Genomic DNA, 115,343 nt, shown 5'->3' on the forward strand with positions numbered 1-115,343 from the left:
TGAATCGCATTCTGAAGAAGCATCCGTTTATCGATCTTATATTTGGTACACATAATATCCATAGAATCCCTCAACTTGTGAAAGAAGCGATGTTCGGGAAAGAAATGGTTATTGATGTCTGGTCTAAAGAAGGAGACATCATCGAGAATCTACCAAGGTCCCGAAAAGGAAAGATCAAAGCATGGGTGAACATCATGTATGGCTGTGATAAATTCTGTACCTACTGTATCGTTCCTTATACACGTGGGAAGGAAAGAAGCCGCCTTCCAAAGGATATTATCCAGGAAGTCCGTCACCTTGCAGCACAAGGGTATAAAGAAATCACACTTCTCGGGCAAAATGTCAATGCGTACGGTAAAGACCTTGATATGGAGTATGGCCTTGGAGATCTCATGGATGAGCTTCGTGGAATTGATATTCCAAGGGTCCGTTTCACAACATCGCATCCACGTGACTTTGATGATCGTCTGATTGAAGTGCTTGCAACAGGCGGAAACATGCTCGATCACATCCATCTCCCTGTTCAATCGGGGAATACGGAAATCCTGAAAATCATGGGCCGGAAGTATTCAAGAGAAGAATATTTAGAGCTTGTGCGGAAAATACGGGAAGCGATGCCGGAAGCTACTTTGACGACAGATATCATCGTCGGTTTCCCGAATGAAACGGAAGAACAGTTCCAGGATACGTTATCACTTGTAGAGGAAGTCGGCTTTGAAGCCGCCTATACGTTCATCTATTCTCCGAGGGACAACACCCCTGCAGCCAAAATGAAAGATAACGTATCAATGGAAGAGAAAAAAGATCGATTGCAGCGATTGAACAAAATTGTGAATCAACAATCGGCTGATGCTATGAAAACCTATGAAGGTGAAGTCGTAGACGTATTGGTCGAAGGTGAAAGTAAAAATAATCCGGACGTTCTTGCTGGGTATACCAAACGGAACAAGCTGGTCAATTTCCGTGCACCAGAGTCGACGATTGGACAAATTGTACCAGTCAGAGTGACAAAAGCAAAAACCTGGTCCCTTGATGGTGAACTAGTAGAAATCAACGCAGAGGTGAAGTAAATGGGACAATATACGAGACAACAAGTGGTAGAAGAAGCGAAAAAATTGGCGAAAATGATGGCTGATATCGAGGAAATCGATCGATTCAAGCAATTAGAAGCAAAGTTGAATGAAAATCAGAAAGTGCAGTCCCACATTAAGAAAATTAAAGCGTTGCAAAAGCAGGCGGTCAATTTCCAGGCCTATGGAAAAACAGAAGCTTTGCAGCGCATTGAAAAAGAAATTGATCGTCTCCAGGATGAGCTGGACGAGATTCCTGTGGTGGCAGAATTTAAAGACTCGCAAACGATCATAAATGATATTCTGCAAATGGTATCTAACACAATTTCCCGTGAAGTTACGAATGAGGTCATCCGCTCTACAGGTGGAGATGTACTGCAGGGAGAAACGGGTTCTAATAAACAAAGTCATGGTTGCGGTCATTGATGCATACACTTCCGTCAGAGGGTTTTCCCCTCTGGCGGATTTTTTTCGTACAATTTTATGGGCTAGTGCATAGAATGAATTAAACACGTCCTTAGGCCATTTTCCCGTTAGTCACCATTCGCCCAACCCAAGCATAGGATGGGTGGTAGAATAAGGAGGAGTGAAACCCTATGTCTTTTTTTGAACGAGATTACAGAGAAATTATTACGAAAGCTGTAATCGGCAAAGGAAAAAAGTTTACAGAATCCACACACACCATCAGCCCTTCGCACCGTCCGACTAGCATCCTAGGTTGCTGGGTCATCAATCACATCTACAATGCCAAGAAGAAAGGAGATCACGTTGAAATATCTGGAAGTTATGATGTGAACGTCTGGTATTCTTATAATGATAATACAAAGACAGAAGTCGTAACTGAACGAGTCAGCTATTGTGATTATGTCAAGTTGGCAGTAAAAGATGATAATTGTGTACATGATGACTTTGAGGTAATTGCTAAGGTCGTCCAACAGCCGAACTGTTTGGAAGCAAACATTTCAGGTAACGGACAGAAAATTGTTGTAGAAGTAGAAAGAGAGTTTTGTGTAGACGTCATCGGTGAGACGAAGTTGTGCGTGAAAGTGGATCCTCATGGCTGTGACAAAGACGATGACTATGATTACGACTTATCGTCTGATGATTTTTCTGCGATTGAAACGGACTTCCTACCATCCTCTTCAGACAGAGATCACGATAAACACGATTGATTATGAAATCCTTGCTGCCTCAGCGAGGATTTCTTTTTTCTCTTCGTATGGAAATTATATAGGAGCTCCTGATCGAAGTACTGGATTTTGTGGAGGGGGAGTCCCCTCCGCGCTCCCGCGGAAAGCAGGGCATTCCCCGCAGACCCTACACAAAAAATCTCAAAACAAATACTTTGGTATTCATGCCATAACCTTTCATAATGTCATGTTCTTTCGTGTAAGATTATTTGCCTCGTATGCTATAATGGGTGGAGAATCTTATGCACGTTTTGGAGGTTTACCCTATGGCACAATACACACCCATGATGCAGCAATATTTAAAAATTAAAGCAGACCAAAAAGATGCCTTTCTGTTTTTCCGGTTAGGCGATTTTTATGAGTTATTCTTCGAAGATGCTCAAAAGGCATCCCAGGAACTGGAGATTACACTCACAAGTAGGGACGGAGGAGAAAACGGCCGAATCCCAATGTGCGGAGTGCCTTACCATTCCGCAGATAATTACATAAAGCAGTTGATCGAGAAAGGCTACAAGGTGGCCATTTGTGAACAAGTGGAGGACCCTAAAACGACAAAGGGAGTCGTGAAGCGGGAAGTCGTCCAGCTTATTACTCCAGGTACGGTCATGGAAGGCAATATGCTCGATGAAAAAGAAAACAACTACCTGGCGTCATTGAGCGCATTCGACGATGGTTCTTATGTGGTCAGTTACAATGATCTGACCACAGGAGAGAATAGTGTGGCTTTAATTCCAGGCGGATTTGATGCAGCGTTAAGCGAATTGTACAGCCGTCCGGTCAAAGAGGTTGTCGTATCCCATGATTTTGATGTTGAACATAAGCAGATGTTGATCGATCGACTGGACTATACGGTGTCGCATCAGGGAGAGACAGAGATTTCTTCGGAATTCCACTCTCTTGTCAAAGATGTACACCAGGACAAGCTTCTGACCGGATTCGGGAGGCTGTTGAACTATATCCAGCATACACAGAAACGTTCGCTGGATCATCTGCAGCCTGTCACCGTCATTGAGTTGAAACAGTACATGACCCTCGATATGTATTCCAAGCGAAACCTGGAATTGCTGGAGACCATCAGAAAAAAAGGTAAGGCCGGCAGTCTCCTGTCCGTCATCGATAAAACCGTTACATCCATGGGGGCACGTATGCTCAAAAAGTGGATGGAGCGTCCATTATTGTCAGCTGATGCCATTGCTACAAGGCATGACCAGGTGGAAGGCTTCCTGGATCAGTTTTTCGAGCGGGAAACTTTAAGAGAAAACCTGTCGAACGTCTATGATTTGGAACGCCTGGCCGGTAGAGTAGCCTTTGGCAATGTCAATGCAAGAGATATGATTCAATTGAAGAACTCTTTAAATCATATCCCTGAGATCTTGTCGACGCTTTCGAATTTCTCTCACCCTTCTATCGGTAGACTTTATGAGGACATCGATCCTTTAGAAGAGTTGAAAGAACTCCTTGAGGAAAGTATCGCTAATGACCCTCCGATCACCATTAAGGAAGGTGGACTGATCCAGGATGGTTTTCATCAACAGCTCGATGATTATCGATATGCTTCTAAGAATGGAAAGCAATGGATCGCAGAACTTGAGCAAAAAGAAAGAGCAGATACAGGGATCAAATCATTGAAAATTGGTTATAACCGTGTGTTCGGTTACTATATTGAAGTGACGAAAGCGAATTTAAGACATCTTCCTGAAGGACGTTATGAACGAAAGCAGACCCTTACAAATGCAGAGCGCTTCATTACACCGGAATTGAAAGAGAAAGAAAGTATGATTCTTGAAGCACAGGACAAAAGTGTGGAACTTGAATATGAACTTTTCTTAGAGGTCAGGGAAAAAGTGAAAACCTATGTGAAGAGGCTGCAGCAGCTTGCCGAGCAATCAGCCGTATTGATGTTCTTCAAGGTTTTGCCCAGGCCGCGGAATCCAATCAATATGTAAGGCCGGAGTATCAGGGACAGCGGGTCGTTGACATCCGTCAGGGACGCCACCCTGTCGTCGAAAAGGTAATGCAGGAAGGGACGTTTGTACCGAACGATATCTATATGAACGAAGAAACAGATATGCTGCTGATTACCGGGCCGAACATGTCTGGTAAAAGTACGTATATGCGCCAACTGGCATTAACGGCTGTGTTAGGTCAAATGGGGTCCTTTGTTCCATGTCAATCTGCCAATCTTCCGGTGTTTGATCAAATTTTCACTAGGATTGGAGCTGCTGATGACCTTGTTTCTGGTCATAGTACATTCATGGTGGAGATGCTTGAAGCAAACCACGCGTTGAGCCATGCTACTGAAAACAGCCTGATCCTTTTAGATGAAATCGGCAGAGGGACGAGCACATATGACGGAATGGCACTGGCTCAAGCGATCGTTGAATACATTCACGGAGAAATCAATGCGAAAACATTGTTTTCCACTCATTATCATGAGTTGACATCATTGGAGGATCAACTCCAGCGGTTGAAGAACGTTCATGTACGTGCGGAAGAATATGAAGGGAATGTCGTATTCCTTCATCAGATCAAAGAGGGACCTGCCGATGAAAGTTACGGGATTCATGTGGCGAAGCTTGCTCAACTACCGGACGCTCTTATCAATCGAGCAACGGCTCTTCTTAATCAACTGGAGAATGCGGGATCAGATCATGGCAAGCAACCGTCTGTCCAGGCAGAACCTGAGGAACAGCTCAGTTTATTCATAGAGGAGAAAAAACCTGAGAAGACAGGGTCACATAAGAAGCGGGCCTCTATTGAAAAGCACTTGGAGTCACTTGATCTTATGGAGATGACACCAATGGATGCCATGAACGAATTGTACAAACTTCAAAAACGGTTGAAATCATAAAGGAGGAAACAGAGATGGCGCGTATCCGTCTGATGCCAGACCACTTAGCCAATAAAATAGCCGCCGGAGAAGTTGTTGAACGCCCAGCCTCTGTCGTCAAAGAACTGGTAGAAAACAGTATTGATGCAGGTGCCAAATGGGTGAAGGTTGAACTAATGGAAGCGGGTTTGCAGCGGATCCGGATCATTGATGATGGGGAGGGTATGGACGAAGAGGATTGCGAGCATGCTTTTCACAGACATGCGACGAGTAAAATTCTTGATGAGAACGACCTCTTTCATGTGCGCTCCCTTGGTTTTCGTGGAGAAGCACTGGCGAGTATAGCCGCTGTCAGCCGCTTAAGTATTCAAACATCTACCGGTGCGGAGGCAGGTACCAAAATGAACCTTGAAGGTGGGCACCTCGTCTCAAAAGGGAAAAGTGATGCAAGACAGGGGACGGATATTACGGTTGAGGAATTGTTCTTCAATACACCTGCCCGTCTAAAATATATGAAGACCATCCACACCGAGCTTGGTCATGTGACAGATGTATTGAACCGGATCGCTTTAGCGCATCCGGAAGTACAGTTTCTTTGCACTCATAATGAAAAGCAAATTTTCAAAACAAATGGTCGGGGAGATGTTCTTCAGGTCATCGCCCACATATACGGAATGAATGTTGCGAAAAAAATGATTCCCATACAAGTAGAAACCGCCGATTTTAAAATTGATGGTTACATCGCGAAACCTGAAGTCTACCGGGCATCACGAAACTATATGTCGACGATTATAAACGGACGCTTTATCCGTAGCATCCCTTTGAACAAAGCTGTGCTCCAGGGGTATCATACCCTTTTGCCGATTGGTAAAAGCCCGATTGTCGTATTGAATATCGATATGGATCCCATTCTCGTCGATGTAAACGTACACCCGTCCAAAATGGAAGTGCGTTTCAGTAAAGAAAAAGAATTATATGAATTATTGGAAGAAACCGTTCGGGCATCTTTCCGTAAACAGACGCTCATTCCTGACGTCTCGGAGACAAAACCGAAACCAGCAAAGGAAAGAACAGCTCAGGAGTCATTCGACCTTTATCAGTCGAGGCAGGAGGACGCTCACCGCGAGCGGGCATCTACGGTGGAGCACCTCGTGGAAAAAGGGGAAGAGCCCCCGCGGCAGGCGGATGAATTTCAGCACCATCAAAACCAATTGATCCGCGAAATGGTCCCGTCTGCAGAAGAAAAATTCGATGATCAGGATTCTTTTGTTCCTGAAGAGGAAAAGGGGCATAGGAACACAACGAAAGACCAGCCTCGCAGAGTGCCAACAATGCATCCGATCGGTCAGCTGCATGGAACGTATATTCTTGCCCAAAATGAAGATGGTATGTATATCGTTGATCAGCACGCTGCACAGGAAAGAATAAAATATGAGTTTTTCCGTGATAAACTTTCTGAAGTGCACCATGAAGTGCAGGAGCTTCTCGTTCCGATGACTTTTGAATTTTCGAAAGCTGAAGCGTTGAGGGTTGAAGAATATAAGGATTCTCTGGAAGAAGTGGGACTCTTCTTTGAGCCTTTCGGTGATACGACTTATATCGTGCGGAGTCATCCCCAGTGGTTTCCTGCCGGATTTGAAGAAGAAGTCATTCATGAGATGATCCAACAGCTGATGGAGAATGACCGAATCGATATTCTTAAACTGAGAGAAGAAGCTGCGATATTAATGTCCTGTAAACGATCGATCAAAGCAAATCATTATTTGAATCAGACCGATATGTTCCAGCTCCTTGAGGATTTACGAGAATCGACTGATCCATTCACTTGTCCCCACGGGAGACCCATCATTGTTTTCTTTTCCGAGTATGAGATGGAAAAAATGTTTAAACGAGTAATGTAAAAAGAGAGGCACCGATTTTACGGTGCCTCTCTTACTTTTTAATATGGGTTTACATAATATAATTATAATCACCTTATTATAAATGAGTGCAAAGGTTGGGTAGGGGGCTGTTCAAGAAATGTTTTTTTGCTGGAGAAGAAAGCGGAAATAGTTATCAATTTGTTTGATATCTTCCGGCTGGATTCCAAACCATGCTTTTTTATCGAAAAAAACAGGCTTTGAATATCCCTTCGTTTCCAGGAGTTGTTTAATTTCACGCATTTCATCTTCCTGTTGATCGCTTAAACCGAGGAGATAATCAGCGGTGGTATGAAGGGCGTTCGCGATCTTCGTAAGATCTTCAAGATCTGGAGAAGTATAGCTTCGCTCCCAATTCGATACGACTTGTGGGGACACACCGACTTTTTCAGCCAACATCGATTGTGTTAAACGTCTCTCTTTTCGAAGTGAACGAATTCTTTCATGGACCACTTAAGACGCCTCCTTTTCTATACTATAACACATACTAACGAAATGCGATAGTCAAACTAACGAATATTTTGAATATTACTAACGCAATCCGTTAGCGGGTATAACGGATTGCGTTAGTATATGGTCTGAGGTATGATTGTAGAGCCATTCATGTATAATAGAGACGTGTAAAGGGGGTGGGATAATGAAACCAGTGGTAGTTTCTGTTGTTGGTCCTACAGCTGTAGGGAAATCTAATTTGGGAATTCGATTGGCCAGTCGATTTGATGGGGAAGTGATCAGTGGAGATTCCATGCAGATTTACCGGAAGATGGATATCGGAACAGCGAAGGTTACGAAAGATGAGATGCAGGGAATCCCTCATCACATGATTGATTTCAAGAATCCTGATGAACCGTTCTCAGTAGCAGAGTTCCAACGTAAAGTGCAGGATTTGATTTGGGACATTCACAAACGGGGGAAACTTCCGGTCCTTGTAGGAGGCACGGGTCTGTACATACAAGCGACGCTTTTTGACTTTCAATTCTCTGAGCAGAAAAAGGACCCGGCAAAGATGGAGAAACTTGAAAAACAGCTGGAAGATAAGGGCAGGGACTATATGTACCGTCGTTTGATGGAAGTAGACCCTGATCAGGCAGCGAGAATTCATCCGAACAATGAGAGGCGGGTTCTCCGTGCCCTTGAAGTTTATGAAACGACAGGTCAGGCAATGAGTGACCGTCATCATCTACAACAAAAGGAATCCCCTTTCTCTCCTCATCTGATCGGTTTGGAAATGGACAGGGAATTATTGTATGAACGAATCAATGAGCGAGTCGACAAAATGATGGAGGAAGGCCTCCTGGAAGAAGTTCGTAATTTACTGGAAAGCGGCTTAAAAGGTGCTCAATCGATGCAGGCCATTGGTTATAAGGAATTGATTCCTTATTTTGAAGGATCCTGTACACTTGAAGAAGCGGTCGAGCTCTTGAAAAGGAACTCCAGGAGATATGCGAAGCGTCAGTATACCTATTTTAAGAACAAAATGGACATCACTTGGTATGAGATTGACCCTTCGAATTATGAGGAGAAATTTGAAACAATTTTAGACGATTTAGCAGGAAAGATCGGCTAATACGTAGAAACGTATATTTACAGATAGAATAGAGGAGGAAGATCCATGGCCCAATCAGTTAATATTCAGGACAATTATTTGAATCAATTAAGGAAAGAACGCATGCAGGTAACCGTCTTTCTGCTCAATGGTTTTCAATTGAGAGGCATTGTTAAAGCCTTTGACAATTTTACTGTTTTGCTGGAGACAGAAGGGAAGCAGCAATTGATCTTTAAACATGCAATTTCCACTTTTGCTCCTATTAAAAATGTTACATTGGATAAAGAATAGGTAGAAATGGTCTGAAAATGTTCCAGAAGCGGGTGCCTTGTAAAGGTGCCCGCTTCTTTCATTTTTACTTGAGATGAGCGAATAAAGCATGTTCGGCCTTGGGCGTTTGTCACAGGTGGACTTCCATATGCGTATGATGAAGAAGTATGAGGAGGGATCGATGTGCAACCCCAGGCAAATATAGCGAGACCCGGCACGATCAACATTGTGTTAAGTGATTCCAAACAAAAAGCTGCGCCTGCATCCACTAATGGAGCACTCGAACAGACAGCCGCCCCTTTTGTGGAAATTGATGAGTGCTTTCGTTCCATAGTTGGGATGGAAGAATTGAAGGTAAGGTTGAAGGAGATCTACGCACAAGTCCTCGTGTCTAAGAAAAGACAGGAAGTGGGTCTTAAATCGAACCAACAAGTTCTTCACATGGTGTTCCACGGAAACCCTGGCACGGGGAAGACGACGGTGGCCCGAATGGCGGCCGCTTTATTTCGGGATGTAGGTGTCCTTGAAAAGGGGCAGTTCATTGAAGCGGATCGGAGTGATCTGGTTGGTGAATACATCGGTCACACCGCTCAGAAGACTAAAGACTTGATTCATAAAGCACTCGGTGGTGTTCTCTTTATCGATGAAGCGTACTCCTTAGCAAGAGGCGGGGAGAAAGATTTCGGCAAGGAAGCGATTGATACCATGGTTAAATGCATGGAAGACCATCATAATGAGTTTATTATCATACTTGCTGGTTACCCCGAAGAAATGGAAGATTTTCTAACACTAAACCCAGGGCTTGCTTCGCGCTTCCCCATTCAGCTCTCCTTCAAGGACTACACGGCAAAAGAACTTACTCAGATTGCTTTTGGAATGATTAGTGAGAGGGAATATTGTTTAACGAAAGAGGCGGAGCGAAAGCTTTTTCAACATTTGCATATCGTCTATACAAGGCGTGAGGAGAATTTTTCAAATGCTCGTTATGTAAGGAATCTCATTGAAGAAGCCATCCGCAAACATGCTTGGAGAGTGGTCGTAAGCCCCCATCCGAAAAAGAGGACGTTAATGACCTTGGAGGCGGAGGATTTCAGTTTTTAGCTTCCTGGCTCGCAGGAAGTGTGTCTATATTCATGCCGCTCCGTTTTCTGTTATGATGAGAAGGAGACAGGCAGATGGAAAAGTAGGTGAAGATTTATGTCAAAAGAGTTGGTAGTATTAGTAGCGAGAAAGGATCCACAGGAACAGGAGGAGCGGTTTCAATCTTCCTTGGAAGAACTGCAGTCCTTAACGGAAACCGCTGACGGAGAAGTGTGTAAAATTATTACTCAAAAGCGTGACCGGGTTCACCCGGCTACATATTTAGGTGACGGGAAATTAGAAGAGATCAGAGAAGCTGCCGAAGATGTGGAAGCAGAACTCGTCATATTCAACGATGAACTGTCCCCTGGTCAGTTAAGGAACATTGCTGACAGGGTAGGTGTGCGTGTCATAGACAGAAGTCAGCTGATATTGGATATATTCGCAGGCCGGGCGCGTACGAAAGAAGGTAAGCTTCAAGTTGAGCTTGCTCAGCTGCAATATTTGCTGCCTCGTCTATCTGGACAGGGAACAGCTCTCTCCCGTTTAGGTGGGGGATCGGTACCCGTGGTCCCGGTGAAACTAAATTGGAAACGGATCGCCGCCATATTCAAAGAAGAATTGATGACATCAAAAAACGTCTGGATGCCGTCGTGAAACAGCGTGAGCAGTATCGAAAACGGCGTAAAGAAAATCGGGCGTTTCAAGTCGCTATCGTGGGCTATACGAATGCCGGGAAATCGACTTTCTTCAATAGAGTAACAGATAGCCAATCTTTCGAGGAAGACTTGTTATTCGCGACACTCGACCCGTTGACAAGGCAAATGAGCCTCCCGTCAGGATTTTTGGCACTTTTATCTGATACAGTAGGATTTATACAGGATTTGCCGACCACGTTGATTGCAGCTTTCAGATCAACGCTTGAAGAGGTGACAGAAGCTGATTTTGTCATTCACATGGTGGATGCTTCTCACCCTGACCACATTCAACAGGAGAAGACGGTTCTTCGGCTATTGGAAGATCTCGGTGCAGGCCAGCTCCCTATATTAACGGTTTACAATAAAAAAGACTTGCTGCAAGGCGACTTTATTCCTCATTCCTTTCCTTCATTGACGGTCAGTGTCCATGATCCAATCGATCGTAAACGCGTCCTTCACAAAATGGAAGAAGTTTTGAAAGAGGAATGGGATGAATATGATGTTTTCATTCCAGCTGAAGAAGGGAAGCGGCTTCAGCAGTTCAAAACCTACAGTATGGTAACAAGCATCCATTTTTATGAGGAAAAAGAAGGGTATGCGCTGCATGGATTCATTCATCCTGAACACCCTTTGAAACATCAGATCCTTTAGATGGAAAATTACAAACATAAATGAAATTACGCAAGATAGGAAGAGGTTACATCATGAATATTCAAGAATTAAAAAACCGAGTGGAAAAAGAAATCAAGGCTCCGCACGCAATTGTCGATGAAATCGTTGAATACAACCAAGCGAAAGTGTTGAGAGCCTTTCACAAATTAAGAGTCAGCGACTCCCATTTTAATCCGACGACAGGGTACGGTTACGACGATTTTGGACGGGATACCCTCGAGGCCCTTTATGCGGAGATCTTTAAAGGAGAAGACGCTCTCGTTCGCCCACAGCTCATATCAGGGACTCATGCCATCACAACCGCCTTGTTCGGGGTGCTCCGTCCTGGTGATGAGCTTCTATACATATCGGGGGAACCTTATGACACATTGAGAGACGTCATCGGTTCTGAAGACGAACGTGATACAGGGTCGCTTTCAGATTTCGGTGTGGGGTATCAGTCGGTCTCGTTGAAGGAGGACGGGGACTTCTCCCGATCTACTATCTGCGCAGCTATGAATGATCAAACGAAAGTCGTTGCCATCCAGCGATCGAAAGGCTATGAGGACCGCCCTTCCTTTACGCTTGATGCTTTGGAGTCCATCATTCGATTCGTACGTGAGATCAATGAAGAGGTCATTATTTTTGTAGATAATTGTTATGGTGAATTCGTGGAGATGAAAGAACCTTTGGAAGTAGGAGCGGATTTGATTGCTGGTTCATTGATCAAAAACCCTGGCGGAGGGATTGCAAGAGTTGGAGGATACATCGCAGGGCGGAGCGACCTCATTGAAAAATGCAGCTACCGTTTGACTGCTCCTGGTTTAGGGAAAGAAACTGGCCCGAGCTTAAACACCCTTCAGGAAATGTATCAGGGGATTTTCCTTGCACCACACGTCGTAGGAGAAGCGCTGAAAGGAGCGATCTTCACTTCCAAATACCTGAGTGAATGGGGCTTTGATACAAATCCTGGTTTTAATGCCAAGCGGACTGACTTGATTCAATCGGTTAATTTTCAAACCGCCGATCAAATGATCAAGTTCTGTCAATCCATCCAGCAAGCTTCGCCTGTGAACTCCCACTTCAAGCCAGAGCCAAGTGCAATGCCGGGATATGATGATGAAGTCATCATGGCAGCGGGTACGTTCATCCAAGGGGCGAGTCTCGAGTTGACGGCGGATGGTCCTATCCGACCTCCCTATACAGCTTTCGTTCAAGGGGGACTGACGTATGCACATGTTAAGCTTGCTGTCGTCCAGGCTGTAGCACAGATGGTAGATGAGGGAATGGTCAAAGCTTGAAGAGAAAGGTATGATACCCCTTTCATAAATTGTGTGAACATTCCTCACATATGTTGACATATCCCTTGCGTGACGTATAATTAAAGTATCATTCTTATGGGGAGGAGGCACATCGATGAGTGATGAAATTCGTCGTTCTATGCCGTTGTTCCCGATGGGGATTGTTCAATCTTTGACAGACCTTACTGCACGCCAAATTCGGTATTATGAACAGCATGAGCTTGTTCAGCCGGCGCGTTCAGAAGGGAACCGCCGCATGTTTTCATTCAATGATGTCGATCGACTGTTGGAAATTAAAGATCTGATCGATCAGGGAGTCAACATGGCCGGAATTAAAAAAGTTCTGAAGATGCACAGCGATTCAGAAAATGAAGCGTATGATGAAAAGCAAGTGAAAGAAGTGCACAATGAACTTACTGAAAAAGAGCTTCGTCGGATGTTACAACGAGAACTATTCACAGCGGGAAGACAAGGTAAATTAGCAATTAGACAGGGAGAAATGTCCAGGTTCTTCCATTAATCTTGTGTCGAGAGGGGAAATTCAATGGGTTTAACTAAAGAAGAAATTTACAAGAAAATCGATGAAGAAAACGTCAAGTTCATCCGCCTGCAGTTTACGGATATGCTTGGCACAATCAAAAATGTGGAAATTCCACTAAGCCAGTTGGATAAAGCAATTGATGGCATGATGATGTTTGACGGATCCTCCATCGAAGGATTCGTACGAATAGAGGAGTCCGATATGTATCTGGTACCGGATTTGGATACGTTCGTCGTCTTCCCTTGGACGTCCGAGAAAGGGAAAGTCGCACGCTTCATCTGTGACATTTACAACCCAGACCAGACTCCATTTGAAGGATGCCCACGCTACAATTTGAAGCGTAACATCAAGAAAATGGAGAAACTAGGTTTTTCCGCTTTCAATATCGGTACGGAACCTGAGTTTTTCCTATTCAAATTAGATGAAAAAGGCGATCCGACGATGGAATTGAATGATAAAGGCGGGTATTTCGACTTGGCCCCAACCGATCTTGGGGAAAACTGCCGACGTGATATCGTTTTGGAGCTTGAGGAAATGGGCTTTGAAATTGAAGCTTCCCACCATGAAGTAGCTCCTGGGCAGCATGAGATTGACTTTAAATATGCAGATGCTGTCAAACACTGTGATGATATCCAGACTTTCAAACTAGTGGTCAAAACGATTGCGCGTCAACATGGTTTGCATGCGACATTTATGCCTAAACCGTTGTTCGGTGTCAACGGATCAGGAATGCATGCCAATATGTCTCTTTTCAACGAAAAAGGTAATGCTTTCTTCGACGAAAAAGGAAAAGAGCAGCTTTCTGAAGTCGCCTATCAATTCACAGCGGGTATTATTAAACATGCCACCAATTTTACAGCGGTCACAAACCCTACAGTCAACTCTTACAAGCGTCTCGTTCCGGGTTATGAGGCACCATGTTATGTAGCCTGGTCGGGTCAAAACCGGAGCCCTCTCGTACGTGTACCCACTTCCCGTGGGTTAAGCACCCGAATCGAGGTGCGCAGCGTGGACCCATCAGCCAACCCTTATATGGCGATGGCAGTTCTTCTTGCTGCAGGACTTGATGGTGTTGAAAATAAATTGGAAGCTCCGGCACCTGTAGACCGGAATATCTATGTTATGGATAAGAAAGAACGGGAAGCCCATGGAGTAAAAGACCTTCCTGCCACGCTTTATGACGCGCTGGAAGAGCTGCACAAAGATTCAATCATGGTAGAAGCTCTCGGTGAACACCTATTTGAACACTTCATTGAAGCGAAGGAAATTGAATGGGATATGTTCCGTACACAGGTTCATCCGTGGGAGAGAGAACAATACTTGCAAACCTATTAAGTACCAAAGCCTTGAAGCATACCATGCTTCAAGGCTTTTTTGTTCAGGGAAATTTCATAATTTTGGTCGTATACTTTTGGCTGCGAAATACATATAATAAAAACAAGAACAAATGTTCGTTTAGGGGGTGTGTTGCGAATGGACTCCTTATTCAATCGGTCAAAAATGGAAAAGATAAAACTTGAACTGATCTATATGAACAAAGAGGGGGCGGTGTCTCAACGGACAGTCAGGATCGTCGGTATACAGGATTTATATGTAACGGCATACTGCTATGAGCGAAAGCAGGTAAGGACATTTATGAAAGAAAACATCCTGTCTGTCCTGCCCAAGTCCTACCTAGGAAATAGATACGGCGCATAAAAAAGAGAGACGAGTGCTGACTCGTCTCTCTTTTTTAGTGTACGGTCCGATAAAGACCAACGACTTTCCCTAAAATGGCCACATCTTGTAATAAAATCGGCTCCATTGTGGCGTTTTCCGGTTGGAGGCGGACATGGTTTCTCTCTTTAAAGAAACGTTTTACGGTTGCTTCTTCGTCCTCTGTCATAGCAACGACGATATCGCCATTCTGTGCGGTCTGTTGCTGTCTGACGATAACCATATCTCCATCAAGAATACCAGCTTCGATCATACTCTCTCCCTGGACGATGAGAACGAACGTATTGTCATCCGAACCTGCGAGCGTATCTGGAAGCGGAACATATTCTTCAATATTCTCTACTGCGGTAATCGGAGACCCGGCTGTAACTTTACCAATAACTGGAGCGTAGGACGCTTCACTCCTTGGAATGCTGTGATCTTCTTCCAATTCAATCACTTCAATGGCACGAGGCTTTGTAGGGTCGCGTCTGATATACCCTTTTTTCTCCAGCCTGGACAAGTGCCCATGGACTGTTGAACTGGATGCGAGGCCGACGGATTGTCCGATCTCTCTAACAGATGGCGGATAACCTTTCAATAAAACTTGTTCTTTAATGAAATCTAGTATTTCCTGCTGCCGTTTTGAAAGTTTACTCATAGATTAGCACCTCGTACATAGGATTATAGTAACCACATTGTACCACCTATGTTTCAGAAATACAAACACGCGTTCGAAAAAAAGCCATTGACAAGAACCTGTGTTCGTATATAATAAAAGTAACAAACGCGAACACAGGTTCTTAGGAACGTTCGTTCTACAATATCGGAGGAGGATTTTCTTATGTTCAACAAACTATCTAAGCTCGATTACACGTATATTATTCTTTTTATTGTTAGTTTCATCATTCTCTATTATTCTATGGTAACGACCGTATAAATAGAGAGAAGAGAGGATCGTCCAGGTGAAGGTAATCATATATTGCAGAGTAAGTACTGAAAAAGAGGTGCAGGTAACTTCATTGAACCGGCAGAAGTCTGAATTGACAAGTATGGCTGAGGCCCATGGTTATGAAGTGGTTGAATGTATCGAAGAACAGGCAAGTGGCTATGAAATCGAACGGGAAGGGGTCTTCCGGATGTTGGAATTCTTTTCTTCTGGACAAGCGGATGCCCTTTTGGTTCAGGATGAAACTCGCTTGGGACGCGGGAATACGAAGATTGCTCTTTTTCATCAATTGAACCGGCTGGGAATTAAAGTTCTATCCTTATCCAATAACGGGGAACTGGAGTTGTCAGAATCGGACTCAATGGTATTGCAGATCGTAGGAATCGTCGAGGAATACCAAAGAAAAATACATAACATGAAGATACGGCGTGGAATGAGAAAAGCCGTAGCGGGTGGTTATGATCCATCCGCGAATTTATCCAACAGGGATCAGGCACCGGGCCGTGAGAGGATCGATTTCCCGATTGAGGAAGTCATGAGGTTAAGGAAGAACGATCTGACGTTTAAGGATATAGCCGCTACTCTTCGTGGTCTCGGATATGATGTTTCGAAAGCAACCGTCCACAGGAGATACAAAGAGTACCTATCCCTTGAAAAAGGTGAGGAATCAAGGTAATATAATGATTGAAGACAAGAGTCCCTAGATTTCTTGTCTTTTTCGTATGTATATGATCCAGACTACAAGCAAAGGAGAAGGATCTATGTTATCTAAAGAAAAAATTAATCGTATAAATGAATTGGCTAATAAATCCAAAGAGCAGGAGCTTACGAAGAATGAAAAAGCAGAGCAGCAGAAACTCCGCCAGGAATATTTGAAAAATGCCCGTCAATCCTTTAAAAACCAACTGAAAGGCGTAACAGTCGTTGATCCTAAAGGAAATGACGTTACCCCTGAAAAGCTTCGCCAAATGCAGAAGAATGAAAAAAAGAATTGATAGTTAATGATCCGTATTCGTTTTTTCGAATACGGATTTTTTGTTTATTTCCCTCGATCAAGGGGAAATTAGGTGGGAGGTTGTGCAAAGATTGCGCACAACGCTTGTCTCAAAGCGAATTTCATTATAGGATAATACATGGTACATATACCTGAATAGAAAGGGGAATGTTCAACATGGCAAACAGCCTTGAACAAACATCAATCAATACGATCAGAACATTAACAATCGATGCAGTAGAGAAAGCAAACTCCGGCCACCCTGGAATGCCGATGGGTGCAGCACCGATGGCATATACATTATGGACCCAGTTCATGGATCATAATCCGAAGAACTCGAACTGGTTTGACCGTGACCGTTTCGTCTTATCTGCTGGCCACGGATCCATGCTATTGTATAGTCTGCTTCACTTATCCGGTTATAACGTGACCATGGACGATTTGAAATCCTTCCGTCAGTGGGATTCTAAAACACCGGGGCACCCGGAATTTGGTCACACCGATGGAGTAGAGGCGACAACAGGTCCCCTTGGGCAAGGAATCGCGATGGCTACAGGCATGGCCATGGCGGAAGCACACCTTGCAGGGAAATACAACCGTGAAGGTTATAACGTAGTCGATCACTATACGTACACGATTTGTGGAGATGGAGACCTTATGGAAGGTGTATCTCAGGAATCTGCTTCACTTGCTGGTCACCTTGGCCTTGGCAAATTAATCGTCCTTTATGATTCCAATGATATTTCTCTTGATGGTGATCTTGACCGCTCGTTCAGTGAGAGTGTGGAAAAACGCTACGAAGCTTACGGCTGGCAAGTCATCCGTGTCGAAGATGGAACGAGTACAGAGGAAGTAGCTAAAGCTCTGGAACAGGCAAGAGCGAATACCGAACAGCCGACAATGATCGAAGTGAAGACGGTGATCGGCTATGGTTCTCCGAACAAATCTGGTAAATCAGCTTCCCACGGAGCTCCTCTAGGGGAAGATGAAGTGACTGCAGCCAAGCAGTTCTATGAATGGGAACACGAGCCTTTCCACGTACCAGAGGAAGTTTATCAGGACTTCAAAGCTAAAGTACAACAGAACGGTCAGGATAAGGAAGAGTCCTGGAACAGCTTGATGGCTCAATATAAAGAAGCTTATCCAGAGCTTGCAGAAGAACTTGAACGTGCGATTCGTGGAGAACTGCCAGAAGGTTGGGCGGATAATCTTCCAACATATAAAGTGGGAGAAGACGGCCCGGCAACACGCGCAGCTTCCGGCGATGCGATCAATGCTCTTTCACAGGCGATTCCGAACTTCTTCGGAGGCAGCGCCGACCTAGCAGGATCTAATAAAACCGCTGTTAAAGGAGAAGAAGACTTCTCCCGAAACAACTATGCAGGACGCAACATTTGGTTCGGTGTACGTGAATTCGCAATGGCTTCTGCATTGAACGGTATGGGTCTTCATGGCGGTCTTGAAGTATATGCGGGCACTTTCTTCGTGTTCAGTGATTACCTCCGTCCGGCCGTCCGCCTTTCCGCGCTGCAGAATCTTCCAGTAAACTATGTGTTTACACATGATTCAGTGGCTGTCGGTGAAGACGGGCCGACACACGAACCAGTTGAACAACTTGCTTCACTACGCGCAATGCCGAATCTTTCCGTGCTTCGTCCTGCAGATGGGAACGAAACCAACGCAGCATGGAGACTTGCGCTTGAGTCCGAAACGACACCTACAGCGCTCGTATTGACGCGTCAGGGTCTGCCGACATTGGAAGGCACAGCTGAGCATGCTTATGAAGGCATGAAAAAAGGTGCTTACATCCTGAGTGATTCTGATAAAGAGGAGCCGGATGCTATTCTACTTGCTTCAGGTTCTGAAGTGCAGTTGATTGTAGAAGCTCAAACAGAACTTAAGAAGAATGGTTATGATGTACGTGTAGTAAGCGTACCTTCATTTGACCGCTTTGAAGCACAGTCGAAAGAATATAAAGAACAGGTACTACCTTCTTCTGTCCGCCAGCGTCTGGCAGTCGAAATGGGAGCATCGTTCGGTTGGGAACGATATGTAGGCTTAGATGGCTCTGTGATCGGAATTGACAAATTCGGAGCATCAGCCCCGGGTAACACGGTCATTGAGAACTATGGTTTCACTGTTGAAAATGTCGTAAAACATGCTGAAAACTTGATGAAATAATAGAAGGGGAAGCTGCCTTTGAACAAGGCAGCTTCTTTACTTGAGAGAGTAATGATCTTATTTAAAGGTAAGAATTCCACACAAGGAAACCCTTTTCTGATCCATTGCTCTATGTGATATAATAGACATAAGAATGATTGTTGTCTCTGTTACAGTCAACTCCCACGGTGATGGAAAATTTGTTTTTTTCGTTGAGTTTCATTTTCTTGACATGAACGGTTGAAACCGTATTGAAGCGGACGGACAGGCTGATAAAACGACTATTGTATTCTATGGAACGTTTTACTATACTGTTATGGGAGACAACACGAAGGAGGAAGACGAAGTCATGACATTGGGGATCGTTTGGGTCATCATCATTGCCTTATTGACTCTTGTCGGTGGTGCAGCTCTAGGCTTCTTCATCGCGAGAAAGTACATGATGAATTATTTAAAAAAGAACCCGCCAATTAACGAACAAATGTTACGCACATTGATGATGCAGATGGGACAGAAACCGTCACAGAAGAAAATCAATCAGATGATGCGTTCAATGAACAATCAAATGAAATAATGAAAAAAAGCCTTCTTTCGTTATGAAAGGAGGCTTTATCTATGTAATTTTCAGGGGATGTTCACAACCTATCCGTCGTTTTCCGCGGAAGGCTCTGGTACAATAGGAGTCGACTATAAATGGTAAGGTGTGATGTTTGAATGGATGTGAATCTATTCCTTGCTTTTGGAGCAGGGTTTTTATCTTTTATATCTCCATGTGTATTTCCATTATATCCTGCTTTTTTGTCCTACATTACCGGGATGAGTGTTCAGGAGTTAAAAGAGGACAATGGAATGTTGAGAAAAGCGAGCTTGATCCATACGGTATTATTTTTATTAGGTTTCACGACCATCTTTTTGATTCTCGGGTTTTCCGGTTCTCTATTTGCCCAATTCTTTATACAGTATGAATCCATCATCCGCCGTCTAGGTTCCATTCTGATCATTTTCTTCGGATTCGTCATCATCGGGGTTTTCAATTTTGATTTCCTTATGAAAGACAGGAAGATATCCTTCAAGAATAGACCATCCGGCTACATAGGAACCTTTCTCATTGGGCTGACATTTTCATTGGGCTGGACGCCTTGTACAGGACCGATCCTTGCATCTGTGCTTTCGTTGGCTGCTGATTCACCCGAGCTTTTTATGGTGATGATGTTGTTCTATTCTTTAGGGTTTTCCATTCCTTTTCTGACCTTGTCCTTCTTTATAGGTAAATTGAGCTGGTTCAGAAACCACAGTGGACGTATCGTGAAGATCGGCGGCTATGTTATGATACTGGTCGGGATCGCTCTTTATTTCAATTGGATGACGATGCTTACATCCTATCTTGCGGGCCTCTTTAATTTCCAAGGGTTTTGAGGCGTGGATTTTCCAATGAATTTATATTAAGATGATACTAGAGAAAAGCAAAGGAGCCGTTTGAATGAGACAGACCAACGATATTATCCTAAGAACAACGACAACACTCATAGCCTTTATCCTGCTTGGATTTTCGGTTTATTTGTTTTTTGCGGGACACAATGCTCCAGGGGGAGGATTCATTGGTGGTTTGATGACTGCTGCAGCTATCATACTCATGTATATGGCATATGGCATCAAAGCGATGGAGAAAATTCTACCGATCAACTTCCGCTATATGATCCCTGTAGGGCTGCTCGTAGCAGCGGCAACTGGTATTGGTGGAATGGTCTTTGATGCACCGTTCCTTACTCAAGCGTTCGCTTACTTCCAGCTTCCTGTCCTTGGAAAGACAGAGCTTGCAACAGCTTTACTGTTTGATCTGGGCGTTTACCTTGCTGTCGTAGGGGTAACGATGACAATCATTTTGACAATTGCTAATGACAGAGGAGAACAGGAAAGCGCATCCTGATCCTACCTTAGAAGGAAACATATGATCAGGCGGAAAGAATTCCGTTTTCCTGTGTTCCAAATTTTCATGATGAGTCATCCCAGGCTGAACATGAAAGTCAGAGTAGAAAGAGTGAATAGGTATGTTTTGGTTAATTGCAAGTACGATTGTAGCTGCTGGAATGGCGACGGCGATGATTTTCGTGCGTCTGAGGGCAGCGAAAAAACCAGCCAGTGTAAAAAAGATTATTCTGCCTCCGATTATGATGAGTACAGGAGCGCTTATGTTCGTATTACCCGTGTTTCGAGTCGAATGGACGCAGGTGATGGAAGCAGTCCTCATTGGTGTGATATTTTCAATTTTTCTCATCCGCACTTCCAAATTCGAGGTGAAAGAGGGAGACATTTATTTAAAGCCATCGAGGGCTTTTATCCTGATCCTTTTCGGTCTTTTGATATTGAGGGTGGTCTTCAAACTGATCATCGGACAGCATGTTTCATTCGGTGAAACGAGCGGCATGTTCTTCCTGCTCGCTTTCGGTATGATTATGACTTGGAGAATCGCTATGTTAAGGCAGTACTTAAAACTGGAAAAGAAATTGGAATTGAAAAAGGACCTAGCATAAGCCTGGTCCTTTTTAGCGTTCAATCAATGGGTCGTAGGGGGTAATGTCTATTTTCTTCTCTTCCAGCTTTTTCACCAGGAATTTATGATCTCTCTTTGGCGTCGCCCGTATGTAGCCTTCAATTAATATTTCCTGTGTGATTTTCTTTTTTTTCTTATCGAGGGCCAATTCTCCGATGCGTCCGGCAATTTTCTGCCTGGCTACATCCCGGAATAATTCAGGGACGGGAGAGATCAGTTCTTCGAGTAAATCTTTTTGTTCGGCCGACCACATGTGTTTCGTCTTGTCCACATAATATTCTTCCCAATCAATGATGGACTTTCCGTCTTCTTTCGGGAGGCGCTTCAGGAACTTGCGGAACATGAAGAACCCCCCGATGCTCATCAATCCGATCATGATGACAATCCACCCAACGATAAAGAGGGCAAATCCTCCTGACATACTATCACCTGTTTCATTATCTTATACTTTCCTACCTTCATTATAAAAGGTCGGGCATTCAAATACAAGCACATCAATTTGTAGATTTTTGTATAAAATTTATCGAATTCAGAAAAATTTGTGGTCATTTATTTTACTTATAAATCGTTTTCATTTACAATAAGGGTTGCAGATTTGTGAACTTGTTGTGATTACAAGGAACAAATGTACAAGAATTGGGGAATAGTGGCACCTATAAAACAGGGCCGCTGTTGAATATTGATGAGGGGGTAAAAGGAATATGGCTAGCAATGCTTTTAATGCTCGCAAACAATTTGAACTCAATGGCCAAACGTATAACTATTACGATTTGAAAGCCTTAGAAGATGCGGGACATGGTAAGATTTCCCGTCTACCTTTCTCCATCCGGATCCTACTGGAATCTCTATTACGTCAGCATGACGGTCGTGTCATCAGTGATGATCATGTCGAGAGTCTAGCAAACTGGGGAACAGAAAAATCTAAAGGGGAAGATGTTCCATTCAAACCTTCCCGTGTCATCCTGCAGGACTTCACAGGCGTACCTGCCGTGGTCGATCTTGCTTCACTAAGAAAGGCAATGGTGGATATGGGAGGAAGCCCTGACAAAATCAACCCTGAAGTTCCAGTTGATCTTGTTATTGACCACTCTGTACAGGTGGACAAGTACGGAACTCCTGATGCATTAAATGTGAACATGGAGCTTGAATTTGAACGAAATGAAGAACGTTATGAATTTCTGCACTGGGCTCAAAAAGCGTTCGATAATTATCGCGCCGTCCCACCAGCAACAGGAATTGTACACCAGGTAAACCTTGAATACATCGCGAATGTCGTTCATGCAAAAGAAAATGAGAACGGCTCTTATGATACTTACCCTGATACACTAGTCGGTACCGACTCACATACGACGATGATCAATGGTCTTGGTGTCCTCGGATGGGGCGTTGGTGGTATTGAAGCGGAAGCTGGAATGCTAGGGCAGCCATCTTACTTCCCAGCTCCAGAAGTTATTGGAGTGAAGCTGAATGGAAGCTTCCCGCAAGGAACGACAGCTACCGACCTGGCTCTGAAAGTCACTCAGAAATTACGTGAACAGAACGTTGTTGGTAAATTCGTCGAATTCTTCGGTCCAGGCCTCCAGGAGATGCCTCTTGCTGACCGTGCAACGATTTCCAACATGGCGCCTGAGTATGGTGCAACTTGTGGATTCTTCCCAGTAGATGGAGAGTCACTTGAATATCTTCGTCTCACAGGACGCAGCGAAGAGCAAATTGAGCTTGTCGAAGAATACTGCAAGAAGAACAACCTTTGGTACGATCCGTCCTTTGAAGATCCGGAATTCACTTCATTGGTTGAAATCGATCTCGGGGAATTGGAACCTAACTTGTCAGGACCAAAACGTCCTCAGGACTTGATTCCACTTTCTCAAATGAAGGAATCGTTTGAAAAAGCGATTACTGGTCCTGCAGGGAACCATGGTTTCGGTTTGGATGCATCTGAATTCGATAAAGAAGTAGAAGTTAAATTCAATACCGGCGATAAAGCAGTCATGAAAACGGGTGCTTTGGCAATTGCAGCGATCACTTCTTGTACGAACACGTCCAACCCCCATGTAATGCTGGGTGCAGGTCTCGTAGCTAAGAAAGCGATCGAAAAAGGCTTGCAAGTGCCTGAATATGTGAAGACATCGTTGGCACCGGGATCTAAGGTTGTTACTCGCTATCTTGAAGATTCAGGTTTGATGACTTATTTGAACGACTTAGGTTTCAATCTTGTCGGTTATGGATGTACGACATGTATCGGTAACTCCGGTCCGCTTCTTCCTGAAATCGAGAAGGCAATTGCTGATAGTGATTTGACAGCATCTTCTGTCTTGTCCGGTAACCGTAACTTCGAAGGACGTATCCACCCGCTTGTGAAAGCGAATTATCTGGCTTCTCCACCATTAGTTGTGGCTTATGCACTTGCCGGAACTGTGGATATCGATCTTAAGAATGACCCAGTCGGAAAAGATAAAGAAGGAAACCATGTATACTTCAATGACATCTGGCCTTCTCAGGAAGAAATTAAATCCGAAATCTCCCGAGTCGTTACACCGGAAATTTTCCGTAAAGAATATGAAAATGTATTCAATTCGAACGAAAAATGGAACGAAATCGAAACAACGGATGAACCATTGTATGATTGGAACGACAAATCCACATACATTCAGAACCCTCCGTTCTTCGAAGGTCTTTCCAGTGATCCGGAAGAGGTTAAGCCGCTTGAAGGCATGCGTGTAATCGGTAAATTCGGTGATTCCGTAACTACAGACCACATTTCTCCAGCAGGCGCGATTCCGAAAGATATGCCTGCAGGTGAATATTTGCAGGATAATGGAGTAAGCCCTCGCAACTTCAACTCTTACGGTTCCCGTCGTGGTAACCACGAAGTGATGATGCGTGGTACGTTTGCAAATATTCGTATTCGAAACCAGTTGGCTCCAGGTACAGAAGGTGGTTTCACTACGTATTGGCCGACTGAAGAAGTAATGCCGATTTATACAGCAGCTATGAAATATCAGAAGGATCAAACCCCTTTGATGGTCATTGCTGGTAATGACTACGGTATGGGAAGCTCACGTGACTGGGCTGCCAAGGGTACGGATCTACTTGGTATTAAGACTGTCATCGCTGAAAGCTTCGAACGGATCCACCGTTCAAATCTTGTGATGATGGGTGTTCTTCCGTTGCAATTCAAGCCGGAAGACAGCATCGAGTCCCTTGGTTTGACAGGGCGTGAAACGTTTGATGTAGAAGTCGGTGAGAACGTGAAGCCGAGAGACCATGTCAAAGTGACGGCGACAGATGAAGATGGCAACAAGAAAGAATTTGATGTCATCGCCCGCTTCGACAGTGAAGTGGAAGTGGATTACTACCGTCATGGTGGTATTCTGCAAATGGTTCTTCGTAACAAATTGAACTAAATGACTTTTAAAAGATCGCCCTTAAATGTGGGCGATCTTTTTATGCCTTTGCTACATTTAAGTGAGATATATAAAAGGAAAGGGAAAAATGGTAATTAAGCCTTTTAACAACATAAAATAGGCAGCATTTACACGTTCATATGATAAACGACCCTAAGGAAAATCTTTCATTCCCAGATAATTTTTATATCTGATCTCTATTCGAACTTAGTAGCAACTCCGAATACAGTAAAAAAAACTCATCAAGTTAAAATGAAACATTTTGCAAGGGGCTTTACAAGCATAATGGCTCTTATTTATCCTTATACATAGTACAGGGACGTTAACATGGATGGAGGATCTTAACATGAAACAGTGGATGGCCTCAATTTTTTTAGCCACCCTTTTTGGCATTGTCATTTATACATCCTTCACAGGAGAGGAAGAAGCTACAAAAGATCCTGCATCAAGTTCAGAGACAGGTATGATTGCTCCGAATGCTCCTGATGGTTTGAAAGTGGGAGAGAAGGCCCCTGATTTCACGTTGGAAACATTAAGCGGGGAACAAGTGAAGCTTTCTGATTTCCTGGGGAAAAAGGTCTTTCTCAATTACTGGGCCACCTGGTGTCCCCCATGCCGTGAGGAAATGCCCGAAATGCAGCAATTCCATGAAGAATTTGGAGATGAAGTGGTCATTTTAGCAGTAAACGGAACAGGGACAGAACAAAATTTAAAAGATGTTGAGCAGTACATAAGGGATGGAGGGTACACCTTTCCAGTACTTATGGACAAAGAGCTTGAAATCAACGAAACATATCAGATTCTATCCATTCCAACTACTTATTTCATTGGAACGGATGGAACCATTCAAACCCCCAGAGTTGTAGGTCCAATGACTTATGAAATGATGAAATCCAAGAAAAATGCGCTAAAATAGGAATACTTTCATCAAAACATGGAAATCCTACCTATAAAAGGAGAGATATCCATGAGAAAACATAAAAGCATATCTTTTGAAGACCGTGTGAAAGAAAACATCCGCTCTATTAAAGCCGATCAGAAACTGCTGGATCAGATCGATGAACGGATTGAAAAACGACATAAGGATCGTATGAAGCAGATTCCATCGTAAGTCATAAGGTTTTGCACATAACAGAAAGGGAAGGAGACGACTCCTTCTTTTTTTCTTTTCATAAATCGACTTCTACAAGGGAAACGTAAACAATGACTCCTACGGGTCGAATGAATTGTAGAAGGAGAGAACTTCCATGTCTCATAAACAACAGCATATGGCTAATCAGAAACCAAATCCGGATCATCGTGCCGATAACGTTGATCGTATTCAAGAGAAAGTGACAAACACGATAGAGAATATTGAAGCTTCGCATGACGCAATGGCCTTTGCATCGGAAGAAGAAAAAAGAAATATCGAGAAGAAAAACAAACGAAGGAATCAATCGTTGGAAGCTATGCGGGAAGAAATCAAAGATGAGGCACGTCATCAGCAGTATTGACGTACAGTACAACCGCTTCTCATGAGAGGAGCGGTTTTTTATCTCTTCCTTTTTCTATTCAGGCGTCTTCATCTACATCAAAACATGACTATGATAAAATGGAAGACGGTGAAAGAAAAGGAAGTGATGTAGATGTTAGCCGAATTAAAGCAATGGAACAGTTTAGACCAGCAGCCTCCTATTTCAGAAGTAGAGGCCTTAAGATATATGAATCAGACGGACGAAGTGCAGGATAAAGAGATAAAAGCTCTGCTATACGTCACGCTCGCCTATCACCGTATCAAAAGACACCCTGGTGACGACCCTCTGGCAGAACAATTCATAGATGAGGCGCGTGTTCTTTTTCCGTCACATCCACTTGTTACCGAGTTATATGAGTCGCAGCAATTGATGCAGGCATACACGCTGTTAAAAAACACTCCACTGGATCAATGGATTCTTCATGAAACAGATCACGATTCTGCGAAAGCAAAAAAAGCGAAGGCCATTTATTCTGATGTTTGTGAATTGAAAAAAGAATGGGATCATGACCTTGCTGAAAAGACAATCATTGATGCATCAAGCAGGTTGACGTTGTATCAGGATGTTTTCTCTGAATTGACTGATTTGGAAGAGATGCTGGAAGACGCCATCAATTCCATTGAAAACAGACGGATACGGATTCCTGTTAAAGAGATCAATGAAAGGACAAGACGTCTTTCCGATAATCAGGACGAAATACACAAGCGTTTGCCAGGCTTCTTGACAGATCAATCGTTTCATAATCCATTGGAAGCATTCGATCAAATGGTCGGCCTGCATGATGTGAAAACGTATATCCGCCGGTATTACCATTTCTTGAGGTATCAGCAGCAAAGAAAGAACTATGGCTTTTCAATGGTGGATGAACCGGGATTACATATGATTATTACTGGTAATCCAGGAACAGGCAAGACAACGATTGCGAGGTTATTGGCGAACATTTACCATGAACTCGGTATTCTGGATACGAAGGAAGTTGTGGAAGTGAACCGGTCGCACCTGGTAGGCTCGTATCTTGGACAAAGTGAAGAGAATACGATGAATTATGTGAAGCAGGCCATCGGAGGGGTATTGTTTATCGATGAAGCCTACAGCTTGAAGCGAGAGGGCCAGACAGGCAATGATTATGGTCAGGCTGTTATTGATACCCTTGTTTCTGCCATGACGAGTAAAGAATATGGCGGGAAATTTGCCGTTATCCTGGCTGGATATCCTGAAGAGATGAGACAGTTCCTATGGTCAAACCCCGGCCTCCGCAGCCGTTTTCCAGAACAGAATCATATTGAACTTCCTGATTACTACATGGAAGAGCTATTGACGATCGCTGAACAAACAGCTATTGATAACGACTTCTTTTTTACCGAGTCTGCACTGAATGAATTTTCCACCCTCATCGACCGCGAGCGTGTTGATGATTCCTTCGGTAACGCCCGGACGGTAAAAAATCTCGTCTTAAAAACTGTATTTCAAAAAGGGGCGAAAGAAGCAGAACAGGATAAACACCATTGGCTCGATCATATGCGGATAGCTGTAGAAGACCTGGCTTGGGACCGGGAAACAGACAAGGAGGAGCGGTCTCCTATGGATCGGCTGGAGGAGCTTATTGGTTTATCCAATGTTAAAGAAGAAGTGAAAAAGTTATCGTCATTTGTTCAGGCTCAGCAGAAACGAAAAGAAAAAGGGTTCCCTCTTGTTCCAATCCAGCTGCATTCGGTTTTCTCAGGTAATCCCGGTACAGGAAAAACTACGGTAGCTGAAATTTATGCCGATGTCTTGAAAGAATGTGGATTATTAAAACGCGGGCATACCGTCGTGGTGTCACGAAGTGATCTTGTTGCAGGCTATGTAGGCCAGACGGCTATCAAAACCAAGAGGAAAATTCGTGAAGCCCTGGGCGGAGTTCTGTTCATCGACGAAGCATACTCCCTCTATAATGGCGGCCGTGATGATTTTGGAAAAGAAGCCATTGAAACCCTCGTGGATGAAATGACGAAACACAATGAGAACCTTGTCGTTGTACTAGCTGGTTATCAACATGAGATGGAGCAGTTGGTAGAGAGTAACCCGGGACTATCTTCGAGGTTTAAGAAGTATTTTCATTTTCCGGATTATACGGAGGAAGAATTGATTGCGATGACCCATTATCAAGCAGGTATGTACGGGTACCATTTCAATGAATGGGCAGAGTCCTTTCTTTTAGAGAAATATACCGATCACAACGTTCGGGGAAATGGGCGCTTTATTAATAATCTAGTGAACGAAGCGATACAATTCCAGGCCATTCGAATTTTGGAAGACGAGTGGGAGGATATGAACGAACTGGAACTCGTTGATCTGGAAAAAGCGTGGCATACAGTACGAAGGGAGTCATCATGATGAAAGTGGTAGAAACACCGATTCAGGTGAGGTATCAGGAAACAGATATGATGGGGGTCGTTTATCATGCTAATTATCTCGTTTGGTTTGAAATCGGACGGACCGCATTTATAGAAGACCTCGGTTTTATGTATTCAGAAATTGAAAAACAAGGCGTAGTATCTCCAGTCATTGATGCCAAGGTGAGTTTCAAGAAACCTGTAAGGTACGGGGATGACGTTCAAGTCCGGACGTGGGTGGAGAATTATAATGGACTCCGTGTTTCCTACGGTTATGAAGTTGCCTTCGCAAATGGTGAATCAGCAGTTACTGGCGTTACGGAACACGTCATTGTAAAGAAAGACACCTTCAAACCTGTTTCCATCCGTAGAAGCTTTCCAGAATGGCATGAAGCGTATCTTGCTGCAATGGAGAAGGAAAGATAATGGCATTTGGTGTGAAGAAAGATGAATTAAAAAAATGGAAAGCGAGCGTCCAGCGGGGCGACATTGCCTTTCTGACCCATTTTTGGCTGGATGATCGATTTCCTGGGTGTGATACCGTTACTAAAGTCGGTTGTTCTGATCTTCAAAAATTAAAAAAATGGGGAGCCCAGTATGGTCTATCTCCAGAATGGATCCATCAGGACCCCCGATTTCCTCATTTTGATTTATTTGGTGATCGCCAATTGCGTATTTTACAGGAAGAAGGATATTGGGAACATATCGACCGCTTCCAACTGCATAAAAAATAAGACGCCTTCGCGGCGTCTTATTTTTTATATTCAAATGATGGCTCCTGCCATTTTGGATCTAAGGATACTTCAAGAGAATGATCATCAAAATACCATTCATCATCCGATTCAATAAAAAAGCGGATGTTTCCGGTTTTGGTTTCAGCGATTGGTTCAGCAGGTACTTCCAACTTAATGGCAAGAGAGAAACCAGGCTGAAGGCCTCCAACGCCACCGTACCGGACATAGAATCTTAAATCGGCGTTTTCTTTAATATCAAGTTCTTCTTCGTACCATTGTGCGGCTTCTTCCGTTACTTTCAAGTTCATTCGATCAACTCCTGTAAGGGGTGCGTCTGTTAGTCTGTTTCCTCTGAAGACGATCCATAAACCTATTTCTCATGATTAACATCTTCAGATTTATGCTTCGATTGCTTCACGGGCACAGGATCGAACCCTCCTGGATGAAAAGGGTGGCATTTGAGAATGCGTTTCACGGTCAGATAACTGCCCTTGAAAAAACCAAATCTTCGAAAGGCCTCCAATCCATAGGCAGAACAAGTGGGCTGGAACCGGCAGGATGGAGGGAAAAAAGGGCTGATGCCTTTTCGATAAAATTGGATCAGAGCAATCATGATGTGTTTCATGAGCCCATTACTCTGCTTCTTGCTTTTTATCGTAACTGAGGGTCGCGACGGCATCATGAAGGTGGATGGATTCTTCGTTTCGGCAATTGACGGTAAAAGATTCAACGAAGGAATATTCGTAAAGATCCGCAGCTACAAGACGAACGATGTCTTCAACAAACCGTGGGTTTTCGTAAGCCTGTTCGGTGACCATTTTTTCATCCGGGCGCTTTAACACAGGGTGGATGCGGGCACTGGCATTGCTTTCAGCCGCTTCTAACAATGCGGCTTTCCAATCGGTGTCCTGTTCATTGAAATCATCTGTCAATTTAACGCTCATCGTCACGTTTCCGCGTTGATTATGAGCGCTATATTCACTGATCTCCTTCGAACAAGGGCAAAGTGTCGTTATTTTTCCAGTAAGGGTGACGGTTACATCATGACCTGTGTCCTGATCGTATTCCACACGAATGGTCGCATCTGCATGATTCATACCCCGCAAACCAGAATACGGACCTTTTCTTTCAAAGAACCATGGAAAAGTAACTTCTACTTCGGCATCTGACTGCTTGAGTCGACCGGCAAGTTCTTCTGTGAACTGTTTTAGTGTCGCTATATCAATGGCAAATCCTTCGTTATGGTATTTGTCGAGTTGTTCGGTGAAGCGGCTCATATTTGTGCCTTTGCTTCCTTGAGCAATCGAGGATCCAAACGAAAAGGAACCAATGGTCGTCTGAATTTCTGGTGTCATGGAACTTGGGATGGTGATCGGGTGTTTAACACGCGATATGCCAACCATATCAATATTAAATAGGAAATCCTTTTTCGAATTTTGCAGATCCGCCATCTGGTCTTTTTCAGACGGCTTGGTGCGTGGTCCCGGCTCCACAGAACCGAATAATTTATGACGTTCTTTTTTTGATGGTAGCTGTTTGTTTTGGTTCAATTCAGTCTTATTCATAACAAAGACTCCTTTCAGGCCTTCTTTCTATGTCAAAGTATACAATATGTATTTCTGAATATACAATGGATTGCTTGAGGATTGTATTTATAGAGTACACCATAAAAGAAAGCCTATCCTATTTCGGATAGACTATCTCTGCAATCATTGCGACGGTAGAGTGTGTTTACATCCATGTGATCTTCGGCTCTGTCTTATTTGCAATCCTTTTTATGTTGGAGCGATGTCTATAAATAACGAAGAGGGTAAACAGCGAAATGATAATCGTCAGCCCAAAGTCCTTGACGACTACCGTTGCTATGATCCCGATAAGTCCACTTATCATAGAAGATAAGGAAACATATTTGCTGACATACAGGACGATGAAAAAGGATAGTAATAAAACGGCAAAAATGATCGGATTCACACCAAGGATGACTCCTCCTGACGTGGCGACAGCTTTTCCACCCTTAAAGCCTGCAAATATGGGGTACATATGTCCGACCACAGCGAAAATACCAACAATAAGAGGGATGACCTCCGCTCCCATGAAATAAGGAAGAGCTGCTGCAAGCGTCCCTTTCAATATATCAGCGGTGGTTACGATCAGCCCGGCTTTGATTCCCAATACCCTGAATGTGTTGGTCCCTCCGAGGTTTCCACTTCCGTGTTCACGTATGTCCGTATCATAACCAATTTTACCTACAATTAATCCTGAAGGAATAGACCCGAGGAGATAGGCAATGAGGATATAAATTACATATTCCAAATCGTTCAACTCCTTCTCTGCTTTCTACTATTTTATCATGCGTTTCATAGTTAAAGAACTGTATTTTCTTAAGGCAGCTCTTCTATTATATCAATTTAGTACCAGGTATCAAGGTATTTTCAGGAACAAATAGCTGGATATCATGGTATCAGAGCGGTCTGAAAGGGTATGAATAAAAAAGCAGAAATATTGCAATATGTTTTGAATTGTGGAAATGTGGAATAGATAGAAGGCTTTAATTTTTGATTAGGGGGAAAACGATGATCACGTTCAATGATGTAACGAAAACATATCCAGATGGGACAACAGCGTTGAAAAATATCAATCTGGTGGTACAAGAAGGAGAGCTTCTTGCTCTGATTGGACCAAGTGGCTGTGGAAAAACAACGACAATGAAGATGGTCAACCGATTGATCCAACCAACAGAAGGAACGATCACTATACATAATAAAGATATCAGAGAATATAACATTCATGAACTGCGCTGGAATATCGGATACGTCCTCCAGGAAATTGCTCTTTTCCCTCACATGACTGTAGAAGAGAACATTTCAGTTGTTCCAGAGATGAAGAAATGGAAGAAAAAAGATATGTCTGCCCGCATCGATGAGTTGATGAACATGGTCGGCTTGGATCCAGAAAAGCATCGCAAAAGGAAACCGGCAGAACTTTCCGGTGGTCAGCAGCAACGGGTGGGCGTCCTCAGAGCTCTTGCAGCTGATCCTGATATCATTTTGATGGACGAGCCATTCAGTGCACTTGACCCAATCAGCAGGGAACAGCTTCAGAAAGATATCCGTCAATTACAAAAAGAGATAAAAAAGACGATTGTCTTCGTCACGCATGATATGGATGAAGCCCTTGCGCTCGGGGATCGTGTCTGCCTTATGAAAGCAGGGGAAATCGTTCAGCTTGACACCCCGCAGAATTTGATTTTGAACCCTGCTGATGATTTCGTAAAAAACTTTATAGGAAGCAGAAAAACACCGTGGGAGACGGCTGTGGATGTGATTATGAACCACTCTGAAAAGCGGGTAATGACCGAAAAAGAGTACAAAGAAGGGCGTATGGTAATGGATGGACCATTCGCATTGAAAGATGAGGATGGAACATATCGCGGCATGATCGATGATGGAAAGCAGATCCAGGCCCCGCCTTTGGCCAATGACATGATTCTAAAAGAAGCAGTACAAGTTTTCGAAGAAGGTCATCCTTCCATTTTACCTGTTGTTAAAGGAGACCGGTTGATCGGTACGTTAACCTATCGGGACATCGTTCTCTATTTGAAAGATCAGTCACGTGAGAAAGAAGTGGAGGTGGCTGATCAATGAGTGAGTTTATCAATGTATTCAATCAGCGACAAGGTATTTTACTGGAAAAAATTTGGGAACACCTGCAAATCTCCATCATTGCCTTGGTCATCGCTACTTTGATTTCTGTTCCGCTCGGCCTCTGGCTGACAAGGAAGGAGAAAATCGCTGAACCGATCATAGGTGTAACAGCGGTCCTTCAGACGATACCAAGCCTGGCTGTCCTTGCCTTTCTCATCCCGTTCTTCGGAATCGGTCAGACGCCGGCCATTATCGCCCTTGCTTTATATGGTCTACTTCCGATCCTGAGGAACACCTATACTGGCATCAAAGAAGTTGATCCTGCTTTGAAGGAAGCAGCCACTGGAATGGGGATGAAGTCCTTCAGACGCCTAGCTAAAATCGAGCTGCCGATTGCGATGCCTGTTATCATGGCCGGCATCCGGACTTCTATGGTTTTGATTGTGGGTACAACTACTATTGCAGCCCTTATCGGTGCTGGAGGACTGGGAGATTTAATACTACTTGGACTTGACCGTGGTGGAGAGGCAAATTTGATTTTACTCGGAGCTATCCCTGCAGCTTTACTAGCCATCATCCTTGACCTTATTCTACGAATGTTCGAGAGGACATCAGCAAAATCTGGTTTCCGTTCACTCGTCAGTCTGTTAGTGATTGCAGCCTTGATTGCTGTTGGCCCTCTTGCATTCGGGGGAAAAGTGAAAAATGATCTGACCTTAGGCGCAAAACTGGGTTCTGAGCCTGCGATTCTTATCAATATGTATAAGATCCTTATTGAAGAGGAGACAGATTTAAGCGTCGGACTTGAAGCCAACTTAGGGAAAACAGATCTTGTATTCAGCGCTCTTGAGGAAGGCAGTATTGATATTTATCCGGAATTCACAGGGACGGCCATTGTTACTCATTTAGGAGAGGACGCAGAAAGCAATGAGCCTGGAGAAGTATATGAACAGGCCAGAGAAGGAATGTCTGAATCTTACGATATGGCCTTTTTACAACCGATGCAGTTCAATAATACCTACGCTGTGGCGACAACTCAGGAATTGGCCGAGCAATACGATTTAGAAACGATTGGAGATTTGAAGACAGTGGAAGATCAAATCACCGCTGGATTCACGCTCGAGTTCAATGACCGGCAGGATGGGTACCAGGGGATGAAGCAGGTGTATGGTCTTGATCTTGGTGAAGTCCGCACGATGGACCCTGGTTTGAGACAACCCGCCATTGAAAAAGGAGAAGTTGACATTATTGATGCCTACGCCACAGAAGGTTATATGGTCGACTTAAACCTGAAAGTACTGGATGACCCTGAAAACTTATTTCCTCCTTATCAGGGTGCACCATTAATGAGACAGGAAACTTTGGACGAATACCCTGAAATTGAAGAACCTCTTAATAAATTGGGAGGAAAGATTACAGGAGATAAAATGAGGGAAATGAATTACCAGGTGGATTATGAAGATCGCTCACCAGAAGAAGTGGCTCGAGAATATTTAATTGAAGAAGGACTAATCGAGGAATAGGAGGCTATCACATGCGTTTTCAAAACCCATCCAATGAAGAGATCCGAGATTTGCTTGCACAATCAAAAACGATTGCAGTCGTCGGTCTTTCAGATAAACCGCATCGTACCTCATACCAGGTAAGTAAAGCGATGCAGAAGGCTGGTTACAAAATCATTCCCGTCAATCCGCAAATAACCGAGTCGTTAGGCGAAAATGCGGTGTCAAGTCTGGAAGAAATTCAGGAACCTGTCGATATCATCAATGTTTTCAGGCGTTCAGAATTTTTGCCGGAAATTGCTGAAGCTTCCAAAAAAATTGATGCCAAAGCTTTTTGGGCTCAACAAGGGGTCTATTCAGAAGAGGCTTACCGAGTGCTGAAAGATGATGATAAGCTTGTCATCATGGACTCCTGCATCAAAGTCGCTCAGGCCATTTATCGTTAATTGAATCGGTTTTATTTTGAAAAAATCCCTGTCTTCCAGGGGTTTTTTCATGTTTTTTGGAAGAATTATGTTTGCGAAACCTTATAAAATCGCTACAATATAACAAGCGGCATTTTTGTTAGGATCAGTGTTAAAGGCATTCAACACCTTGGAGACTCGCCTTGTTAAAAAGATAATTGCTAAAATACAGGTGGAAGGGTTTAACAGATCGGTCGTTTAAGAAAGAATGTAATGTAAGCGAAAACAGAACGTGTGGGTCGATGATAAAGGAGACTTCATGATTTTTGTACATAAGCCAATCAATGGAGTGGAATAACATCCACACCATTGATTGACTTATGGCCGAAGTGCCTGACTGTCGATGATCGCACTTATCGTTTACATAATCGAACGTTTGTTCTATTATTGATGTAGCAACGTTGTTAGAGAAAGGAGCCGATGGTAAATTGTCGAGTCAAAATCAAACGTATTCAGATGATTCTATTCAAGTACTGGAGGGATTGGAGGCCGTACGGAAGCGACCGGGGATGTATATCGGATCCACGGATCACAGAGGCCTGCACCATCTCGTTCACGAGATTGTAGATAACGCAATCGATGAAGCGTTATCTGGATTCGGCGAAAAAATGACTGTCACGCTCCATAAAGATGGTAGTGTATCGGTACAGGACGAAGCCCGCGGGATGCCGACGGGTATGCATAAAACAGGAAAGCCTACGCCTGAAGTAATCTTGACGGTCCTTCACGCTGGAGGGAAGTTCGGACAAGGCGGTTATAAATCCTCAGGTGGCCTACACGGGGTCGGCGCCTCTGTCGTCAATGCTCTGTCTGAGTGGTTGGAGGTTCATATCTGCCGGGATGGAGAGAAGTTTTACCAAAGGTTTGAAAATGGAGGAATCCCTGTTACTTCCCTTGAGAACAAAGGGTCTACCCGTAAAACAGGAACCACCATCCGGTTCAAGCCGGATGCTTCTATATTTTCTATCACTAAGTTCAACTTTGAAACATTATCCGAACGGTTAAGAGAAGCTGCCTTTCTACTGAAAGGCTTCCGGATCATCTTGGTTGATGAGCGAAAAGAAACCATCAAAGAAGAATATCAGTATGATGATGGCCTCGTTTCTTTTGTGAATTATTTAAATGAGGAGAAAGACGCCCTGCATTCTGTCGTTTCCTTTGAAGGAACCCACAGTGGAATTGAAGCTGATTTCGCGTTTCAGTTCAATGACGGTTTTGCAGAGAACATTCTTTCTTTTGTTAACAATGTCCGAACGAAAGACGGGGGCACGCACGAATCTGGTGCGAAAACCGCCATTACAAGAGTATTCAATGATTATGCAAGAAGAGCGCAGCTTCTGAAGGATAAAGATAAAAACCTGGAAGGAAACGATATCAGAGAAGGATTTACAGCCGTGATTTCTGTGCGGATCCCTGAAGAACTCCTTCAGTTTGAAGGGCAGACGAAGAGTAAACTCGGTACATCTGAGGCGAGGTCTTCCGTCGACGGGATCGTTGCAGAACAATTATCCTATTTCCTTGAGGAGAACCCGGATGTCGCTTCTATGCTGATCAAAAAAGCGATCAAAGCGAAAGAAGCGAGGGAAGCTGCGAGAAAAGCAAGAGAAGACGCCCGCTCCGGCAAGAAAAAGAAGCGGAAAGATACGCTGTTAAGCGGGAAACTAACTCCGGCCCAATCCAAAAATGCTAAAAAGAATGAGTTGTATCTCGTCGAGGGTGATTCAGCAGGTGGTTCTGCCAAACAAGGACGGGACCGGAAATTCCAGGCTGTGCTGCCACTTCGGGGAAAAGTAATCAACACAGAAAAAGCCAAAATCGCAGACATTTTCAAAAACGAAGAAATATCGACAATCATTCATACGATCGGCGCAGGAGTCGGCGGTGACTTCACACTTGAAGACTGCAATTATGACAAAATTGTGATCATGACAGACGCAGATACAGACGGAGCTCATATTCAAGTCCTGTTACTTACCTTCTTTTACCGTTACATGCGACCGCTGGTGGAAGCAGGAAAAATATTTATCGCTCTTCCTCCTTTATATAAAGTATCCAAAGGAAAAGGGAAGAAGGAGAAAGTTGAATACGCATGGGATGAAGACGGAATGCAGAAGATTTTAAAAGAATTCAAGAACGGTTATTCGATCCAACGTTACAAAGGTTTGGGTGAAATGAATGCTGATCAGCTTTGGGAAACGACGATGAACCCTGAATCTCGTACATTGATCCGTGTAACGATTGACGATATCGCCCGTGCAGAGCGTCGGGTGACTACGTTGATGGGAGATAAAGTCGAACCTCGCCGAAAATGGATTGAATCCCACGTCGCTTTTGGTCTTGAAGATGAAGCGAACATTTTGGAAAACGATAAAATACAGACGTAAAAGGGGGACCTTCTGTTGGCAGAGGCAGAGAAGTTTTTAGATTTACCATTAGAAGAAGTTCTCGGAGACCGCTTCGGGAGATACAGTAAATATATCATTCAAGAACGTGCCCTCCCTGATGCCAGGGACGGGCTTAAGCCTGTACAAAGACGAATCCTTTATGCAATGCATCAGGAAAAAAACACTCACGATAAAGCCTACAGGAAGTCAGCGAAAACCGTAGGTACTGTAATCGGGAACTATCACCCCCACGGGGATACTTCCGTTTATGATGCGATGGTGCGATTGAGTCAGACGTGGAAAGTGAGAAAGTCTCTCGTCGAAATGCACGGGAACAACGGAAGTGTCGATGGCGATCCTCCTGCAGCTATGCGTTACACGGAAGCCAGGCTTTCCGCTATTTCCTCTGAACTTCTTAGGGATATAGAAAAACAGACGGTCGAATTTATACCGAACTTTGATGATACAATCGATGAACCGACCGTACTGCCAGCGAAGTTCCCGAATCTCCTAGTCAATGGGTCTACGGGAATCTCGGCAGGATACGCGACAGAGATCCCCTCTCATAATCTAGGGGAAGTTATTGACGCCGTTATAATGAAAATTGACAAACCACAGGCTGGAGTACCGGAGCTTATGACCAAGTTGAAAGGTCCTGATTTTCCGACAGGAGGCATTATTCAGGGAGTCGACGGTATTCAAAAAGCTTATGAAACCGGGAAAGGAAAGATCGTACTGCGCGGCCGTGCCAAGATTGAAGAGCAGCGGGGCGGGCGTGAGCAGATCGTCATCGATGAGATTCCTTTTGAAGTAAACAAAGCCAGCATGGTTAAGCGGATGGATGAACTCAGGATCGATAAGAAAGTGGAAGGGATCGCGGAAGTGCGCGATGAGACCGACCGGACGGGACTGCGTGTCGTGATCGATCTTAAAAAGGATGCGAATAGTGAGGGTGTACTCAATTACCTTTATAAGCATACGGACCTCCAAATATCTTATAACTTCAATATGGTAGCAATCCATGAACGGACGCCAAGTCTTATGAGTCTTCCAATGATGCTAGATGCTTATATTAAGCACCAGAAAGAAGTTGTGACTCGGCAGTCCATATATGACTTGAACAAGGCAAAGTCACGGGCGCATATCGTGGAAGGTCTGATCAAGGCGATTTCCATTTTGGATGAGGTTATTGCGACGATTAGAGGTTCCAAAGATAAAGCGGACGCAAAGAAACAGCTGATGGTCGCCTACGATTTCACGGAAGAACAGGCAGAAGCAATTGTCACCCTTCAGTTGTATCGTTTAACAAATACAGATATTACAGCATTGCAGAAAGAAGCGGCTGAGCTTCAGAAGCAAATCGAATATTTAGAAAAACTTTTATCGAGCGAACATGAGATGATGAAGGTTATCAAGGCGGACCTTCGTTCCATGAAAAAACAATACAACGATGATCGCATGACCAAAATTGAAGAAAAAGTGGAAGAGTTGAAAGTGGATCTCGAGGTAACCGTTGCCAGTGAAGATGTGCTCGTATCGGTTACGAAAGATGGGTATATAAAACGGACAAGTCTCAGGTCATATGCTGCTTCGAATGGAGCAGATTTCGCTCTGAAAGATGGTGACCATCTGCTAGGACTATTTGAAATCAATACGACGGATACAATTCTGCTCTTTACGAATCTCGGGAAATATTTATTCCTGCCGGTTCACAAACTTCCGGATATCCGTTGGAAGGACCTCGGACAGTTCATTTCCAATATCGTACAGGTGGACAAGGGAGAATACATTGTGGAAGCCATCCCGGTTAGGGATTTCACTTCAAACGAATACCTGCTCTTTTTCACGAAGAACGGCATGGTGAAGAAGAGTGAGCTTCAGCTCTATCAAGCTCAGCGTCATTCGAAAGCGCTCGTCGCTATTAATTTAAAGAATGACGATGAAGTCGTCGATGTCCATAAAACGAACGGACAATCGGATTTATTTCTTGCTACGAAGAAGAACTACGGCCTTTGGTATCATGAAGATGAAGTAAATACGGTTGGTCAACGAGCAGCAGGTGTGAAAGCGATCAATTTAAAAGAAGATGATGTTGTTGTTTCCGGTCAAGTGTTCAACGCTTCAGATGAACCGTCCATTCTTCTTACGACTCACCGGGCGGCTGTGAAGCGGATGCGCTTGAAAGAGTTTGAACAAACGTCCCGGGCGAAACGTGGAGTGCTCATGTTAAGAGAGTTGAAAAAGGACCCTCATCAATTGATTGATGTTCACCTCGTGACCAGAGACGATCAAGTTGTGATTATGACCGAAAAGCAGGAGAACATCACCGTCAACCCGATGGACTTCAAGGTCAATGACCGTTACAGCAATGGTTCCTATGTTTTGGATACAGAAGAAACAGGCCAAGCGGAAGAAGCGTGGATCAAAACCGTATATCAAGTTCCATTTGAAACTCATACGGATCAAACATAAAGGCCAAGCCCTCTGGAAAACAGAGGGCTTTTTTCTGTTACGCTCCACTGTTTTTCCTATACATGGAAGTGCTCCATAAGACCGTTGTATTTTCAGAAAAATATGATAAAATGAATATATATTCAGCAGATGGGAGATGATGTATGAGCGAATTGAAGGAAAAGATTATCCAAACTTCCCTGGAACTGTTCGATCGACATGGATTCCATGGGGTTACCGTCAAACAGATCGTCCAGGCATCCAATACATCCAAAGGCGGCTTTTACCATCACTTTCAGTCGAAAGATGAACTCTTATTCGTCATTCACGATACGTTTATTACATATGTATTGAAAGAAGCACAGGCTGCCAATGTCACTCATTCCTCCCCAATTCCCAAAGTGCAGGCGATCATCCAGTCGTTCGTCCAAGTCTTCGACCTTTATAAACCACATATATCCGTCTTTTATCAGGAAAGTCTCTATTTGAAACCTGAGTATGAGGAAGAGATTAAAGGAAAACGTGATGAGTTTAAGCGTATGGTCTTCAATGTCATTGATGAGGGTCAGAAAACCGGACACTTCCGGAAAGAACTGCCGCTTGAGATTACAGGCATGGCTGTCTTAGGCATGGTTAATTGGATTTATAAATGGTACCGGCGGGATGGGACGTATACGATCGATCAAATCGCTGAGGTTTTCACAGATCTCGTTTTGCATTTCCTGCTTCCGGGCAGGAAGGAAGATTATATCCATCATATGTTGAAAGTTCCTTTTTTTTACGAAAGCGGGTAAACGCTTTCATATTTTTATTTTATCAACAGACCAACCAGTCGGTCTTTATTTTAAGGAGGAATCGTATGAATTTTGATTTAACGAAAGAACAGGAAATGACAAGGAAAATGGTGCGGGACTTTGCAGAGAACGTCATTGCTCCGCGTGCGGTGGACATTGATATACACAGTGATTTCCCTAAAGATATTTTCGATGAGATGGGCAAACTTGGCTTGCTGGGTATCCCTTTTCCAGAGGAGTACGGAGGTTCCGGGGGCGATACGATCACATATGCTCTTGCAGTGGAAGAAATCGGCCGAGTCTGTGGATCGACGGGGCTCAGTTATGCGGCTGCCGTATCTCTTGGTGCGAGTCCAATTTATTATTTTGGAACAGAAGAACAGAAACAGGAGTATTTGAAACCGCTTGCTAAAGGAGAAGGATTGGCATCTTTCGGTTTGACAGAGCCGAATGCCGGATCTGATGCGGGTGGGACGAAAACTCGTGCTGAATTAAAAGGGGACCATTATGTCATTAATGGGGAGAAGTGCTGGATCACTAATGCTGAATATGCGAGGTCCATCACAGTCACAGCTGTATCAGGAAAGCGCGAGGATGGCAAAAATATTATATCTGCTTTCATCATTCCAAAAGATACTCCTGGCATGACGATCACAAGCCCCTACGACAAAATGGGTGTTCGCGGTTCAAATACCTCTGAAATCATTTTGGAGGACGTGAAAGTACCAAAAGAGAATATACTTGGCGATCCTAAAAAAGGTTTCAAACAATTTCTTCACACGTTAGATGGGGGAAGGATTTCCATTGCAGCTCTTGCGGTAGGGATTGCTCAAGCATCGTTGGACAAAGCTTTAGCCTATGCAAAAGAACGGAAGCAGTTCGGACAGCCGATCACCAAGTTCCAGGCGATTCAATTTAAGTTGGCCGACATGGCGATGGAAGTAGAACTGGCGCGTAATATGGTGTTAAAAGCAGCCTGGCTGAAAGATGAAGGTCGCAATTTCACAAAAGAATCAGCTTATGCAAAATTGTTCGCCTCGGAAACTGCCTTCCGCTCCGCGAACCAGGCGATTCAAATACACGGAGGCTACGGGTACATGAGAGAATACGAAGTCGAACGTTATTTACGCGATGCGAAGCTTTTGGAAATTGGAGAAGGAACCTCTGAAATCCAGCGTTTAGTCATTGCCCGTCAATTAGGCTGCTAAAATACCCGAAGGAGGAGATGGAATGTCTCTATTAGAACAAACCGTTGGTGAACTATTGGAAAAGCAGGCCAAAGCCTATCCGGACCATGAAGCTTTCGTTTATCCAGAGCGAGGACTTAAAAAGACCTATGCAGAATTCAATGACATGACAGATGAAGTAGCCAAAGCTTTTATGGCACTTGGCTTAGAAAAAGGTGAACATGTAGCGATTTGGTCTGACAATAAGCCAGAGTGGCTGCAGTCACAATTCGCTTCCGGAAAAATGGGCGGTGTCCTTGTCACCGTTAATACCAATTACCGTGCTCAGGAACTTGAGTATTTGCTCAAACAGTCCGATGCCTCCACCTTGATCCTTGCTGAGGATTTCAAAGGCACGTCTTATATCGATATTTTAAAAGAAATATGCCCAGAGCTTGAAATGTCGGAAAAAGGCGATCTTCAAAGTGACCGTCTGCCTTTTTTGAAAAACATCGTCGTCTTGAGCGAAAAATCCCACAAAGGATGCTATTCATGGCAGGATATTTTGGATATGGCGATGACGGTGAGCGATGAGGAATTGAAGGAAAGAAAAGCCTCTCTTCATCATCGTGATGTCATAAACATGCAGTACACCTCAGGCACAACAGGTTTTCCAAAAGGTGTGATGCTCAGTCATTACAACATCGTGAATAACGGCAATCAGGTGGCGAACTGCATGAAACTGACAGAGGAAGACAGGCTCTGTATTCCTGTTCCGTTCTTCCATTGTTTCGGTTGCGTGCTGGGCACACTAGCCGCAGTATCCAAAGCGACGACTATGGTTGTTCTTGAGCAGTTCGACCCCAAAAAGGTGCTTCAAGCGGTTAAAGAGGAAAATTGTACAGCGCTTCATGGGGTTCCGACCATGTTTATTGCTGAATTGAATCATCCCGAATATGAAGAGTTAAAACCGACAACCCTCCGGACAGGAATAATGGCTGGCTCCACATGCCCGATGGAAGTGATGAAAAGCGTCATTGAGGATATGGGCGCTGAAGAGATCACTATCGCCTATGGACAGACGGAATCATCCCCCGTCATTACCCAGACTAAAGCAGATGATCCGATCAACTTGAGAGTAAGCAGTGTGGGACAGAAACATCCGAATGTGGAAGTGAAAATAATCGAACCTGCTACCGGTGAGGAAGTAGAACCTGGTATACCAGGAGAACTCTGTACACGAGGATATCTTGTTATGGAAGGGTACTACAAAAACGAAGAAGCGACTTCGACAGCGATCGATCCAGACGGGTGGCTTCACACCGGAGATATTGCGGTTATAGATGAAAGCGGATACATCGAAATTACGGGCAGGATCAAGGATATGATCATCCGCGGGGGTGAAAATGTCTATCCCCGGGAAATCGAGGAATTTTTGTACCAGCATCCTGACGTCCTCGATGTTCAGGTGGTTGGAGTTCCAGATGAGAAGTATGGAGAAGAGATCATGGCTTGGATTATCCCGAAAGACGGCAAATCATTAAATGAAAGCGATATCAGGGGTTTTAGCGAGGGTAAAATATCCAAGCATAAAATTCCACGGTATATCCGTTTTACCGAGGAATATCCGATGACAGCAAGTGGAAAGATTCAGAAGTTCAGGCTGCGTGAAGATGCACTAGAGATGATGAATTTGAAATCCTAAACCGAGGTGATTCATGATGTTTAAAAAAATTCTGATTGCAAACCGGGGTGAGATTGCCTCCCGGATTATTAATACCTGTCAAAAGCTGAACATCAAGACAGTAGCTGTCTATTCTGAAGCGGATCAGTACGCTCCATACGTAAAGAAAGCGGATGAAAGTCATTTGATCGGGAAACCACGAGTCAATGAATCTTATTTGAATATGGATAAGATTTTGCAGGTCGCTTTAGATACAGGAGCAGAAGCCATACATCCTGGCTATGGACTGCTTAGTGAAAATGCTGAATTCGCAAGGAGAACGGCAGAGGCAGGGATAACTTTCATAGGGCCTGATGCAGATGTGATAGCGAAAATGGGAGATAAAATTGCAGCAAGAGCGGAAATGAAGGAAGCGGGTGTTCCGATCATTCCTGGCACAGAAGATGCTGTAGCGAATACAGAAGAAGCAAAAACCATTGCCTCAACTTTTGGCTATCCTGTCATGCTGAAAGCAGCGGCAGGTGGTGGTGGAATTGGTATGCAGGCCGTCTATGACGATGCCGAGCTTGAAAAAGCGTTTGAAGGAAACTCCAAACGTGCCCAGGCTTTTTTTGGAGACGGGAAAATGTTCATTGAAAAATTGATTGAACATCCTCGTCATATTGAAATCCAAGTGCTTGCAGACAAACATGGAAATGCCGTTCATCTGTTTGAAAGGGAATGTTCGATACAAAGGCGTCATCAGAAAGTCGTTGAAGAAGCTCCGTCGCCAGTCCTTTCTGAAAAGACGAGAGAAAAGATGGGAGAAAGTGCGCTAAAAGCAGTGGCTTCACTCGGCTATTCCAATGCCGGTACGATCGAATTTCTTGTGGATGATCAAGAAAACTTCTATTTTCTTGAAATGAATACCCGACTACAGGTAGAACACCCGGTGACCGAACAGATTACAGGGGTCGATTTAGTAGAGCAACAGCTGAAAGTTGCCTACGGGGAAACTCTCGGGATCAAGCAGGAAGACTTGTTCATTCAGGGCCACGCCATAGAGGTGAGGGTTTATGCAGAAGATCCTAATACGTTCTATCCATCCCCTGGGAAGCTGACGAAAATGGTTCTTCCAGAAGGCGCGGGTGTCCGGCATGAATTAGCCGTGGAAGGTGATTCAGAAGTCACTCCTTTCTACGACCCGATGATCGCTAAACTTGTGATTCATGGGGATGATCGAGAGGATGCGATAGCAAAATTGACCAAAGCCCTTCACGAATATGAAATCGAAGGCATTAAATGCAATTTGACGATGCTCAAAAGAGTGATCACCCATGACAAATTCAAAGAAGGCGAAACGAAGACAACATTTGTAGAAAACTATTATCTACCAACATTGACGAACCACTAAGGAGGAAACAATGATGACAGAAATTAAAGCATCCATGGCAGGAAGTGTATGGAAATTAGTAGCAAACGAAGGCGATCAAATCAATGATGGAGATGACATCGTTATTTTGGAATCTATGAAAATGGAAATACCGATTCCAGCAGAATCTAGCGGCACAGTTAAAGAGATGAAAGTCAATGAAGGCGATTTTGTAAATGAGGGAGACGTTATCGCGATCATCGAATAAAGGGAGGTTCTTATGTTTCAATGGCCTGAAAAAGTCACCATAAAAGAAGTAGGTCCACGGGATGGATTGCAAAATGAAACAGCCGAGGTGCCGACCGATGACAAGGTCGCATGGATCAATCTCCTTTCCGAAGCGGGCTACTCGTATATTGAATTCAGTTCCTTCGTTCATCCAAAGTGGATTCCTCAGTTGAAAGATGCAAAAGAAGTGGCTGGCCGGATGGCACGAAAAAAAGGCATCACTTATGCAGCGCTCGTACCGAACCGCAAAGGACTCGAGGCGTCAATCGATACGAATGTGGATGAGGTGGCTGTGTTCATGTCCGCTTCCGAATCCCATAACAAAAAGAACATTAACAAATCGATAGAGGAAACCTATCCCGTCCTGAAGGAAGTCATCCAGGAGGCTAAGTTGGAAGGAAAAAGCGTCCGAGGTTATGTATCAACGGTGTTCGGCTGTCCCTATGAAGGAAATGTCGCGATCGATCAAGCGGCCCGGGTGAGTGAACGTCTCTTGGAGATGGGTATTGATGAGTTATCACTCGGAGACACAATCGGAGTAGCGGACCCGAAACAAGTCGATCACACGCTTCATGAATGGAAAAAGTGGCTCCCATTCGATAAATTGGCGATGCATTTCCACAATACAAGAGGCATGGCGCTTTCAAATGTCCTTGTTTCGATGCAGCATGGAATTACGACGTTCGATGCTGCTCTAGGAGGACTCGGCGGTTGCCCTTATGCGAAGGGAGCTTCAGGGAATTTAGCAACGGATGACCTCGTCCACATGCTTCATCAGATGGGTATTCAAACAGGGATTGATGAGAAAAAAATGATGGAGGCTGCGGTCTATATCCAGCGCGTCCTTCAGAAAACACTGCCGAGCCATCAAATGCAGGTGTTGAATAAAGAAAGGGTGTAATCCATGGAGGAGCTTGTCGTATTGGAAGAGCTTTCCCCACACGTGTATCAATTGAAATTAAACAGGTCTGAGGCTGCCAATGCGTTGTCCTCTGACTTGTTGGATCAACTTAAGGAAAAAGCGCACGAAATTAACCGTCGTCATGACATCCGGGTGGTGCTCGTCACGGGTGCTGGTAATAAAGCGTTTTGTGCAGGGGCTGACCTTAAAGAACGACGGGGGATGAGTGACGAAGATGTGATCAAGACGGTCCGTAAAATCGGAGATGCGGTACGGACAATCGAAGAGATCCATGTACCAACCATTGCTGTCTTGAACGGCGTAGCCTTCGGGGGAGGATTGGAGCTTGCTCTCGCTTGTGATTTACGGATGATGAGTACCCAGGCAAAGGTTGGTTTGACGGAGACGTCGCTTGCGATTATCCCGGGTGCAGGGGGGACCCAGCGTTTATCCAGACTTATTGGAATTGGTCAGGCGAAAGCGATGATTTACTCTGCGAAACCGGTGGAAGCTGACCGTGCTCATGCCCTTGGTCTTGTAGAATACATGTATGAACCACAGTTCCTGTTAGAAGAAGCGAAAGACCTCGCCGCCTGTATCGCCCGGAATGGTCCGATTGCTATGAAACAGGCGAAGAAAGCCATCAATCAGGGGTATGACACCGATTTAGCCTCTGGTCTTGAGATTGAGAGATCGTGTTATGAAGTGACGATTCCTACGCGTGATCGTACAGAAGGTCTTGAAGCCTTTAAGGAAAAAAGAAAACCTGAATACAAAGGAGAATGAAGGTGGAAAAAACAATGCCCACAAATGAAACGTTAGAAGAAAGAGCGAAAAAGATAGCCGCTGGAGGTGCGGAAAAATACCACTCCAAAAATGCTGAAAAAGGGAAAATGTTCGTCCGGGAACGGCTGCAACTATTATTTGATGAGGATATCGACATGGAAGATGCGTTTTTCGCCAACTGTCAGGATGGTTCTCTGCCGGCGGATGGGGTAGTCACAGGAATCGGTAAAATCAATGGTGAAAAAGTGTGCATCATGGCCAATGATTCTACAGTGAAAGCTGGCTCATGGGGCGCACGCACTGTAGAGAAAATCATCCGTATTCAGGAAACAGCCTTAAAGCTCAATATTCCTATGCTTTATCTCGTAGATTCAGCTGGTGCCAGAATCACAGATCAAGTGGAGATGTTTCCAAACCGGCGTGGGGCCGGACGTATTTTCCACAATCAAATAAAACTTTCCGGCCGTGTGCCTCAAATCTGCCTTCTTTTTGGACCATCAGCAGCAGGTGGGGCTTACATACCTGCTTTTTGCGATATTGTAGTCATGGTAGATGGTAATGCTTCCATGTACTTAGGCTCTCCACGTATGGCGGAAAAGGTCATCGGAGAGAAAGTGACGTTAGAAGAAATGGGTGGAGCAAACATGCATTGCTCTGTATCCGGGTGCGGAGATGTTCTTGCTAAGGATGAAAGTGATGCCATTGCTTATGCCAGAAAGTATTTATCCTATTTCCCACAATCCTATCGTGAACTTCCTAAGAAATCAGATACGAGGGAACCTGCGGTGTTTGATAAGACGATTGAAGAGTTGATTCCGAAAAACCAGAATGCACCTTTTGATATGTACCAATTGATTGATCGCCTTATTGATGACGATTCGTTCTGTGAAATTAAGAAAAAGTTCGCGCCTGAACTTATTACGGGTCTTTCAAGAATCGAAGGAAGACCTGTTGGGGTTATCGCTAACCAGCCTCGTGCCAAAGGAGGCGTGCTGTTCCCTGATTCAGCGGATAAAGCAGCGAAATTCATCCAGCTCTGTGATGCGTTTAACATTCCGCTTCTTTTCCTTGCTGATATTCCAGGGTTCATGATCGGCACTAAAGTAGAGAGGGCGGGAATCATCCGGCACGGGGCTAAAATGCTGTCTGCTATGAGTGAGGCTACTGTTCCGAAAATATCTGTCGTCGTTCGAAAAGCATATGGAGCCGGCCTGTACGCGATGGCTGGACCTGCTTTCGAACCGGATGCTTGTCTCGCTCTGCCTACCGCTCAAATTGCTGTCATGGGGCCTGAAGCGGCTGTGAATGCGGTCTATGCTAATAAGATTGCCGCTTTACCTGAAGAAGACCGCGCAGCTTTCATTAAAGAGAAGCATGAAGAATATAAGGAAAACATCGATATTTACCGCTTGGCTTCAGAGATGGTTATTGATGATATCGTTCAGCCGAATAAACTTCGCGGAGAGTTATCTACACGTTATGATGCATATGAAACGAAAGATGTTCTGTTTACGGAAAGAAAACATGGCGTCTATCCGGTGTAAACCAAAAAGGTTCCTGACCCTTGAGGCCAGGAACCTTTTTTTTATGAACGAGAAGGGAGATTCTTTCCTATGCTGCGGATCTGATGGACCGTTTCCGGATTCTCCAATGCACTCAAATCACCCGCAGGAGTATTTAAGAAGGCGGATTTAATGGCTCGCCTCATTACTTTTGCATTCCTTGTTTTCGGAAGGTCATCGACGATGTATATTTTTTTCGGGGCAAGGGCTTTTCCAAGTTTCTGAATGACGTGCAGCTGCAATTCTTCAAGAACTTCATCTTTATTCTGAGGATTTTTCAAGACGACAAAAGCGATGGGTTCTTCTCCCTTTACTTCGTGAGGGATACCGATCACCCCTGATTCAACGACAGATGCATGTTCAACGAGAACCGATTCCACTTCTGCAGGACCCAGCCGTTTGCCAGCGACGTTAAGAACATCATCCGACCGTCCTGTGATCGTATAATAACCATCCCTATCTTTTATGACCCAGTCTCCGTGGACCCATGTATCCTTGAAGCGGTTCCAGTAGGTCTGCTCATACCTTTCATCATCTTTATAAAAACTGTTGGTCATTCCAACCCATGGTGTTTTTATGACAAGTTCCCCGACTTCATTGATGCAGGAGCGTCCATGATCGTCAAAAACATCCGCATCCATACCAGGAAGAGCTGCATTGAACGTGACGGGTTGAATCGGTTTAACTAGAACATTCCCTAAGATCCCTCCAGAGATTTCTGTGCCGCCGGAATAGTTGAATATTGGAGTTTTGGAATGCCCAATATTTTTAAACAACCAGTTCCATGGTTCCGGGTTCCACGGTTCGCCTGTAGAACCAATCACACGTAACGAATGTAGGTTGTGGTTTTCGACCCATTGTTCCCCATGCTTCATCATGGAACGCACAAGTGTAGGCGAAATACCCAGGTGGGTCACGTTATATTTCTCAACAAGCTTCCATAAGCGATCAGGTGCCGGATAGTCCGGGGTTCCCTCAAACATAACAATGGTAGACCCGTTGATGAGACCCCCATATACGAGGAAAGGTCCCATCATCCATCCCATATCCGTATACCAGAATAGAGTGTCTCTTTTAGTAACATCCATACAGATCCCGGCATCAAAAGCGGCTTTAATCGGAAATCCTTCATGTGTATGGACTGCCCCTTTTGGTGACCCAGTCGTCCCAGAAGTATAGATGAGCATAAAAGGGGAGCCTGCTTGTTTTTTCTTCGCATGGTAAACAGTTTCATTTCCGCACAGATTCGACCAGCGTACATCACGTGCAGACTCCCAATGGACGTCTTTTCCTGTCCGTTCTACTACAAAGGTGTATTCCAGTGAAGGACAGCGTTCAGCGGCGAGATCAGCTTCTTCTTTAAGGGCTATGGTTTTCCCTCTTCTGTAAAAGCCGTCTGCTGTAATGAGGGCTTTGGATTTGCTCGCGTTGATCCTTGTAGCAACAGCGTCTGCTTTAAAACCAGAAAAGGCAGGTGAAAAAACGGCTCCTATCTTTGAAATGGCAAGCATACTGATGAGCGTCTCCGGGATCATCGGCAGATATAAGGTTACAATATCTCCTTCGCCTATGCCATAGGACTCAAGGCCGTGAGCTACAGCATCGACTTTCTTTTGTAATTCTGAAAACGTGTAAGTGACTGCCTGCCCATCATCGCCTTCCCAGAACAGTGCAACCTCATCTTTCATGGAATGATCCTCCGCCCATCGATCGAGAGCAAGATGGGAAGCATTGATCTCACTACCTTCAAACCACCGTGGATACATAGGGCCGCGTGTTTGATCAAGAACCCTCGTATAGGGTGTGTACCACTCAATTCCAAGCTCTTTTAGCGCTTCTTCCCAGAACCACTCTGGGTCTTGAACTGATTTCTGATGAAAGTCATCATAGTCCCGGAAACCGAGCTTCACCATCCATTGATATAGTCGTGTTTGCTCTATTTGCTCCTGGGTGGGGGTCCATGCGGCATTGGTGTTCATTTAAATCCTCCTTTTATCAGAATGTTCCTACATTTATTATAAAGGAAGGAAGCATGGGATTGAATGCCTGCGAAGCTACCATCTTAGGAAAAAAGTGTCGAACATTGCAAATTTCTTGAAACTTTACTACAGTGTAATTCGTTATGACATATAACCCCTTTTGTTACATAAACAGGGAAAACAGAGAAGGAGGAATCGTATTGTTTGAAGGTGCACTATTTTTGTTAATCTTAGGGATCATCGGTGCCGTTGTCGTCGTCGGAGGTATCGTTACATTCATTATCTTCCGCATGCGTTACAAGACAGCGAGCTCCAATGAAGCCTTAATCGTCACAGGACCGAAGCTCGGCGACCCAGAAAAAGAAAAGAATGTGTTTGAGGATGATAACGGGCGATCCGTCAAAATTATCCGTGGTGGAGGTTACCGTCTGCGGATGTTCCAGACAGCGACTCCGATTGATTTGACGTCGTTCCAACTCGGGGTCAATTCGGATAAAGCATATACCAAAGAAGGAATACCTGTCAGAGTCGCCAGTACAGCAGTCATCAGTATCGGTAGTGAGTTGGAAATTATGGCAAACTTCGCGGAGAAGTTTTTAGGGAAAAAGCAAAAAGAACGTGAAGCTGAACTGAAAGATGTACTGAACGGGCATTTGCGTTCAATCATTGCTTCGCTTCCGATTGAGAAAATTTATAACGACTTTAAAGAAGTCAACACGCAAGTGAAGAAAATTGCAGAGTCTGACTTGAAAGGCATGGGTTTTGAAATTACTTCCTTCGCCTTGAATGATGTGGAAGATGTAGATGTAGAAAATGGCTACATCGATGCGCTCGGGCGACCTCACATTGCTGAAGTTCAAAAGAAAGCGAATATGGCAGAATCCGATGCAACGAAAGAAACACGGATCTACCAGGCAAAAAACGACCAGGAAGCCCAGGACGAAGAAAATCGCCGTTTAACAGCCGTTGCGTCTTCCACTAAAGAAAAAGACATTAAAGAAGCAGAATTCCAAACAGAAACCAATCGAGCCAAGGCAAATGCGGATCAGGCGGGAGAACTCGAAAGACAAAAGCTTGCGCAGCAGATTAAAGAAGAAGAACTCAAAGTCCAATACATTGAAAAGCAGAGAGCAGTTGAATTGGAAGAAGAAGAAAACAAACGTCGTCGCTCCATAGCAGATGCAGAGGCTTATGAGGTCACTAAACGTGCGCAGGCAGAAGCGGATAATGAGCGCATCAAAGGTGAATCAGAAGCGGAAGTCATTCGTCAGCGTGGAATTGCAGAAGCAGAATCCAAAGAACGTATGGCAAAAGCGATGGAACATTATGGTGAAGCGGCAATCATGGAAATGTTGATCAACGTCCTGCCTGATTATGCAGAGAAAGTGTCTGCGCCAATTAGTCAAATCAAAGACATGAAAGTCATAGACATGGGTGGAGGCGACTCCCGCGGAGGTTCTGCCAAAGTAGCCAACAGTGTTACTTCAACGATGCTAGGCATCCAGGAATCCCTGAAAGAGACGACAGGGATGGACTTGAAAGCTATGCTCGAAAGTTATGTATCAAGAGGAGCTGTTCATAATTTCGACAGCGAAGAAACAGAAAAATGGAAAGAAGCGGCTGCTACCAATGAAGAGATGGAGGCACAACAAACAGCCCTTACCGAAACTCAGGAAACAAAAAAAGAAGAAGATCAATGAGGATGAAGCCTGCAGAACACCCAATTCTGCAGGCTTTTTTTAAAAAGAGGTTTGAACGATTATTGTGGAAGGGAATATACGATTCAGGTCTCTCGCGCATATTTCTACATAGAATCGACGGTTTAACAAAGAATTAATTGTTTCAAAATTAAATTAATGGTAAAGTCAAAAACGTAGAGACCTTGACCTTACTCTGTCCGATCCAGCATCGGAAGCAATTAGATAGGGGAAGAGTCATTCTATTATGGAATACGAGTATGCATGACGTAACTAGGAGGTAGATTATGAGAATTATTGTAGCAGGGGGAGACGGTTTTTGCGGTTGGCCAACAGCATTATACCTATCCAAACAAGGACATGATGTAACCATCGTAGATAATTTAGTACGCAGAAAGTATGATGATGAACTGCATTCAAATTCAGTTACACCGATCGCATCTTTGGAAGATCGCGTAGCTAAATGGAAAGAGGTTTCAGGTAAAGAAATTAAAACGTTCATCGGAGACCTTAACCATTATGATTTTCTTCGGGAAGTTTTCCGCCAAACGGAACCTGAAGCATTCGTTCACTTCGCTGAACAACGTTCAGCTCCATATTCAATGATAGATCGCGAACATGCTGTATATACACAAACGAACAATGTTATGGGGAACTTAAATGTCCTTTACGCAATCAAAGAATTCGCACCTGAATGTCATTTGATCAAACTGGGTACAATGGGCGAATACGGGACTCCGAATATTGATATTGAAGAAGGATATATTGAAATTGAACATAAAGGACGTAAAGATACACTTCCGTATCCAAAACAGCCGGGTTCTTTCTATCACCTGTCTAAAGTGCATGACAGCCACAATATCATGTTTGCATGCAAAATCTGGGGCATCCGCGCCACGGACTTGAATCAGGGGATCGTGTACGGTTTACATACCGAAGAGACACGAATGGATCCAATGTTAGTAAACCGCGTGGACTATGACGGCGTGTTTGGTACGGCCCTGAACCGTTTCATCAACCAGGCAGCCATCGGTCATGATATTACGGTTTATGGTTCTGGTGGACAAACGCGTGCCTTCCTAAACATTGAAGATACCGTCCGCTGTGTGGAAATCGCAGCTGAGAACCCAGCGGATAAAGGCGAATTCCGTGTCTTCAACCAATTCACTGAATGGTTCTCTGTTCAGGATCTTGCCGATCGCGTCCAAAAGATTGCAAAAGAAGAAGGCCTTGATACACAAGTGAAGAAAATCGAAAATCCGCGAATTGAAAATGAAGACCATTATTACAACGCGGTAAATACCAAGCTCAGGGACCTTGGACTGGAGCCTCACCTGTTGACTGATGATGTCATCCGTGACATTCTGAAGACGGCTGTAGAGAATAAGGGTCGGATCATCGAAGAAAACGTATTGCCGTCAATCACTTGGAAGTAAGGAGTTTTCCGCTTTGAAAATCGCCATCATTACAGAAACATTCCTACCATCAACGGATGGAGTCGTAACTCGATTAAAAGAATCCATCAAACACTTACGCAACCAAGAACATGAGGTCGTCGTCATTGCTCCAGACTTTGGTGTGACGGAATACGAAGGGGCGATCGTTGAAGGGGTCAAAACGACTAAAATGCCTTTTTACAGGTCCAGAGAATTCAGCTTACCACAACGGCGGGTGAAGGATCTGCTTTTAAAGCATGATCCGGACCTCGTTCATGTGGTCAATCCTGCACTTGTAGGAGTGTCTGGGGTTTATTATGCGGATAAGTTGAATTATCCGCTGATTGCATCCTATCACACCCACGTTCCTAAATATTTGGATTATTATCGTTTGTATCCTTTCAAACCTTTGGTCTGGTGGTACTTTAGGAAGCTGCACAATTATGCAGAAGTAAACCTTTGTACTTCACGAGCCATCAAGAAAGAATTGGATGAAAAAAACTTTCAAAATGTTCATGTATGGGATCGTGGTGTCGCTGTAGACCACTACCACCCTCGTCATAAGTCAAAAGAAATGAGAGAACGGTTATCTGGTGGCAAAGAAGGGAATAAATTGCTTGTCTTCGTAGGCAGGCTGGCCCCGGAAAAAGAGATTCATAAAATTAAACCTTTACTGGAAGAGCGAGATGACATCTCCTTGGCGATTGTTGGCGATGGCCCGGTAAAAGATCAGTTAGAAGAGACTTTTAAAGGGACCAACACCGTCTTCACCGGACTTTTACACGGGGATGAGCTGGCACAAGCTTTTGCATCATCCGATGCATTGATCTTCCCATCAGTTACAGAAACTCTGGGACTCGTTATACTTGAATCCATGGCCTCGGGACTACCTGTCATTGCAGCAAAAAGCGGTCCTACCATGGAACAGGTAGAGGATGGAAGAACAGGCTTGTTATTCGAAAATGAAAACACGGATAGTATGATCCAGGCGATTCAAAGACTTGAAGACCAAGGGCTTTATGAAGAGTTGTGCATGAACGCAAGGCTGGAAGCAGAAAAGTTCAGTTGGCAGAAACCTTCCGAGCAGATCCTGGAATACTATTACAAAACGTTGAAAGTATATGAAGAACAAGCAGCAACAACTTCAAAAAAATCAAAGGTTAAAGTCACAGAGTAAATCTCTGTGACTTTCTTTACGTGCAACAGAAAAAAGCGTGAGAATGAAGATGAATCACAAAACGAACACACGTTCCAACCCGCGTAAATGGAGCATTTTTAATCTTAAAAGTACTTAGTAGCAACTCCGAGAATATTCAGAAAACAATATCAATAAACAAAATAGAGATCCAAAAGTAATAAAACCAATGATCCTTACGAATTCCATAAATTCAGGGGTGTGGAAATACTTAGAAGAGATTGTTGGTTTAATAAAGCTGTAAAGATTGTGAAGGTGAAAAATTATAGTTATGGAATTAACCAATGATCAGCAGTGGCAGTGATGCTGGTAAATCTTACGGCACATATTGAAACATAAACGACAACTGACTGAAGATAATATCATCATTCAAATGACATAAATGATTATAATTTGAATGATGATATTATCTGTTGTCTCATTATCATGAGTATACTTATCAATTGAGACAAGTAAAGTTATTTATTAATGACTCCGTATAATAAATATTATGTAAACTAAGAAAAGAAATACAAATGAGCAGAATCATATCACTCCTATGCTCTTCCACCTCTTTACTTATTCATTGGTTTGCTAATGTAACGTGTTGTAAGCCATATAATAAACAGACATAACTATTCCGTGCAGACGTTTTAAAATACCTGGTGAAAGTTGTTTTCACCATAAATAAAAAATGCAGCTCCTGTGTTTACTCAGGTCGCTGCTTTTTCAAAACGTTTCAATTGTTCAGAAGTTGCAAAAACAATCAACAAATCATTCTCGTGAAACGTTTCGTTACCTTCTGGGTTACTTATTATTCTGTTCTCCCGTTTAATTGCAACGATATTCACACCATATATTCGCCTTATATCTGATTCTTCTAATGATTGATCTAATAAAAAGGATTTTTTAGGTATCTGAATTTCTTCAATATTGTAATCATTTAATGGATCATGGAGAATCGTTTCAACATATTCAACGCTAACGGGTTTTGTAATGGCAGTTGCCATACGTTTTCCTCCTATATTGGAGGTGTTAATCACTTTATCGGCCCCTGCTCGATAAAGCTTTTCTTCAGAAAAATCTCTTTCTGCTCTAACGACTGTATAAAGAGCAGGATTCATCCCTTTTACCGTCAATGTTATAAAAACATTATCTGCATCATCAGGGAGAGTGACTACTATCCCCTTTGCTCTGTTAACTCCCGCCTGAAGCAATACGCGATCCTCGGTGGCATTTCCTTTAACGTATAAAGTATTTTCAGGCAACTGGGCTATCACAGACTCATCACTTTCAATAACGACCAATGGCTGTTTCTCATTCCGTAATTGCTGAAAAACCTGCTGACCAACCCGGCCGTAACCACACAATATAATGTGCTGGTGAAGATCGTGTATCTTTAATGACATTCTTTTTTTCCTCACTTCGCTTGAGAGTTTACCGCCTATAATGGCACTTGCCAATTGAGCTAACATATAAGTCGTCAGACCAATAGCACTAGGAATTAAGACTAAGGTAAGGAGCTTTCCACTAGTTGACTCAGGGGAAATATCTCCATAACCAATCGTTAAAACGGATACAATGGTCAGCCATAAAGAATCAAAAAATGACAAATCTTCAAATACCATGTACCCGAAAATCCCTAGAAATATTATAATATGTAAGAGAATAATCGACACAACAATTTTTCGGTATTCCATGTTCCCACCTCTTCATATTCCCTGATAATTGCCCACCCTCCCTTATCATATCAATATTTGTACATGGAATTCTACTAGACATATAACCTGAAGCAGTGACTTACTCGTAAGGGTCTACTCAGAATAAATCACTTCCCTACCTCTCTCAATTTTTTAAAAAACGAACATACGTTCTTGGCGGTTGATTTTAGCACTTCCTCTTTGTTTTTTCGTATAAATTTAGCTAGGATAAAGGTATATGAAGGCAAAGGAAGATGTTTGTGAAAAAGTGGTTGCTTATTGTAATTACAATATTTTTTGCATTAATTATTAAGTCCAAAAAAGTTTCTGCACCAGTAATTCAAGAACATGACCATCTATATCCAGGTACAAATCTGTGTATTGCACCAGGGGATTTGCTTTTTTCTCCAATAGGAAAAAAAGAATCGCGTTATATAGGTCATGTTGGAATTGTAACGAAAAATAATAATGTCATTCATTCCATTCCTTCAGGAGTCATACAAGATCAAATGGAAGCTTATTTCAACAAATTCAGCAATATCCGCATCTATTCAGCCCTTGATTCGAAATGTGGAGAGGCTGCTGCTGATTATGCGGTAAAGATTCAAAAAGAGCACCCTGAGGCCACCTATAAAATATGGACACCTATAGGGACGAACAACGAGGAGCAATATTGTACAAAAATCGTGTGGCAATCTTACTATTTAGGTGCAGGTATCAATTTAGGGAAGATTTCTCCTCATGCAAAATCAGTCCATCCTGAACGATTAAAAAATCGCAGATATCTTTCTAAGAAATAAAACACGCTCATCCTTATCTATTGGACGAGCGTGTTAAATATTGATGGAAATCGGATTCTGAAATAATTTCAATTGGATATCCTTGGCTTAACAATGTTTCTGCTCTTTCAAGTTTACTCGTTTTTTTGCCATTTTTATATCCTTCGAACGTTTGTTCGCCAACCACTACAAAATTTGTATTGGATTCAATTGAGGTGTGGAGTTGCGCCCCTAAATCAACGACTTTTTGACTAGCTTCTTCCCTTTTCATCACTTTTAACTTTCCAGTAAATACAATAGCTGCGTTATAAAAAGGATGGTTAGGATCAAATTCTTTGGTTGCTGCTACATAGGAAGACGGATGTGCTTTTTGTGCCCGTTTCTTCTTATTGATTCTGGCTGGTTCATAACCCCTCTCAAACATCATCCCATTCGTTGTCCCTGTTTTGTCTATAAGGTCCTTAGCATCAGTCGCTCCAAGCTCTTCTTTCGCTGACATAAGGATATGAGCAGAAGCTTTCGCATCTTCCAATGCATGGTGGTGACTGAATGTAAAACCAAGGTGACTGGAGACAACATTTAACTTGTATTTCGGCAGTTCCCACGTTTTCTTGGATATATTAACCGTGCAGTTATAGGCAAGCATGGGGTAGTTGAGGTTGTATTGATCTAAAACTGCACGCAACACCCCCATATCGAACTGAGCATTATGTGCAACGACAAACTTCCCTTCCAGCCACGACCTGATCTCGCGCTCCCATAGCACATCAAACTCCTCAGCATCCTGAACGTCGCTTTTAGTTATTCCGTGTACACGGATATTGATGGGAGCAAAATAGTTTTTCTGTGGTTTCACTAACCGGTAATATTCTCTTTTTATCCGGCCCTGTTCATATTCCACCATACCAATGGAACATACAGAACCTCTTGAAGCATTTGCTGTCTCAAAATCAAGAGCTACAAAATTCATGTCGATCTCCTTTATCTATAGTCTTATCTTAATAATAAATGGGCAACCATAGCCTCGTCTATTGTAAAGGCTTACCATTCAAAATTAGTCAAATGACGGTATATTCCTCGTGTGAAAAACAAAAGATAAAATCCAAGGAGGCGTTTGAAGATGGCTTTTGATTATGCAGAGCTGCCGAAAGAAAAGCTGCAAAGGGTAAAAGAGCTTGAAAATCAACTGAATGTTGTTTTAATCGCCTACGATTCCCAGTATAAAGAGTAAATAAAAGACGCCGATTTCGGCGTCTTTTTAAATCTTATCGTATAAATATCACATGTCATTAATTTTTATAGATCGTTAATTTTTCTTCGATAGGTGTCCGTTTTTTTTGTTTTGGCTGCTGATCAAAGAATCCCATATGGATAAAACCTACAATTTTTTCCCCAGGTTGTACGCCTAAAAGTTCACGTACTTTCGGTTCGTGGATTTGTGGGTTTGTTTTCCAGCAAACACCTAGTTCACGTTCCCAGGCTAGTAGTTGGAAGTTTTGAAGCATGCTGCTAATCGCTCCGAAATTCTCTTCCCACTGTTTCTGTCGTGGATCTTCATCCATGATAGCTATAAGAAAAGCTGCCGGTTGACTGAAATAGTTCCTACGATTTTCCTGCATATCTTTTGGGAAAGTCTGTACAAGCTTTTCTACGAACTCTTCTTTTTCTTGAGATGGAATGAAAATGAATCTCCAAGGTTCACGTAACCCATGGGTCGGTGCCCAGCTAGCATCATCCAGCAGATCACTTATCAGTTCAGTGGGAACTTCTTTATCCAAATAGCCACTTTTTACGGAGCGACGTTCTCTAATAAGATTTGCCAATTCTGTTTTTGTTTGTTCCATACCTCTCACCTACGCATCTATTTATATTATATGGTAATGATAATCGTTCTCAACCATATTGTCAAGGTTTACTCCTTTATAATTTTACGGGCCTTCGGAAATAACAAAAAAGCTGCCATGAATGACAGCTTTTCTAACGTTACTTAAGATGTTCGGCAATTTCTTCAGCAAAACGCTCTGCAGATAAAGGTCCAGCAAACGTACCCATATCGCCTGGCAATTTGTAAGTGCGGTCTTCTTCAACAAAATTCAGGTTCGTCCAAGCCGGATTTCCTTCAAGATTATCAAAGATCGGATCATCATCCTGAACTAAATAAAAGAAATGTGAATCCTGATAATTTTGAAGGGATTCAACATCAGAATCAATAAAACCGTAAATTTCAGGCTGTTCCGTTTCGACTGCGTTATTTATGCCCATTTGATCCAAAACGCCACCAATGACCGAAGTGTCAGTAAACAGCCTTAACATCGGAGTGTTTTGGGAAGTGAAAGCCTGTGTCACGACAGCGTTTACTTGGCCCTCCGTCTCAATTTCTTCGCCAAGAGAAGAAATTTTCTTATCCATATCCTTTACATATTGATCAGCTTCTTCCTCTTTTTTAAAGATTTTCCCCATCGTTTTAAATTCATCTTTTAAGTGCTGATATTGATCACTTGCCCCTTCTTCAGAATAAGGAGAAAACAAAACAGTTGGAGCAATATCATTTAGTTGACCTTCAAAAGACTCATGACGATACTTCGCACCAATGATCAAATCAGGATCTAGACGTGAGATAGCCTCAAAGTTAGGCTCAGATCGCGTACCGACATCTACAACTTCCTCTGTCAGTGGTTCGCCCACATTCACCCATTTCTGATAACCTTCCTTATCCGCCACTCCGACAGGCTGGATACCTAATGGAAGCAAGTGCTCGACATAAGACCATTCCAATACAACGACCTTCTCAGGTACTCCTTCAAGTTCCACTTCTCCCGTAGCAGTCTCAATTACACGAGTTTCCTCTTCACCTGATGATTCAGAAGATGTTTGATTGTTAGAATTTTCACTTGCCCCTTCCCCACTGCATGCGGTTAACAGTAATAAAAGTGTGACAAATATGCCGAAGTGCCCTTTTTTCATATGTAACTTCCTTCCTTTTATTTATTGATAAAGATTCTCATTATCAATAAATAGTGTAAGGGAAGAAATCATTCCCGTCAATTCATATTTGATTTTAATAAAAGGCTCTGTTAAAGTTCAGTGTTAATATTTGCATCAACGGATGGAAGGGACAATGAATGATAGGATGGTATAAGGGGATTTATTTCCAAGTGTCGAAACCTTTAGATGATCTCCTTTCACGATCCAACCATTGAATCTTGTTGGATTATGATTTCGAAACGGAGCTTTTCGCTAAATGGCAGGATTGTTTAAGGATTGATTTCGAGACTTTTGTGTTGGGCATAGGGGCTGCGGGGGATAGGTCGCTTTCCGCGGGAGCGCGGTGAGCCTCCTCGGACTCCGTCCTGCGGGGTCTCACCAATCACTCTTTTCCTCGTAGATATCCGGTTTCTGTGCCTACCGGCTAGTGAGACTTCCCTCGCTTCTGTACGATAAGTCAACATCGAATCTCTTCGTTCTTCGTGTTTCCTTTATCTCCTCCAGCTCAGTCCAGTCCATACGCCGCTGAACGAGGCGCCTGCACACTTAAGATAGGAGTCTCGCTATTCCCCTTCGCCCCTTTTGCCATATAAGTGTCTCGAAACCACTTTCAGAAGTAGGCGCTCACTATACGAATGGAGAGCTGTACTATTGGTAGTTTTGTGGGTGGTGCTCCTTCTTGGTGTAGGGGTTCGTTTCTCACATGATTGAATGGGGTAGGTTGGGAAGCCACTCCCCCACAAGAAAGCGAGTGGCTTCCCAACCACCCCTGACGTTCAACCAGGCAATGCCCCCCGAAACATCTCGAAGCTGAGTCTTCAAGAAAAGGGAGCTTTAGTTGAATAAGCCAACTATAAAAATGGAAGTTCCTTTTTTGCAGTAATATCAATACTAAACTTTAACAGAGCCTAATAAAAAAAGAAGGGTACATTACCCTTCTTCTTCATCAAAAAGATCTAAATATTCTTCATATCCGCGTCTCTCCATGTCTTGCTTTGGTATAAATTCCATGGCTGCACTATTCATGCAGTATCGTAATCCAGTTGGATCTGGCCCATCGTTAAATACATGACCAAGATGGTTATCCCCGAAGCTGCTCCTTACTTCTGTTCTCATACCAAAGATGCCCGGATCCTCTTTCGTAACCATGTATTTTTCATTCAGTGGTTTTGTGAAGCTGGGCCACCCTGTACCCGATTCGTATTTGTCTGTGGAACTGAACAGAGGCTCTCCGGATAGTAGGTCTACATATATTCCTTCCTTTTTATTATCCCAATAAGTATTGTTAAAAGCTTCTTCTGTGCCGTCCTTCTGAGTGATTTCATATTGGAGATCGGTCAGTCTATCCTTGATTTGTTGATCCGTTAGGTCTATCGATTCCCCGTTGTATATTCTTATTTTTTTCCCATCCTCTGTCTGACTATTAGTGGAAGCTCCCGATTGATGATTGAAAAGGAAAAAGGCTCCGACACTTAACAGGACAAGAAGACTGAAGATTATCGTTATCATTTTTTTCATTCTTTCTCCTCCCTGATAAACAAGTCTTTTCATCCATCTTATCATTTACGAAGGTTTTTAAATATTATGATGCTTGCAATCACTAGTTGGGGTTATGAAATATATATTTTTCGACCATCCTAGAAGCAGGATAGAAAAGGAGGATGAACGTAATGAAAGTAAAATCGATGATCATGGCCGTGTTGTTCGTGTTTTTGACAGGCTGCTCAGCAAGCCAGCAAGATATGAAATCCATGGATGATGAATTTCAGCCTCTCTCAACGAATCCACCTGCAAATTCCGTGGAGGAGCTGGATGCAGGAAAGAAGGAAAAGGTGGTTCATGCTAAGAAAGCACTTCCTTTTCAAACGTTTGAGTTGGAAGTGGACTATGTAGACACTTTATCTTATGAAGTTTTTTATGAAACGAGTGAAAGTCGCACACTTGCTGTTATAGAGGAAATCGGTAAAGAACGAATCGTTGGAGAAAAAGCACTTGACCAATTAACCCCCTTGTTCATGGAACTCAGCTTTGACGAAAATTCTTCTGAACAGGAAGTAATCGATGATATTATTGGCGTTTTCGGTCTGGATGAAACGTATAAGGAATTTAAATTGAAGGTCATTTTTAAAAACGGATCAGAAGTTGAATACAAAGATTGATCGTAAAAAACCAAACGCCTGTGAATATCACTTAAACGTTTGGTTTTTTTATTACCTTTCGGAGTTACTACTAAGTTTTAAGTACGATCATGATTGATGACTGTTTGCCCATCTTTTTGTGTGACTTTTCTTTCTTTCATTAGTTGTCCAATGGCACGCTTGAACGCAGCTTTACTGATCTTAAATGTTGAACGAATCTCTTCCGGATCACTTTTATCATTCAAAGGCATGATTCCATCATTTTCCTGAAGATATTCGAAAATGACTTCTGCATCTTCTTTCATCCCTTCCTGTTTAAGCGGACGAAGAGAAAGATTGATGGTCCCATCTTCTTTGACATCGATGACGCGAGCCGTTACCGTTTGCCCGAGCCTTGGTTCATCTTTTCTTTCACTTGGATGTATGAAACCTCTGTAACCTTCTCCCGTCAAAACAGTTGTGCCTGCTTTCGTAGCCCTATAGACACGTGCTGTTACTTCTTGACCTAACAATTCATTTGGTGCTGCTTCGAGATCATCCAGTACTTCCTGTTCTGATATAGGCTCGGCCAAAAGGCGCCCCTTTTTGTCCAGTTCAAGACTGACAAATAAATGATCCTGTTCCTTTGGCCAAACCGACTTGACAAGAGGGAGATGATCAGAAGAAACGAGAATATCCTTATTGGATAAACCAATATCCACGAAAACACCCATGTTTGGAACAACTTCTACAACTTCGGCCCATCCATAAGTATCTTTCGTAACTTCAGGAATATCCATTGTCGCTGAGGCTCTGCCCTTCTTATCTTCATAAATAAAGACATCCCGGCTTTCTTCCAATTCGATTTCCTCAGTGACGTCTTCATCGGGAAGGACGTATTCTTCGTTAGAGATTTGAAGTACGAAACCTTCCGTAATTTTCTTTTTAATCTTGCCCCTCTGGACAGTTCCTAATATATTGACATCTTTCATGTAAATTCATCCTTTTTCGTAACGTAATGGTACTTATTATAGCTTACATCGTTTCATTTTAAAACGATGATTTTAATAAATAAAAAAAGCGCGGCGTATGCCGCGCTTTGGAGTCCTTAATACCACCAGGAAGCTCCTACGATTATTAGGAGAATAAACAAAACTACGATCAGCGCAAAGCCTCCACCATATCCTTTACTCATTCCAATTCCCCCCTTTCCTTCTTTATATGAAAGGAACCGGCAAATGGTATGGGTGAATAGCGGAAATCCCTTGTGATTAGGCTTTTCCCCGTAGGAGTCAGTTCAAAGGAGATGTTTGAACCGGATATATTTGACCATATACATAGCAATAATAAAACGTTGGGAAACAACACCTTCAACATTCAACTAACTGAAAATTCGGGCAATCCTCTGATATGATTTTTTCTTCTCTTCAAAATCAAAAATATTAGTAATGATCAAAAACTCGTCGGTTCCATAATCATTCGCAAGCTTTACTAAACGATCTTTCACCTGTTCCGGTGAACCAACGACACAACGGAGCCGGTTTTTATTAATTTTCCTGATTTCTTCTTCTGTATAGGAATAATTTCTGGCTTCTTCGATGGATGGAACCCTGGTATCCAATCCTTTTTCCACGTTCAGAAGCCACAGGTCCTGACTTAAAGCATGTTCTTCTGCTGCTGCTTCTGTTTCCCCGCAGACGACAAAAAGACAGACGTTTATTTCTGGTGCTTCACTGGTGCTCCTTTTGAAACGATCCTTGTAGGTGGATATAGCCGCCTGTCCATGTTCAGGATTAATGAAATGTCCGAAAGTAAACCCTGTTCCGTTCACCGCCGCATGTTTCGCTCCTCTTTCTGTCAACCCTAAAACCCATAGTTTTGGTTGTTGAGGGGTATCAGGCTTTGCTTTAACCCCATAGAATCGATCGCCTTTAGGAACAGTGTCATGAAGAAACTGCTTCAGTTCTTTTACTTGTCGTGAAAACGAACTGAGAGGCTTTTCGAACCCATCGGTCAGCGCCAGCCGGGTTTTTGAACCACCTCCCGGTGAACGCCCCAGTCCTACATCAATTCTTCCTGGATTAAAAGACTCCAGCATTCTAAAGTTTTCAGCTACTTTCAATGGACTATATTGTGGAAGCAGAACGCCGCCGGAACCAACTCGAATGCATTTCGTGCGTTGAGCAATCATCGAAATAAGAATTTCCGGCGATGTACCTGCCAGTCCGTTTGTGTTGTGATGCTCTGCCACCCAATATCTATAAAAACCGAGGTTTTCTGTAAATTGAGCGAGCTCAATCGTTTGATATAAGGCTTCTTGAGCTGACTGTCCTTTGGAAATAGGACTTTGATCCAGCACACTTAATTTCAATTTAAGCTCACCTCTTGTTATTTGTACACTTCATCCATAATCTGCTTCAATATCTGCATCTGTTCTTCAAATAATATTTTGTAACGTTTCTTCAAAACATCAAATTCTTCTTTTCCTTCATCCGTAAGGGAGTACCAATAAACCTTCTGTCTTTTTTTATCATAGGACTTATAATCTTCTTTGCGATATAATAAACCCTGTTCTGTCATTTCATGCAGGGTGTCCAGCAGCGTAGAAGGTGCTGGAATCCAATTCTTCGTCAATTTTTTAAACTCTGTTTTAAAATGTTCACTGATCATCGGCTGGTGGAGTTGCAGCTGGTGCATGATATAAAACTTGGTAAACTGAGCAGCACTCATATTCAGTGCGAATCTTTTCGGATTATTTTTATGAGACAAAATCATCCACCCCTTGTCATAAAATGGTCTTTCTATCATTCTACAACAAAAGATGGATGAATTGTCCAATTATACGCACATTCGTTCGGTTATTGTTTGTTTATACAAATCATTCGGAGTTGCTACTAAGTATGAATCGGAATTTATTAAATGGTGATCGCTATCTTTCCAAAGTTTTTTGAGTCCTTTATATAAAGAAAAGCTTCCTTATATTGTTCCAACGAAAAAATTTTATCCAACTGAGGTTTGATTCTATGCTCTTCAATAAAAGACAGCATCTCTCGGAACTCTTCGGTACTGCCCATGGTAGAACCGAGGAGATTATACTGACCATAAAAGAATTGACGGATGTTTAAGGTCACTTCATCTTCCGTCGTTGAGCCAAAGGTTACAATCGTTCCTCCTTTGCGGACAATAGTGAGCGATTTATTAATCGTTGCCTTTCCGATGCTTTCAATGACTAGATCCACGACCTCATCTGCCAGCATTTCATTCCAATTATCATGCGTAGACACAGCGCAATCAGCACCAAGCTCCAATGCTTCCTCTTGCTTTTGCTGTGATCTTGAAGTTACGATCACTCTCGCACCTGCTGCTTTAGCGAATTTCAGACAGAAAGTTAGCACCCCGCTCCCTATCCCTGGTAAAAGGACCGTTTGTCCTGCTTTCAAATTCCCTCTCGTAAACAACGCACGATAAGCTGTAAGAGCAGCAAGAGAAAGCACCCCAGCTTCCTCGAAAGAAAGATGCTCTGGCTTCAACTCCACATGATCTTCTGTACACACGTAATATTCACCGAATGTTCCATGATCGGGAAGACCGACAATTTCAAAACCCTCCGGCGGGGCATCGCTATTCTTTGCCCACCCGAGTCCTGGATTTACGATTACTTCATCGCCAGGTTTGAATCTGCTGACTTTTTTGCCTACGGCTACTATCGTTCCGGATGCGTCTGAACCAGGGATTAAAGCAGGATCTTCAGCTTTGTGTCGTTTTGTAACAACGGCGAGGTCTCTTCTGTTCATTCCTGCTGTATGTACACTCACCTTCACTTCATAATCGCTGATTTGACGTTCTTCCATCTCTTTTACTTTTAAGCCATCCAGTCCTTCTTTGCCCTCATGTACGATTGCTTTCATAATGAATGGTTCCCCTTTCTTCTACAGATGTCTTTAGTCTATCAATAAGTGGAGGCAACTTAAAACAAAGCGCACAAAAAAACTCCTTCCTAGTGGATAAGGAAGGAGTTTTACAACGATTAGTCAGCCAACACTTGAACTTTGACGGACTTTCTACCAAATGCCAGCGCATCTTCACGGGAAGGCATGAACACATCAATACGATTGCCGTTAATATTGCCGCCTGTATCGCCGGCAATAGCCGTACCATAACCTTCTACATAAACTTTCGATCCGAGCGGGATGACGTTTGGATCAACAGCAATGACCTTTTGATCCGGATTTGAGCGAAGATCAATACCTGTAGCCGTCACTCCACTGCATCCTGTGCAATAAGCTGTATAAGCTGTGGCTTCAGCTGTGAATTCTTTTACTACGTTGTTGCTCGTGCTCTGACTCGTATTCGTTTGCGTGGCTGTTGAATTACTGCTTGAGCTGCTATTTGAACTGCTTGGAGTTGTCGTCTGCACAGCTTGTCCATCAACTTTGAATTGGTCGCCAGGATAGATGAGGGTGGAAGACAGGTTGTTCCAAGCCATCAGCTGATCGACTGAAATATTGAATTTTTGAGAAATGGCAAACAACGTGTCTCCAGACTTCACAGTATACGTGGATGTGTTAGAAGACGTATTTGCTGAAGGTGTGCTGGATTCATTTACATGAGCTACTTTTAATGTTTGATTCGGATAAATGATATTGGAAGATAAATTGTTCCAAGATTTCAGGTTCTGAACGCTTACGTCATATTTTTGAGAGATTCCCCATAGAGTATCCCCTTGATTGATTTTGTATTCTGATTCATGAGCACTAGCCGTTGTGGCAAAAGCCCCTGTTAGTGCTACGGTTGCTACAACAGAAAATACAGTTTTTTTCATGAAATTCTGCCTCCTCTTGATTGATCGATCCCTATGTATTTAGGTGATCCATTCACATTTACAAGATTAACAGAATTCCAGAATAAATGAAGAACAAACAAGCAACAGTTTGTTTGCAAACATAACATCCATATTTCACAACTATTACAAAAGAAGGATAGGGTACGTCAAAGTGACATAATTCTCAACCTTTCTCCCTCATTCGATAATCTTCTGCACTGGACCAACCTGTCTTTTCCTTGGTTTTCTTATATAATCCTGAATAAAAGGAACCGATCCTGACGAAAAAAGCACAGACCCGACTGGATCTGTGCCTGTTGATCTTTAATTAGCTGCTACTTGTTTCTGTACGTCTGGATCGTTCAAGAACTCATCATATGTCATTTCCTTATTCACGATTTTACCATTAGGAGTGATTTCAATGATACGATTGGCAATCGTTTGAATAAATTCATGGTCATGGGAAGCGAAAATGACGGATCCCTTGAAGTTGATCAAACCTTTGTTTAGAGAAGTAATCGATTCAAGGTCCAGGTGGTTTGTTGGTTCATCAAGTAGAAGAACGTTCGCACCGGACAACATCATCTTAGAAAGCATACAACGGACTTTTTCTCCACCTGAGAGAACATTGGCTTTCTTAAGTGCTTCTTCACCAGAGAACAACATACGACCCAGGAAACTGCGCAGGAATGTTTCCGTTTCGTCTTCCGGCGAATATTGACGGAGCCATTCCACAAGGTTTAAATTGGATCCTTCAAAGAAATCGGAGTTATCTTTAGGGAAATAACTTTGAGAAGTAGTAACTCCCCATTTGTATGTTCCTTCATCCGGTTCAACTTCTCCCATCAGGATTTGGAATAGCGTAGTTTTAGCCACTTCATTAGAACCGACAAGGGCAACCTTATCATCCTTGTTAAGTGTAAAGCTTACATTATCCAGTACCTTTTCTCCATCCACTGTTTTAGAAAGGTTTTCAACTGTAAGCAGATCATTACCGATTTCACGGTCAGCGTTGAACGCGATATACGGATACTTTCGAGAAGATGGTTGAATATCATCCAAAGTAATTTTATCGAGCAGTTTTTTCCTTGATGTCGCCTGTTTGGACTTCGAGGCGTTGGCACTGAAACGTGCAATGAACTCTTTTAAGTCGTTGATTTTTTCTTCTTTTTTCTTATTTTGTTCCGCTGCCATCTTCTGAGCCAATTGACTGGATTCATACCAGAAGTCATAGTTACCTACATAAATCTGAATTTTTCCGAAGTCAAGGTCTGCAATATGCGTACAGACATTGTTCAGGAAGTGACGGTCGTGAGAAACAACAATGACTGTGTTTTCGAAATCGATTAAGAAATCTTCGAGCCACTGGATTGCTTTAATGTCCAAGTGGTTGGTAGGTTCGTCAAGAAGAAGAACATCCGGGTTACCGAACAACGCTTGGGCCAAAAGGACTTTCACCTTCTCGGAACCCTGCAGTTCACTCATTTGTTTCTCATGCAGGTCTTCGCCGATGCCCAGTCCTTTCAATAATCGAGCAGCATCAGAATCCGCTTCCCAACCGTTCATTTCTGCAAACTCACCTTCTAGTTCAGCAGCACGCATCCCATCTTCTTCAGAAAAGTCACCTTTCATGTAGATGGCGTCCTTCTCCTGCATAACTTCATATAGGCGGGTATGGCCCATAATGACCGTTTCTAAGACTTTGTATTCATCATATTCAAAGTGATTCTGTTTCAAGACCGCTAGACGCTGGTCTTTCTTAAGGCTGACATCGCCTGTCTGTGCTTCGATTTCACCGCTCAAAATTTTTAAAAATGTTGACTTTCCTGCGCCGTTCGCACCGATCAAGCCATAGCAGTTTCCAGGTGTGAATTTTATATTTACGTCTTCGAACAGCTTCTGGTCGCCGAAACGAAGACTAACATTGTTTACTGTTAACATGTGATAATCCTCCAGTACTTTCGTTTCTATAACAAAGAAATTATATCATTCTTGAGCGTTGTATGATAGCGGAAGTCGAGATTAAAAATATCCGTGCTTTGTTCCCCATTCGATGAACAGCTTGTAATCCTCCTGTACTTTCTTCTCATAATGCTCTGCCCAAAGGCTCAGCTGATGACGAAACCTCTTTTTTTCAGTTCCGATCGCTTCCATGATGGCATCTTCACTATGATAATCAAGGATACCCTCGTTGATGTCCGCATCGGCACGGGCATGAATTTTAGCGCTGACCTTAGCCATCGTCTTGATTGTCTGTTTGAACGGTTTGAGATCAACAAGATGTTTTTCTTTCAAATCTTTTGAGAATGGGGACCGTTCACGAACATAAAAGTCTTTGCCATCCATCGTAAAATAACCGAGAAATGGATCCGAAAGATGATGCATCGCCTGCTGGGTATGGATCACTCTTCTCCCTTGATGCTTATGATCGGTCCAAAATGCTTCATCATATGGGAAAAAGTAAGCCGGGATCGGAGGCCGGGCTTCTTTTGCTTCAAGTATGATGTCGTCATCATGGTCATTTTCCCTTGAACCTTCAATAAGAAGGTAATACCTTTTCAAACCTGTCGAACCAATCCCCGCTCCGGATTTTTTAACAACATCCTTGATCCGGTAATATTCTTTTGCTTTTCTTTGGTCTTGACCAAGGCTATCATAATACCCTTCCCATGCTTTTTCCAACAGTCTTCTTTCATGCTTAGGGACAGAAGACAGCTTGTCCTTGCCTATATCGAAGGAGCGGATGGAATCATGGTTAAGAATCGTCTGCTTTTCGAGTTCGTGCGAATTACTTCTTTGTTCAGCCTTATGAATGGATTTTTTCACAGCACCTTTTGTGTTTTCTCTAGTGAATTGTACGTTTTCGGGACTGGATTCACGCTTATGGTAACTTTCCATCTGCTTCACATATGTTTTTAAATAACGATGAACCATATCTTCCTTTTCCGCTTCATCATAGTCAAGTGACCCCATCATTAAACGTATACTGACAACCATTCGCAGTACGTCATAAAGATAAGAGCCTAAAAAGCCCTCGTCAAAATCATCCACATCAAATACAATCTGTTTGTTTTCATTTTGGAAAACACTGAAATTGTTAAAATGCAAATCACCCATAATCCAAGTAGGTTTGTCCTCAGGCGTGTGGAAGGTAAAAGGCAGATCCGTGGTGTCATGGAAAAACAAATAAGCGCTTCCTCTAAAAAAACTGTAAGGATCTTCTTTCATTTTTCCGTATTTATTTTTCCGCTCCTTTTCAGATAAACCCATTAAATCCCCATCGAATGTATCCAAAACGGTTGACAGTGTATGCATTCTTAATGCCTGTTTCGTTTCAAGCATCTGTTTCACTTTTTGGTCCATAGGCTCTCCTCCCTTGGAAATAAGAAAAAGCGATTGCCGTAACAGCAACCGCTCTTTCATTATGAATCTGATTTATAGTATAGGCTATTGTTCTCTACGACTTGAAGCACCTTGTTTTCTTCTTCCATATCGCTACCGCACATTGGACACTTCTTATCATCATTTGTTCTGAAGTTGTCTCTCATCCAACAATTACAGTCATCGGATGTACAAACCCAAATCTTTGTATCTTCCTCTTTGATTTCAGCCTGATTTTTCTTTCCGAAAGCCATCGGTAAAGCCCCCCTTTAGACGATCCATGATATAAAAGAGACTGACCTTCAAAGCCAGTCTCTTTCTATTTTTAATTATAGTTTCGTGACGTTTGCAGCTTGTGGTCCGCGATTTCCTTCAGTCACTTCAAACTCTACAGCTTGACCTTCTTCTAGAGACTTGAAGCCTTCTTCGTTGATAGCGCTGAAGTGAACGAATACATCGTCTTCACCTTCAACTTCGATAAAACCAAAACCTTTTTCCGCGTTAAACCACTTCACTGTACCTGTTTTCATAGGGATGGATCCTCCAATGTTTCAAAAATTAATATGCGTTTTGCAATAAAGAAAAAATCACATATTATAAAAAGTACCAATAATGATTGATCACTCTTTATAATAGGTGATTGGAAGTACGAACTTCAGAATATTGGTAAACTTTATATCTTTTATAATAATATACTATGCCTCACCGGTGAAGTCAAGCAGAGCGTGCTTTCATCCTTACACTAACAGTATATACAAAGGCAAGGAGAAATATTCCACTCCATCAAGTTCTTTCTATAATTGCACATGCCATCCGTTTTCCTGCATCCCCGCTGGGCTGGGACTTATAGTCATCTGGACCTTCATGAATAATTACGGAACGGCCGATGATATCACGAACATTAAAACGGTCGCTGAAGAAGATCATTCGCGCTCTTCCTTGATTGGAGAACAATACAGGGAAGTCCCCTGCGTGATTGCCGTGGGGCTGCTGGTCTGGATTCCAATGCCCGCCCGCTGTTGAAAATGGTTCTTTTCCATCACCTATTTCACAGACTCCTTTTTCATGGATGTGAAAGGCATGCGGACCGATTTGCTTTCCAATTTTAGATTTTTTGAAAGCTGGAAGACCTTCCACTTGAACGAACACCTCAACCCCATATGGCATTTGATAAAAATAGACGGTCCCGCTTAATTGAGGAGCGAGAGGACTACTTAGAAATTTTGCTTGAGCGGTCTCCTGTGCATACGCCTGTCGATATGGTCCCTGTGGGTGATCCAACGTTCAACCCCCTCCTTTCTTTGAGTATGTATATGATGGACGATTCAAGGATAGACCTCCGGTAACCTTCCCAAATAAATCCCGCGGTCTGAAGAGAAAATTGTCTCCAGACCGCGGGATGCTCTTAAGTTCAAATATGAATAATTTTGTTCCATTAGACCTGCGGAAGCTTCTTAAGGATACTTTCGAGCTCTTCTGTACCCTCTGGTTTTTCCAAATGGGAATGAAGTTGATTGTAAAGATCATAAACATCTTCCTTCCAAACATCTTTACACTCCACATATTGACTGTTCCAAACCTCTTTGTAGTGTACCTGAATAACTTCCGCGAGCGATTGTAATTCTATTTTAAGATTTTCGTCCACTTTATGGGCCATCGTCTGTTTCATATCTTCTTTTTCATTCTTTTCAAAGAAGGCTTTTGGATTACGAAACATCTTTCGTAACAAGGCTTTTTCTTTTTCCTCCATTTCCACACGCCCTACCAGCTGTGGCATAGGGGAATTTCCCAGCTCCATTTGGGATAATTGGATAGAAGGACGGACTGTATGAAGGTCCCTTTCCATTCTTTCTTTCGTCTGGACCATCAACTGTTCGATGAAATGCTCGATCCTTACACATACTGCTTTTACTTCTTGAAGCATTTCAAAACTCAATTCATCAAGCAGTTGGTTTTGGGCTGTTTTCAATGATTCCTTAAGATCCCCGTCCCTTTGGATGGTCGCTGGATTGTAATGGCGTTTGAACAGGTCGTTAAAGTTTAACATCATCCGCTCTTGCACAAAGTGAATTTGTTTAATCACTTTATTATGAACCACATCAATCATTCCAATGTCAAAATCCTTTGCAAGAATAGCTGTAATGTTTTGTTTTTCCTGCTCCACCATTTCAATTTCCTTCTGGCGTTCCTTCTCACTCAGTCTGCTTGTGGCTATGAAATCCTCAAGAACCTGACGGATCCCGCTAATATCTTCATCGATGGCATGAATCATCATCTGAGCAAGATCTTCCTCCAGAAAGGCACGGAAACTTTTTTCGAAAGCTTGAATACCAGATCCTTTATCGACATCCTCTGTTTTTTCTTCCAAGGCGTGAAGACTCGAAACGGAAAAAATCTTCGGAGACCGAATTTGGAACTCATTTAACTGCCCTCTAACATATTGTTCGACATAAATGCGCTCTTCCTCTGTTGAAGCCAGGTCAGCTGCATTGATCAGGAAGAACATTTTATCAAGACTGAAACTATCTTTCACCCGGCCGAGCTGCTTAAGGAATGTCTGGTCGGCATGTGAAAAGGGGTGGTTGTAATACGTGACAAATAACACAGCATCAGAATCTTTAATATACTCGAAGCTGACGTTCGTATGCCGAGCATTGACTGAATCCGCTCCTGGCGTATCTACTAACGTGACACCTGCTTCGGTCCATGGGCAGTCGTAGAAAAGCTCCATCGATTCAATGAAGCAGGATTTTTCTTCCAAGGAGACATATGAAGAAAAATCACTCCATGCCACATCGAGGCGTTTTCCTAAATTGGACTTCATCATTGGATATCCATCGATGAAAGCCTGCAGGAATGAATGTTTCTTTTGGTCCAGTGGCTCCCACTGTTCTCTTTCCATGTTTACGACAAATTTGTACACGTCGTCTAAATGGAGAGCCTCATATCCGAGATCTTCCACCACAGGGTTGAGGTCTTCCAACATTTCGTTTTCCGTTTTCACATAAGCATCAATGGACCGGTTCGGCTTTTTATCATTAGATGGAGAAATTTTATTGATGGTTGCTGTCGTTGGATTGGGCGACACCGGCAATACTAAATCACCAAGGAGAGCATTGGCAAAGCTCGACTTACCTGCACTGAACGCGCCGAACAGGGCGACCGTGTAATGTCTGTCCTCTAAACGATCTCTTTTGTTCTTCAACTGGTGATAAAGTCGTTTGGTGCCTTTCATGGAAGAAATGGAAGTGAGCGCTGCATCCGCGCGCTCCAGTCCTTGCTCGATGGAAGACCGCTCTTTTTTAGGAAGGACTTCCTCCTTCTCCTCTGAATCCTCATCTGTCATTTCCTTCTTTTTTGGAAGGTTGTCAGCATCTCTGTACACGATCGAAGCGGTTCGTTCTTCTGAAGCCTTCTTCATTCGTAAGGTTTCTTCGTTAGAATTGGGCTTTTGTAAACGTTGGTTCAACTCTGATTGGAATTCTTTGATCTGCAGATTTAATTCTTCCATTTTATTCTCCAAATGGTCCACTTGTTCAACCGCTTCAAACACTTCCTTATGCTGATCGATCATAAGCTGGCGGTTTTCTGAGATAGCCTGAAGAAACATCTGCTTCCAATCTTGAACAAAGCTTCTTGCTTCTTTTTGAATATCCTTAGCGACTTCGTCCGTATAGCGGAGTACATAGGCGCCAGTGACAGATGCTCCTTTTTCTACGAGAGAAGCTAATCTTTCTTTCGGATAGTGGAAGGGTTCGTTTTGGACATGTTCCACCAATTGCCGATCATTTACAGAATAGTGATCCATAAGCTGGACCATTCTTTCACGCATCGGCCAGTACAAATTCTTTTCTACGGAATCCATAAGTCTATCGTAAAATTCTTTTTCTCTTAACCGCCGTTCCTCTTCTGTTTTCTTTTGAGAAAATAAAAGCCCCACCTTGAAATTCGGCTGCACGGACTCTAAATAAGACTCTGCGTATTCCCGTAGAGAACTGGGCATCAAATAAGCATTTGAAATGAAGGTACGAATCCTTTCCTGAAAATCCGATTCTGCATGCCCCTGCACCAACTGATGACTTTCCAAGTCTTTTATGTGGAATGGACTATCTTCGATGATACCGTCCCACTTTTCTTTTTCCTCACGAAGGGGTGTCAGCTTCTCCTCCATGTCATCTGAGAAATGGTGAACCGCTTCTTCAGCAATCGAACGAACCTTATAATCAGCCCCATCCTCTAGTTGTTTCTCTGATGGTTGGAATAGACCACGGAAGTCCCCTCTTAGCTTTTGAAAATCATTGAAGGAGAGAGAAAAATTTCTCATGGATGTATAGTAAATATTCTCAGGTTCAATTCCCCATTTAGCAAAGGCGGAGTTTACTGTTTCCTGGTAGGTTTCAAATGACAGCTCTCTGTCCATATGTTTATCGACTTGGTTAATGACAACTGAGAAAGAGGTTTTTCTCCGCTGCATTTCAGATAGAAACATAAGATTCACTTCAGACTGGACATGATTATAGTCCATCACATAATACATGTAATCCATGAGGTGAAGGGAAGATTCGGTAATCAATCGATCAGCATCATTCGTAGAATCTACACCTGGCGTATCCACGATGGATACACGAGGGGGAAGGTCATCATGATGCTGAGATATTTCCAACCCCGTAATTTTCTCTCCGTCTTTACACAGCTCCTGTATCGTATCCAGATCGATTTCTGCGTCATATTGAACAACGCCACCATCCTGAAAATGAGCAATCGTATAAGGGGCACCTGACTTTAATTGAACAATGTTGGCACTCGTCGGTATGGGGCTTGATGGAAGAATATCTTTATCCAACAGCGCATTGATCAATGTCGACTTTCCTGCAGAGAAATGACCGGCGAACCCGATCACCATTTCCTTCCGGATCGATTTCTCATACAAATCCAACACCTTTTCCTTAAGTTCCTCATTCTTATAATCATCTAAAAAAGCATATAGATTCTCAATCTTTCTCGTGCTTGTATCTGTCGTATGGCTCATCTGTCTGGTCTCCTTTTACTCACAATCTCCATCCTCATTCTACTCTTAAAGCTTGCCTCCCCTCAAGGGGCAGATGGCGAGATGAACGTTATCCCTCCATATATGGAATGTGTTCCTCCGTTTCAAGTTCACCAAAGATTTTCCCTTGGAGATTTGCTTCACGATCCAGCCACTGACCGAATGGAAGGATCACAGGCTCCACATCACCGCCCAGTCCGAAATGGAGGTTTAACGTGTCAGGGCTGTAGCAAGCTGTATGAATCGTTCCAGACCATCGGTTATAATCATGAGAAAAAATAGGTCCATAGGCGTCATTCATTAGGGCATACGCCTCTTCAGCATCAAGAATATATGCTTGACGGATTTTTAAATCGTCAAGTCTTTCTTCGGAATCAGATAAATGCTTCCGATTTTCCGATGGAAGTTCTGTAAAGTGGTTGGTACAGACACGCCCGTCTTTTACAATGACTCCACGGGGAGATCCTTCGACGATCTTTGTCGTTCCCGCTGCATCGTAAACGACGTAATTAAAAGCATGTCTATGGGGGAGTTTCTTAAGCAGCTTTACCGCATCATCCGTTGTCCGACATGATTCCAAGACCATCCGCGTCAACAAACAACAAATGAATCCGTCATCAGGATGAATTCTATTGACGAAATTATAACCGATACATAACCCATATTCATTCATTCCATCCGTCCTACCGATCATCCGTTGAGACGGCCCTATCGTTGCCGTACCTTGTGAAGGCTGGAACAGAACCATCCGTCCCTCATAGGTTTTTGGCTGATAATCATAATTCCTTGCGAAAAAACCGTTTCCTGTCAGGATCGAGCAGCCCGACCCTTCCCAATCCTGCTGGTATCCACTATACTCATGAACAACTTCCTCCAGGTTCCATTGCAATCCTTCAGCAAGACCTTTGACTTCTTCAAATAAGCCATTCGAGTAAGTGTCCATCAGCTGTTTGACTTTGTTGATGTTAACATCATATCGGAGAAGGGAACGTTTCCTTCTCCTCTTATGTTCGTGAAATAACTTTGAGTGCTTCAACCGCTTCCCTTGTTCATACCCAAAATCATCTGGACGCCCTCTGAAAGTAATCACATCAGTATAAACTTTTTTCATTAACCCTGCCATCCTTGAAACAGAGCCGGATGATGAAGGATATGATTGTGATCCATCCCCTCGATCACGTTCACATTCATTCCCCATTCTTCAGCCATATAGGTCTTAAAACGTTCAGCCTTAAGAACTTCATCATCGCGACCTACATAGATATAAGTTCGGTCTTTGATGGGATGGAATAGAGAAGCGGGGATTTTCTCTAAAAATCTAGAAGCAAGCAGACGGAAGCTAAGATTCAGCTCTCCTCTGTCGTTAAACTCATCTGGAATAACAGCAGCTGTCACCTTATTGAACTGGTTAATATTCATCTTATAAAGCGTCATAAGAAACATCACACGTTTATCATATACTGTGTAATCTACATCGGTTCGATCTTTGGATTGTTCTGTCGCATCCTTATGATAAACCGGAAGTGCAGGATGAAAGAAAGGAGCGATGAATATGTATTCATCAGCGGCCTGCTTATTTTTATGAATCAGTCTCAAAATATTAGCACATCCCATAGAATGACCGATAAGTGTAATCTTTTCATATCCTTTTTTTCGAATAAAATGAAGGAAATCAAACAGGTCATCATCGTACTGGCCGATATAATGAAGATCCCCTTTTCCTGTGCTGGGATGATAGCCTCTTAGAACAGGAAAAAAGATGTCCGCTTCGCTGGATGTTTGTTCAGCAAGCGCTATATGATGATGGAACTCTGCCGTAATCCCATGGATAATAATGACAGCTTCTTTGTAACCCCCGTTTTGTTTGAGAATAGCAAAAGGAAGTCGGTTGAAATCTCGCGCTGTATAACTGAACCAGTCCGTCTTCCTCATTTCACCCACCCATTTCTCTGAAGATACGTTTCAAAATCAGGCACTTTCCATTCTTCCGTAAATCGCTTCTCGATGGTCTTCCGATAACTATCAGAAAGAAATTTAGATCCCCCGCGATGGATCTCTTCTGCGTAATGAAAAGGAGGAGCAATTTCTGCTTTCTTTTCGATAACAGTGAAAGTTAGGGCCTCGGTATTCCTATCATTAACGGAAAGATTGACAATTGTTGGCCGGTATACGTTTGCATCTACTCCTTCTCTTAGATATAAATAGTTCAATGCTTCACGACCCACTTCATAAACAATCCCCTCTACATGAGCCCCCGCTTCTTCGGTAATATCTGCTCTAGAACCGTCTTCAAAATGACAGGAAAACGTCAACCTGTAATCTTTAAGATCACCTTTCCCTTTCACATGAGTGAACAGATGATTCACTCCATGCTGACACAGCCGGCTATTATCCATACACGATCCGTACGCTAAATAGTAAAATGATTCACGCTGGATGTACCGGTGAACTTTCCAATCATGGTTGAGTACCTCTTCCCCTTGGGGTTCACGGGGCCAATAATAAATAAATGCATCCGTTGTACCTTGAGGGGTGGAAACTTCGTCCTGCACTCTTATGAAATATGAGTCCGGATCAGAGACTGAATATCCTTCCAATTCATCCAATTCATCCAACAAGGGCTCAGAAATTTCATACAGTTCCCCGTAAGCGACCGTCTGCTCATTTTTTATAAGCATCGGATAATATGAGGGACCTGTATACAAAGCCCCCTTGACAAATGCCTGTTCTGAAAGACATTCAGCATTTTCTAACAGATGATGATTCTCCTGATTCTTACACAAAGATCCGTAAACGAACACTTTCATTCCATTATTCCTCCCTGCATATCTTTAGCTGCTATATGAGTCTCTGTGGATTCTGCGTAGCTAACCCCACGAAAGACTGCGTTCTCTACAGCCTTAACTGCCATAACACCCAAACGATTACCATCACACGACGCTCTCCCTGAGCCCATAAAATACATCGTATCTCCATCGACGAAAGTATGGGAGGGACGAATCGTACGGGCTAGACCATTATGGGAAATAGAAGCGAGTTTATTGGCTGCAGGTTTATCGATGATGGCATTGGTTACAACAACCCCGATGGTTGTATTCCCTGAAAATTGACCCTTGCTTGTGTTAAACTGATCCATAAGCATTTTCTCACTATTCAGGAACTGGCCCTCTTTGTGTAATCCAGCGATAATTTTTCCCGTATCTGGATGGACGACATCTCCGAAACAATTGACAGCGACAATCGCACCCACTTGCACCTCCCCTATTTGAAACGCATAATGACCAAGACCGCCCTTCATACTCGATGATGAACCCTGTAATTTACCTACTGAGCATCCTGCTCCTGCCCCGAAGTTCCCCTGTTTTAATCTTGATTCCATAAAGGATGAACGGGCAGCCGCATAACCCATGGCGGCATCGGGCCGCACGGATGCATACCCTTCTTTCAAATCAAACAGAATAGCACCTGGAACGATTGGGACCTTTGTTATTCCAACATCGAACCCAATCCCTTTTTCTTCAAGAAACTTCGCTACACCTGAACCGACATCCAAGCCGAATGCACTTCCTCCAGCTAAAAAAAGGCCGTGAACCTTCTGTATGATGTTTTCAGATTCTAAAGCATCTGTCTCCCTAGTTCCAGGAGCCCCTCCACGTACATCGACACCGGCTACAGCTCCATCTTCACTAATAACGACTGTACAACCGGACTGCTGATATTTATTTTCTTTATTTCCATAAACGAAACCTTCGATTTCACTGATATCAATCTCTTTCATAAGGAACAACTCCTTCTAAAGGTTTGCCATATCGCTCGAACGGGGAATGGTGAAGATAGATGAGGAGGTGGAAGAATGGAAAACAACCAGATAATCGTACACGGTCGTGTGCAAGGAGTAGGCTTCCGTGCCGCAACGAAACAACTCGCTGAACAGGTAGGCATCACAGGTTGGGTTAAAAACCAGCCGGATGGCACCGTTCTTATAGAAGCAGAAGGAGAACATAGCAACCTCCAGGCCTTCATTAAAAAAGTCGATCAAGGACCTACGCCATTCAGTAGGGTAGAGGCTCTTGATATTAGAGACAATGAAGAACTCAGTCATTATGAAAAATTTAAAGTTGTACAATAAAGATGGCCGCTTCCTGCGGCCATCTTTTATTATTTCTGATGCATGGGGCGGACGATTACTTCATTCACATTAACATAAGTGGGCTGGGTCACTGCATATGTGACGGCACGTGCAATATCGTCCGCTTCCAAGGGATCCATGCTACGGTTTTTAAACATATCAACGACATCTCCATCGGTAATATGATCCGTCAATTCTGTATCTACAGCTCCTGGTGAAACATTTGTAACACGGACACCGGATTTGGAGAGCTCTTTTTCCATCCCCATAGAGAGAGCTTTCACCGCGTATTTTGTAGCACTATATACCGTACTGGACGGAAAGACTTCATGCCCGGCGACGGATGAAACATTCACAATATGTCCTGATTCCTGCTCCAGCATCGAAGGCAAGCTGGCGTGAATTCCATAAAGGACCCCCTTAATATTCACATCAACCATCTGCTCCCATTCGTCTACATGGTCGTTCTTTAGGAATGAGAGCAGCATGACGCCAGCATTATTGATGAAAATATCTACAGATCCAAAATCTGCTTTTGTTTGGGAAACTAAATGTTCCACGTCTTCCCGTTTTGTCACATCTGTTTCAATGACTTTTGCTTCTACATTATATTGTTCAGTGATTTCCTCTGCTAGTTCATTCAATTTCTCCGCGCGCCGAGCTGCTAAAACGACGTGCGCTCCTTCGTTGGCCAGGTGGTGGGCGATGGCTTTACCGATCCCACTGCTGGCTCCAGTTATAATAGCTGTCTGGTTTCTTAAATTCGTCAATTTGCAGTCCTCCCTTATCATCTTCTTTTTCTATCTACCCTGCATAGAGAAATTGTATGCATACGGATGCTGTCACTGGGTGTACTGGCAGATATCATGCGCTTGAAATAGAGAAAGAAAAAACCGCCTCTTCATGAGAGACGGTTTTGTTATGATACTTATTGTTCTTCAAAGAACTTGCGGTTAATCTCGATGTATGGAGTTTCTTCTTCTGGTACCTCGTCTTCGATGTAAATAGCTTCAACTGGACAAACAGCTTCACACGCACCACAATCTATGCAAATCGCAGGGTCGATATAGAACATATCTTTCCCTTCTTCGATACAATCAACCGGGCACACATCCACACATTCTCCAGCTTTCTCATCTTTACAAGGGGATGTGATTACAAATGCCATATCTATTTCTCCTCCTTCTCAAGTAGTTTCGGGTGCTTATATAATACTATTCACCCTTACCGGTTAAGATAAACACCAATCTATACTATAACGATTTTGAGCAAAAATCGCAATTCCCGTAATTCTTCGACCATTTTCGCACGGTATGGAAAAAAAAGGGTAAGAACGCTCCCTAGAGCTATTCTTCCCAAATTCGCTCGACTGTATATTCTCCTCCCTGTTTCTGCACAAGGAACACATCTGGGCGGGAAAGGCGCTTCCAATCAGAAAAACCGATTTCTCGGTTATATTTTTGCAGAAGCAGTGCAAGTAAATTGCCATGAGTAACAAGGAGAACGTTCCCACTTTCATCATTTTCAAGTTCATCGATCAGGGAAAGGACACGTTCTTTTGCCTCGGAAGATGATTCGCCTCCTGTTAATTTCAAATCAGGATCTACGAATGTATCATGAAGAACCTCTTCCCAGTCATCCAAAGGCTCTCTGCTGAGCACGCGTTCTTCCAGACGATCATCCATTTCAATCGTCACATTGTTCTTTCTGGCAAAAGGTTTGATCGTTTCAATCGCCCGCAGAAAAGGACTTGAGAGAATCCGATCGATTTTATGTCCATAATTCTCTAAAAACGTCGCAAGCATTTGTGCTTGTCTGATACCTGTTTTCGTTAGTGGGGAATCTTCATGCTGACCTTCAGTTTCGCTGTGCCGCACTAAAAATAATTTCTCCATTGCTACTCAACCTCCCCTTTCCATCACTTATGTCCATTATGGCTGATGGATCGAGTGTTGACAAGGAAAGTTAGTAAAGACATCACTTTCGATAGACACACGTTCCTCTATGCCATGTTTCCACCACTTCAATATCCTTCAGGTTTTCCGGTGCCACTTCTTCAGGATGTTTTTCGGTCAGTATAAAGTCAGCTTGATAACCAGGCTCTATTTTACCCTTGTCTTCTTCCCTGTATTCAAGTTCTGCAGGGGTTTTTGTGAAGTTTAAAAAGGAATCCTCCACGGTCAACTTCTCCTGGGGCATCCACCCACCTTCCGGGTTTCCTTCCAGGTCCGTCCGATTGACGGCTGCAAACATAGTAATAAACGGATTGATGGTACCAATGGGCAAATCAGAACTTAAGGTAAAAGGAATCACATCCTTTCTGAGGCTTTCATAAGCATCACAGAAAGGCAGGAGGCTCTCTGGGGTCCATTTTCCTTTTTCACTCCATTCATCCAATAGGAAAGATGGTTGTGTTTCAATGTAAGGTTTTAACTCTCTCAAACGGTCGATTAAATCCGGCGCAAGCGTCTGCGCATGAATAATCCGGTGTCTTAGCTTCTTCGTCGCCTCCCGATTCTTTTCCAATGCCACGAGGGCCTGCTCCACCGCCCGGTCTCCAATGGCGTGCATGGCTACCTGCATGTCGTGTTCACTTGCATATTGAACCATGTCGTTTAACTGATCCTGGGAATAAATCAAACGCCCATGGGCCTCGGAATTCTCAGGGTAAGGGTTTCTCATCGCAGCCGTGTACAAGCGCTGAGTTCCATCCAGGAAAATTTTAAAAGAGCCGACTTTCACCTGGGGCGTCCCTTCATTGGTGCGAAGCTCATTTTCCTGGCAATACGCTTTCATATCATCGATATTAAAAACATAATGATGCAATTGAACATCGATCGGAAGTGAACCTTCATTCTCCATCTGTGTATACGCCTGCCATAACCGCTTATAAGAGCCGATGAAATTGATATCATCTGTGTGAACAGATGTGATCCCTTTTTCACTTAAACGCGGAACCGCCTTCTCCAGGGCTTCTTTTGCATCTTCTGCAGATCTGCCCCAAAAGTGATGCTTGATATAATGGACAGCCGTATCTTTGAAGCGTCCATTCCAGTTCCCATTTTCGTCTGTTTCTTTAAACTCCTCGGGCTCTTTATTGAAATCTTCCTCTTTCTTTAATAATTCCATCGCCTTTTTACTAATCACACATTCATGGCCATCCTGATGCATGAAGTACATATAGGCATTCACTTGAATCTCATCAAGATCATCAGCAGTCAAGAGATGGTCGATATCTTCGAAGTTTCCGTCATTGAATCCCTTTCCAAAAATCCAATCATATTGTTGAAGTTTATCGTAATGATTTTCCACCAGATCCTTCATCTCCTGCCAACTCGATACTTCTGTGAGGTCTAACTCCTTTTTCAATAGCCCATAGCGAAGGAGGTGCATGTGACTATCATTGAACGCAGGGGAAACTACTTTGCCCTTTCCGTCTATAACTTCTTCATCTTTAAAGAGGGGGGATTCCATAATAGTTTCGATACGTCCATTCTTCACTTCAATAGCATACATATCGTTTTTCTTGTAAGTAGAGTAGGGTTGGTAGATCCTTATATTATCCAAAATCATGGCATGCTTCTTCCTTTCCTAAACGTTTGTAGTACCCTTACCCCAATTGAACTTTTATATAAACGTAAGAATATATACCTATGTAAAATGGAAGGATCCATAAAGAAAACCAGGGGATCAATCCCCTGGTTTTCCGGTCATACCTCTTTAAAATAATCCTTGTAAAATCCGCCCATGCGGCCGGAATTATCAATGACAAAATAAAACTCTTCACTTTCATTTTTGACATCGTATACCTTACCTGGTGTCAAAACATTGTTCACTACGAACTTTTCAGCATCATTATGAACACATTCGATTTTTTTGATGGTATCATTGTTCTCCCAATTTTTATGAATCATAGAACACCCTCCTTTTCTCCTGTGTTCTATCATACAATGAACGTTAGGATGACTCAATAAATGAACGGGTTAAAATTGCCCTTTATACCAATCTGCGGCCGTTTTCACTTCATTTTCCGTCAATTGATGTCCCATTCGCTCCCAATGGACAGATACATCCGCGCCTGCTGAAGTTAACAACTCCTCAAGATCCCTCGTTTCCTGAGCCGGGCAGATCGGATCATTCTCTCCAGCACCGATAAATACGGGGAGGTTTGATTGATCAGGCAGATCAATTCCTCTTCTTGGTACCATCGGATGGAACAGGAGTGCTCCAAGCAGACTGTCTTCGTAATGAAAAAGGAGGCTGCCTGCAATATTCGCGCCATTTGAATATCCTGCTGCTATGACCTTGTTACGGTCGAAGCCATATTCCCGGCTTGCTTCTTCAAGGAATTCATTCAATTCCTCTGTTCTCATTTTCAAGTCCTCAAGATCGAAAACCCCTTCTCTCAATCGTTTAAAGAAACGGGGCATGCCGTTTTCAGAGACATTCCCTCTGACAGAAAGCACGGATGCATCAGGATCGATCATTTCAGCAATCGGAAGAAGGTCCTGTTCTGTCCCCCCTGTTCCGTGCAGCAATAGCAATGTCCGGTCTGAATTTCCTTTTTGAAAGATGTGCTTCATCTTCATCGCTTGTCCCTCCTCATACCGTATAAATAGGTGAAATCTCCATCTTCTCCATGATTATTTTATCTTCAATTCGAGATATTGTCAAAAATCACGATCTTATTCGTTTGAACAACCAAGGAAGAAAAAGGACAATGATGAGTAGCCGGATAGATTGCAAAGAACTTACGATCGCAGGGTCAGCTCCCGTTTGCTTCGCCGTAATTGCCATTTCCACGAGGCCACCTGGTGCAAGTGCGAGCACAGCTGTACTATGGTTCATCGAAGTCCATATGCTTAAAAGATAAGCGAGACCAATTCCTACTCCGATCATCGATAAGGCTAGAAGAAAGAACGCAACGCACGTCTTACCCGCTGATATGATTTCTCGCAACGAAATAGTATGACCGAGATAAGTACCTATTAAAAACTGCGCCCCCGTAAACATGAACTCCGGGATCGGGTAGAAACTTAAACCAATGGTCTGTAACGACCCGACGAACAGCATGGGCACGATGACAAGTGCTGCAGGAATCCAATCCTTCATCTTCCACGCCAATAGCGCCCCAATAATGTATAAAGGGATGGTCATTAAATCGGCACTCTGCCCTGTACTTTTCGTTACGGTGTCAGCCATCGTTTGCGAGGCGGCCCATTCTCCATGAGTCACATAAAATGGGAGAATGAATAGAACACTGATCAATCGAAGTGTATGAAAGATGGTGACGAGAGCGCTATTGCCTTCCATTGATTCACTGACAGCAATCATAGCGGACAATCCGCCAGGTGAACTTCCAATCAAGGCAGTCGTGGCGTCCAAAGAGCCAAATTTAGCTATAAAGATTCCTGAAACGAGGCTCAACGCTATCATAGAAGAGGATAGAATAGTATATGGAATCAGGTAAGGTCCGATAGAACTAAAGGTTTCCGAATGGAATGTCAGTCCTATTTGAGCACCGAGGAGCAAAAAAGCAGCAGTTTTTGTCCATGGTGCCGTGTCGGTTTCTAAACCGTAGAAGAACTTGAATACGACCACAAATACAACTGGACCAAGAATCCACGGGATAGGGATCTGCAGCCAATCAAATAAGACCCCGCCAGGAAAAGCTGTTATATACGTCTTCCATTTCGGACTGGAAGTGATAAACCATCCCTCCTTATAAAACCAAGTTTGGGAAAAGTGATTGCCAAAACAGAAAGAACCGCTCCCCACTGGAAGCGGTAGATTAACCTTTTTTCACACCATGTTCGATCAGGGAAAAAAGCTGGTCCGTCATTTCCTTGACGCCGTGTTTCTGTCTTGCAGGAAATAGAATGGCATGGAAGATCAGATCTGCGATCATTTCACTTTCGATATGTTCACTCCATATTCCACCTGACTTTGCTTCATTGATCCAGTTCAGCATCTGATCATAAGTCTGCATCAGTTCCTTGTGGATTTCCGTTCGATAAAACAAAGCCAGTGACTGATCACTACTCTGTAATTCACGGATCATCTGATCGATATGGTGCGTTTCTGCATGATCAAGGAGAATATATAATAGCTGATAAAGTTTAACATCAGGTGTCGATTCTTTCGGAATGGATGCTACTTGTTCTTTCATATCCTCCATCATTTTCCTCATAAAAGATAGAATTAGATCATCTTTATTTTTAAAGTATTCATAAAGGGTACTTCTACTCACTTCGAGTTCAGCAGCAAGCATTTTAAAATGAAGGCCGTGAATTCCTTCTTTCCTGAGCAGCACCCCTGTTTCATGTAAAATTTCTTCTTTGGTGAGTATTCGTTTTCTCCCCATTCCGTCCCTCCTCAAACACTTTTATTATAGCATGTCCGAGGAAGATGAAGCTTCTTTAGTCAAAGATCACCGAAAGAGATGCATCAAATAGCCGTACCCTTTATCCTCCATTTCATCAACAGGAATGAATGCTAAAGCAGCTGAATTGATGCAGTACCTCAGCCCCCCGCTATCCTTAGGGCCATCTTCGAACACATGACCAAGGTGGGAATCCGCCCGATCACTTCTCACTTCCGTCCGGAACATTCCGTGGGATCGATCGACTTCTTCCTTCACTTGCTGTTTTTCAATCGGTTGGGTAAAGCTTGGCCAGCCGCATCCCGCATCATATTTGTCAGTGGAACTGAACAGAGGTTCTCCTGAAACTATATCGACATAAACCCCTTGTTCTTCGTGATCATGGTATTCATTTTGAAACGGCCGTTCCGTTGCATTTTCCTGTGTGACTTTATACTGGATATCAGTCAACTTCTGTTTCAGCTCGTCCTGATTTTTTTTATAGTGCCAATGATCTTTTATGAAATCAACACGTCCGGACCCTTTTTTATAGCGTTTGTAATGAAAGCTGTTTTTCTTATGATAATCCTGATGTTTTTCTTCCGCCGGGTAAAACTTCGCTGCCGGCAGAATTTCGGTTACAATCGGGTCTTTAAATTTCCCAGAAGATTCCATGTATTTTTTACTTTCTTCCGCTACTTTCTTCTGTTGGTCATTATGATAATAAATAGCCGTTGTATACGAATGACCGCGGTCAGCAAATTGTCCTCCAGCATCCGTCGGATCAATTTGCTGCCAGAACAGCTCCACTAGTCGTTCATAAGGAAAAACATCTGGATCGAAAGTAATTTGGACGGCTTCCCTGTGACCGGTCGTCTCTGAAACTACCTTCATATACGTCGGATTATCGGTATGACCCCCGGTATAACCTGACACGATGGATTCGATTCCAGGACGTTCATCGAAAGGTTCCACCATACACCAGAAGCACCCTCCTGCGAAAGTCGCTCTTTCTAATCGTTGATTCATAAATAAACCTCCTAAGGCATTGCTCGCTTTTCAAAAATTGGATATGTCCTTATTTTTGCTAACTCCAGAAAAAAAATCAAGCTACATGCACAGCCTAAATATATAATTTAGGCTGCGATGCACCTTGAGACTTTTTCTTTTCCTGCTGATCAAGCATACTCGTGGATTCCCACTTTTGAGAAACAGAGATACTCTCCCTGCTGCTTTCACTTGCCGACACTTGATCTTGTTCATCTTCTTCATCGGGCTCATTCATGATTTTCATCATATTGATCATGGCTGGAATATTTTTTAACATTGGACCATATTGCTGCATCATTGGAGCTGCTGTCTGCATGGCTTTCAGGGCTGTCTGCATATGTCCAAGCCACCCTGCACCGCCTGTTTTTGCAGCGGCACCTGCAGCACCTAAAGCATTTGCCCCAAAACCAGTACCTCCACCGCCCCCGAGAATCCCCGGGAGACCTGAGCCAAAACCTGTATTTCCTAAAATGCCGGGTACCCCAAAGCCACCAAATCCTCGGCTGCCTGCGTTAATAAATGGAGCCATCGAGCGCATCATTTGAGGTGCTGCTTGTTGAAAACCTGGAAATTGACCCATAGGAGGGAAAGGTGGTTGACCTGTCGGAAACATAAAAACCCCTCCGAAACGTTAGAATACTCTAGCATATGCCCCATTTTCCAACTGGTTTGGGCTCATTGCCTACCATTCTTCAGAGGCAGAGACCAATCCACTGGTTCTATGCGATTTTCCTCTAAGAAAGCATTCGCCTGAGAAAATGGACGGCTTCCAAAAAAACCACGATGGGCAGCCAATGGACTCGGGTGTGGCGAAGTAATCACTAAATGTTTCCCGCGGTCGATCATATCCCCTTTTTTTTGAGCATGCCGGCCCCATAAAAAGAAAACAAGTGGGGTCTCTCTCTCATTCAATGCGTGTACGGCCGCATCAGTGAATCTCTCCCACCCAAGGCCTCGATGGGAATTCGCTTCCCCTTCCCTGACTGTTAGCACATCATTTAGTAGGAGAACCCCCTGCGCTGCCCAGGAACGAAGATCCCCGTGACCCGGAGATCCGATGCCCAGGTCTTCTTCTAGCTCCTTGTAAATATTACGCAGTGACGGCGGAAGAGCTTTATCAGGTCGGACTGAAAAACTGAAACCATGGGCTTGATCATGTCCATGATAAGGATCCTGGCCTAATATGACCACCTTCGCTTCTGCATATGGAGTAGACTCAAAGGCTGCGAAAATATCATCATACGAAGGATGAATGGAATATTGGTGATATTCTGAACGAATTTTATCCTCCAAGATTTTGAAATAAGATTTCGTAAATTCCGGTTCCAATATATCGGACCAATCACTTTTGAGTTGGTGCATACTCTCTCCTTCCCCTTTCCTTGTCCTCTTTAAATTCAGGGCAATATTTCCCGGGTAAGCGCATAATATGACAATCCTCTTTCATCGGACCTTGAACCCTTCCTCTTAATTTGTTGATTCCTGTTGACGTTTGTCTATTCTGCATGATCATTGAAATACAAACTCTACTTGCGACCCTTGTGGGCCGGATTGTATTTGCAGCTTCGCAGGTATTTCCTCTTTCAACTGCTGGACATGTGAAATGATACCGAGCATCCGGTTTCCATCTTGAAGACTCCTGAGACACCCGATCGCTTGCTCCAGTGATAGATCGTCTAATGTTCCAAAACCTTCATCAATGAACAGGGTATCCAATTGGACTCCTCCTGCATGGGCCTGCACGACATCAGCCATGCCCAAAGCAAGACTCAATGAAGTCTTGAATCCTTCTCCTCCAGAGAGTGTTCGTACTGAACGCTGCAGCCCTGTATGATGATCGACTACTTCTAGGTCCAATCCGCTTTGTGCTCCCCGTTTAGCTACAGAATCGCTTCTGACCAGCTGATAGCGGTGGTCAGTCATTTGATCCAGGCGGAGGTTGGCCTGAATGAGTATTTCATCCAAATAGGAAGCAAGTACATATCTTTCCAATGAAAGCCGAAGGTGGTTATCCCCCGTGGCAATTTGAGCTAACTCAGCGATATCATAATATCTGGAGGCGAGTTCCCCCTGCTCCTCCATCAGTTTCTGAATATTGTCCAGGACCGTTACATTTTGATTCAGGGAATATTGGAGATGGTTTACGACTTCCCGTTGTTCCTCCCATTGCTTTTGAACCTCTTCCAATTGTTCATGGAGCGTAGAAAGGTCAGGCTTCTCTTTTGATTCCAATCTTTGAGCCAATTCTTTCAGGCGCTCCTCAACAATATGGACTCTTTGCTGGTGCTGTTGAATGTCCGACTCCATGTTGGCCAGCTGCTGAGATTCTCTCAGTGCTGATTCATACTCTTGAACAGAATCAAAAGAATATTGAACAAGCGTTTGATCAAATTTTATTTTCCTCTGTTCCACGTTTTGTTCCGTTTGTTTCAAGTACTGCTCGCCCTCTTCTAAGGCTGTTTTTATTTTCTGCCACTCATCGCGCTTCGCTTGATACGAGGTTTGAATCTCTCTCCAGTTCTGTTGGGCCTCTTTATATTGACGCTCCAACTGCTCAGCTTCCTGAACCAATGTATTGGAGTCAACCGTCTGGGAAGGAAGGTTTTCTTCAAGGGCAGCTATTTCTGTTTTTCTTTTCATCTGCTCCTGCTGACTTTCTGCAATCTTCTGCTGAAGGGTTTCCTTTTCTTCCGCTACCGATGCAAGTCTTTGATCCATATCCTCCAGTTTATTCTCAATGGACTGGATTTCCTCAATCTTGACTTCAAGCTCACTATATATATCATAAACTTTCTCTATCTCGCTTTTGGTATGTTTCTCTGCTGAGTGTAGTGCATCTTCAGACAACTTCTCTTCTGAATCTAAGCTGTTCCAAATGCTTTCAATCCACTGCCGTTGTGCTTCGCCTTCTGATTTCACTTGAAGGATTCGGTCCTGTTCTTTCTCCATTTGCTGTTCTGTATATTTAAAATGTTCTTTTAACCGCTCCACTTCTTCTCCACTTTTCACTCCGGCCGGCTGTTCTGCCACATCAGGATGCTCAGAGGATCCACACACCGGACAGGACTCGCCTTCATTTAAATGCAGAGAAAGGGTATAGGCGTGGTGTTTCCTGATCTCTTCCAGGGCGTTTTCATAAGCATTCCTGGTCGACTCAAACTTTAGCTTTTTTTCCTGATACTGCTTGGAAACAGAATGGTACCGAGTACGGAGATCCTCCAGTTTGGACCATTCCTGCCTAACCCTGTCCAGCTGTTCTTTCTTTGCTTTTAGAGATTGGTAAGTTTGCTTGTTTTCAAATGCTGCTTCCCTCAGAGATCTTTCCTCTTTCAATTTTTCCTTCATCCAGGAAGTATCTTTACGGATGTTCTGTTCAGCTTCCTGCAGTTTTGAGAACGAACGGTGATGGGCTTCAATCTTTTTTTCCAGCACCTGAAGTTCCTTATTCTTTTTCAAATAATCCTCTAAATGCTCCTTTTCTTTCAGCTTCTGCTGCCAGGATTCCTTTAATCGGCTTCGAAATTCTTCCTTCTCCGATTCTTTATGGTAGTCTTTCTCTATTTTCTTAAAATCAGCTTTTATACGTTCATAGGTTTCCTGTCTATCTTTTTGACGTTCCAGAAGATTTTTCAGCTCAGCTTTTCTCTCCTTGTACTGAGTTTGAACGGGGCGTACTTCAGCCGCATTTTTAGCCTCCTCGAACTCTTTCCTAAGTGCCTGGATCTTTGAGGACTGCTTTTCAAGACGCTTGTTTTCTTCTGCCAACTGATCTCTTTCTTCAAAAAGGTCTAGGAGCTGTTTAGCATTGAAATATTGATTGTTCAATTGTTCTGTTGTTTGCTGCAGTTGCTTCTCATATTTCTTTTCCTCTGAAGCCATCTGTGTTTGATGATTGATCCGTTCCTTCAATCGTTCCACAAACTTGGATACATCACAGTTTTCTATATCTTCGTCCGCATCCTCTCCCCAGGCAATCCGTTCTTTTTCCTGAGAGATTTTCCATTCGAATTGATGAATTTCTGCTTCCAATTCTTTTGACTGTTTTCTAAAGTGGTCGGTAAGCTTTGCGAAGAATTCAGTTTTGAAGATCCGCTGCAGGATTTCTTCCCTCTCCTTACTATTCTCGGAAATCAACCTACGAAATTCTCCTTGTGGAATCATAATCATCTTTCGAAATTGCTCATAATCCAGTCCAAGTATTTCTTCAATGTGATCATTCACTTCCATGATTTTGGAAGCGACCAATTTTTCTTCGCCACCTTGGACGATATAAAATTCAGCACGGGCAGGATCTTCCTTCCATCCTTCTCCGCGTTCCTTTTTTCTATATTGTTTAGGCATACGTACAACGCGATAGGTTTTCCCACGCAATTCAAACGCGAATTCAACAAACGTAGGTTCTCCAGCCTCTGCAAAATGGCTTCGCATTGAGTCCTGGTCCCGGTCACTTCCGCTTGCCCGTCCATAGAGGGCAAAACACATGGCATCAAAAATGGTCGTTTTCCCTGCCCCTGTAGGTCCCGTAATCAAAAAAATCGATTCTTCGCCTAACGTTGTGAAATCGACCGTTTGACGATCACGATAAGGACCGAAAGCTGTCATTGTAAGAGTTAGAGCCTTCATTATTATTGCCCCCTGTCCGATTGTTTCAGTTGATCAATCGCCTGATCGATCATTTCTTTCCGTTCCTTTGAGATGGGCTCTCCTTTAATGTCTTCATAGAAGGAGGAGAATAGGTCTGCATGCGAAAGTTTCTGTCGTTTTTTCACTTCCTGCAGCTCTTCCATTTGCAGGTTCGTTTTTGAGCGTTGTCTCTCCAGGTGAAGAATATTCGGATACACTTTCCTGAGTTTCCCCATAGGATCGACAAGCTGACCGTCATCTAGGAGCCGCACGTGTAAATAGTTTTCAGCCTTAGCAGCAGCCTCCCCTGTTAATAAATCTTCAAAATAGCCTTCTATGACTTGGAAATCCCTCAATGGGGACAAGGGCAGCTTGTCCCAACCGCTCATCCCTTCTTTGTCCAATGTGAGGGATGTAACCGATTTTGCATGATTAGCTTCAGAAAATGAATACTTCAAAATGGATCCACTATATCTGATATGATCGGCGGTTACACGCTGAGGCTGGTGAAGGTGCCCAAGGGCGACATAAGAGAATTCATTGAACAGATGCGCGTCTACATAAGGACTCCCGCCAATCATCGACAGGCGTTCTTCTGATTCAGATTCCATCCCGCCTGCAAGAAAGGAATGACCGATCCAAACGTGACGTTCATCCATATTAAACCGAGTTTTGATATCCTCTATCAAAACTTCTGCTGCCTGTTGATGCGTTTTGATTTCTTCGTCTTCGAAGACAAGGGCAACTTCTGCCGGTTCCAAATAAGGAATTAAATGAAAGTGAACAGGTCCATCTTTGTCGTATAATGTGATGGGTTCCCTATTTTTTTGTAACTTCGTATCCAGAAACAGCCCTTGTTTCCTAAACATTTGACTTCCAAATTCTAAGCGATCCGGACTATCATGGTTCCCTGATATTGCAAGAACTGGAATGTGGTAATCATTAATCAGTGTTGTCAAGGTATCGTTCAATAGTTCTACCGCCTGCTTAGGTGGAATAGATCGATCATATAGATCCCCTGCAATAATAATGACATCAGGTTCCTCTTTTTCCACGATTTCAAGAAATTGCTGCAAAATATAGCGCTGATCTTCCGTCATATGTACATAGTTCACAATCTTCCCCAAGTGCCAATCGGCCGTGTGAAGTATTTTCATGCCATCACCTTTCTATTATTCTTCTTCAATTTTGTATTGTTCGTACAATTGATCAAAAATGGACAAAGCTGAAGGAAAAGGGGCGTTCCACTCCAGATAAGAGCTGATTTCATCATAGGATTTCGCTTGCTTCGGGAAACTATGGTCATCAAACATCCACTCCGCCAACTGCTTTTCTTCATCATTCTTTTTATTGCCTCTGTATCTCATCATATAATGGTAAAAAGACCTCATGAGTAATGTTCCTCCTCGTATATTCCTACATTATTTTTATCATGTTCCAGCCCCAACAGCAAAAGATAGTTATGGAAGAGCAGAATTGTAATGGCCGCCTCAAAAATAGAGAGGCAAATAAAAGGTCCAGAGATACGCATCTCTGGACCTTTTATTTCAATTATTCATCTGACTCCATGAATTCCTTGTGATTATCCAGTTTTTTGCGATAGACAATTCTTGATAATACGATACTTACTTCATATAAGATGATCAATGGAACCGCAACCACCAATTGAAGAATAAAATCCGGTGGTGAAATGATTGTACCGATAATGATCAAAATGAAATAGGCATATTTTCGAACTTTGACTAGAAAAACAGGGTTGACAATTCCAAGGCTCGTCAAAAACATGATGATGATCGGTATTTCGAATAAGACTGCAAATGGAATGGTCACCCGGAACAGAAATCTAAAATACCTTTCGACTGTATAAATCTCATTGAACATTCCATTGTTTAAGGATAGTAGGAAAGGCAGAATCAGCTGTACAAAAACAATATATCCAAAAGTAAGACCAGCCAGAAACAGCAGAAAGATCGCAGGTACATAGGAAAGAGATACCCGACGTTCCTTTTTAGTTAATGCCGGTTTAACGAACAACCAGATCTGCAGCGATAAAATCGGGAGCGTTCCTACCACTGCAACAAGGCTTGCAATTGTAAAAATAATCCATATGATTTCTCCTGGACTCGTCATATTCAACTCAAAAGGGAGGTCCTTGATAAAAAACAACTGAATTTTTTCCACATAAATAAAGCCTACGATAAAAAATGTAATGAAAAAGGCTAATGTCCATAATACCCTTTTCCGTAATTCACTCAAATGGTCGGTGACATTCATTTCAATATCTTGTGTCATGTTCTGCTGTGTCATTATTTTCACCTCCAGGCTGTTAAGAGCCTGACAAAAAGAAGATGTAAGGGTTTCTCCCTTACACCTTCTTTATTCATTTTATTCTTTGGTTTTCTTTTCCGTCTTACTGCTTTCGTCATCAGACATGATGTCTCCTGTAGCTTTCTTGAATTCTTTAAGGGAACTACCGAATGCTTTCCCGATTTCAGGAAGTTTCGAAGGTCCGAAAACGACAAGTGCGATGATTAAGATCAGAATGAGACCGGGTACACCGATACTTGATAACATGGTCGATCACTCCATTAGGTATGTCTTAGTAAACGCGTATGTTATTTATTCGTTTTTTCTTCATTGGAATCGCTCGTAAGATCACGGGCCGAGTTTTTAAATTCTTTCAACGTTTCTCCGGCAGCCTTCCCAATTTCGGGCAATTTTTTCGGTCCGAAAATGACTAACGCAATGGTCAGAATCAAAATCAGTCCAGGTATTCCGATACTTGACAGCATGTCCATTCACCGCCTTCAATACGTACTTTATGTTTATTTTACAAGAGGTTAAGAAGAAAAGAAACAACTACGCAAAAATTTTTCACAATAAAGTCTCATTTAAAGCCATTTATGCTATTATTTCTCACCTTTCCACTTTTTAAACCATTCCTCCGCTTGCTCATATTCTTCAGGCGTATTCATATTAAAAAAATGCATAGAAAGATCTTTTTTCGAAAAACCCGGGTAATCTGTAACCACTTTCACACGAATCTCATCGAAGAAACGGCTGACCTTTCTGCCACCTTGGGAAAGGTAGGTATCCAGCGCTTCATAAATTCTTCCATGATAGATTCCTGAAACCGGCTGATACCGCCCTTCATACATAGGGATGACTGCATCAATCGATTCTTCCACATGCAGGAGCAGATGCTCATAAACGGAAGCATTTACAAATGGTGTATCACATGCGGAGAGGATGAACCAATCGGAGGAACATTCTTGCACAACGGCGTGCAGCCCTGCAAGAGGTCCTGCATCTTTATAAATATCCTGGATGATACGGTAGGTCCCATGCCCTCGGTGCTCCTGATTCACCACAACTTCATCACTTATCTGTTCCAATGTAGAAGCCACAAGATCGATTGACGTGGTAGGACCAAATGGTAAGGTTGACTTCGGCCTTCCCATCCTCGTCGAACCTCCCCCGTTCAAAATCACCCCGCATGTGTTTTTCGGGGGCATTATTTTTTCACCCGATCATAAATACGGAAATAATAATCGTACGGGTTCTTCTCATCTTTTAAACCTTTCGTTTCCGAATGCAAGGTCCACATGCTCTCATCATAAGCAGGGAAATATGTATCCCCTTCAAAGCTTGCATCAATGTAGGTTAAATACATGCGATCTGCGTATGGAAGCATTTTTTCAAATAGAACACTTCCACCGATCACAAACCATTCGTTCTCGGGGTAATCCTTCTCCATTTGAAGAATGTCATCTATGGAGTGGATCACTTCACAACCTTTACGATCATAATTTTCATTGCTGGTAATGACAATATGTTTTCTCTCAGGTAACGGTTTTTCAAATGATTCAAATGTCTTTCTTCCCATAATGATCGTCTTACCCCAAGTCGTGTCTTTAAAGAACTTAAAATCGTTCGGGATATGCCACGGCAAATCATTGTCTTTTCCAATCAATCTGTTTTTATCCATTGCAAAAATAAAAGAAATCATCGTTGATTCACCTCTCCATATGTTTTCTTCTGTTTAAGATAAAAGCCACATTCTACGTTCCGTACTCTATTTGAATCTGTCCATAAGCTAAAGGGAGCCCCACTAAACAGCTACAGGTGCTTTGATACTTGGATGTGGGTCATACCCTTCGATCGTGATATCCTCCATATTAAAATCGAATATGCTCTCTTTGTTTCGATTTAGAACAAGGGTTGGCAGCTCTTTTGGCTCTCTCGACAATTGTTCTTTTATTTGGTTCATGTGATTGTTGTAAATGTGGGCATCTCCGAAAGTGTGAATGAATTCTCCGACTTCAAGTCCACATTCATGAGCGATGAGATGGGTCAAAAGGGCATAACTGGCAATATTGAACGGAACTCCTAGGAAAATATCCCCACTCCTTTGGTAAAGCTGGCAGGACAATTTTCCATCGGTCACGTAAAATTGGAAAAGGGCATGGCAAGGCGGAAGTGCCATATTCGAGGGTACGTCTTCAGGATTCCATGCGGTTACGATATGTCGCCTTGAGTCAGGGTTTTTCTTAAGGTTCTCAATCACCAGCTGAAGCTGGTCGATGGTCTGGCCTCTGCTAGTCTTCCATTCTCTCCACTGCTTTCCATACACAGCCCCAAGATCCCCAAATTTTCCGGCAAAAGCATCGTCGTTTAAAATTTTCTCCTTGAAGCGGTTCATCTGTTCTTTGTACTGATCTTTAAACGTTTCATCCTTCTGGCTGCGGAGGCCAAAGTCAGTCATGTCCGGACCATCGTAATCTTCACTTTCCACCCATTTCTGAAAAGCCCACTCATTCCAAATATTATTGTTATGCTGTAATAAAAAACGAATATTCGTGTCACCTTTCAAAAACCATAACAGTTCGCTTGCAATCAGCTTGAAAGGTACACGCTTCGTAGTCATGAGCGGGAATCCCTCTTTCAAGTCAAACCTCATCTGATAACCAAATATAGATTTCGTTCCTGTTCCTGTCCGATCTTCTTTCTTATTCCCTTCTTTTAAAACATGTTCACATAAGTTCAAGTACGTTTGTTCATTTTGTGACATCTCTGATCTCCTTCCCGCATTCTCGTTGAAACTCCTCTAGATATTTAACCATAAATTTATGACGTCTTTCTGCTTCTTTCTTTCCAGTGACTGTATTCATCAAAGCCTGGATCTTCAACAGCTTCTCATGAAAATGGTTGATCGAACCTCCGCCATCCCTTGAATAGATTGGCTGCTGGATCGTTCCACCGTAAGCAAAGGTTCTTGCAATACCTACCGCTCCGATAGCATCCAACCTGTCGGCGTCCTGAATAATTTCACCTAATTTCGAGCGAGGGACAACCTTTTTTGAAAAAGATACAGTGTAAATGGCCTCGTCGATGAGTTGAACTTCCGTATCGGAAAGTCCTAAGCTCACTAGAAGATCGTCTCTTTCACGGAGCATGTCTTCAGGATTTTCAAATAATTTGTGATCTCCTATATCGTGCAAGAGTGCTGCTACTTCCGCGAAAAAAGGGTCTTCCCCTTCAGAAATAGCGATGGCTTTCGCCGATCGAGCCACACGATCCATGTGCAAATCATCATGACCGCCAGCATCACCCTTGAACACCTTATGGACATACCCTTTGATTTCCTCCAGTGCTTGTTCTTTTCTCATAGTATCCTCCTAAAAATTAAACAGGTCCATTTGACGAGGGTTGAGATCTTCATACTTGATATCCAGCAGCTCCTGCATTTGTTTGGCGTTGTCTGCGGCATCCCCGCCTGAATTGTTGTTGAACAGAAGCGTGACTTCAGGTGTTTGTTGTTCAAGCTTCAGTGCCTGGTCCTTCCATTCCTGTAGTTCCTCTTCGTTGTATCTGTAAAGAAACCGGACTTTCCGCCAGTCTTCTCGTCCATTTTTATTCCACCCATGTACATTACGCCCGTGAAACCGGACGAGTGTTTTTTCAGGGTGAGTAGGTACCAGCACTCGCGGTACAGAACCTTCACCTGCTTGAGGTTCGTCACAAATGCTATGGATCCATTGCTGGTCTTTCATAAAAGAGAGGGTTTGATCATAATATCCCTTTTGGAACCAAGTCCTGTTCCTGAACTCAAGAGCAAGAGGATACTTCTCCATCCACTCACGGATGTAACGAAGCTTTCGAATATTCTCTTTACGTACATCAAACCAGGGTGGAAACTGAAAGAGCAATGCGTTCACTTGCCCCCTTTCCCAAACGGGTTGAATGGATTCTTCATATCTCTTCATCAAATCCTTCGCTTCCTGCACACTTCTTGACTCCCGATCATGTCCCGTCAGTTGTGAAAAGGCTTTGATAACAAATGAAAAGGTATCAGGAGTCTCTTTCAACCATTTCTCATAACGCGATACAGGTTGAATAGCATAAAAAGCTGTATCCACTTCAACAACAGGAAAGTGGGAGGCGTATGCTGCCAGTTTCCCTTCTGATTTCGTCTGATCAGAATATAAGGAAGGATGGTCCCCCCACCCTGTCAAACCTATACGAATGGACACGGTTAAACCTCCTTGCAATTGTCAAATAAATAATTGTGTTCCATTACCGACCTCAAGTGAAAGGATAACGGAGAACGGATATCAGCCTAAAACAAACCCTTGATAGTTCCTTTTTCATCGACATCCATGCGTAAAGCAGCCGGTTTCTTTGGTAGCCCCGGCATCGTCATTACGTCCCCTGTAAGAGCTACGATAAACCCTGCTCCTACCGAAGGGTAGACTTCCCTTACAGTGATTCTGAAGTTTTCCGGGCGTCCTCTTTCCGCTGGGTCATCAGACAAGGAGTATTGAGTCTTCGCCATACATACAGGCATTTGACTATACCCAAGATCGGCCATGTTCTTCATTTGTTTCCTCGCACGTGATGAAAAATCAACCCCATCAGCTCCATACACTTTACTGGCAATGGAATTGATTTTTTCTTCGAGTGAGTCTTCCAGATTATAAATATAAGTCATAGGAGCGGTTTTCTCTTCACACAATTCGATGACTTTTCGTGCAAGATCTACACCCCCGTCACCACCTTCAGCATGTACATTCGTCAGTGAAACGTCCGTCCCCTGACTCTCGCACCATTGAGTCAAGGCCTTTATCTCCCTGTCTGTATCCGACGGGAATCGGTTAATGGCCACAGAAAAGGGAACGCCATAATGCTGGATCGTTTCCATATGTTTTTTTAAGTTCCCCATGCCTGCGACCAAGGCATCGACATTTTCATGTTCCAACTGGTCCTTATGAACTCCACCGTGCATCTTTAAGGCTCTGACCGTTGCAACGATAACGACAGCATCAGGTTCCAGATCACCCGCCCTTGTTTTAATATCTAAAAACTTCTCGGCTCCAAGATCCGCACCGAATCCTGCCTCTGTCACGACATAATCGCCTAGTTTGGCTGCAAGATTTGTGGCCATAACACTATTGCAGCCATGTGCGATATTCGCAAAAGGCCCTCCATGAATGAGTGCAGGTGTATTTTCAATCGTCTGGACCAGATTCGGCTTGATGGCATCTTTCAATAGAAGTGTAAGTGCCCCTTCCACTCCTAATTGTTTAACATAAATCGGCTTCTTATCATATGTATAACCGATCAAAATATCTGCCAGCCGCTTCTTCATATCTGCAAGGTCTTTAGCCAGACAAAGAATGGCCATGATTTCAGAAGCTACGGTGATATTGAATCCATCTTCCCGCGGGATCCCTTTAACTGGACCGCCAAGACCTACAATCACTTCACGAAGGGCCCGGTCATTCAAATCCATGACACGTTTCCAAGCAATTCTTCGCGGATCAAAATTCAATTCATTCCCATGATGGATATGGTTATCAATAAAAGCAGACAGCGCATTATTGGCAGATGTAATCGCATGGATATCTCCTGTAAAGTGTAAATTGATATCCTGCATAGGGACAACCTGTGAGTATCCACCGCCGGCAGCTCCTCCTTTGATTCCCATTGTAGGTCCAAGGGAAGGTTCTCGAAGAGCGATAACGGCCCGCTGCCCAATTTTGTTAAGAGCTTGTCCTAATCCCACTGTAACCGTTGATTTCCCCTCGCCGGCAGGAGTTGGATTAATCGATGTGGTAAGGATGATTTTGCCTTTTGGGCGGTCTGCGAGCTTATTAAGCAATTGGTCCGACAACTTTGCTTTATAATGACCATAAGGTTCCCAGTCTTCTTCAGAGAGGCCCATCTTTTCAGCAATATCACGGATCGGTTTTAATTCAGCATCCAAAGCGATTTCAATATCTGATTTCATAGCAGATCGTTCCTTTCCATATGTATCTTCTAACATTGTACCTGACTCTCCCTAAGAGTTATAGTATTCCATCTGATGAAGCGGTTACAAATTCATAAAAACGATTGCCTTCAAGTTGTTGACGCATATTTTTTCATACGATATATTGGGAATAAGCAAATAAGAAGATCGGAAACATAAATGACAGGTAACTCCTCATAGAAGTGCTTCGGAATTTATTGTTCCGTGCTTCTATGAGGTTTTTTTCGGTCTGCTGTTTGTAATTTCCACGTGTTACGTGCAAGATTTAGGAGGAACAAATCATGCAAAATGGTACAGTAAAATGGTTTAACGCTGAAAAGGGCTATGGTTTCATTCAAGTTGAGGGTGGAAACGATGTATTCGTACACTTCTCTGCTATCCAAGAAGAAGGCTTCAAGTCCCTTGAAGAAGGTCAAGCCGTTACATTCGAAATCGTAGAAGGCGACCGTGGCCCACAAGCTGCGAACGTTGTGAAAGAATAAATGATTAATCAAAAGCAATCTCTCCGGAGATTGCTTTTTCTTTTTCCACTAAAGACAAACAAGCCTTCTAAGACGCCGTTTCGATACTTTTGATGTGTGGGGGGGCTGCGGGGAATCACTCGCTTTCGGGTGAAAGCGTTGTGCAGGGTTTCATTCTTAAACTTTTTCTTATCATGATTTATTAAAAATTTTTATATTCGGCAAGGTGTCATTTCATACGTATATCGAATGGAATGATTGGGAAGCTGCGAGACTCCCTTAGGAGAAAGAGATTGGCGATATTCCGCAGGAAATAGTCCGAGGAAGCATACCACTGACGCGCCAGAATGCGAGTAATTTCCCGACCACCCGTAACGTCAATTAAGGCAACGAATCCCAATAACATCTGGGAATTGTGTCTTCCCCAATCCTGCCACATTATTGAATAAGAGAAGTCATTCTTGTCAAATGGCTCGTACCATCGTATAATGGATCGCTGTTGGTTCTATTTACCCGCGGTTCGTAAACTCCCGCGATATCAAAACTAAGGAGGAAATACGATGAGTAACGAACTATTATGGATTATATTTGCACTAATCAATTTCGGTTTGATCCTTGTCATCTATCGGATGTTTGGAAAAGCAGGTTTATTCGTATGGATCGGAATGTCTACCGTTCTTGCGAACATTCAAGTGGTCAAAACTGTAGAGATGTTCGGGTTGAATGCGACCTTAGGTAATATCATGTATGGGACAGCGTTCTTAGCCACTGACATCCTTAATGAGAAATATGGAAAAAAAGATGCTCGGAAAGCTGTTTGGATGGGATTTTCAACATTAATCATCATGACGGTCATCATGCAGTTTGCTATCGTTTTTCAATCAGGTGAAAACGATATCGCCCAGCCGGCACTCCAAACGTTATTTGGGTTAGTGCCAAGAATTGCTGTCGGCAGTATGCTAGCCTATATTATCAGTCAGTATTTTGATGTTTGGCTTTATACCAAATTAAAGGGTCTTTTCCCTTCTGATGGTGCCCTGTGGATCAGGAATAATGGAAGTACAATGATCAGTCAGCTGTTGGATACTACCATCTTTTGCTCGATCGCCTTCTTCGGTGTTTATCCTTTTGATGTTTGGGTTGAAATTTTCATGACGACCTATATAATCAAATTCATCGTCGCGGCATTAGATACACCATTCTTTTATCTAGCCAAAAAAATGCCGAAATCAGATTGAGGGGGTTCATGATCCATGTTGGAAGTATACACAGATGCAGCTTGCAGCGGGGATCCAGGTCCAAGCGCAGCAGGTATTGTCATTAAAAAAAACCAGCAAGCAGAGGAATATCAATATTATTTAGGCACATGGTCAAACCATGAAGCAGAATTTCTCGCGATCATACGTGCACTGGAAATTTGCAGAGACAATCACCCAGGTGAAATTATCTCGATTCGATCGGATTCAAAAATAGCCGTCGATACTATGGATAAGCGTTATACGAAAAATCTAAAGTTCCGTCCGTTGTACGAACAGATCCTGCAGTTGGAAGAAAGCTTTTCCTATGTATTTTACAAATGGATCCCGGATAAAAAGAATAAAAATGCAGACCGGCTAGCAAGAGAGATGCCTGCAGGCAGAAACAAACCCAGATCAATGATGATCTGGGTTTTCTCATTTCCCTGTAGCTTTCGCGATCGAAAGCTGCTCTTCAATGGTTTCATATGCTTTTCTTTTACTGGTGATAGATGGAGAGGATATGAGTTCCAATATACTTATATAAAAACTCGGATCAAACGTTTGTTGGATTTTCAATGTCATATTGACGGCGATGATCGTTTTCCATTCCGGCGCATTGGAAGAGTTCTTGCCAAAATAGATGAATTGCACATCTTCATCGCTCAATTTGAATCCTTTACTCCACAGGTCCTCCAAAAAATAGGCCAATGCATTTCTATCCATAAAACTCCCCTAACTCCCCCCGTACAAAGGTATGTATTTCAGACATTTTTCTCTATCATAACAAATAAACAACCCCCTCGGGAATTTGTTATGGTATTGTTCTTGAAGGAATAGTATTCTTATTCATAAAAAAACCAGGTGGATTCACCTGGCTGAGATGGTTTTCTCATAACGTTTTTTATGTTGAAAATGAGAACCCTGGTCTTTCAATCTGAATACATTCATAACGGTTTGGGCAGGTGCACTTCCAATTTTGGCTAAAAGGTAAATCATCAAACTACTGTAAACAGCGACCGTCAGTAGGATGAACAGGACCATATCGCTCTCACCTTTCTAATTGAAAATGAATTTCATTTCTAATTAGAATATTATCAGACATTTTCATATCCCGCAATGGTTTTATAGACCTTAGGTACGTTCCTGAAGAGCCCTTTCTTCAGCGGGAAGGCGTACAGTGAGGACAAGTAGGTGCAGAAAAGGAAAGACCAAAGCCGTCAAATAAGCATGAAATAGGATGGGAATGATCATTAACTCCAAAAACACGATCACGTAATTCGGATGTTTGACATACCGATAAATCCCTTTTCGGATTGGCTGCTCATCCGGCAGTACGAGAATTCTTGTATTCCACCTCTTCCCAAGCGTCCGAATACAGACGATTCTCAGGACTTGTAGGACGATGAACGCACTAAAAGCTCCGTAAAAGAATGACTCTTGGATAAAGGGCGTCCACATGAATTCGATGATAATGCTTATAAAAAAGAAACTGTGCAGGAGAATGAACAGGAAATAGTGTCCCTGTCCCCACTCTTTAGCCCCATTTTCAATCATCCACTTCCGGTTTTTATCCGCGAGAGCAAGTTCTCCTAACCTTTGTAATACGATCAATGCGAGGATCATCCATAATAATACTTCCATTTCACTTCCACTCCAAACTGACAATTTCTGAACTGAAACCAGGACCTAGAGAAGTCATGAATGATTTTGTCCCTTTATCATGTGTTGTTTTTAATACTTCGTGCAGGACAAACTGGACGGTTGGGGAAGACATATTTCCGTGTTCCCTCAAGACTTGCCGGGAGAGTTTCAACGCATCTTCTGCCAGGTCAAATACTTCTTCATAGGCTTCTATAACCTTCCTCCCTCCAGGATGGGCGACTATAAAGGGTAACTCTTTTACCTGCCATCCATTTTCGAGGGTGACCTCCTGGACATGGTCTTTCCAAAAATTCTTCACCAGACGTGGAATGCTCTTATTAAAAATTACTTCAAAGCCTGAATCCACAACTCTCCATCCCATCACATCCGTACTATCTTTTTTTGTCTTTGTATAGGCATTTAAGATAGCAGGAAGCGGTTGGGACTTTCGCTCTAATAAAGGCGAACGGTCACCCGCTACAAGGACGGCAGATGCTCCATCACCGAACAGAGCCGTACCTACGAAATTACTTACGCTGGTATCATTCATTTGAAAAGTTAGGCTGCAGAGTTCCACACAGACGACGAGAACATTTTGATCCGGGTGACCGATGAGCCACTCATAAGCCTTGGCGATTCCACTCGTACCTCCAGCGCAACCCAGGCCAAACAATGGCATTCTTCGGGTTTCTTCTTTGCATCCCAGTTCATTCATCAAATAGGCGTCAAGCGTCGGTGTCGAAATCCCCGTGGAGGAAACAAAAATGATGTGATCAATGCTTTCTATTGGGATCGAATCTCCAATAAGAGGTTCCCTCAGACATGTCCTCACCGCTTGTAAACTATAGGAAAGTGCTTTTTTATGATATAGATTATTTCTCTCTTCCAGACCGTGCTCTATCTGGAACCAATCCAGAGGCGCAGCAAACTGTCTTCTGTCAATAGTCGCGTGTTCGAAGATAGGAAAAAGTCTCTTCTTTTCATGTTCCTGCATAGGAAATAAATCATAAACATGGGATTGGACATCTTTTTGGCTATAAGCGAATTCAGCACATTGAGTGCCAGAAGAAAGTATGTAGGGCATATTCATCCTCCTTTTTCTTACTATGCTCAGAAAAAGAAGAAAGTATGACAAACGGTGACGAAATATATGGTATGATAGACCTAAATCTCAAAGAACATTCAAGGAGGACTCAAGGTGTCTCTAAATCAGTCCATTACAGCCGTTTTAAACGGAAGTATTCATACCGTAAATCGCATTCTGCCATTTGAAATGATCACAGAAAAACCATCCCTTCTCCATGAGTCCTACGTAAACAGCGAACGAGGAGTGTTGATCGGGATGACCGGTGACCTCTCGGGGAAGTTGTTAATTGAAGGAAGCGAGGCGAGTTTCAGTCTGGCAGGAGAAAGAATGTACGGTCTTCCACTGGAAGGTGACATGTTGACCTCTTTCACAGGGGAGTTAGGCAACATGATTGCAGGCAATTTGGCTACCTTCGTTTCTGAACAGGAAGTAAATATTGATATCACTCCACCGACGATTATTGAGGAGGAAGAGCATACAACAAAACATACGCATGCCTTTCACGTTTCACTCCACATGGAAGAAAACCTTCACTTCTCTCTCATTCTAATGGTCGATGATCAAAAAATGACCGTATAAAAGCGCCATCCCTCCATGGCGCTTCCCTTTCATCCCTACTTGAATCAGTGGTTTACGTTCACCTTTTAAAAGCCGTAAATGGTCATACCACCGTCTACGAACAATGTTTGTCCTGTCATATAATTACCAGCTTCCGAAGCTAAGAATACAGCTGCCCCGCTTAATTCTTCTAATTTTCCGATTCTGTTCAACGGCGTACGGGATAGGATCTCTTGAACATATGTTTCATCCTGGAGGAGTGTTTCTGTCAATGCTGTAGGAAAATACCATGGACCGATGGCGTTGACATTAATATTATGCTTTCCCCATTCAAGCGCGAGATTCTTCGTCATTTGAATGAGCGCACTTTTGGTCATCGCGTAAACGACACCTGTCCTTAATGCTGTATGACCACCCACGGATGATATATTGATAATTTTCCCTTGCTTGGCTGCTTGCATGACTTGACCTGCATATTGAGAAAGAAAAAAAGCACTCCGCATATTTGTAGAAATGATGCGATCCCACTCCTCCTCTGTCACTTTCTCCGCCTTATTTCTTATATTTAATCCAGCATTGTTTACCCATATGTCTAAAGTTCGACCATCAAGAACAGCGTCAACCTGTTCTATAATCGCCCTGTAATTTGTAATATCATTGCATATAGTGAAAGCCTTTTGCCCTAACCTCTCTACTTCCATTTTCGTATGCTCAAGGTCTTCTTTATTTCTTGCAATAATGATTACATCTGCCCCAGATTCCGCATAAGCAAGCGTAATGGCCTTTCCGATCCCTTTCGTACCACCAGTAATGACTGCAAGTTTTCCTTCTAATCTGAAATCTGGTAAATACATATGCACCCTCCGTTAACAACTTTGAATTTTCAGTATATTATAACATTTTTGCAATTTATTTACATTCACCAAGACCTGCCATAAAATGAATAGCATGAATAAACAAAGGGGGTTGTCTGTATGAAAAAATGGCTATTGGCTTTTGGTCTCTGTGCTGCTATTGTTTTAGCAGGTTGTAACAGTGACACCGAAGACACAGAAACAGACACAGAAAATCAGACGGAAGACACATCTGAAAACAAAGAAAACGACGAACAGCAATTGAAAAAAGAAGTGCTCAGTGCACAAATGAATCTGACGAATACGTTCAAACCTTATCAACAAAAAATTTCTGCCTATCAAACAGCTGTATCCGCTGAAGAACCGGATACTGAAGCAATCAAATCAGCTGGAGAAGAAGCAAAAACAGCTGCAGGTGAAGCTGCTTCCATGGTGGACGAGTATACAATTGAAGCAGAACTTCCAGACGATATCATGAAAAAAATGGAAGAGTCCCTTCCTTCTTTAAAAGCATATTATGAAGGGGTAGAAAAAGCTTTGAATGAGAACTTGGAAAACGCTGATTTCACAGAAGCTGAAGAAAAGTTCACTGAATTCAACGACCAGTTCAATGAAATCATCGAACAGGCTGGATTCCCGGCTAGTCCGAATTTGATGGAAGAAATGTCATAATAAGTAAAGCCCGGCTTTAGCAGCCGGGCTTTTTGATTATTCAATCAAAATTTATTCCTTTTAGAAGCTTTTGTTAAATGGGCTTTATCTAACGTGTTAAAACTGGTAAATCTTTTGGTATTTATCCGTAAGATAATGAATAAGGTTCTCAGGATTCAATCCTTCACCTGTTGTCTCTTGTAGGATCTCCAAAGGTTTTTTCATTTTTCCATGCTTATGGACGTTCTCCGTCAACCATTCCTTAATCATATGGAAATCTCCTGCTTCAATGAGACCATCGACATCAATCTCTTTCCTCATGGCTGAATTCAACTGTGCCGCATACATATAACCTAAAGCATAAGAAGGGAAATAACCGAAGTCGCCTCCAGACCAGTGAATATCCTGCAGGACCCCATCTGAATGATGATCCGGGGAAACACCAAGGTAATCTTCCATTTTCTGATTCCATAATTCCGGTAAGTGTTTCACCTCAATTTCTCCGCCAATCAAAGCTTTTTCCAGCTCATAGCGAACCATAATGTGAAGGCAGTAAGTCAGCTCATCTGCTTCAATTCTGATCAAGGAAGGTTTCACTTCATTTACAGCAGGATAAAATTTTTCGAGGGGAAGCTTATGGAAATGATCCGGGGCAAAGGATTGGAACATCTCATAATGATTTTTCCAGAAGCCTTCACTGCGTGCCACGAAATTTTCCCAGAACAGTGATTGTGACTCGTGAATCCCCATGCTTGTACCATCTGCAAGTGGTGTAAAAGCCAGCTCAGGATCAATGTTTTGTTCATAGAGAGCGTGTCCGCCTTCATGGATCGTTCCGAAAACCGCTGTTCTAAAATCACTTTCATCGTACTTCGTCGTGACCCTGACATCATTTGTATTTAAGCCGATGGCAAATGGATGGACGGTTTCATCAAGACGCCCCGCATCAAAATCGTATCCCATACGCGCCAAAATGGCTTCACTGAACTTTTCCTGGCGTTCTTTAGGGAAATGGCCTTGAAGAACAGATGGATCCGGTTTAACTGAAGAATTCTGGATTTTTTTCAACAGCCCCGTTAATGCTTCCCTTACTTTTGGGAAAACTTGATCCAGAACTTCAACCGTCACTCCAGGCTCATAATTGTTCAACAAGGCATCGTAACGATGATTTTCGTAACCCCAATAATCCGCAAACCTGCGATTATACTCGACCAATTGTTCCAAATAAGGACGGAAGCTCTCAAAGTCATTGTTTTTCTTAGCTTCTCCCCATACTGATTCAGCTTTGGTCTGAAGCGTCACATAAGCTCTGTATTCATCCACTGGTATTTTAGCTGTTTTATCATAAGTTTCTTCCGCTTCCTCTACCGCCCGTTGGATGACCGGATCGCTCGTATTCCCTTTCAGTTCTCCAATATATTGACGCATTCTTTTTCGAGGTTTGGATTTCGTGAACCTTTTGGGACATTACACCAATGACTTCAGAGCGACCTTCCATACCTTTACGAGGCGCTTTTGTCCTCATATCCCAGGCCATTAACCCGATGGCCTCTCCATAAGCCGATTGTTCTTTCAGAAGCTCGAGGAATTTCTGTTCTGTCGTTTTCTCCATTTCAACCACTCCCCTGCATGTAATTAACCGTCTTTATCCAACTTATTAAAACCCAAAACCTTTGCCGTTGCCCGGTTTCGCTTTCGGTTTTCGTCCGAAATATTGATAATAATCTGTTTTGATAAAGCCGTTGAAGAGTTTACGCTTTTTCGTGGCCGGTTTACCGTATAACTTTTCGAATCCTTCATGCGAAGTAAGGATATAAACGCTCCAGGATGGATGATCACGCATAATGGTTCCCAGATCACGATACATTTGCTCAACTTCCGGCCGGTCTCCCATACGCTCTCCATAAGGAGGATTAGACACAAGGTAACCATTTTCCTGCTTAGGTTTGAAATCGCTCATCTGCATCTGTTTCCACGAAATTAAATCACCGAGGCCCGCTTCCATCGCATTTCTTTTCGCGATGTCAATTAAACCGGGGTCAAGATCAGATCCCACAATTTGCAGCGGCTGATCATAATTTGCCGAATTTTCCGCTTCCTGAAAAGCGTCTTCCCATACTTGATCAGGGATAAGTCCCCATTTTTCCGAGGCGAATTCCCGATTGAAGCCAGGCGCTATATTTTGTCCGATCAACGCAGCTTCAATGGCGATTGTACCAGAGCCACAAAAAGGGTCGACGAAAGGCTGATCCGGTGTCCAATTGGTAATCTGTACAAGGGCAGCAGCCAAGGTCTCTTTCAGAGGAGCTTCCCCTTGTCCTACTCGATATCCACGCTTATGCAGACCACTTCCGGAAGTATCGATCGTTAATAAAGCTTCATCCTTATGCAGCGCTACTTCTACGCGGTAAAAGGCCCCCGTTTCCTTCAGCCAGGAAGAAATTCCGTGTTTGGCCTTTAACCGTTCCACAATCGCCTTTTTCACAATGGATTGACAATCGGGCACACTATATAATTTGGATTTGACAGATTTACCTACAACCGGAAACTCTCCATCTTCTTCAATAAAACTTTCCCATGGCAATGCTTTGGTCTCTTCAAATAGTTGATCAAATGAGGTGGCTTTGAATTTACCTACCAGCAATTTGACGCGATCCGCTGTGCGGAGCCAAAGGTTGGCTCTTGGAATGGCCGACACATCAGCTTCAAATACAACCCTTCCATTTTCAATCTGGATATCTTCATATCCTAAATCTTTAACTTCTTTTCCAACGATCGATTCCAATCCCATCGCTGCCGTTGCAATCAAGGTTACTTTTTTCGGCATAATGAACCTCCTTCATATGTATCGTAAGCTTATGTTCTCTACACTAACTCTATAAAAACAAAGAAAAAACCCTTCTAAAAAGCATGAGGCTTTCCAGAAGGGATCATCTGTATCATTAACGACCATTGAATACTCTGTAAGCCATGTTCTGTCCCATTGTACTGCAAACGGTGGTCAACCTCGTACTCCGGTGGCAATCATCTATCTGCCGAATAAATCGGCCTCTTCTCTGGTTCATTTCCCATTGAAAAGTGCCCCTACCTATATTTGGGTTGCTCGCTCGTGGGGTTTACCTCGTTCCACCCGAAGTATTTCTACTCCGGCTCCGTCACTGTGGCACTTTCAAGGTAGTCATTCCTTATCAAAGACTTAGGAACTTTCCCTGCCGTAAGTTCTAAAGAACTCCCTTGACTTATGGTTTCGTCAAGCACGAACACTACAAACATCTCAGCCTGTGCGAGCATGGACTTTCCTCTGTACAGCATACTGTACAGCGATTACCCGAGTATTCAAATGAGTTTTAATTTTTGTCGTTACGCCCTAACAGACGTGCCTAGTCATTATAGCAGACGGTAGATCATTTGTCATTGGAAAAAAATGAGATCAGTCGGCGTATTTATTGCCGAAGACGGCTTTTTCCAAATTTGACACCCTTTTCAAAATGTCATAATTCACTTGATGGTTGTTGTTCGTCGGCGTTTGTCTTTGTCTTTGTGTTGTTTCTCTTGAGGACATTTTTTTCAAGCGTTCATTTTCCTGATGCAAGCGCTCAATTTCCTGTTGAAAACGGTCATAATCCTGAATAATCAAGTCCAGATACTCATCTACTTCTTCCTGGTTATATCCTCTCATAGACGTTTTAAAGTCTTTTTCCAGGATATCCTTCCCGCTTAAATGATACTCTTCTTCGTTCATTTATTTCACCTCTGTTTCACACATTATCTTCATTTTTTCAGAAGGGCACGGAAATGTCAATTTCAAATCAGAAACAATTACTGACTCCAGTAATCGGGGTCGGACATCCTGAGCTCTTCTACGGTTTCTTCAAGATCTAAAGGGGTAATATATAAGATTTCATAATCTCCTTGCTCCTTTGCATCTTTAGCTGCTCGCAGGAAGTATTGGGGACTTCCTTCTGTATCCTCATCAAAAAGAACCAGGCAGCCGTCTGAATGATTGACAAGGAACTGATCCTTCGCTTTAAATTGATAGGGTCCTTCGTATCCTTTGTTATAAATCGGCTGATAAAAATCCGCACTCATTGTCACTTCTTCATAGGTAAGCTTCAAATCCTCCGGCCATCTTGCTTCCTGATCTTCAAAAGGTGGCAACATACCCAACTTCACCTCATAGACTTCTTTCAGATCGAGAACGATTTCAGCTGCCCATAGTTCAACACCCATCTGACCCGAGATAAGAACCCATTCCAAACCTTCTTCTATGTATGTTGTTAATCTTCTCTTTATTGTCTCTTTCACGAATTCGATTTTAGGGTCATCATTTTTGAATATGCCCATTTCCATCGGCTTGTAGCCTGTAACGAACATGGTTTTCAATGGAGTCCCCCCTTTTCTTCCATTCATTTTAATATGTTTTGCCAAAAAAAGAAAATAAGCCACAACAGTGGCTTACTTCTACTAACTATTGGATCCAGAACCCATCATCGGCATTTGACCCTGACCCATGCCAGGCATCTGGCCTTGGCCCATCATCGGCATTTGGCCCTGACCCATGCCGGGCATCTGGCCTTGGCCCATCATCGGCATTTGGCCCTGACCCATGCCGGGCATCTGGCCTTGGCCCATCATCGGCATTTGACCCTGACCCATGCCGGGCATCTGGCCTTGGCCCATCATCGGCATTTGACCCTGACTCATTTCTTCTTCATTCATTGGCATTTGACCTTGGCCATTCGGCATTTGACCCATTTCTTGAGGGTTCATATAATCCATCCAATTGTAGTCTGGAGAAGCCCCTTGAGGAAAAGCAAAATCTTGCGTCTGGAAGTTGTTTTGCTCAGAGACCATATAAGGGAAATAGTGGTTATTATTTAACGTATGGTTATTTCTGACGAGAATATGGGTGGGGTGAATATAATCCTGATTTTCACAGAAGTAATTATCGACTACACAGTTTTGTACCGGGCATACGATTGGTCTGCGGTTTCCGGCTGGCGACATCGGCCCACAGCCACAAGAATCCTGCATAGAATTGTGATGCATCGTGCTTTCACTCCTTGTTCTTTTATTCCTTATCAGCGTATGTCACAAAGAGTGGGAACGTACTGGGCGATATCATCATATCCTATACTTTCTTATCGGTTATCGTCGCCCCTTTAACCCTGGATTATGTAAATTTGTCTGCTCTATCCACTTGGTCAATAGGTTGTTTACAGGGCATGAACCCCATGAATAAGGCTCTGATAAAATTTAGTGTTCATATTTCCAACAAAAAATTTTATTTCGTAATGTTTGTATAGGTAGTAAGGGCCGGGGAAAATGTGCGGCTTACCCCATTCTCCAGATACTCTCGTAATTAGCCGAGTGTTTGGAGTTCCTCATTTGGTCACTTACAATGGGCTCTGCAGAGACTCTTCGCAGAACCCATACATAATTTGGAAACATCAACAACAAACTTTAACAGAGCCTTTAATAAAGAGATTTACAAAAAAAAAGGATGAGAGACTCATCCTTTTTTCATCGTTTAAGCTTGTTCTTCTGGAAATCTGAAGATGCAAAAGAAAACGGAAGAATTTCTTCCATCGTAAACGTTTTTGTATCGCCCTGCAGATTTGTAGTATGAATTTTCACATCTGATTGGAAAAATTCACTCATGACCTGACGGCACGAACCACAAGGAGGTACGGGTCTTTTTGTGTCCGCTGCGACCGCTAGTTCCTTGAATGTAAAGTGTCCATCCGCTACCGCTTTGAAAATAGCCACACGTTCAGCACAGCATGTCACAGGATAGGCGGCATTTTCGATATTGCAACCTGTATAAAGGGTTCCGTCTTCGGTTAGTAATGCGGCTCCTACAGGGAATTTCGAATAAGGGACATAAGCTTTTTCCCTCATTAACTTAGCTTCATCTATTAACTGTTTGTTTTCCATCATAATCCCTCCCTACTAATGGGAAGGTAATTATATATGATATCCACCCATATGTAAAGCGGTTTCACGATCTATGTCCTTCCAGCACATTGGAGAACATTTAATTGACACATGTGTCGAAAAAAAGTTTATACTTGAAAACATAAATATTTTATTGGTAAGGAGGAAAAACATGAAGTCGATTTTACAATACAACAAAATCATTTGGGTTTTCATATTATTATTGATCTTTACTGGAATATTCACTTATCTTCAGCTCCCAAAACGGGAAATCCCTGAGATTAATGTGAATGTGTCCGCCATTTCCACGGTTTATCCAGGAGCAACCCCGCAGGAAGTGGAACGTACGATCATTAACCCGCTTGAAGAAAAGCTTATGGATACAGAGGGAGTCGATAAAGTTACTTCGGCATCCACTTCTGGTTTTGGCACCGTAACCGCTACTTTATCCGGAGACAATATTGATACAGTGAATGCGAAAATACGACAGGCTGTATCTGATGTATCAAGCTCTTTTCCTGAAGAGGTTCAGACACCATCTGTAAACACTGATACCACCATGTCCGCTGTAGCCTCCTATCACCTTATGAGTAATCAAAGGGAAGATTTATATCAATTGAGAGAAGAAATTCAGAATTGGGAAACGGAGCTCACGCAAATATCTGGTGTTGATTCTTTATTAGTGAAGGGTTTACCTGAACAAAAAGTTACCGTAAGTCTAGACCATACACGTCTGCAGGAGTTTCAACTCTCTCCTACCTCAATTATCAGTACATTGGATAATGAGCTCAGTCCCTCTCCTATAGGTACAGAACAAAAGGATGGGATGATCCAACAACTGATTTTTGATCAATACTCAGAAATTGAGGAACTAAAAGAACTATATGTAGGAAATAACGCTGAAGGAGCTCCCATCACGCTTAGCGATGTCGGCTCCATTGAAATTAAAAATAAACCGGTAGAAGATTTGATTTCATATAAAGATAAACCCGCACTCTCGATTACCGTCCTAACAGAGGAAGGCGTGAATATAAGCGCTGTTCAAGAAAGCTTGACTGAGCAAGTGGATGCTCTAACGAATGAACTGCCATCAGGTATCGATGTGGCTCAGTTCTACACACAAAGTACGATCATTGATGAGGTCTTCACAAATTTGATTACATCTTTTGCGATCTCTTTCTTTGCCGTCATTATCATTATGATCTTAGGACTTCCGCTTTCGTCAGCAATTCTTGTAGCTTTATCCATCCCGATTTCAATTCTGATTGGACTAACCCCACTCCCTTACGTCGGTGTGGATTTAAATCAGATATCCATTATAGGAATGATTATTGCTATTGGAATACTGGTGGATGACGCAATAGTGGTCAATGATAATATCCAAAGAAGGTTCCAACTGGGCGATGGTGCTTTAGATGGAACGATCAGAGGGGTTAAAGAAGTCGGTAAATCGATCATAACTTCCACGTTGATGATCATTTTCAGCTTCTTGCCATTAACTTTCTTATCCGGTTCTAATGGTGATTTCATAAGAGCGCTTCCCTCTGTATTAATTTTCACAGTGCTGGCCTCTACCATCATTGCATTGACGTTCATACCTACTGTTCAATATGCAAGAAAAAGAAGAAAAGGGCGGACAGGAAACACAAAATCAGGCCTATTGGGTGGATGGTTTGGCTGGTTAGAACGCATCTATGCTGATCGGATCCTCCCACGTACAACCAAAAAACCATGGGCTACTTCCCTCATCGGTCTATTGATTTGCGTTCTTCTGGCAACCCTGGTTATTCGAATTCCATTTGAATTCTTCCCGGCTGCCGATCGTCCAGAGGTAACAATCTCTGTAGAAAACCCTCAAGGTACGACAATTGAAGATACAGAAGAAAAACTGAAAGAATTAGCAGAGTTCCTCGAAAGCTCAGATGAAAATATCAGCGAAACAGCTGTTTTTGCCGGTACAGGTCTGCCAAGTTTATTTAGTTCCGGTTTAGAACGTTCAGGGGAAAATACCGGGCAAGTGCTCGTCCGAGTGGACAGAAATCAGACAAGTGCCAGCAAGTTTATCGAAAAGTGGGAAGAACCATTACGCGAGGAGTATCCGGATAGTGATATATTCTTGGAGACAATCGTTTCTGGTCCTCCTCCATCACCACCGGTCCAGATTCAGATGCAGGGTCCTGAGCTTGAGACATTGATCACAGAAGCTGAAAACGCCCAAAAGCGCTTCAGTGAATTGAATAGTTCTGAAATAGCTACGATCAATGCAGACAGCCAGCCTTTTACAGAATACAGCATCGACCGGGCACTGCTCGCTGAAAATAATATTCCAATCAATCAAGTGACTTCGCAAATGTCACTGGCTAATGTAGGTATACCATTAGGGACGTTCGATATCGGAATCAACCGCCTGCCAATGGAAGTTATCGTTGATGACGGTAAAGAAGATGGGGTCGCCCTCTCAGAACTCGAAGTCACTAGTCAGTCTACCCGGGGGGCTGGTCCACCTGCTTCGTTTACCCTTGATGAAATCGTTACAGTCAATGAATCCACCCGTTTAGGTGTTATTCCTCACTTGGATGGAAAAAGGACCATCACGATAGAAGCTTATCCAGAAGAAGTTATGGAAAGCGAATTTTCAGAAGAAACATCTGAGATTATTGATGAATTGAAGGAAAACCTCCCTGGTGGGTACACCATAGTAGAAAGTGGAGAATCGGATGCCCGCTCTGATTTCTTTGTGGAGGTCACTAAGCTTTTCGTCATTGTGTTATTTCTGATTTATTTAACAATCGCTATTCAATTCAATTCCCTGCTTATGCCTCTTTTGATTACGGGCACGGTGTTCTTAGCCGTTACTGGAGCCATTATAGGAT

110 protein-coding genes, 1 other RNA gene and 5 pseudogenes (2 of these 116 running past the window's edge) are annotated in these 115,343 nt (G+C 43.0%); 52 read left to right on the forward strand and 64 right to left on the reverse strand.

What is annotated here, in order from left to right; translation table 11 throughout:
* The 5 genes and pseudogenes from miaB to mutL form a co-directional block, all read left to right on the forward strand.
* Positions 1-1,070: the 3' portion of a tRNA (N6-isopentenyl adenosine(37)-C2)-methylthiotransferase MiaB gene (miaB, locus tag ACXADE_RS09665; RefSeq protein ID WP_474980268.1), read on the forward strand. The gene continues 502 nt to the left of window position 1, outside the view; 1,070 of the gene's 1,572 nt are visible here — the last part of the coding sequence; its start codon lies off the left edge, out of view; its stop codon occupies positions 1,068-1,070.
* Positions 1,071-1,496, forward strand: a complete 426-nt coding sequence (locus ACXADE_RS09670; RefSeq protein WP_474980269.1) for a YlbF/YmcA family competence regulator — start codon at positions 1,071-1,073, stop codon at positions 1,494-1,496. It abuts the gene before it with no gap.
* A 170-nt stretch (positions 1,497-1,666) separates the two neighbouring features.
* Positions 1,667-2,242, forward strand: a complete 576-nt coding sequence (gene cotE / locus ACXADE_RS09675) for an outer spore coat protein CotE (RefSeq protein ID WP_474980270.1) — start codon at positions 1,667-1,669, stop codon at positions 2,240-2,242.
* Positions 2,243-2,526: 284 nt separating this feature from the next.
* Positions 2,527-5,111: pseudogene (gene mutS, locus ACXADE_RS09680) on the forward strand (DNA mismatch repair protein MutS).
* Positions 5,112-5,125: 14 nt separating this feature from the next.
* Positions 5,126-6,991 carry a DNA mismatch repair endonuclease MutL gene (gene mutL, locus ACXADE_RS09685; RefSeq protein ID WP_474980271.1) on the forward strand — a complete coding sequence of 622 codons (1,866 nt, stop codon included), beginning with the start codon at positions 5,126-5,128 and terminating at the stop codon, positions 6,989-6,991.
* Between the two features lie 111 nt (positions 6,992-7,102).
* Here the strand turns inward: mutL and ACXADE_RS09690 are convergent, their stop codons facing one another.
* The gene (locus ACXADE_RS09690; RefSeq protein WP_474980272.1) at positions 7,103-7,462 is read right to left on the reverse strand and encodes a helix-turn-helix domain-containing protein; all 360 of its coding nucleotides are present in this window, start codon (positions 7,460-7,462) and stop codon (positions 7,103-7,105) included.
* 184 nt (positions 7,463-7,646) lie between these two features.
* Between ACXADE_RS09690 and miaA the strand changes: the two genes are divergently transcribed.
* The 8 genes and pseudogenes from miaA to ACXADE_RS09730 all read left to right on the forward strand — a co-directional run bounded on the left by miaA (position 7,647) and on the right by ACXADE_RS09730 (position 14,794).
* Entirely contained in the window at positions 7,647-8,576 is a 930-nt protein-coding gene (gene miaA, locus ACXADE_RS09695; RefSeq protein ID WP_474980273.1) for a tRNA (adenosine(37)-N6)-dimethylallyltransferase MiaA, read from the forward strand.
* A gap of 45 nt (positions 8,577-8,621) precedes the next feature.
* Entirely contained in the window at positions 8,622-8,846 is a 225-nt protein-coding gene (gene hfq / locus ACXADE_RS09700) for an RNA chaperone Hfq (protein ID WP_474980274.1), read from the forward strand.
* A 162-nt stretch (positions 8,847-9,008) separates the two neighbouring features.
* Positions 9,009-9,926: an AAA family ATPase gene (locus ACXADE_RS09705; RefSeq protein ID WP_474980275.1), complete on the forward strand. Its 918-nt coding sequence runs from the start codon at positions 9,009-9,011 to the stop codon at positions 9,924-9,926.
* A 96-nt stretch (positions 9,927-10,022) separates the two neighbouring features.
* Positions 10,023-11,254: pseudogene (gene hflX, locus ACXADE_RS09710) on the forward strand (GTPase HflX).
* 53 nt (positions 11,255-11,307) lie between these two features.
* Positions 11,308-12,555 (forward strand): methionine gamma-lyase family protein, encoded by a 1,248-nt coding sequence (locus tag ACXADE_RS09715; protein WP_474980276.1) that lies wholly within the window; start codon positions 11,308-11,310, stop codon positions 12,553-12,555.
* Between the two features lie 115 nt (positions 12,556-12,670).
* A complete protein-coding gene (locus tag ACXADE_RS09720) occupies positions 12,671-13,075 on the forward strand; it encodes a MerR family transcriptional regulator (protein ID WP_474980277.1) in 405 nt (134 codons plus the stop codon).
* A gap of 24 nt (positions 13,076-13,099) precedes the next feature.
* The gene (gene glnA / locus ACXADE_RS09725; RefSeq protein ID WP_474980278.1) at positions 13,100-14,431 is read left to right on the forward strand and encodes a type I glutamate--ammonia ligase; all 1,332 of its coding nucleotides are present in this window, start codon (positions 13,100-13,102) and stop codon (positions 14,429-14,431) included.
* Between the two features lie 138 nt (positions 14,432-14,569).
* Complete coding sequence (locus tag ACXADE_RS09730) at positions 14,570-14,794, forward strand: hypothetical protein (RefSeq protein WP_474980279.1); 225 nt, start codon at positions 14,570-14,572, stop codon at positions 14,792-14,794.
* 34 nt (positions 14,795-14,828) lie between these two features.
* Here ACXADE_RS09730 and lexA read toward each other — a convergent pair whose 3' ends face one another.
* Complete coding sequence (gene lexA / locus ACXADE_RS09735; protein WP_474980280.1) at positions 14,829-15,452, reverse strand: transcriptional repressor LexA; 624 nt, start codon at positions 15,450-15,452, stop codon at positions 14,829-14,831.
* A 304-nt stretch (positions 15,453-15,756) separates the two neighbouring features.
* Between lexA and ACXADE_RS09740 the strand changes: the two genes are divergently transcribed.
* The 7 genes from ACXADE_RS09740 to ACXADE_RS09770 all read left to right on the forward strand — a co-directional run bounded on the left by ACXADE_RS09740 (position 15,757) and on the right by ACXADE_RS09770 (position 21,425).
* Entirely contained in the window at positions 15,757-16,416 is a 660-nt protein-coding gene (locus tag ACXADE_RS09740; RefSeq protein WP_474980281.1) for a YneB family resolvase-like protein, read from the forward strand.
* Between the two features lie 85 nt (positions 16,417-16,501).
* Complete coding sequence (locus tag ACXADE_RS09745; RefSeq protein WP_474980282.1) at positions 16,502-16,735, forward strand: DUF896 domain-containing protein; 234 nt, start codon at positions 16,502-16,504, stop codon at positions 16,733-16,735.
* 176 nt (positions 16,736-16,911) lie between these two features.
* Positions 16,912-18,915, forward strand: coding sequence for a transketolase (gene tkt / locus ACXADE_RS09750; protein WP_474980283.1), 2,004 nt, complete (start codon positions 16,912-16,914; stop codon positions 18,913-18,915).
* A gap of 328 nt (positions 18,916-19,243) precedes the next feature.
* Complete coding sequence (locus ACXADE_RS09755; protein ID WP_035505139.1) at positions 19,244-19,468, forward strand: YneF family protein; 225 nt, start codon at positions 19,244-19,246, stop codon at positions 19,466-19,468.
* Positions 19,469-19,608: 140 nt separating this feature from the next.
* Entirely contained in the window at positions 19,609-20,310 is a 702-nt protein-coding gene (locus tag ACXADE_RS09760; protein ID WP_474980284.1) for a cytochrome c biogenesis CcdA family protein, read from the forward strand.
* Between the two features lie 64 nt (positions 20,311-20,374).
* On the forward strand, positions 20,375-20,821 hold the full coding sequence (locus ACXADE_RS09765) for a Na(+)/H(+) antiporter subunit B (RefSeq protein ID WP_474980285.1): 447 nt from the start codon (positions 20,375-20,377) through the stop codon (positions 20,819-20,821).
* A 121-nt stretch (positions 20,822-20,942) separates the two neighbouring features.
* On the forward strand, positions 20,943-21,425 hold the full coding sequence (locus ACXADE_RS09770; protein WP_474980286.1) for a CcdC family protein: 483 nt from the start codon (positions 20,943-20,945) through the stop codon (positions 21,423-21,425).
* A gap of 12 nt (positions 21,426-21,437) precedes the next feature.
* Here the strand turns inward: ACXADE_RS09770 and ACXADE_RS09775 are convergent, their stop codons facing one another.
* The gene (locus ACXADE_RS09775) at positions 21,438-21,866 is read right to left on the reverse strand and encodes a DUF2621 family protein (protein WP_474980287.1); all 429 of its coding nucleotides are present in this window, start codon (positions 21,864-21,866) and stop codon (positions 21,438-21,440) included.
* A gap of 280 nt (positions 21,867-22,146) precedes the next feature.
* Between ACXADE_RS09775 and acnA the strand changes: the two genes are divergently transcribed.
* From acnA to ACXADE_RS09810, 7 genes are all read left to right on the forward strand, one after another.
* Positions 22,147-24,852 carry an aconitate hydratase AcnA gene (gene acnA, locus ACXADE_RS09780; protein ID WP_474980288.1) on the forward strand — a complete coding sequence of 902 codons (2,706 nt, stop codon included), beginning with the start codon at positions 22,147-22,149 and terminating at the stop codon, positions 24,850-24,852.
* 346 nt (positions 24,853-25,198) lie between these two features.
* Entirely contained in the window at positions 25,199-25,768 is a 570-nt protein-coding gene (locus tag ACXADE_RS09785; RefSeq protein WP_474980289.1) for a TlpA family protein disulfide reductase, read from the forward strand.
* Between the two features lie 51 nt (positions 25,769-25,819).
* Positions 25,820-25,963 (forward strand): FbpB family small basic protein, encoded by a 144-nt coding sequence (locus tag ACXADE_RS09790; RefSeq protein ID WP_474980290.1) that lies wholly within the window; start codon positions 25,820-25,822, stop codon positions 25,961-25,963.
* Positions 25,964-26,099: 136 nt separating this feature from the next.
* The gene (gene tlp / locus ACXADE_RS09795) at positions 26,100-26,345 is read left to right on the forward strand and encodes a small acid-soluble spore protein Tlp (protein ID WP_474980291.1); all 246 of its coding nucleotides are present in this window, start codon (positions 26,100-26,102) and stop codon (positions 26,343-26,345) included.
* A 132-nt stretch (positions 26,346-26,477) separates the two neighbouring features.
* Positions 26,478-28,742 (forward strand): AAA family ATPase, encoded by a 2,265-nt coding sequence (locus ACXADE_RS09800; protein ID WP_474980292.1) that lies wholly within the window; start codon positions 26,478-26,480, stop codon positions 28,740-28,742.
* Positions 28,742-29,167: an acyl-CoA thioesterase gene (locus ACXADE_RS09805; protein ID WP_474980293.1), complete on the forward strand. Its 426-nt coding sequence runs from the start codon at positions 28,742-28,744 to the stop codon at positions 29,165-29,167. The genes ACXADE_RS09800 and ACXADE_RS09805 overlap by 1 nt, the downstream gene beginning before the upstream one ends.
* Positions 29,167-29,475, forward strand: a complete 309-nt coding sequence (locus ACXADE_RS09810; protein WP_474980294.1) for a hypothetical protein — start codon at positions 29,167-29,169, stop codon at positions 29,473-29,475. Before ACXADE_RS09805 ends, ACXADE_RS09810 begins: the two co-directional genes overlap by 1 nt.
* A 17-nt stretch (positions 29,476-29,492) precedes the next feature.
* Here ACXADE_RS09810 and ACXADE_RS09815 read toward each other — a convergent pair whose 3' ends face one another.
* The 4 genes from ACXADE_RS09815 to plsY all read right to left on the reverse strand — a co-directional run bounded on the left by ACXADE_RS09815 (position 29,493) and on the right by plsY (position 31,788).
* Positions 29,493-29,783, reverse strand: coding sequence for a HesB/YadR/YfhF family protein (locus ACXADE_RS09815; protein WP_474980295.1), 291 nt, complete (start codon positions 29,781-29,783; stop codon positions 29,493-29,495).
* Between the two features lie 62 nt (positions 29,784-29,845).
* Positions 29,846-30,100 (reverse strand): membrane protein insertion efficiency factor YidD, encoded by a 255-nt coding sequence (gene yidD, locus ACXADE_RS09820; RefSeq protein WP_474980296.1) that lies wholly within the window; start codon positions 30,098-30,100, stop codon positions 29,846-29,848.
* Positions 30,101-30,107: 7 nt separating this feature from the next.
* Positions 30,108-31,040: a GTP cyclohydrolase FolE2 gene (folE2, locus tag ACXADE_RS09825; protein ID WP_474980297.1), complete on the reverse strand. Its 933-nt coding sequence runs from the start codon at positions 31,038-31,040 to the stop codon at positions 30,108-30,110.
* Positions 31,041-31,206: 166 nt separating this feature from the next.
* On the reverse strand, positions 31,207-31,788 hold the full coding sequence (gene plsY / locus ACXADE_RS09830; RefSeq protein ID WP_474980298.1) for a glycerol-3-phosphate 1-O-acyltransferase PlsY: 582 nt from the start codon (positions 31,786-31,788) through the stop codon (positions 31,207-31,209).
* Positions 31,789-32,048: 260 nt separating this feature from the next.
* On the opposite strand from plsY, the gene ACXADE_RS09835 reads away from it, so the two are divergent.
* The 13 genes from ACXADE_RS09835 (at position 32,049) to ACXADE_RS09895 (ending at position 48,434) form a co-directional block, all read left to right on the forward strand.
* Positions 32,049-33,119 carry an ABC transporter ATP-binding protein gene (locus tag ACXADE_RS09835; protein ID WP_474980299.1) on the forward strand — a complete coding sequence of 357 codons (1,071 nt, stop codon included), beginning with the start codon at positions 32,049-32,051 and terminating at the stop codon, positions 33,117-33,119.
* Positions 33,116-34,642 carry an ABC transporter permease/substrate-binding protein gene (locus ACXADE_RS09840; RefSeq protein WP_474980300.1) on the forward strand — a complete coding sequence of 509 codons (1,527 nt, stop codon included), beginning with the start codon at positions 33,116-33,118 and terminating at the stop codon, positions 34,640-34,642. Before ACXADE_RS09835 ends, ACXADE_RS09840 begins: the two co-directional genes overlap by 4 nt.
* Positions 34,643-34,653: 11 nt before the next feature.
* A complete protein-coding gene (locus tag ACXADE_RS09845; protein ID WP_474980301.1) occupies positions 34,654-35,067 on the forward strand; it encodes a CoA-binding protein in 414 nt (137 codons plus the stop codon).
* 446 nt (positions 35,068-35,513) lie between these two features.
* A complete protein-coding gene (parE, locus tag ACXADE_RS09850) occupies positions 35,514-37,469 on the forward strand; it encodes a DNA topoisomerase IV subunit B (protein ID WP_474980302.1) in 1,956 nt (651 codons plus the stop codon).
* 15 nt (positions 37,470-37,484) lie between these two features.
* Positions 37,485-39,941, forward strand: a complete 2,457-nt coding sequence (gene parC, locus ACXADE_RS09855; protein WP_474980303.1) for a DNA topoisomerase IV subunit A — start codon at positions 37,485-37,487, stop codon at positions 39,939-39,941.
* 143 nt (positions 39,942-40,084) lie between these two features.
* The gene (locus ACXADE_RS09860; RefSeq protein ID WP_474980304.1) at positions 40,085-40,714 is read left to right on the forward strand and encodes a TetR/AcrR family transcriptional regulator; all 630 of its coding nucleotides are present in this window, start codon (positions 40,085-40,087) and stop codon (positions 40,712-40,714) included.
* Positions 40,715-40,779: 65 nt separating this feature from the next.
* The gene (locus ACXADE_RS09865) at positions 40,780-41,922 is read left to right on the forward strand and encodes an acyl-CoA dehydrogenase (protein ID WP_474980305.1); all 1,143 of its coding nucleotides are present in this window, start codon (positions 40,780-40,782) and stop codon (positions 41,920-41,922) included.
* A 22-nt stretch (positions 41,923-41,944) separates the two neighbouring features.
* Positions 41,945-43,585 carry an AMP-binding protein gene (locus ACXADE_RS09870; protein WP_474980306.1) on the forward strand — a complete coding sequence of 547 codons (1,641 nt, stop codon included), beginning with the start codon at positions 41,945-41,947 and terminating at the stop codon, positions 43,583-43,585.
* 16 nt (positions 43,586-43,601) lie between these two features.
* Positions 43,602-44,957 carry an acetyl-CoA carboxylase biotin carboxylase subunit gene (locus ACXADE_RS09875; protein WP_474980307.1) on the forward strand — a complete coding sequence of 452 codons (1,356 nt, stop codon included), beginning with the start codon at positions 43,602-43,604 and terminating at the stop codon, positions 44,955-44,957.
* Positions 44,958-44,970: 13 nt separating this feature from the next.
* The gene (locus ACXADE_RS09880; protein ID WP_474980308.1) at positions 44,971-45,183 is read left to right on the forward strand and encodes an acetyl-CoA carboxylase biotin carboxyl carrier protein subunit; all 213 of its coding nucleotides are present in this window, start codon (positions 44,971-44,973) and stop codon (positions 45,181-45,183) included.
* A 12-nt stretch (positions 45,184-45,195) separates the two neighbouring features.
* Positions 45,196-46,104 carry a hydroxymethylglutaryl-CoA lyase gene (locus ACXADE_RS09885; RefSeq protein ID WP_474980309.1) on the forward strand — a complete coding sequence of 303 codons (909 nt, stop codon included), beginning with the start codon at positions 45,196-45,198 and terminating at the stop codon, positions 46,102-46,104.
* Positions 46,105-46,107: 3 nt separating this feature from the next.
* Positions 46,108-46,890, forward strand: coding sequence for an enoyl-CoA hydratase-related protein (locus tag ACXADE_RS09890; protein WP_474980310.1), 783 nt, complete (start codon positions 46,108-46,110; stop codon positions 46,888-46,890).
* Between the two features lie 14 nt (positions 46,891-46,904).
* Positions 46,905-48,434, forward strand: a complete 1,530-nt coding sequence (locus tag ACXADE_RS09895; RefSeq protein ID WP_474980311.1) for an acyl-CoA carboxylase subunit beta — start codon at positions 46,905-46,907, stop codon at positions 48,432-48,434.
* Between the two features lie 41 nt (positions 48,435-48,475).
* Here the strand turns inward: ACXADE_RS09895 and ACXADE_RS09900 are convergent, their stop codons facing one another.
* On the reverse strand, positions 48,476-50,431 hold the full coding sequence (locus ACXADE_RS09900) for an AMP-binding protein (RefSeq protein ID WP_474980312.1): 1,956 nt from the start codon (positions 50,429-50,431) through the stop codon (positions 48,476-48,478).
* Positions 50,432-50,631: 200 nt separating this feature from the next.
* Here ACXADE_RS09900 and ACXADE_RS09905 point away from each other — a divergent pair, with 200 nt between their 5' ends.
* The 3 genes from ACXADE_RS09905 (at position 50,632) to ACXADE_RS09915 (ending at position 54,741) form a co-directional block, all read left to right on the forward strand.
* Positions 50,632-52,131, forward strand: coding sequence for a flotillin family protein (locus tag ACXADE_RS09905; RefSeq protein WP_474980313.1), 1,500 nt, complete (start codon positions 50,632-50,634; stop codon positions 52,129-52,131).
* 284 nt (positions 52,132-52,415) lie between these two features.
* Positions 52,416-53,564: an NAD-dependent epimerase/dehydratase family protein gene (locus ACXADE_RS09910; protein ID WP_474980314.1), complete on the forward strand. Its 1,149-nt coding sequence runs from the start codon at positions 52,416-52,418 to the stop codon at positions 53,562-53,564.
* Positions 53,565-53,577: 13 nt separating this feature from the next.
* Positions 53,578-54,741: a glycosyltransferase family 4 protein gene (locus tag ACXADE_RS09915; protein ID WP_474980315.1), complete on the forward strand. Its 1,164-nt coding sequence runs from the start codon at positions 53,578-53,580 to the stop codon at positions 54,739-54,741.
* A gap of 710 nt (positions 54,742-55,451) precedes the next feature.
* Here the strand turns inward: ACXADE_RS09915 and ACXADE_RS09920 are convergent.
* Positions 55,452-56,438, reverse strand: a complete 987-nt coding sequence (locus ACXADE_RS09920; RefSeq protein ID WP_474980316.1) for a potassium channel family protein — start codon at positions 56,436-56,438, stop codon at positions 55,452-55,454.
* Between the two features lie 260 nt (positions 56,439-56,698).
* On the opposite strand from ACXADE_RS09920, the gene ACXADE_RS09925 reads away from it, so the two are divergent.
* Positions 56,699-57,238 (forward strand): YiiX/YebB-like N1pC/P60 family cysteine hydrolase, encoded by a 540-nt coding sequence (locus ACXADE_RS09925; protein ID WP_474980317.1) that lies wholly within the window; start codon positions 56,699-56,701, stop codon positions 57,236-57,238.
* 13 nt (positions 57,239-57,251) lie between these two features.
* On the opposite strand, the gene ACXADE_RS09930 is transcribed toward ACXADE_RS09925, so the two are convergent.
* The 4 genes from ACXADE_RS09930 to msrB (ACXADE_RS09945) form a co-directional block, all read right to left on the reverse strand.
* Entirely contained in the window at positions 57,252-58,187 is a 936-nt protein-coding gene (locus tag ACXADE_RS09930; RefSeq protein WP_474980318.1) for an exonuclease domain-containing protein, read from the reverse strand.
* Between the two features lie 319 nt (positions 58,188-58,506).
* Positions 58,507-59,061, reverse strand: coding sequence for a nitroreductase family protein (locus ACXADE_RS09935; protein WP_474980319.1), 555 nt, complete (start codon positions 59,059-59,061; stop codon positions 58,507-58,509).
* Positions 59,062-59,200: 139 nt separating this feature from the next.
* A complete protein-coding gene (locus ACXADE_RS09940; protein ID WP_474980320.1) occupies positions 59,201-60,181 on the reverse strand; it encodes an ABC transporter substrate-binding protein in 981 nt (326 codons plus the stop codon).
* A 951-nt stretch (positions 60,182-61,132) separates the two neighbouring features.
* Complete coding sequence (msrB, locus tag ACXADE_RS09945; RefSeq protein WP_474980321.1) at positions 61,133-61,720, reverse strand: peptide-methionine (R)-S-oxide reductase MsrB; 588 nt, start codon at positions 61,718-61,720, stop codon at positions 61,133-61,135.
* 152 nt (positions 61,721-61,872) lie between these two features.
* Between msrB (ACXADE_RS09945) and ACXADE_RS09950 the strand changes: the two genes are divergently transcribed.
* Positions 61,873-62,361, forward strand: coding sequence for a YusW family protein (locus ACXADE_RS09950; RefSeq protein WP_474980322.1), 489 nt, complete (start codon positions 61,873-61,875; stop codon positions 62,359-62,361).
* A 77-nt stretch (positions 62,362-62,438) separates the two neighbouring features.
* On the opposite strand, the gene ACXADE_RS09955 is transcribed toward ACXADE_RS09950, so the two are convergent.
* The 16 genes from ACXADE_RS09955 to ACXADE_RS10030 form a co-directional block, all read right to left on the reverse strand.
* A complete protein-coding gene (locus tag ACXADE_RS09955; protein ID WP_474980323.1) occupies positions 62,439-63,311 on the reverse strand; it encodes a CvfB family protein in 873 nt (290 codons plus the stop codon).
* Between the two features lie 116 nt (positions 63,312-63,427).
* Entirely contained in the window at positions 63,428-63,514 is an 87-nt protein-coding gene (locus ACXADE_RS09960) for a YjcZ family sporulation protein (RefSeq protein WP_008640034.1), read from the reverse strand.
* Positions 63,515-63,700: 186 nt separating this feature from the next.
* Positions 63,701-64,690: an LLM class flavin-dependent oxidoreductase gene (locus ACXADE_RS09965; protein WP_474980324.1), complete on the reverse strand. Its 990-nt coding sequence runs from the start codon at positions 64,688-64,690 to the stop codon at positions 63,701-63,703.
* Positions 64,691-64,707: 17 nt separating this feature from the next.
* On the reverse strand, positions 64,708-65,094 hold the full coding sequence (locus ACXADE_RS09970; RefSeq protein WP_474980325.1) for a hypothetical protein: 387 nt from the start codon (positions 65,092-65,094) through the stop codon (positions 64,708-64,710).
* A gap of 140 nt (positions 65,095-65,234) precedes the next feature.
* Positions 65,235-66,227: a zinc-dependent alcohol dehydrogenase family protein gene (locus ACXADE_RS09975; protein WP_474980326.1), complete on the reverse strand. Its 993-nt coding sequence runs from the start codon at positions 66,225-66,227 to the stop codon at positions 65,235-65,237.
* 119 nt (positions 66,228-66,346) lie between these two features.
* Positions 66,347-67,141, reverse strand: coding sequence for a 3D domain-containing protein (locus ACXADE_RS09980; protein ID WP_474980327.1), 795 nt, complete (start codon positions 67,139-67,141; stop codon positions 66,347-66,349).
* Between the two features lie 324 nt (positions 67,142-67,465).
* Entirely contained in the window at positions 67,466-69,082 is a 1,617-nt protein-coding gene (locus ACXADE_RS09985) for an ABC-F family ATP-binding cassette domain-containing protein (protein WP_474980328.1), read from the reverse strand.
* Positions 69,083-69,163: 81 nt separating this feature from the next.
* On the reverse strand, positions 69,164-70,504 hold the full coding sequence (locus tag ACXADE_RS09990; protein ID WP_474980329.1) for a DUF2252 domain-containing protein: 1,341 nt from the start codon (positions 70,502-70,504) through the stop codon (positions 69,164-69,166).
* 59 nt (positions 70,505-70,563) lie between these two features.
* Positions 70,564-70,776 carry a cold-shock protein gene (locus ACXADE_RS09995; RefSeq protein WP_474980330.1) on the reverse strand — a complete coding sequence of 71 codons (213 nt, stop codon included), beginning with the start codon at positions 70,774-70,776 and terminating at the stop codon, positions 70,564-70,566.
* Positions 70,777-70,851: 75 nt separating this feature from the next.
* A complete protein-coding gene (locus tag ACXADE_RS10000) occupies positions 70,852-71,052 on the reverse strand; it encodes a cold-shock protein (protein ID WP_027954344.1) in 201 nt (66 codons plus the stop codon).
* Positions 71,053-71,305: 253 nt separating this feature from the next.
* The gene (locus ACXADE_RS10005) at positions 71,306-71,803 is read right to left on the reverse strand and encodes a superoxide dismutase family protein (protein WP_474980331.1); all 498 of its coding nucleotides are present in this window, start codon (positions 71,801-71,803) and stop codon (positions 71,306-71,308) included.
* A 154-nt stretch (positions 71,804-71,957) separates the two neighbouring features.
* Entirely contained in the window at positions 71,958-75,551 is a 3,594-nt protein-coding gene (locus ACXADE_RS10010; RefSeq protein WP_474980332.1) for a dynamin family protein, read from the reverse strand.
* Positions 75,552-75,639: 88 nt separating this feature from the next.
* A complete protein-coding gene (locus ACXADE_RS10015; protein WP_474980333.1) occupies positions 75,640-76,680 on the reverse strand; it encodes a C45 family autoproteolytic acyltransferase/hydolase in 1,041 nt (346 codons plus the stop codon).
* Positions 76,680-77,501: an alpha/beta hydrolase gene (locus ACXADE_RS10020; RefSeq protein WP_474980334.1), complete on the reverse strand. Its 822-nt coding sequence runs from the start codon at positions 77,499-77,501 to the stop codon at positions 76,680-76,682. The genes ACXADE_RS10015 and ACXADE_RS10020 overlap by 1 nt, the downstream gene beginning before the upstream one ends.
* Positions 77,498-78,376, reverse strand: a complete 879-nt coding sequence (locus tag ACXADE_RS10025; RefSeq protein WP_474980335.1) for a gamma-glutamylcyclotransferase family protein — start codon at positions 78,374-78,376, stop codon at positions 77,498-77,500. The genes ACXADE_RS10020 and ACXADE_RS10025 overlap by 4 nt, the downstream gene beginning before the upstream one ends.
* The gene (locus tag ACXADE_RS10030; protein WP_474980336.1) at positions 78,373-79,347 is read right to left on the reverse strand and encodes a P1 family peptidase; all 975 of its coding nucleotides are present in this window, start codon (positions 79,345-79,347) and stop codon (positions 78,373-78,375) included. The genes ACXADE_RS10025 and ACXADE_RS10030 overlap by 4 nt, the downstream gene beginning before the upstream one ends.
* Positions 79,348-79,422: 75 nt before the next feature.
* Here ACXADE_RS10030 and ACXADE_RS10035 point away from each other — a divergent pair, with 75 nt between their 5' ends.
* Complete coding sequence (locus ACXADE_RS10035; RefSeq protein ID WP_474980337.1) at positions 79,423-79,698, forward strand: acylphosphatase; 276 nt, start codon at positions 79,423-79,425, stop codon at positions 79,696-79,698.
* A 29-nt stretch (positions 79,699-79,727) separates the two neighbouring features.
* Here ACXADE_RS10035 and ACXADE_RS10040 read toward each other — a convergent pair whose 3' ends face one another.
* The 23 genes from ACXADE_RS10040 to ACXADE_RS10150 form a co-directional block, all read right to left on the reverse strand.
* Positions 79,728-80,468, reverse strand: a complete 741-nt coding sequence (locus ACXADE_RS10040; RefSeq protein ID WP_474980338.1) for an SDR family oxidoreductase — start codon at positions 80,466-80,468, stop codon at positions 79,728-79,730.
* Between the two features lie 158 nt (positions 80,469-80,626).
* Positions 80,627-80,866, reverse strand: coding sequence for an indolepyruvate ferredoxin oxidoreductase subunit alpha (locus tag ACXADE_RS10045; RefSeq protein ID WP_089652514.1), 240 nt, complete (start codon positions 80,864-80,866; stop codon positions 80,627-80,629).
* Between the two features lie 178 nt (positions 80,867-81,044).
* Entirely contained in the window at positions 81,045-81,593 is a 549-nt protein-coding gene (locus ACXADE_RS10050) for a histidine phosphatase family protein (protein ID WP_474980339.1), read from the reverse strand.
* A gap of 82 nt (positions 81,594-81,675) precedes the next feature.
* Complete coding sequence (locus ACXADE_RS10055; RefSeq protein WP_474980340.1) at positions 81,676-83,271, reverse strand: amidohydrolase; 1,596 nt, start codon at positions 83,269-83,271, stop codon at positions 81,676-81,678.
* Between the two features lie 137 nt (positions 83,272-83,408).
* A complete protein-coding gene (locus ACXADE_RS10060; protein ID WP_474980341.1) occupies positions 83,409-83,612 on the reverse strand; it encodes a DUF6501 family protein in 204 nt (67 codons plus the stop codon).
* A gap of 69 nt (positions 83,613-83,681) precedes the next feature.
* A complete protein-coding gene (locus ACXADE_RS10065) occupies positions 83,682-84,281 on the reverse strand; it encodes an alpha/beta hydrolase (RefSeq protein WP_474982218.1) in 600 nt (199 codons plus the stop codon).
* A gap of 94 nt (positions 84,282-84,375) precedes the next feature.
* Positions 84,376-85,476: an AbrB family transcriptional regulator gene (locus ACXADE_RS10070; protein WP_474980342.1), complete on the reverse strand. Its 1,101-nt coding sequence runs from the start codon at positions 85,474-85,476 to the stop codon at positions 84,376-84,378.
* A 13-nt stretch (positions 85,477-85,489) separates the two neighbouring features.
* Positions 85,490-86,062, reverse strand: a complete 573-nt coding sequence (locus ACXADE_RS10075; RefSeq protein ID WP_474980343.1) for a TetR/AcrR family transcriptional regulator — start codon at positions 86,060-86,062, stop codon at positions 85,490-85,492.
* Between the two features lie 66 nt (positions 86,063-86,128).
* The gene (gene msrB / locus ACXADE_RS10080) at positions 86,129-87,088 is read right to left on the reverse strand and encodes a peptide-methionine (R)-S-oxide reductase MsrB (RefSeq protein WP_474980344.1); all 960 of its coding nucleotides are present in this window, start codon (positions 87,086-87,088) and stop codon (positions 86,129-86,131) included.
* Positions 87,089-87,182: 94 nt separating this feature from the next.
* Positions 87,183-87,722, reverse strand: a complete 540-nt coding sequence (gene vrrA / locus ACXADE_RS10085) for a VrrA/YqfQ family protein (RefSeq protein WP_474980345.1) — start codon at positions 87,720-87,722, stop codon at positions 87,183-87,185.
* Between the two features lie 62 nt (positions 87,723-87,784).
* The gene (locus tag ACXADE_RS10090; RefSeq protein ID WP_474980346.1) at positions 87,785-88,471 is read right to left on the reverse strand and encodes a uracil-DNA glycosylase; all 687 of its coding nucleotides are present in this window, start codon (positions 88,469-88,471) and stop codon (positions 87,785-87,787) included.
* Positions 88,472-88,618: 147 nt separating this feature from the next.
* Positions 88,619-91,732 (reverse strand): AAA family ATPase, encoded by a 3,114-nt coding sequence (locus ACXADE_RS10095; RefSeq protein WP_474980347.1) that lies wholly within the window; start codon positions 91,730-91,732, stop codon positions 88,619-88,621.
* A gap of 2 nt (positions 91,733-91,734) precedes the next feature.
* Positions 91,735-92,889, reverse strand: coding sequence for an exonuclease SbcCD subunit D (locus tag ACXADE_RS10100; RefSeq protein WP_474980348.1), 1,155 nt, complete (start codon positions 92,887-92,889; stop codon positions 91,735-91,737).
* Between the two features lie 15 nt (positions 92,890-92,904).
* A complete protein-coding gene (locus ACXADE_RS10105; protein WP_474980349.1) occupies positions 92,905-93,123 on the reverse strand; it encodes a YozE family protein in 219 nt (72 codons plus the stop codon).
* Positions 93,124-93,283: 160 nt separating this feature from the next.
* Entirely contained in the window at positions 93,284-94,039 is a 756-nt protein-coding gene (gene tatC, locus ACXADE_RS10110) for a twin-arginine translocase subunit TatC (RefSeq protein WP_474980350.1), read from the reverse strand.
* 78 nt (positions 94,040-94,117) lie between these two features.
* Positions 94,118-94,306 carry a twin-arginine translocase TatA/TatE family subunit gene (gene tatA / locus ACXADE_RS10115; protein WP_089652525.1) on the reverse strand — a complete coding sequence of 63 codons (189 nt, stop codon included), beginning with the start codon at positions 94,304-94,306 and terminating at the stop codon, positions 94,118-94,120.
* Positions 94,307-94,347: 41 nt separating this feature from the next.
* On the reverse strand, positions 94,348-94,524 hold the full coding sequence (locus ACXADE_RS10120; protein ID WP_474980351.1) for a twin-arginine translocase TatA/TatE family subunit: 177 nt from the start codon (positions 94,522-94,524) through the stop codon (positions 94,348-94,350).
* Between the two features lie 117 nt (positions 94,525-94,641).
* Complete coding sequence (mobA, locus tag ACXADE_RS10125) at positions 94,642-95,247, reverse strand: molybdenum cofactor guanylyltransferase (RefSeq protein ID WP_474980352.1); 606 nt, start codon at positions 95,245-95,247, stop codon at positions 94,642-94,644.
* Entirely contained in the window at positions 95,247-95,741 is a 495-nt protein-coding gene (locus ACXADE_RS10130; protein ID WP_474980353.1) for a dihydrofolate reductase, read from the reverse strand. Before ACXADE_RS10130 ends, mobA begins: the two co-directional genes overlap by 1 nt.
* A gap of 102 nt (positions 95,742-95,843) precedes the next feature.
* The gene (locus tag ACXADE_RS10135) at positions 95,844-96,803 is read right to left on the reverse strand and encodes a thymidylate synthase (RefSeq protein WP_474980354.1); all 960 of its coding nucleotides are present in this window, start codon (positions 96,801-96,803) and stop codon (positions 95,844-95,846) included.
* Complete coding sequence (locus ACXADE_RS10140; protein WP_474980355.1) at positions 96,790-97,401, reverse strand: HD domain-containing protein; 612 nt, start codon at positions 97,399-97,401, stop codon at positions 96,790-96,792. The genes ACXADE_RS10135 and ACXADE_RS10140 overlap by 14 nt, the downstream gene beginning before the upstream one ends.
* Positions 97,402-97,410: 9 nt before the next feature.
* Positions 97,411-98,265, reverse strand: a complete 855-nt coding sequence (locus ACXADE_RS10145; RefSeq protein ID WP_474980356.1) for a DUF72 domain-containing protein — start codon at positions 98,263-98,265, stop codon at positions 97,411-97,413.
* Between the two features lie 86 nt (positions 98,266-98,351).
* Positions 98,352-100,022 carry a formate--tetrahydrofolate ligase gene (locus tag ACXADE_RS10150; protein ID WP_474982219.1) on the reverse strand — a complete coding sequence of 557 codons (1,671 nt, stop codon included), beginning with the start codon at positions 100,020-100,022 and terminating at the stop codon, positions 98,352-98,354.
* Between the two features lie 302 nt (positions 100,023-100,324).
* Here ACXADE_RS10150 and ACXADE_RS10155 point away from each other — a divergent pair, with 302 nt between their 5' ends.
* From ACXADE_RS10155 to ACXADE_RS10165, 3 genes and pseudogenes are all read left to right on the forward strand, one after another.
* A complete protein-coding gene (locus ACXADE_RS10155) occupies positions 100,325-100,525 on the forward strand; it encodes a cold-shock protein (RefSeq protein ID WP_035504999.1) in 201 nt (66 codons plus the stop codon).
* 539 nt (positions 100,526-101,064) lie between these two features.
* Positions 101,065-101,742 (forward strand): queuosine precursor transporter, encoded by a 678-nt coding sequence (locus tag ACXADE_RS10160; RefSeq protein ID WP_474980357.1) that lies wholly within the window; start codon positions 101,065-101,067, stop codon positions 101,740-101,742.
* 15 nt (positions 101,743-101,757) lie between these two features.
* A pseudogene (locus ACXADE_RS10165) lies at positions 101,758-102,117 on the forward strand (ribonuclease HI family protein); the annotation flags it as partial.
* Between the two features lie 60 nt (positions 102,118-102,177).
* On the opposite strand, the gene ACXADE_RS10170 reads toward ACXADE_RS10165, so the two are convergent.
* The 4 genes from ACXADE_RS10170 to ACXADE_RS10185 all read right to left on the reverse strand — a co-directional run bounded on the left by ACXADE_RS10170 (position 102,178) and on the right by ACXADE_RS10185 (position 104,467).
* On the reverse strand, positions 102,178-102,465 hold the full coding sequence (locus tag ACXADE_RS10170; protein ID WP_474980358.1) for a DUF6123 family protein: 288 nt from the start codon (positions 102,463-102,465) through the stop codon (positions 102,178-102,180).
* A gap of 144 nt (positions 102,466-102,609) precedes the next feature.
* Positions 102,610-102,783, reverse strand: coding sequence for a hypothetical protein (locus ACXADE_RS10175; protein ID WP_474980359.1), 174 nt, complete (start codon positions 102,781-102,783; stop codon positions 102,610-102,612).
* Between the two features lie 90 nt (positions 102,784-102,873).
* A complete protein-coding gene (locus ACXADE_RS10180; protein WP_474980360.1) occupies positions 102,874-103,383 on the reverse strand; it encodes an isoprenylcysteine carboxyl methyltransferase family protein in 510 nt (169 codons plus the stop codon).
* Position 103,384: 1 nt separating this feature from the next.
* Positions 103,385-104,467, reverse strand: coding sequence for a type III polyketide synthase (locus tag ACXADE_RS10185; protein ID WP_474980361.1), 1,083 nt, complete (start codon positions 104,465-104,467; stop codon positions 103,385-103,387).
* A gap of 114 nt (positions 104,468-104,581) precedes the next feature.
* Here ACXADE_RS10185 and ACXADE_RS10190 point away from each other — a divergent pair, with 114 nt between their 5' ends.
* Positions 104,582-105,049: a chemotaxis protein CheX gene (locus ACXADE_RS10190; RefSeq protein ID WP_474980362.1), complete on the forward strand. Its 468-nt coding sequence runs from the start codon at positions 104,582-104,584 to the stop codon at positions 105,047-105,049.
* A 65-nt stretch (positions 105,050-105,114) separates the two neighbouring features.
* Here ACXADE_RS10190 and ACXADE_RS10195 read toward each other — a convergent pair whose 3' ends face one another.
* The gene (locus ACXADE_RS10195) at positions 105,115-105,882 is read right to left on the reverse strand and encodes an SDR family NAD(P)-dependent oxidoreductase (RefSeq protein WP_474980363.1); all 768 of its coding nucleotides are present in this window, start codon (positions 105,880-105,882) and stop codon (positions 105,115-105,117) included.
* Positions 105,883-106,002: 120 nt separating this feature from the next.
* On the opposite strand from ACXADE_RS10195, the gene ACXADE_RS10200 reads away from it, so the two are divergent.
* Positions 106,003-106,554 (forward strand): hypothetical protein, encoded by a 552-nt coding sequence (locus ACXADE_RS10200; protein WP_474980364.1) that lies wholly within the window; start codon positions 106,003-106,005, stop codon positions 106,552-106,554.
* Positions 106,555-106,650: 96 nt separating this feature from the next.
* On the opposite strand, the pseudogene ACXADE_RS10205 reads toward ACXADE_RS10200, so the two are convergent.
* From ACXADE_RS10205 to ACXADE_RS10235, 7 genes and pseudogenes are all read right to left on the reverse strand, one after another.
* Positions 106,651-108,145 (reverse strand): annotated as a pseudogene (locus ACXADE_RS10205) (carboxypeptidase M32).
* Between the two features lie 45 nt (positions 108,146-108,190).
* Entirely contained in the window at positions 108,191-109,360 is a 1,170-nt protein-coding gene (locus ACXADE_RS10210) for a THUMP domain-containing class I SAM-dependent RNA methyltransferase (RefSeq protein ID WP_474980365.1), read from the reverse strand.
* A gap of 132 nt (positions 109,361-109,492) precedes the next feature.
* Positions 109,493-109,869: RNase P RNA component class B (gene rnpB / locus ACXADE_RS10215), an RNA gene on the reverse strand.
* 94 nt (positions 109,870-109,963) lie between these two features.
* A complete protein-coding gene (gene gpsB, locus ACXADE_RS10220) occupies positions 109,964-110,275 on the reverse strand; it encodes a cell division regulator GpsB (RefSeq protein ID WP_474980366.1) in 312 nt (103 codons plus the stop codon).
* 77 nt (positions 110,276-110,352) lie between these two features.
* Positions 110,353-110,907: an SLOG family protein gene (locus ACXADE_RS10225; RefSeq protein ID WP_474982220.1), complete on the reverse strand. Its 555-nt coding sequence runs from the start codon at positions 110,905-110,907 to the stop codon at positions 110,353-110,355.
* Positions 110,908-110,997: 90 nt separating this feature from the next.
* A complete protein-coding gene (locus tag ACXADE_RS10230; RefSeq protein WP_474980367.1) occupies positions 110,998-111,582 on the reverse strand; it encodes a CotD family spore coat protein in 585 nt (194 codons plus the stop codon).
* Between the two features lie 474 nt (positions 111,583-112,056).
* Positions 112,057-112,470, reverse strand: a complete 414-nt coding sequence (locus ACXADE_RS10235; protein WP_474980368.1) for a cytidine deaminase — start codon at positions 112,468-112,470, stop codon at positions 112,057-112,059.
* 172 nt (positions 112,471-112,642) lie between these two features.
* On the opposite strand from ACXADE_RS10235, the pseudogene ACXADE_RS10240 reads away from it, so the two are divergent.
* A pseudogene (locus ACXADE_RS10240) lies at positions 112,643-115,343 on the forward strand (efflux RND transporter permease subunit) (it continues 349 nt past the right edge of the window).

It is taken from the genome of Halobacillus sp. ABR2_026 (genome assembly GCF_056158545.1).

Bases quoted from the DNA above. Each gene is read 5' to 3' on its own strand.
- ACXADE_RS10010 (WP_474980332.1), bottom strand. From the start codon at position 75,551: ATGAGCCATACGACAGATACAAGCACGAGAAAGATTGAGAATCTATAT.
- ACXADE_RS10160 (WP_474980357.1), top strand. From the start codon at position 101,065: ATGAGTAACGAACTATTATGGATTATATTTGCACTAATCAATTTCGGT.
- cotE (WP_474980270.1), top strand. From the start codon at position 1,667: ATGTCTTTTTTTGAACGAGATTACAGAGAAATTATTACGAAAGCTGTA.
- tatC (WP_474980350.1), bottom strand. From the start codon at position 94,039: ATGACACAGCAGAACATGACACAAGATATTGAAATGAATGTCACCGAC.
- tatA (WP_089652525.1), bottom strand. From the start codon at position 94,306: ATGTTATCAAGTATCGGTGTACCCGGTCTCATTCTGATCTTAATCATC.
- ACXADE_RS10200 (WP_474980364.1), top strand. From the start codon at position 106,003: ATGAAAAAATGGCTATTGGCTTTTGGTCTCTGTGCTGCTATTGTTTTA.
- msrB (WP_474980321.1), bottom strand. From the start codon at position 61,720: ATGAAAAAAATGATAACGATAATCTTCAGTCTTCTTGTCCTGTTAAGT.
- ACXADE_RS10090 (WP_474980346.1), bottom strand. From the start codon at position 88,471: ATGCACCAACTCAAAAGTGATTGGTCCGATATATTGGAACCGGAATTT.
- ACXADE_RS09670 (WP_474980269.1), top strand. From the start codon at position 1,071: ATGGGACAATATACGAGACAACAAGTGGTAGAAGAAGCGAAAAAATTG.
- ACXADE_RS09800 (WP_474980292.1), top strand. From the start codon at position 26,478: ATGTTAGCCGAATTAAAGCAATGGAACAGTTTAGACCAGCAGCCTCCT.
- mutL (WP_474980271.1), top strand. From the start codon at position 5,126: ATGGCGCGTATCCGTCTGATGCCAGACCACTTAGCCAATAAAATAGCC.
- ACXADE_RS09760 (WP_474980284.1), top strand. From the start codon at position 19,609: ATGGATGTGAATCTATTCCTTGCTTTTGGAGCAGGGTTTTTATCTTTT.
- ACXADE_RS10170 (WP_474980358.1), bottom strand. From the start codon at position 102,465: ATGGATAGAAATGCATTGGCCTATTTTTTGGAGGACCTGTGGAGTAAA.
- ACXADE_RS10155 (WP_035504999.1), top strand. From the start codon at position 100,325: ATGCAAAATGGTACAGTAAAATGGTTTAACGCTGAAAAGGGCTATGGT.
- ACXADE_RS10060 (WP_474980341.1), bottom strand. From the start codon at position 83,612: ATGATTCATAAAAATTGGGAGAACAATGATACCATCAAAAAAATCGAA.
- ACXADE_RS10135 (WP_474980354.1), bottom strand. From the start codon at position 96,803: ATGTCACAAAATGAACAAACGTACTTGAACTTATGTGAACATGTTTTA.
- ACXADE_RS10175 (WP_474980359.1), bottom strand. From the start codon at position 102,783: ATGGTCCTGTTCATCCTACTGACGGTCGCTGTTTACAGTAGTTTGATG.
- ACXADE_RS10225 (WP_474982220.1), bottom strand. From the start codon at position 110,907: ATGTTCGTTACAGGCTACAAGCCGATGGAAATGGGCATATTCAAAAAT.
- ACXADE_RS09860 (WP_474980304.1), top strand. From the start codon at position 40,085: ATGAGCGAATTGAAGGAAAAGATTATCCAAACTTCCCTGGAACTGTTC.
- ACXADE_RS10195 (WP_474980363.1), bottom strand. From the start codon at position 105,882: ATGTATTTACCAGATTTCAGATTAGAAGGAAAACTTGCAGTCATTACT.
- ACXADE_RS10025 (WP_474980335.1), bottom strand. From the start codon at position 78,376: ATGAAAGTGTTCGTTTACGGATCTTTGTGTAAGAATCAGGAGAATCAT.
- gpsB (WP_474980366.1), bottom strand. From the start codon at position 110,275: ATGAACGAAGAAGAGTATCATTTAAGCGGGAAGGATATCCTGGAAAAA.
- ACXADE_RS09815 (WP_474980295.1), bottom strand. From the start codon at position 29,783: ATGAACTTGAAAGTAACGGAAGAAGCCGCACAATGGTACGAAGAAGAA.
- ACXADE_RS10100 (WP_474980348.1), bottom strand. From the start codon at position 92,889: ATGAAAATACTTCACACGGCCGATTGGCACTTGGGGAAGATTGTGAAC.
- ACXADE_RS09775 (WP_474980287.1), bottom strand. From the start codon at position 21,866: ATGTCAGGAGGATTTGCCCTCTTTATCGTTGGGTGGATTGTCATCATG.
- ACXADE_RS10045 (WP_089652514.1), bottom strand. From the start codon at position 80,866: ATGGCATTTGTAATCACATCCCCTTGTAAAGATGAGAAAGCTGGAGAA.
- yidD (WP_474980296.1), bottom strand. From the start codon at position 30,100: ATGAAACACATCATGATTGCTCTGATCCAATTTTATCGAAAAGGCATC.
- ACXADE_RS09785 (WP_474980289.1), top strand. From the start codon at position 25,199: ATGAAACAGTGGATGGCCTCAATTTTTTTAGCCACCCTTTTTGGCATT.
- ACXADE_RS09935 (WP_474980319.1), bottom strand. From the start codon at position 59,061: ATGGAACAAACAAAAACAGAATTGGCAAATCTTATTAGAGAACGTCGC.
- ACXADE_RS10000 (WP_027954344.1), bottom strand. From the start codon at position 71,052: ATGAAAACAGGTACAGTGAAGTGGTTTAACGCGGAAAAAGGTTTTGGT.
- ACXADE_RS10095 (WP_474980347.1), bottom strand. From the start codon at position 91,732: ATGAAGGCTCTAACTCTTACAATGACAGCTTTCGGTCCTTATCGTGAT.
- ACXADE_RS10030 (WP_474980336.1), bottom strand. From the start codon at position 79,347: ATGAAAGAGATTGATATCAGTGAAATCGAAGGTTTCGTTTATGGAAAT.
- ACXADE_RS10210 (WP_474980365.1), bottom strand. From the start codon at position 109,360: ATGCCGAAAAAAGTAACCTTGATTGCAACGGCAGCGATGGGATTGGAA.
- ACXADE_RS09980 (WP_474980327.1), bottom strand. From the start codon at position 67,141: ATGAAAAAAACTGTATTTTCTGTTGTAGCAACCGTAGCACTAACAGGG.
- ACXADE_RS10055 (WP_474980340.1), bottom strand. From the start codon at position 83,271: ATGATTTTGGATAATATAAGGATCTACCAACCCTACTCTACTTACAAG.
- ACXADE_RS10235 (WP_474980368.1), bottom strand. From the start codon at position 112,470: ATGGAAAACAAACAGTTAATAGATGAAGCTAAGTTAATGAGGGAAAAA.
- tlp (WP_474980291.1), top strand. From the start codon at position 26,100: ATGTCTCATAAACAACAGCATATGGCTAATCAGAAACCAAATCCGGAT.
- ACXADE_RS09995 (WP_474980330.1), bottom strand. From the start codon at position 70,776: ATGGCTTTCGGAAAGAAAAATCAGGCTGAAATCAAAGAGGAAGATACA.
- glnA (WP_474980278.1), top strand. From the start codon at position 13,100: ATGGGTTTAACTAAAGAAGAAATTTACAAGAAAATCGATGAAGAAAAC.
- ACXADE_RS09840 (WP_474980300.1), top strand. From the start codon at position 33,116: ATGAGTGAGTTTATCAATGTATTCAATCAGCGACAAGGTATTTTACTG.
- ACXADE_RS09970 (WP_474980325.1), bottom strand. From the start codon at position 65,094: ATGATTTTGTCTCATAAAAATAATCCGAAAAGATTCGCACTGAATATG.
- ACXADE_RS09990 (WP_474980329.1), bottom strand. From the start codon at position 70,504: ATGGACCAAAAAGTGAAACAGATGCTTGAAACGAAACAGGCATTAAGA.
- ACXADE_RS09895 (WP_474980311.1), top strand. From the start codon at position 46,905: ATGCCCACAAATGAAACGTTAGAAGAAAGAGCGAAAAAGATAGCCGCT.
- ACXADE_RS09755 (WP_035505139.1), top strand. From the start codon at position 19,244: ATGACATTGGGGATCGTTTGGGTCATCATCATTGCCTTATTGACTCTT.
- ACXADE_RS10140 (WP_474980355.1), bottom strand. From the start codon at position 97,401: ATGAGAAAAGAACAAGCACTGGAGGAAATCAAAGGGTATGTCCATAAG.
- ACXADE_RS09770 (WP_474980286.1), top strand. From the start codon at position 20,943: ATGTTTTGGTTAATTGCAAGTACGATTGTAGCTGCTGGAATGGCGACG.
- ACXADE_RS09845 (WP_474980301.1), top strand. From the start codon at position 34,654: ATGCGTTTTCAAAACCCATCCAATGAAGAGATCCGAGATTTGCTTGCA.
- ACXADE_RS10065 (WP_474982218.1), bottom strand. From the start codon at position 84,281: ATGAAGCACATCTTTCAAAAAGGAAATTCAGACCGGACATTGCTATTG.
- ACXADE_RS09865 (WP_474980305.1), top strand. From the start codon at position 40,780: ATGAATTTTGATTTAACGAAAGAACAGGAAATGACAAGGAAAATGGTG.
- folE2 (WP_474980297.1), bottom strand. From the start codon at position 31,040: ATGAATAAGACTGAATTGAACCAAAACAAACAGCTACCATCAAAAAAA.
- mobA (WP_474980352.1), bottom strand. From the start codon at position 95,247: ATGCCCCCGAAAAACACATGCGGGGTGATTTTGAACGGGGGAGGTTCG.
- ACXADE_RS09920 (WP_474980316.1), bottom strand. From the start codon at position 56,438: ATGGAATACCGAAAAATTGTTGTGTCGATTATTCTCTTACATATTATA.
- ACXADE_RS10230 (WP_474980367.1), bottom strand. From the start codon at position 111,582: ATGCATCACAATTCTATGCAGGATTCTTGTGGCTGTGGGCCGATGTCG.
- ACXADE_RS09950 (WP_474980322.1), top strand. From the start codon at position 61,873: ATGAAAGTAAAATCGATGATCATGGCCGTGTTGTTCGTGTTTTTGACA.
- ACXADE_RS09765 (WP_474980285.1), top strand. From the start codon at position 20,375: ATGAGACAGACCAACGATATTATCCTAAGAACAACGACAACACTCATA.
- ACXADE_RS09890 (WP_474980310.1), top strand. From the start codon at position 46,108: ATGGAGGAGCTTGTCGTATTGGAAGAGCTTTCCCCACACGTGTATCAA.
- ACXADE_RS10015 (WP_474980333.1), bottom strand. From the start codon at position 76,680: ATGAAAAAAGTTTATACTGATGTGATTACTTTCAGAGGGCGTCCAGAT.
- ACXADE_RS09715 (WP_474980276.1), top strand. From the start codon at position 11,308: ATGAATATTCAAGAATTAAAAAACCGAGTGGAAAAAGAAATCAAGGCT.
- ACXADE_RS09940 (WP_474980320.1), bottom strand. From the start codon at position 60,181: ATGAAAAAAGGGCACTTCGGCATATTTGTCACACTTTTATTACTGTTA.
- lexA (WP_474980280.1), bottom strand. From the start codon at position 15,452: ATGAGTAAACTTTCAAAACGGCAGCAGGAAATACTAGATTTCATTAAA.
- ACXADE_RS09900 (WP_474980312.1), bottom strand. From the start codon at position 50,431: ATGAACACCAATGCCGCATGGACCCCCACCCAGGAGCAAATAGAGCAA.
- ACXADE_RS09930 (WP_474980318.1), bottom strand. From the start codon at position 58,187: ATGAATTTTGTAGCTCTTGATTTTGAGACAGCAAATGCTTCAAGAGGT.
- ACXADE_RS09745 (WP_474980282.1), top strand. From the start codon at position 16,502: ATGTTATCTAAAGAAAAAATTAATCGTATAAATGAATTGGCTAATAAA.
- ACXADE_RS09955 (WP_474980323.1), bottom strand. From the start codon at position 63,311: ATGAAAGATGTCAATATATTAGGAACTGTCCAGAGGGGCAAGATTAAA.
- ACXADE_RS10180 (WP_474980360.1), bottom strand. From the start codon at position 103,383: ATGGAAGTATTATTATGGATGATCCTCGCATTGATCGTATTACAAAGG.
- ACXADE_RS09875 (WP_474980307.1), top strand. From the start codon at position 43,602: ATGTTTAAAAAAATTCTGATTGCAAACCGGGGTGAGATTGCCTCCCGG.
- acnA (WP_474980288.1), top strand. From the start codon at position 22,147: ATGGCTAGCAATGCTTTTAATGCTCGCAAACAATTTGAACTCAATGGC.
- ACXADE_RS10035 (WP_474980337.1), top strand. From the start codon at position 79,423: ATGGAAAACAACCAGATAATCGTACACGGTCGTGTGCAAGGAGTAGGC.
- ACXADE_RS09960 (WP_008640034.1), bottom strand. From the start codon at position 63,514: ATGAGTAAAGGATATGGTGGAGGCTTTGCGCTGATCGTAGTTTTGTTT.
- ACXADE_RS09910 (WP_474980314.1), top strand. From the start codon at position 52,416: ATGAGAATTATTGTAGCAGGGGGAGACGGTTTTTGCGGTTGGCCAACA.
- hfq (WP_474980274.1), top strand. From the start codon at position 8,622: ATGGCCCAATCAGTTAATATTCAGGACAATTATTTGAATCAATTAAGG.
- ACXADE_RS09870 (WP_474980306.1), top strand. From the start codon at position 41,945: ATGTCTCTATTAGAACAAACCGTTGGTGAACTATTGGAAAAGCAGGCC.
- ACXADE_RS09975 (WP_474980326.1), bottom strand. From the start codon at position 66,227: ATGAAAGCAATCGTACATGAGGGCAAAGAAGGACTGGATGGCTTAAAA.
- ACXADE_RS09790 (WP_474980290.1), top strand. From the start codon at position 25,820: ATGAGAAAACATAAAAGCATATCTTTTGAAGACCGTGTGAAAGAAAAC.
- ACXADE_RS10050 (WP_474980339.1), bottom strand. From the start codon at position 81,593: ATGGAGAAATTATTTTTAGTGCGGCACAGCGAAACTGAAGGTCAGCAT.
- ACXADE_RS09720 (WP_474980277.1), top strand. From the start codon at position 12,671: ATGAGTGATGAAATTCGTCGTTCTATGCCGTTGTTCCCGATGGGGATT.
- ACXADE_RS09730 (WP_474980279.1), top strand. From the start codon at position 14,570: ATGGACTCCTTATTCAATCGGTCAAAAATGGAAAAGATAAAACTTGAA.
- ACXADE_RS09835 (WP_474980299.1), top strand. From the start codon at position 32,049: ATGATCACGTTCAATGATGTAACGAAAACATATCCAGATGGGACAACA.
- vrrA (WP_474980345.1), bottom strand. From the start codon at position 87,722: ATGTTTCCGACAGGTCAACCACCTTTCCCTCCTATGGGTCAATTTCCA.
- miaA (WP_474980273.1), top strand. From the start codon at position 7,647: ATGAAACCAGTGGTAGTTTCTGTTGTTGGTCCTACAGCTGTAGGGAAA.
- ACXADE_RS10075 (WP_474980343.1), bottom strand. From the start codon at position 86,062: ATGGGGAGAAAACGAATACTCACCAAAGAAGAAATTTTACATGAAACA.
- ACXADE_RS10120 (WP_474980351.1), bottom strand. From the start codon at position 94,524: ATGCTGTCAAGTATCGGAATACCTGGACTGATTTTGATTCTGACCATT.
- ACXADE_RS10020 (WP_474980334.1), bottom strand. From the start codon at position 77,501: ATGAGGAAGACGGACTGGTTCAGTTATACAGCGCGAGATTTCAACCGA.
- ACXADE_RS10185 (WP_474980361.1), bottom strand. From the start codon at position 104,467: ATGCCCTACATACTTTCTTCTGGCACTCAATGTGCTGAATTCGCTTAT.
- msrB (WP_474980344.1), bottom strand. From the start codon at position 87,088: ATGAATCAACGATTAGAAAGAGCGACTTTCGCAGGAGGGTGCTTCTGG.
- ACXADE_RS09810 (WP_474980294.1), top strand. From the start codon at position 29,167: ATGGCATTTGGTGTGAAGAAAGATGAATTAAAAAAATGGAAAGCGAGC.
- ACXADE_RS09805 (WP_474980293.1), top strand. From the start codon at position 28,742: ATGAAAGTGGTAGAAACACCGATTCAGGTGAGGTATCAGGAAACAGAT.
- ACXADE_RS10105 (WP_474980349.1), bottom strand. From the start codon at position 93,123: ATGAGGTCTTTTTACCATTATATGATGAGATACAGAGGCAATAAAAAG.
- tkt (WP_474980283.1), top strand. From the start codon at position 16,912: ATGGCAAACAGCCTTGAACAAACATCAATCAATACGATCAGAACATTA.
- ACXADE_RS09985 (WP_474980328.1), bottom strand. From the start codon at position 69,082: ATGTTAACAGTAAACAATGTTAGTCTTCGTTTCGGCGACCAGAAGCTG.
- ACXADE_RS10150 (WP_474982219.1), bottom strand. From the start codon at position 100,022: ATGAAATCAGATATTGAAATCGCTTTGGATGCTGAATTAAAACCGATC.
- ACXADE_RS10130 (WP_474980353.1), bottom strand. From the start codon at position 95,741: ATGATTTCTTTTATTTTTGCAATGGATAAAAACAGATTGATTGGAAAA.
- ACXADE_RS09880 (WP_474980308.1), top strand. From the start codon at position 44,971: ATGACAGAAATTAAAGCATCCATGGCAGGAAGTGTATGGAAATTAGTA.
- ACXADE_RS09885 (WP_474980309.1), top strand. From the start codon at position 45,196: ATGTTTCAATGGCCTGAAAAAGTCACCATAAAAGAAGTAGGTCCACGG.